The sequence below is a fragment of the Streptomyces lasiicapitis genome, assembly GCF_014646335.1.
GTDB classification, from domain to species: Bacteria; Actinomycetota; Actinomycetes; order Streptomycetales; family Streptomycetaceae; genus Streptomyces; species Streptomyces lasiicapitis.
In genome coordinates this window covers 1-110446 of record NZ_BMNG01000008.1, presented here as the reverse complement: position 1 = coordinate 110446, position 110446 = coordinate 1, and the positions used below count along the sequence as shown (strand labels likewise).

The window sequence follows — 110446 nt, the reverse complement described above, 5'->3', positions numbered from 1 at the left end:
TGTGGCCGGTGGCGCGCGGCTCGTAGGTGGGCGGCAGGCAGCCGAGGACGTCGTAACCGCTGTTGAAGGCGCGCTCGTTCTCGTACCCGATGGACCACCAGGGGCGGCCCTGCTCCGCCGACTTCTTGATGATCTTGTCGTCGATGTCCGTGACGTTGCGGATGAACGTCACGTCGTAGCCGCGGTGCGCGAACCAGCGGCGCATGATGTCGAAGTTGAGGCCCGAGCGGATGTGTCCGATGTGCGGGGCCGCCTGCACCGTGGCGCCGCACAGGTAGATCGAGACACAGCCTTCGACGAGGGGGCTGAAGTCTCGGATCTGCCGGGCGCTGGTGTCGTACAGGCGAATCGTCACCACTCCAGGGTAGTGGCCGTGGGACAGTGCCCCGCGCCCCCAAGGGCGACAGGGCACACAACTGTGATGAACGGCTGTCCCGCGCGGGCCCCTCAGATCCTGCCGACGACCTTGCGGGGCGTGACCCGGACGACGACGCGCGGGCTGTCCTGGGCGGAGCTGGGGTTGAACTCCGCGTACCGCAGGCCGGTGTACTTCAGCGCCAGCTCGTCGATGAGTTCCTGACCGCCCTCGGTGGCGATCTGGGCGGTGCCGCGGATCTCCGCGTACGTGTACGGGGCGTCGAAGGGCTGGAGGAGCACCGTCACGCGGGGGTCGCGGCGCAGGTTCTTCTCCTTCCGGCGGTCCAGGGTGGTGGAGAAGATGACGTCGTCGCCGTCGCGCTTCACCCAGACCGGTGAGAGCTGGGGGCTGCCGTCGGGCTGGATGGTGGCGACGGTGACGAAGACCGGGGTGTCCAGGCGGGCCTTGAGGTCGTCGGAGAGTGCTGCGGCCACGGTGTCTCCTTGGGAGAGGTGTCGGGGTTGGGCGCCTTTGTGCACGCGTACCCGATCTTCCTGCACCGCCGGTGAACCGCCGGGGATCTCCACGCGCCTCCGGGGGCCGGGCCGCCGGGCGCCTAGGGGCACGGAAGCGCGTGGGGCGCGAACGGCCCAGGAGGCTCAGGGGGCGCGAACGTCCCAGGAGGCTTAGGGAGCGCGCACCACCAGCGCCGTCGCCACGGCCGCGAGCCCGTCGCCGCGGCCGGGGAAGCCGAGCCCGTCGGTGGTCGCCCCGGACACGGTGACCGGTGCGCCGGCGGCCTCGGAGAGCACCTTCTGGGCCTCCTCGCGCCGCTTGCCGATCTTGGGCCGGGGGCCGACGACCTGCACGGCCACGTTGCCGATCGTGAACCCCGCGTCCCGCACGATCCGCGCGGCCTCGGTGAGCAGCGCGAGCCCGGAGGCACCGGCCCACTCGGGGCGCCCGGTCCCGAAGTGGGCGCCGAGGTCGCCGAGGCCCGCGGCGGAGAACAGGGCGTTGCACGCGGCGTGCGCGACGACGTCCGCGTCGGAGTGCCCGGCGAGGCCGGGGCCCTCCCCTTCCCACTTCAGGCCGGCGCACCACAGCTCGCGGCCCTCTTCGAAGGCGTGGATGTCGGTGCCGATGCCGACCTGCGGCAGCGGATACGGGAACTGGGGCTGCTGCGGCGCCTGCGGTTCAGAAGCCATCGTTGGCCCTCCTGCGCGCGAGCACGGCCTCGGCCAGGACGAGGTCCAGCGGCCGGGTCACCTTGAACGCCTCCTCGTGGCCCGGCACGAGCACGACCGGCTCACCGAGCCGCTCCACGAGCCCCGCGCAGTCCGTGGCGCCCTCGCCCACGACGACGGCCTCGTGCGCGCGAAGGAGCGTCGCGCGGTCGAAGCCCTGCGGGGTCTGTACGGCGCGCAGCCGGGCGCGCTCGGGCGTGGCGACGACGGGCTCGGGCTCGCCGGGGGCGGCGGGCTCGACCTCCTTGACGGTGTCGGCGACCGGCAGCGCGGGGACCACGGCGGGCGCCCCGTCGCGGACGGCCTCGATGACGCCGTCGACGGTGTCGACGGGGACCAGGGGGCGGGCCGCGTCGTGCACGAGCACGATGTCGATCCCGGCCGGCAGGGCGTCAAGGCCGAGCTTCACGGATTCCTGGCGGGTCGCGCCGCCGGGCACGACGAGGAAGTCGGTGCGCTCGGGCAGGGCATGGTCGGCGAGCAGGGTCTTGACCTCGGCGGCGCCGTCCGGCGGTGCCACGACCACGACGAGGGAGACGGCGCGGGAGGCGGCCATGGCGCGCACGGCATGAATCAGCATCGGCGTGCCGTTCAGCGCGCGCAGCGCCTTGGGGGCGCCCGGGCCGAGCCGTACACCACGTCCGGCGGCGGGGATCACGGCTGCCGTGCGGGGGCGGGGGGCCTGGGGCCCGTCCGCCGCGGTAGATGCGTCAGACATCGGTTCCGTTCAGGTTTGTGTGCTCGGCCGACATGGGTATGGCCACAGCGTGCCGGGCGCGACGCCTTGACCGGAACCCTTCCGTGACATCCGGTCGAGCCTGCTGCCCGAGCCCGGCACGCCAACGTACCGGGGGATCTTTCCGTACACACGAACCGGCGATGAAGACCGGGGTACGGCCACGCCTCCGCGGCAGGACCGAGCGGGACTCCGGGGCGGGAACACGCCCCGGCGCGGGAGCCATGCCTCCAGGAGCAGGTCTGGGGGTATGAACATGCCGCAGTGCCCGGCAACACCATTCAGGAGTCGGCGGGCACCGCGGCAGTATTCATCGTCCCGGGACGCACGCCACAGGTGGCGCTGCGCTGCGTCGATCAGGAATTCAGGACGCGAGGACCTCGTCAAGCAGGGCCTCGGCCTTGTCCTCGTTCGTGTTCTCCGCGAGGGCCAGCTCGCTCACCAGGATCTGGCGGGCCTTGGCGAGCATGCGCTTCTCACCGGCGGACAGTCCGCGCTCGCGCTCCCGACGCCACAGGTCACGGACAACTTCCGCGACCTTGATGACATCACCGGAGGCGAGCTTCTCGAGATTTGCCTTGTAACGGCGCGACCAGTTCGTGGGCTCTTCCGCATACGGCGCGCGCAGCACTTCGAAGACCCGGTCAAGGCCGTCCTGACCGACCACATCACGCACACCGACGAACTCCGCATTGTCCGCTGGCACACGCACCGTCAAGTCGCCCTGGGCGACCTTCAGCACCAAGTAGGTCTTGTCCACGCCTTTGATCTGGCGAGTTTCGATGGCCTCGATCAGCGCGGCCCCGTGATGGGGATAGACCACGGTGTCGCCAACCTTGAACGTCATGTGACAGGTACCCCTTCCGTGGCTATCCAGGGTAACACGGATACGGCGTCTTCTGAATGGCGTTTTCGCAGGTCAGGGCATATCTCGGGGCTTGACAACAGCAACAGGAACGTGCTGCGCGAGGGCTGCGGAAGGGGGTATTCGCAGGTGGGAGCCACTGTTCGACGGGGGCGAAACGCCCACGTTACAGACCCCGCGAGGGCACCCCAAGGGGACGAACGTCCCGGTTTGCCGGGTTCCCGTAGGTGAACTTCCGCTACTCCGTTCGGTGACTGGTGCCGCGTACGAGACGACTCCTGACGCCGCTCGCGAGACGACTCGGCGAATCCCGGAATTGATCAAGAAGCGCGGGCGCCGGGCACATCGGAAGCGCTGCCCTGATCAATTTCCGGTGCCGCCCCGCATTACCCGCGAAAAATCACCCACCCGCCATCGGCGGCGGTTATGGGAAATGAGGGAACCAACGGCGAACTTCAGGCCAATGGAGCGGCCGGAACGCGTGGGGCCGGGGAAGCGCGCGGGCTGCGAGGGCGGGTCGGGTGTCCACAGGGGCGGGTCGGGTGCGGCGGCACGGGAACGGCTCGGTAACCTAAGCCCGCTGACACACCCTTAGGGCGGTCGACCGGCCGCCCGACCTTCCGTTTCCGCCCACGTTCTAGGAGTTGCCGCCGCCGTGAGCCGCAGCCTTCGACGCGGCGCCATCGCCGCCACCGCCCTCGCGTTCTCGCTCGGCACGCTCACCGCCTGCGGTGCCGGAAACAACGCCCAGACGAACGAGATCAAGCCGGACAACGCGGCGACCGCCGTCGGCGACATCAAGATCCAGAACGCCATGATCATCACGCAGCCCGACCGCGAGTCGACCGGCCCCGCCGTGATCGCCGCGACGATCTTCAACAACGGCGACACCGCCCAGACCCTCGACTCGGTCAAGGTCGACGGCACGGGCAAGACGGCCGCGCTGAGCCCCGCCAAGGGCGAGAAGAAGGGCAAGGCCGGCGGTCTGACGATCCCGGCCGGCGGCTCCGTCGTCATCGGCGGCAAGGACAACGCCTCTGCTGTCCTGCCGAGCAGCCGCGAGTCCGTCAAGGACGGCAACGCGCAGCCGGTCACGTTCGCGTTCAGCAAGACCGGTGACGTGAAGCTGAAGAGCTTCGTCGTGCCGGCCGAGGCCTACTTCAAGTCGTGGGGCCCGAGCGAGGTTCCGAAGGCGCCGGACGCCAAGCCGTCGGGCAAGCCGTCGGAAGGCGCCTCGGGCAAGCCGTCCGGGAAGCCCTCGGGCTCGCCCTCCACCGATCCGTCGGGCACGCCCGCGGGCGGCGCTGAGGGTGCGGAAGGCGCCGAGGGCGGCGAGGGTGCTCAGGACGGCGCTCAGGGCGCGGGTGCCACGCCGCCCGCCGACGGGTCCACGACCGGTGGCGGCACGCAGCACTGACGTGCACAGCACGCGTCGTACGTAGACAGCGCGCGTCCTACGTAGACAGCGCGAAGGGCGGGAACCTCCTGAGGTTCCCGCCCTTTGCGTTGCGTACTGCGCGAACGCGCGCGTGGCCGCCCTCGGGGCGCACGCGCGCGGGCTCGGCTACGGCTCGAACTTGTAGCCCAGGCCGCGGACCGTCACCAGGTAGCGCGGGGCCCCCGGGTCGGGCTCGATCTTGGCGCGCAGGCGCTTGACGTGGACGTCCAGGGTCTTGGTGTCGCCCACGTAGTCGGCGCCCCAGACGCGGTCGATGAGCTGCATGCGGGTCAGTACGCGGCCCGCGTTGCGCAGCAGCATCTCCAGGAGGTCGAACTCCTTCAGGGGCAGGTCGACCTTGGAGCCGGAGACCGTGACCACGTGCCGGTCGACGTCCATCCGGACCGGCCCTGCCTCCAGGGCCTGCGGGGCGACCTCCTCGGGCTCGCCGCGGCGGCGCAGCACCGCGCGGATGCGGGCCACCAGCTCGCGGGACGAGAAGGGCTTGGTCACATAGTCGTCGGCTCCTATTTCCAGGCCGACGACCTTGTCGATCTCGCTGTCCTTGGCGGTGACCATGATCACCGGCACGTTCGAGCGGCTGCGGAGCTGGCGGCAGACCTCCGTGCCGGGCAGGCCCGGCAGCATCAGGTCGAGCAGGACGAGGTCGGCGCCATTGCGCTCGAATTCGTCGAGTCCGTCCGGGCCGGTGGCCGCGATGGCGACCTCGAAGCCCTCCTTGCGGAGCATGTACGACAGGGCGTCGCTGAAGGATTCCTCGTCCTCGACGACGAGCACTCGGGTCACGGAAGGACCTCCGGGGCGGCAGGAATGGGTTCGTATGCGGTTGTGTCGTCGGGCCTTGCGCCCTGGTGCGCGTCGTGCGCGGCCGGGCCGGTGCCGACCCTGCGCTCGCGGGTCGCGGCCGCCTCGGGCAGCCGCAGGGTGAAGGTGGAGCCCTGTCCCTCCGAGCTCCACACGGTGACCTCCCCGCCGTGCGAGGCGGCCACGTGCTTGACGATGGCAAGGCCGAGGCCGGTGCCGCCGGTGGCCCGGGAGCGGGCCGGGTCGACGCGGTAGAAGCGCTCGAAGATGCGTTCCTTGTCCTTGTCGGAGATGCCGATGCCCTGGTCGGTGACCGCGACCTCGATGAGGTCCCCGCCGGGCGCGCTGACCCGGCGAGCGGCTATCCCGACCCGGGTGCGGGCCGGTGAGTAGTTGACGGCGTTCTCGACGAGATTGCCGAGCGCCGCGGCGAGCTGGCCACGGTTGCCCCAGACCCGCAGGTCGGCGGTGCCTCCGGCGGCCATGGTGATCTGCTTGGTGCCGGCCTGGTGACGGCAGCGGTCGATGGCCTCGCCCACCAGCTCGTCCACGCGGACCGGCTCGGCGTCCTCCAGCGGGTCGTCGTTCTGCACCCGGGAGAGGTCGATGAGCTCCTGCACGAGGTTGGTCAGGCGGGTCGCCTCGTTCTGCATCCGGCCCGCGAAGCGTTCCACGGCCTCGGGGTCGTCGGCGGCGTCCATGACGGCTTCGGAGAGCAGCGAGAGCGCTCCGACCGGCGTCTTGAGCTCGTGGCTGACGTTCGCCACGAAGTCGCGGCGGACGGCCTCGATGCGGCGGGCCTCCGTGAGGTCCTCCACGAGCAGCAGGACGAGCCGGGAGCCGAGCGGCGCCACCCGCGCGGAGACCGCGAGCGCGTCGCCGCGGCCCGTGCCCCGGCGCGGCAGGTCCAGCTCGACCTGGCGTATCTCGCCGTCGCGCCGGGTGTCCCTCGCCATCTGCAGCATCGGCTCGACGGCGAGCTTGCCACCGCGCACCAGTCCGAGGGCGTACGCCGCGGAGCTCGCCTTGACCACGCTGTCCGCCTCGTCCAGGACGACGGCGGAGGAGCGCAGCACGGAGAGCACCGTGTCGACGCCGGGGGGCAGGACCGGGTCCGTGTGCAGGGATGTCCTGGTGGGCCTCTTCTGGTCGCGCTCGCTCCAGCGAAACGCCAGCATGGCGATGACGCCGGTGCACACCCCGGCGATCGCTGCCGCTGCGGCGACCGCCGCGTTCACGTCCATGCCTCCAGGTTATGCGCGGTCGGAGCACCGGCCACAGCCATCCGGGTGGCCACTCGAACACTCGTCGCCCAGAGTTCACTGTGGGGACGGCAGTGGTTCATTTCGGCGGGACGGCCCGGTGGACCCCGATATTCCGGTGTCGGGCACGCCTTCCGGGTGCGGGTCGGGGGTCACCTGATGGGACCCGGTGTGCAGTCTGGCGCATCGGGCGCGGGAACGGACTCTGTCGCCCATAGTTCACCTTGACGACAGGGGCGATTCATTTGAGATGACTTAAACGGACGCGTCGGCCCCACACCGTGGGAGCGTAGGGGTGACCCCCTGTGACGTACGAGAGAGGGACAGCCACATGCGTGACGCGTACCACGAGGAACTTGACTCGATCGGCGAGGGCCTGGTCGAGATGGCCCGCCTTGTCGGGTCGGCGATCGGGCGCGCCACCACGGCCATGCTCGACGCCGACCTCAAGCTGGCCGAGAGCGTGATCGCCGCCGACCAGAAGGTCGACGATCTCCAGCACGAGCTGGAGGCACGAGCGATAGCCCTGCTGGCGCGGCAGCAGCCGGTCGCGACGGATCTGCGGATCGTCGTGACCTCGCTGCGGATGAGTGCCGACCTGGAGCGCTCCGGCGACCTGGCCCAGCACGTGGCCAAGCTGGCCCGGCTGCGCTTCCCGGACACGGCGGTGCCGCGCGACCTGCACGCGACGATCCTGGAGATGGGCCAGCTCGCGCAGCGCCTGATGGCGAAGGCGGCGGAGGTCATCATCACCAAGGACGTCGACCTGGCGCTCCAGCTGGAGCAGGACGACGACGAGATGGACCTGCTGCACCGCACACTCTTCCAGCACCTGATGGACGACCGCTGGAAGCACGGCATCGAGACGGCCGTGGACGTGACCCTCCTCGGCCGCTACTACGAGCGCTTCGCGGACCACGCGGTGTCCGTGGCCAAGCGCGTCGTGTACCTGGTGACGGGCGAGCACGCGGACGAGATCCAGCCGGGGGCGGCACCGGTCGAGGGCGCGTAGCGCCTGCCGGCGGGGCGCGGGGTTCACGGTCCGGCGTGCGCCGCCGGTGCGCCGCGGGCGTGTGCCCGGACTTGCACGCGGGGTGGGCGCCGAGGCGTGCGCGCCCACCCCTTCGTACTCCGCTGAAAACTTCTCCTGATCGCGCCGGAACTTCTCCTGCGCTGAGCGTCGGCTGCGCTGGGCGTCAGCCGCAACCGCCGCCGCACTGGCACGGGCCGCCGGACTGGCAGCCACAGCTACAGCCAGGACCGCACTGACAACCGTCGGCACAGGTGTCGGTCTTGGGGGACTCGGCCATGTGTCTCCTCCTCGAAGGCGTACTACGAAGACGTACTGCCTGCCCCTCCATTGCACGCCCGGGGCAGCGGGGCGCGTCAACGGCGCACGCGCGCGCGTTCGTTCACCCCGCGCCGCCGCCCGCCGTCCGCCCCCTCCCACGCGCCCCCGCGCGTCCGGAATCGCACACAGAAGAAGGGGCTCCACGCGCGCGTGGAGCCCCTTCTTCTGTACGGGTGGGCTGTTACTTCTTCTTGCCCTGGGTCTTGTCGGGGATCTTGGCGAGCTGGGATCCTCCTGGCCAGGGCCTTACGCCAACGCGGCAGGGTGGTCGTTGTCGGCTGGTGTTGAGCATTGCCGAGCGGCCTCGGACGGCCCAGGGACGGCCCAGCAAGCTAGCTGACATCCCGTAGAGGTTCGCTGGCCGAGTAGCAGGCGTCCATCCACTTCGCCTCGTCCCTGCCGAGGATGACGTCCCCGCACATGGGCGTGTTCAACAACCCGCCGCCAACGCTCACGGTCTCCAGAGTCTTCCTCTGAGCGGGAGTCGCGGTGTCAGCCATCGTGGTCGTGAAGCCCTTGACCGGCTTCGGCTCCCAATCAAGGTCCGAGTGAAGCAGCGTGGCTGCTCCTTCGCCCCACTTCTGAACGAAGATCAATCGCTCCCCGCTGTCGTTGACGAAGTAGGAGACGTAGTCCTTGTCACCAATGGGGAAGCCGCTCAGCTGGGCGAGCAGCTTCCTTAAGTCAGTACCGAAATCGGATGCCATGCCCGGGACGCTACCAACGATCACGCAACGTTATGCACAAGTTCTTCACACTGGCGCAACGCAGTGGGTGCACAACCAAGGTCGGTGGAGCGGCTTTGGGCTGGAGCTGCTTTGGTGCGAGTGATCATGGCCCCGTAAGCTTCCGGCGCGTCGGGCAGTCCGTGGACCTGCCCGCTAAAGCACGACGTTGGGGCCATGATCTTCGAGGCTCGCGCCAAAGTGGCTGCCTAAAGCCGTGGAGCCGACCGCCCCAGCCACGACGTACCCCTTCTCTGACTTCAGGCGGCTGATCGCTTAGCGCGCGGCACGGTCCGCGGCCGGGCTGGAGCGGGGCGGAGACAGGAGCGCAGGCCCGGCCGCGGGCCGGGCCGCGCGCGGGGAGCGGAGCGAGCCGCCTTGAATCAGTAGAGAAAGTTGTAACTCAGTCGGTCGCGTCGGGCTTCAAGTCGTGTGTGCACGGCTGGAGTTCCATGTGCTCCTGGTGGTCCGCGAGGGGCAGGAAGAGCACCGGGTGCACCGTCCACGTGATGCGCGTGCTGGCGTAGGTCACCGACACCATGCACGGCTCCGAGCGCAGGAGAGCTCTGCGGGTGTCGATACGGCTCTCGTAGAGCCAGTCCCAAGTCTCCTTGGGGGCCACGGGGTTCAGTTCCGCCGTGATGGCTCGGAGCGCCGTGGGGAGCCAGCCGTCCGCCTGGGTCGCGGAGTACGCGCCGAAGGATGTCGTCACCGTCGGTCGGCCCGGAGCCATGAGGTCCTCCGCCCAGCACTCGCACCAGAATCCGCGGGCCAGGCCGTCGCTCAGCATGGGTGGCCCCCTGGCCCCGGCCGTGGCGAAGTGAACAGCTCCGCCGTCACCGTGTGGGCGCCGTCGCTGTTCCGCACCACCACCCGGTGGGCCAGCGCGCTGACCATGCCCAGGCCTCTGCCGTGCACCGCCTCCTCGTCCGGGTGCTCGACCTTCGGAGCGGCCCCGCCCGAGCCCCCTCCGTCCGTGACCGACAGGGCGATGACCTGGGACGACACCGCCAGAGCCAGGTGAAAGCTGCCCGTGGGCCGGCCGCTGGCCGTGTGCAGGATCGCGTTGGCGCTCAGCTCGCTCGCGATGAGTTCGGCGTCCTCCGCGAGAGGCGAGGAACCCAGGATGTCGCGGGTCCAGCGGCGGGCTCGGCTGACCTCTTCGGGGAGACCTGGGCAAGTGAGTCCCCAGACCCGGGCGGTGCTCGTATACTCGTGCATACAAGTTCCTTTGTGCTGCTAGGCCGCCATGTGCAGCGGGTTCGGGCTATACGAGTTTCACGCCGTCGTGGGCGCGGATGGCCGGTGGAGCCGTCGCGTCGAGCGCGTCCAGGACGCGGATCGCGTACGCCTCGTCGGCGAGTTGGGTGACCTCTTCGCGGGTGGCCCAGCGCAGGGCGCGGGTCTCCTCGCCGGTGGTGGGCGTGCCGTCCGCGGCTTCGCAACGGAAGACCAGGGAGACGATCAAGCCCGTCATGTTCTTGTAGACGCCGGTCAGGGTCGCGGGAAGTGCGATCTTGACGCCGGTTTCTTCGAGGACCTCGCGCTGGAGGGCTTCGGGGATGGTTTCCTCGCGTTCGAGGACGCCGCCCGGAGGCTCCCACTGGCCGTTGTCGCGGCGCTGTATCAGCAGGGCCCGCCCCTCGTCGTCGACGATGACTCCGGCGACGCTCACGGAATGGGGGCGGTCAGTGCTCACGTTCCTCGGCCCTCTCGGCTGGCTAGGCTCTCCACCGTAGCAACAGCACTCGCCCACTCGTCTAGATACCTAAAGGAGTACACGTGACCTCACTCCCTACCGGCTCGCTCGGCGAGGTCGACCCCACGAGCGATCGTGCGGTCTTCCGGCAGATCGCCGATCAGCTGCGCGAGGCCATCGACCGTGGGCGGTTCAGGGAGGGCGAGAAGCTGCCCTCCGAAGCCGAGCTTGTCGACCACTACGGGGTCTCCCGGATGACGGTCCGCAACTCCTTCTCCATCCTCCAGGGGGAGGGACTCGTGCACGCCGAGCACGGCAAGGGCGTCTTCGTCCGCCCTCGGCCCCCGGTGCGACGCCTCGCCTCGGACCGGTTCGCCCGGCGCCACCGCGATCAAGGCAAGTCCGCGTTCATCGTCGAAGCCGACGCGGCCGGTAGCCACCCCCAGGTGGACGGCCTGGAGGTGAAGGAGGAGAAGGCCAGTCAGGACATCTCCACCCGGCTCGGCTCGGCGCGCAAGGTGCTCGCCCGTCGGCGGCGGTACCTCCTGGACGGACGACCCGTCGAGTTCGCGACCTCGTATCTCCCGCTCGACATCGCACGCGGTACGCAGATCGCCGAACCCAACCCCGGTCCCGGCGGTATCTACGCCCGCCTCGAAGAACTCGGCCACCGCCTCGACCACTTCGAGGAAGAGATCCGCGCCCGCATGCCCTCGCCCGCCGAGGTCAAGACGCTGCGGCTCGCATCCGGCGTGCCGGTGATCCACCTGATCCGTACCGCGTATGACGCAGAGGGGCGAGCCGTGGAGGTCTGCGACACCGTGATGGCTGCGGACGCGTACGTCCTGTCCTACCAACTCCCCGCGAACTGACGGGCGATGGGGCGCGAGGCCGTTCCTCGGACTCGTACATCCCAACAGGCATACTCGTATAGACGAGTGGGCAAGTTGTGTGCCAAGGTGGTTCGCGTTCCCGAGAGTTCGGGTTCGTCGGACGCATCTTGTATAGACGAGTAGATAGGGGAACTGCCTTGCGCACCATCCGTGTTCAGACCTCGGGCGCCACGATCCTGCTCACTGAGGCCCCGGAGCCCAAGGTCCGCGACCGCCAGACCGGCGAGCGGGCCGTGGACGCCGTCAGTGGTGAGCCGCTGATGACCATCGGCGTCGTCTACATCGAGGAGGGAGAGTCGTCGCTGTTCAAGGTGACCGTCCCGGAGAGTGGGGTGGCGGAGGGGCTGGTCCTCGGCTCGCCCGTCTCGCTGCCGGGGCTCATCGCCCGGCCGTGGGAGAACGTCTTCAACGGCCAGCAGCGTCACGGCATCGCCTACCGCTGCGCCGCCGTGACGCCCGCCGCCTTCCCGGTCGCTGCCGGAGCCGCAGCCTGATGGCCGACCTGACGACGCTCCTGGAGGTGGGTGGTCCCGTCGCCGCGATCGGCGGTGGGGCCGCCTACACCCGGGCACGACACCCCGGGGTGTACTGGTCCACGGTCGGCATGCCGTTATCCGCCGCCCGGTTGATCGGCACGTACGGCTCGGTCATGGAGGCATGCGGGCTGACCGTGACGCCGTCCCGGCTGCGGGTGCTGGCCGCGCGGGCCACGCGGGGAGAGGTCCGTGCGGTGCCGCCACGCCGAGGGCTCATACGGCCTACGACGACCGGCCTCCGCCTCCGTATCCGGCTCGCTCCCGGCCAGGAACCCGCCGACGTCGCCGCCTCCGCCGAACGGCTGCGGCACGCATGGGGAGTTCACGCCGTGTACGTCACCACGGTCAAGCCCGGCGTGGTCGAGCTGCGGCTCGTCGGCTTCGACGTACTGCGGCGGGTGCGGATGCCTCGCCGGATAGCTGGCGGGCTCCTCAAGGTGCCGGTGGCGCTGCGGGAGGACGCCACTCCCTTCGTACGCGACTACCGGGCCGTTCCACATCAACTCACCCTCGGCGCCACGCTGTCCGGCAAGTCCATGTACCTGCGGCACCTGGTCACCGGGCTCGCCCGGCAACCTGTCGCCCTGGTGGGCATCGACTGCAAGCGGGGCGTGGAGCTGGCGCCTTTCGCTCCGCGGTTGTCGGCGCTCGCGACCGATCCGGAGCAAGCCGCCGAGCTGCTGCCTGTGCTGATACGAGAGATGGAGGACCGGTACGACCTGATCAAGGCTCGGCAGGGCATCGCCCCGAACACCCTCGCCGAGACCATCACCTCCGACATCTGGGGCCTGCCTGACGGGGACCGCCCTGCGCCCATCGTGCTGTTCGTCGACGAGGTCGCGGAACTCTTCCTCGTCGCCTCGAAGAAGGACGAAGAACGCCGGGACGAGATGGTCACCCAGCTCATCCGGCTCGCCCAGCTCGGTCGCGCGGCCGGCATCTACCTGGAGGTCTGCGGCCAGCGCTTCGGCGCCGAGTTGGGCAAGGGGGCGACCATGCTCCGCGCCCAGTTGACCGGCCGGGTCTGCCACCGCGTGAACGATGAGGGCTCCGCGAAGATGGCCCTCGGAGACATCGCCCCGGAAGCTGTCCTCGCCGCCTGCGCCATCGCGCCCGAGCTGCCCGGCCTGGCCGTCGCCGGGGACACGTCCGGCGGCTGGTCCCGCATTCGTACGCCGTACTTGTCGCTCGGCGAGGCTGCCGAGACCTGCCGGGAGTCGGCGCACCTGGTGCCTGATCTGCCCGCGCTCAAGCCGTTCCGGCCTGTGGCTGCCTGATCCCGCCTGTTCCTTGCCCGGTTGGGGCGACTGCTCTACGTCGCCGCCAGACCTTTACCCCTCCATGCCCTCCGGACCCCGGAAGGAGCCACCGCATGCGCGCCCAACTGGCCCGTGTGGACGCGGTGCTCGTGCAAGCCGTCATCGCCGCCGCGCTGTCCTTCGCCCACCTGCACGACGTCGCTTCGGCGGCCGGACAGGACGGGTGGAAGGCGTGGGCCTACCCCGTGTCGGTCGACCTGCTGCTCGTCGCCGCCTGGCGTCGGCTGCGGTCCGGTCATGCGCGGGCGGCCGGGTGGTGCTGGTTCGTCATCGCGCTCGCCGCGTCCCTCGGGGCGAACGTGGCCACGGCGGGGCTCCTCGACATGAGCCATGTGCCCGCCTGGCTCCGCATCCTCGTGGCGGGCTGGCCTGCGGTGGCGTTCCTGGGCGGGACGCTGCTGGCTCACTCGGCGCCGAAGCCAACGCGCCAGGAGGACGAGCCGGTTGTAGACGCCCCGGCCTCGCCACCCGAAGCACCCGAGCGAACCGAGCCTCCCGCCGTATCCGTCCCGGCCGCCCTGCTCGACCACGCCCGCAAGCTCGCCGCCGACCACCACACCCGCACCGGAACCGCCATCGACACCCCCACCCTCCGCGCCCGTCTCGGCGTCCCCACGCCCATGGCCGACGCCATCGCCGCCCAGCTCTGAGAGGAGACCCGCATGCCCGCCAACCGCCGTTTCCGCAACGTCGCCCGCATCGGACCCGTCCAGATCGGCACCGCCTACGACCACCGCGGCCGGGAGAAGCACACCGCCGCCTGCACCGCCCCTCGCTGCGGCTTCTCCGCCGACTACGACAGCCGCGCCGCCGCCGAACTGGCCGCCCGCACCCACCGCTGCCCCGGCCTCTGAGAGGAGCACTCCATGACCGTCAGCCTGTCGTGGGTCCTCGTCCTCGGCCTGCTGGCCTGGGGCGCGGTCAAGGTCATCGGCGCCCGCCCCTGGATCGCCGTCCTGATCACGCTCCTCGGCCTCTGGATCTCGCACACCTTCGTGGCCCCGGCCGCCGCCGCCGTGGCGAACGTCGGCTTCGCAAACGCCTCACATGCCTAGACGAGTAGATGAGGAAAGGACCGCCGTGTTCCTGCCCAAGTACCCGGACAACCCCACACCGCCGCCCGCCCACCACCACGCCCCGAACGCTCCGACCGACCCGGCACCCGCCCGCCGACGCGCCACCGTCCCGGCCGTCTCGATCAGCACCGGCACGGTCGTGGCCGCACTCACGGGCGGCGTGGTCCTCACCGCGCTCCTGACCGCCGTGGCCATCGCGGCCGTCTCCGTCGCGATAGCGGCCGTGGTCCTGCGCTCCCTGCTAAACGACCACCGCAAGCGCTGAGCCTGCCGGTCTCCCGGGGCGGCCTCGATACCGCCAAGCATCCGCCGCCCCGGGAGCCCTTCCCCCCTGACCGTTCCAGCCAGCCAGAAGGAGAAGCCATCTTCACCCGCGCCACCACCCCGCCCCCAGTCCCGGAACTCGCCAAGCTGGCCGCCCACGGCACCCTGCCCGGCATCCTCAACCAGCTCTCCGGCCTCGGCGGCTGCGCCCACCCGATCCGCCTCGACGGCCACCGCACGGAGTACGACGTCGACACCCGCACCGGCGAGATAGGCAAGGTCCTCCACCACCTCGACTCCGTCGACCTCCCGGCGGGCCAGCTCCTCGTCCGCTGCAACAACCGCCGTACGACCCGCTGCCCGGCCTGCGCCGAGGTCTACCGGCGCGACACCTTCCACCTGATCACCTCCGGCCTGCGCGGCGGCACGGGCATCCCGGACCGGGTCGCCGCGCACCCCCGCGTCTTCGCCACCTTCACCGCGCCGAGCTTCGGCCCGGTCCACAACCGCCCCTCCTCCGGCCGCCCCTGCCGCTGCGGCACCCACCACGGCCAGGAGGACGCCGCCCTTGGCACCCCACTCGACCCGACCACGTACGACTACGAAGCGGCCGTCCTATGGAACGCCCACGCCGGACAGCTCTGGCGCCGCTTCTCCATCCACCTCCGCCGGGAGGTCGCCAAGCGAGCGGGCCTGAGCCAACGCCGTCTCCGTGAACACGCCCGGGTGTCCTTCGCCAAGGTCGCCGAGTACCAGAAGCGCGGGGCGGTCCACTTCCACGCCGTGATCCGCCTCGACGGCCCCGGCGGCGGAGACACCGCACCCCCGCCCTGGGCGACAGCCGACCTCCTGACCGACGCCATCCGCACCGCCACCACCAAGACCCAAGTCGACGGCCCGACCCTCGACGGCTGCGCCCACACCCTCACCTTCGGCCGCCAACTCGACGTCCGCACCATCCGCTCCGCCGACTTCGACGGCGGCCAGGAGCTGACGGAGCGGGCCGTGGCCTCGTACATCGCCAAGTACGCCACCAAGGGCGCCGAGACCGCCACGGGCGCCCTCGACCGGCCCCTGAAGTTCGCCGCCGAACTCGCCCAGCTCGACCTCAGCGACCACGCCCGTCGCCTGATCCGCACCGCCTGGACCCTCGGCGCCCGCAAAGACCTCGAACACCTCCGCCTCCGCGCCTGGGCCCACATGCTCGGCTTCCGCGGCCACTTCTCCACCAAGTCCCGCCGCTACTCGACCACCCTCGGCGCCCTCCGCACGGCCCGCGCCGACTGGCGCCGAGCCCAAGCCACACCCACCGAGACCGGCACCACCACGTACGTCCTCGCCCACTGGGTCTTCGCCGGAACGGGCCTGTCCGACACCGAGGCCTGGCTTGCCGAGTCCCTCGGAACCACCGCCGGAACGGAAGGAGAGCCGACCCGTGGCTAGCCGTCACGTCGTGGCCGAGGCGGTTGCCACGCCTCGTGCTCTGCCTTCGCGATACCTGACCCCTGACGACTTGGTGATGATGTTCGAGCTGCCCAGCGTCGAGACGGTCTACCAGTGGCGGCGGAAGCGCACGGGTCCCCGTGGCTTCAGGGTCGGTCGGCATCTCCGCTTCGACCCGGACGACGTTCAGGCGTGGGTGGAGTCCCAGCTCAAAGGGGCTGCTGCCTGATGGCCGGACACATACAGGATCGCTGGTACAAGACCGGGACTGGCGCAGACGGCAAGCCACAGAAGGTCAAGACCGAGCGCTACGGGAAGGGCCAGCGATACCGCGCCCGCTACGTCGGGCCGGACGGTACGGAGAAGGCGAAGAGCTTCCCCGACCGGCAGAAGCGCCTCGCTGAGCAATGGCTGGCGCACATCGAGGCGGACATGGCGCGCGGGCAGTACATCGACCCTCGTGCGGCTCGGGTCACCTTCCAGCAGTACGCCGAGCGCTGGGTGGCCACGCAGGGAGCCGATCCGAACACCCAGGCCTCGATGGAGTCGCAGCTCCGGCTGCACGCCTTCCCGTACCTGGGCTCGCGCCCGCTGGGTTCCTTCCAACCCGCCCACGTCCGCGACTGGGTGCGGGAACTCCAAGAGAACGGCGTTCGAGGGGCGTACGCGCGGACGATCTACTCCAACGTGCGCGCGGCCCTGAGTGCGGCCGTGGACGACGGGCATCTGCCCCGCAATCCGTGCGCGGCCCGATCGGTCCGGCCTCCCGTGGTGGACGTGAAGCGGGTCGTCCCGTGGACTCCGGAGCGGGTCTTCGCCGTGCGGAAGGCCATGACCGAGCGCTACCGAGCCATGGTCGACCTGGGCGGGGGATGTGGGCTCCGCCAGGGGGAGATCCTTGGCGTCGCCGTCGACGCGATCGACTTCGAGTCGGACACGCTCCACGTGGTCCAGCAGCTCAAGCTGAGCCGGAGCAAGGCCGTCTTCGCCCCGCCCAAGGGTGGCAAGCTCCGGGACGTACCTCTGCCTGGGCCGGTCGCCGATGCCCTGCGGGCGCACATGAAGCTGTTCCCGCCGGTCGAGATCACCCTGCCGTGGAAGGTGGCGGACGGGCCTGCGGTGACCAAGCGGCTGATCTTCACGGGGCCGCGTGGCGGGCACGTGTGGCGGACGACGCTCAACGACAACGTCTGGAAGCCCGCGCTCGCTGCCGCCGGGGTGATTCCGGTGCCTGAGCGGGGACAGCCGTACGCCGAGTCCCGGACGAACGGCATGCACGCCCTCCGCCACTCCTACGCTTCGGTGCTCCTGGACGCAGGGGAGAACGTCAAAGCCCTCGCCGAGTACCTCGGCCACTCGGACCCGGGTCTGACTCTCCGTGTGTATGCACACCTGATGCCCTCCAGTCGAGAACGCACACGAAAGGCAATCGATCGCACATACGAGAAGCTCGGCTTGTGAGGAGAGCGTCCTGACTTCAAGCCGAAGGAGTAGGCATGCAATGCAAGCGATTCGGTAAGCAAGAGTGGGTGTCGGGATAAGCAATACAAGCGATTCGGTAAGCAAGAGTGAGTGTCGGGATAAGCAATGCAATCGCTAAGTCCACTAGCTTCAAGTGCTAACCCAAGCGCTAGGCCTAACAAGTTGGCATGCGATGCAAGCGTCCTGAGCGGCAGCAGAGTCTCCCTTGCTAGCAAGGGTGCAGTCAGTAGAGGCTGGATGTCCGATGGCCAGCTGGCTGGTGCAGCTCCGCACCCACCTCCTGTCGTTCATTGGCCTGAGTGATTTGTTCAGGAGGTGCGCTATCGATCTTCGAGGCACGCAGGCTTCTACTTTTGCAACGTAGAAGTCGAAGAGCTGTGGGCCTTCTAGCTGCGCGTTTGTCTGAGAAGTCGAGCTGTGCGAAAGTCTCACCGCATGCGAATGCCGCCCCACGCCCGGGGCGGCATTCGTTTCCATTTCCGCACCCGGAAACCGCTTGATCAATAACCTGATACGGAAGGAGGCCATATGGTCCCACGCACAGGCGTCACCGTCGACATCTGCCCGCGCGACCTGCCGATCGCGCTCATCGGCGCCGGAGGAGGTGCGCTCGCCCTCTGGGCGCAGGCTCCGGTCGAGATCGCCATCCCCGTGGCGCTGCTGATCGTGCTCGACGTCCGGGTCCGGCGCATGCGCCGCAGCACCTGACGGCCCAGCGACGGCCCCAGGGCAGCAACAAGGCCCCCACCGGCGGAGGAACCGCAGGTGGGGGCCTTGAACGCGTGGGCTTACTTCTTCTTGCCCTGGTTCTTGACCGCCTCGATTGCCGCCTTCGCGGCGTCCGGGTCGAGGTAGGTGCCGCCGGGGTTGAGGGGCTTGAACGTGGCGTCCAGCTCGTAGGAGAGGGGGATGCCGGTGGGGATGTTCAGGCCCGCGATGTCGGCGTCGGAGACGCCGTCGAGGTGCTTGACGAGGGCACGGAGGCTGTTGCCGTGGGCGGCCACGAGGACCGTGCGGCCGGTGAGGAGGTCCGGGACGATGCCGTCGTACCAGTAGGGGAGCATCCGGACGACGACGTCCTTCAGGCACTCCGTGCGGGGGCGCAGCTCCGGCGGGATGGAGGCGTAGCGCGGGTCCGCGGACTGGGAGAACTCGGTGCCGTCCTCGAGGGCGGGCGGCGGGGTGTCGTACGAGCGGCGCCAGAGCATGAACTGCTCCTCGCCGAACTCGGCGAGCGTCTGCGCCTTGTCCTTGCCCTGGAGGGCGCCGTAGTGGCGCTCGTTCAGGCGCCAGCTGCGGTGCACCGGGATCCAGTGGCGGTCGGCGGACTCGAGGGCCAGCTGCGCGGTGCGGATGGCGCGCTTCTGGAGGGACGTGTGGACCACGTCGGGGAGCAGGCCGGCGTCCTTGAGCAGCTCACCGCCGCGGACCGCCTCCTTCTCGCCCTTCTCGTTCAGGTTGACGTCCACCCAGCCGGTGAACAGGTTCTTCGCGTTCCATTCGCTCTCGCCGTGGCGGAGGAGGATCAGCTTGTACGGTGCGTCGGCCATGCCTCTGAGCGTAATGGAACGCCCGTAGGGGTCGCGCCCGGGAGCGGTCGGGGCCGTCGGGGGCGGTCCGGGGGGGGCGGTCCGGAGGGCGCCAAGCCCGCAGTTGACGGTTGTCGTCAAACGAGTGGCGTGGGCGGTCTCGTGGGTCGTAAGTTGTGCTCGCCGCTTTCGCCTCTTACTCGCCAGCTGTAGCTCAGCACCTGCACCGCCCCGGGGGAACCATGCCATTCACCGCAGTCAGACGCGCCGTCAAGGAGTCGGTGTCGGGGCTCCCGCCGGCGTTCTGGTGGCTGTGGACCAGCACGCTCGTGAACCGGCTCGGGGCGTTCGTCGCCACGTTCATGGCGCTCTACCTGACCCTGGATCGCGGGTACTCGGCCACGTACGCAGGACTCGTCGCCGCCCTCCACGGCCTCGGCGGCGTCGTCTCCTCGCTCAGCGCGGGCGTGATGACCGACCGGCTCGGGCGGCGGCCGACGCTGCTGATCGCGCAGTCGTCGACGGCCGTCTCCGTGGCGCTGCTCGGCTTCATGGAGCACCCCGTGGCGATCGCCGCGGTCGCCTTCCTCGTCGGCATGGCGAGCAACGCGTCCCGGCCCGCCGTGCAGGCGATGATGGCGGACATCGTGCGCCCCGAGGACCGGGTGCGCGCCTTCTCGCTCAACTACTGGGCCATCAACCTCGGCTTCGCCGTCTCCGCGGCGGGCGCGGGCTTCATCGCCTCGTACAGCTATCTCGCGGGCTTCCTCATCGAGGCCGTCATGACGCTGGTGTGCGCGATCGTCGTGTACGTGAAGCTGCCGGAGTCGCGGCCGCAGACGACCGCAGCCGCCGGGGAGGCGGACGACGTCGGGATGCGCACCGTGCTGCGGGACGGCCGGTTCATGGGCGTGGTCGGCCTGTCCTTCCTGGTCGCGCTGATCTTCCAGCAGGGCTCGGTGGGGCTGCCGGTCGCGATGGGCGAGGCGGGCTTCTCGCCGAGCGACTACGGCGTGGCCATCGCCGTGAACGGCGTCATGATCGTCGTGCTCCAGATACCGGTGACACGGTTCATCGAGCACCGGGACCCGCAGCGCCTCCTCGTGCTGTCCTCGCTCGTCGCCGGCATCGGCTTCGGACTCACCGCGTTCGCGGGCTCGGTCGGCGTCTTCATGCTGACGGTGATGGTCTGGACGCTCGCCGAGATCGTCAACGCGCCCACCCAGACGGGCCTGGTCGTGCGGCTCTCGCCGACGCACGGACGCGGCCGCTACCAGGGCATGTACACGATGTCGTGGGCCGTGGCGGCCCTGGTGGCGCCCCTGATGTCCGGTTTCCTGATCGACCGTCTGGGGGCGGAGTGGCTGTGGGGCTTCTGCGCGCTCGTGGGTACGGTGGCGGCGCTCGGGTATTGGGGTCTGATGCGGGGGCTTCCCGAGGCGCCGGAGCAGGGCCCGAAGGTGTCGGGTGCGGCTCCGGGAGGATCGGACCGCCGCCGCTACCGTGAGATCAGCGCAGGGCCCACCCAGGGACCTCAGGGAGAGTGACCCGACCATGGCGGAACCACTGAAGACCTTCATCGGCGGCGAGGAGGTCGACGTCCCCAACACCATCCCGGACATCCGCGCCGCCCTGCCCGAGGACCGGCGCGCGGAGTTCGACCGGGCCATCAACGAGGCCGGGGTCGACGAGATCCACAGCGTGATGCGGCACTGGATGCTGGAGGCCGTGCCCGACCCCGAGGCCGAGGCCCTGCTCGACCGCCTCGCCGCCGACGAGGCCGAGAGGCGGAGCATCGCGTGAGCCGTCACCGGAGCCGGAGCTATCGCATCACCTACGCGCCGCCCGCCGACGACACCCTCGCCAAGATGGACGACGCGGACGCCTTCCGGGCCGCGATGGTGCGCACGCTCGGCCGCGACCCCTACGGGCACGGATCGACGCCCGTCTCCCCGGACTCCGCCGAACGCGACCGCCGCGAGGCGACGGTCGGCGGCGCGATCGTCCTCTACTACGTGTCGGGTTCGGTCCTCACGGTGACCGTGGTCCGTCTTGTCCCCTTCGGCTGACGCCTAGTCACCCAGAGCGCGCTGCGCCTCGTACAGATTCCGGGGGCGTACGGAACCCGGCGAACCGTACGCCTCGATGCGCGAGTTGAGCTCTCCGGAGAAGTCCGGTACGTCGATCTGGTCGAACTCGCGGACCCGGGAGATGCCTACCGTGGCGCTGTACGGAGCGATGCCGTCAATTTTGACCAGTCCGGCGCGCTGGTTGGTGACAGTGACGTTCCAGTGCGTGAAACGCGCTCCGTAGAGGGGCCCCGCGCTCGCGTCGCCGCCGTGCCGCCCGTCGTTCTCGACGGTGATCTGGGTCCGTACGTCGGCGAACGGCATCCCCCGGTGCGTGTCGAAGGTGCCCATCTCCATGACACCCCGCGACCAGACGTTGTACGAGGACAGGCCCTCCACGTTGATGCCGTGCAGCTGGGTCCCGGCGGGCGCGGGCACGGTGCGCCGCTCGACGCGGAACTCCTCGATCAGGTTGTCGTGCGAGCCCTCCCGGCAGAAGTACGGGTGGTGCGAGCCGCGGCCGCCGACGGCGGTGCGGCGCAGGGTGCAGGCGGAGGCGGCGACGAGTCCGAAGCCGTTGTCCACGTGGCGTACGTGGACGTCGTCCGCCCAGCAGTCGTACGCGCACTGGAAGGTGACGCCGTTGTGGCCTTTGTCGAGCAGGTGCGGGGACTGCGGGGTCTCGACGGCTTCCAGGGTGAGGCCTTCGACGCCGGAGCCGGTGAGGGCCTTCACGTGGGTGGTGAGGCGGGGATCCCACTCGGGCCGCACGTCGAGCGGCAGCGGCCGCTCGAAGGTCACCTCGCGCCCCTTGACGGAGGCGATCCGTACGGGCCACTCGTAGGGGACGTACGAGGTGAGCTTCGTCTTGTCGTCCCAGGTGTACGACGTGGCGCCCGGCCCTTCGCCCGCCATGTGCTCCAGGAGGGTGTGGTCGGCGTCGTCCGCGAGGCGGAGGAGGACGAGGTCGCCGCGGCGCAGGCGAGTGGGGTCTCCCCTGTTCGAGCGAAGCCGAGAACTTGGGGAAGGGTCGGTGACGTGCACGGACCACGAGCCGCGGGTGGCGGGGGCGACGGTGGTCAGGGTCCGCCACTCGTCCCTCTTGTTGCCGGTCCAGCCCTCGAAGGGCCAGTCCTTGGCCTTGATGGCCCCGACGAGCGAGTCCCAACGCGCTTGTGGGCAGAGCCAGATGAGCCCTCCCGCCCAGGACCAGCTCGACTTGTCGCCTCCGTAGCGGCTGCCGTAGGGGCCGATGAGGTCGGTGAGGTTCTTGGTGGCGACGAGGGTGGTGCGGGCGCTGCCCGCGCCGCGCAGGACGACGTTGTCGTGGGCGATGCGGATGATGTCGTCCACGCGGTACGTGCCGGGTTCGAGCTGGACCGTGCCCCCGCCGGCCCTTCCGGCGGCGGCGAGGGCACGGTTGATCGCGGGCGCCGCGTTCGACTGGGCGTCGGGCCTGGCGCCGTAGTGGCGGGCGTGGAACACCCGGCCGGGGTGCGGGAGGTGCCGGGTGCCCCGGCGGGCTCCTGCTCTTCCTACGTAGGGGATCTGGGGGTGGGTGTAGGGGGCTTGGGTGAACTCCTGCCAGAGGGTGGGGGGTTCGGCTGCGGCGGTGCGTGCGGCTGCTGTGGCCGGGGTGGTGCCGCCGGTCGCCGCGGTGGCCGCGACGGCGATGGCTCCGCCCAGGACGCCGCGTCTGCTGAGGGTTCCCATGCCCGCCTCCCCTGTTGTGCATGTACGTGAACGTGGTTCACGTCTGCGTTGGGCGGGAGCATGCCACGTGGCTGGCCGTCGGGGAAGGTGTCGTACCGCCAGAGATACGGGCACCGTCGGCCTGGGCTGCGCCGAGGAGCTACCGGGGCTGGGTCAAGTGGGTGAACGCGTCCAGGTTGCGGGTGGATTCGCCGCGGGACACGCGCCAGTCGTACTCCTTGCGGATCGCCGTCGCGAAGCCCAGCTCCAGCAAGGTGTTGAAGGAACCGTCGGCCGCTTCGAGGACGGAGCCGAGGAGGCGGTCGAGTTCGTCGGGGGTGACGGCGGCGAGGGGCAGCTTGCCGGCGACGTACACGTCCCCCAGGGAGTCGATGGCGTAACTCACGCCGTACAGACGCAGGTTCCGCTCCAGGAGCCACCGGTGGACGCCCTCGTGGTTCTCGTCGGGGTGCCGGATCACGAAGGCGTTCAGGGACAGCGAGTGCTTGCCGACACGCAGCGACAGCGTCGTGGAGAGCTTGCGCGTGCCGGGCAGCTTCACCACGTACGCCCCGGGCCCGGGGGATTCCCACTCGAGCTCGGCCTCGTCCAGAGCCCGCTCGATCACCGCGGAAGGCGCCCCGCCAGCAACGTCACCCATGGTGCGAGCGTACGTGACGCCGGTGATCGTGCACGGCGGCGGTGTACACGTCGGCCGTGGCGGACGCCGCGGTCCCCCACCCGAAGGACTCGGCGTGCCGCGCGGCCGCCGAGCCCATGCGGTCCACAAGGTGGGGATGGTCGGCGAATTCGCTCAGCACGCGCGCGTAGCGGGCGGGTTCGTGGCCGGAGATGAGGAATCCGGTCTGCCCGTCGCGCACGGCGACGGGCAGACCGCCGACGGCCGCGGCGAGCACCGGCGTCCCCGCGGCCTGCGCCTCGATGGCCACGAGCCCGAAGGATTCGCTGTACGAGGGCATCACGAGGACGGACGCGGCCCGGAACCAGTCCGCGAGCTGCTCCTGCCCGACGGGCGGCTGGAAACGTACGACATCGGCGATCCCCAGGCGGGCGGCCAGCTTCTGCAGGCCCTCCGGCTTGGCGAGGCCGCTGCCGCTCGGCCCGCCGACGACGGGCACGACGATCCGCGAGCGCAGCTCGGGCCGCTCCTCCAGGAGGGCGCCGACGGCGCGCAGCAGCACGTCGGGGGCCTTCAGGGGCTGGATGCGGCCGGCGAAGAGCGGGACGAGGGCGTCCTGCGGGAGGCCGAGGCGCTGCCGGGCGGCGGCGCGGCCGTCGGCGGGGCGGAAGCGGTCCAGGTTCACGCCGGGGTGGACGACGGCGACCTTGCCGGGGTCGGCTTCGTAGTGGCGTACGAGTTCGTCGGCCTCTTCGGAGGTGTTGGCGATGAGGCGGTCGGCGGCGCGCACGATCTGGGTCTCGCCGATGACGCGGGCGGCGGGCTCCGGGGTGTCGCCCGCGGCGAGCGCGGCGTTCTTGACCTTGGCCATGGTGTGCATCGCGTGCACCAGGGGGGTGCCCCAGCGTTCGGCGGCCAGCCAGCCGACGTGGCCGCTGAGCCAGTAGTGCGAGTGGACCAGGTCGTAGTAGCCGGGGCGGTGGCCCGCCCAGGCCTGCATCACGCCGTGCGTGAAGGCGCAGAGCTGGGCCGGCAGCTCCTCCTTGGCGAGGCCTTCGTAGGGGCCGGCGTCGACGTGACGTACCAGCACTCCTGGAGACAGCTCCACGACGGGCGGCAGGGTCCCCGTCGTGGCGCGCGTGAAGATCTCGACCTCGATGTTGATCGCGGCGAGCCGCTTGGCCAGCTCCACGATGTAGACGTTCATGCCGCCCGCGTCGCCCGTGCCGGGCTGGTGCAGCGGTGAGGTGTGCACGCTGAGCATCGCCACCCGGCGGGGCCGGCGGGAGGCGCCGGGCAGCCGGATCCGGGCGGACGCCGATGGGGAGCGACGCCCGAGCCTGGTCACGTAGTGGCTCACGTGGCGGTCCTCCTTGGCCTTGACGGCGGGCACGGCGAGGGGGAGACCGGGTGTGCTGGCCTCCTGGAGGGGCAACACCGGAAGCCCCACCTCCATTTCCTCTTTGCCAAAGCATTACCTTGGCTGTCTCAACCGTGGGCCTTGCATACGCTTGCCCCTATGGCCCCCCGCGTCCCCCGATCGTCCGCTCGCCCCGTGGGCAACGTGACGCGCGGGACCACGAACCCCAACCGGCTGCGCCGCATGGACCGCTGGATCGCCGCCGCCCACGGGGCCGCGCTGCGCCGCGCGGACGCGCCGGTCGCCGTCGACCTCGGGTACGGCGCGGCGCCCTGGACCGCCGTCGAACTGCTGCTGCGGCTGCGTACGGCCGCCCCGCACGCGCGCGTGGTCGGCATCGAGATCGACCCGGAGCGGGTGGCGGCGGCCCGGCCCTACGAACGCGAGGGCCTCACCTTCCGGCACGGCGGCTTCGAAGTGCCCCTGACGACCCCGACCGAGCGCCCGGTGCTGATCCGCGCGGCGAACGTGCTGCGCCAGTACGACGAGGACGCGGTCGCCGACGTGTGGGCGCGGCTGTGCGCGCGGCTCGCGCCGGACGGGCTGCTGATCGAGGGCACCTGTGACGAGATCGGGCGGCGGCACGTGTGGGTGGCGCTCGGTCCTGAGGGTCCGCGCACGGTGACGTTCGCGGCCCGGCTCGCCTCCCTGGAGCGCCCGTCGGACCTCGCCGAGCGGCTGCCGAAGGCGCTGATCCACCGGAACGTGCCGGGCGAGCCGGTGCACGCGTTCCTGCGCGACTTCGACCGGGCGTGGGCGGCGGCCGCGCCGTACGCCTCGTACGGGGCGCGGCAGCGGTGGATCCGGGCGGTGCGGGACCTGACGGCGGACTGGCCGGTGGTGGACCGGAGTTCGCGGTGGCGGCAGGGGGAAGTGACGGTGCGGTGGGGGGCGTTGGCGCCGGGCGGGGGCTGAACTCGGGGGCCGAGAGCGGCTGGCGCGGCTGAACGCGAGGGCCGGCGGCGGCTGCGGCGCGGCTGAACGCGGGGACAACGGTGGCCCAACCTCTGCCGAAGTCGCCGGTGGCGAGGCGGGAGTTCGGGCCCGGGTGGGGCAGGCTCGGCCTCTGTGACCTGCGGGCCACGACCCTCGTGAGCTGCGGGGAACGATCTCCGCGTGCCGTTCGTCACATGGGACGGGTGGGGGATCGGAGTTGTCGCGTGGCTCTGTCGTAATCGGCGCGGGCGTGGCACCATCCCGGGAATGTCGGGAAGTTACTGACGGTAAATCAGCTTTGGGGGTGGCGAGCGTGACCGGCAAGAGGCATTCGACGACGACGGCCGTGGCCTTGATCTGCGCGTGCGCGGCCACGGTGCTCGCGGCACCGGGCACGGCGTTCGCGAGCCCGGCCGAGCCGACGCCGCCGGGTCCGACGACAAGACCGGACGCGCCCACTCCCCCGACGAACCGCTCCCTCGAAGAGGTCCGCAAGAAGATCGAGCGGCTCTACCGCGAGGCGGGCACAGCCACCGACGCGTACAACGCCGCGGAGGAGAAGGCCGAGAAGCAGTCCGAGGAGATCGTCCGCCTGGCCCGGTCCATCGACAAGGGCCAGGCGAAGCTGGACAAGCTGAAGGCCCGCGCGGGCGCCGCGGCCCGCGCGCAGTATCGCGGCGGCGGCGTGCCCGACGAGGCCCGGCTGCTGCTCAGCGAGAACCCGAGCCGGTTCCTCGACGGCGCGGGCCGCCTGCGCCAGGGCCAGCACGCCACCAAGGCGATGCTCACCGAAATGGGCCGCACGCAAGAGGACTTGAAGACGTACGCCAAGGACGCCGCCGCCCAGTGGAAGAGGCTGGAGGCGGGCCGCAAGGCCAAGGCGGAGGCGAAGAAGGAGATCAAGAAGAAGATCGCCGCCGCCGAGAAGCTGGAGTCGCGCCTGGAGAAGAAGGAGCGCGAGCGGCTGCGGAAGCTGGAGGAGGAGGCCGCGCTCAGGCAGCAGTCGGCCTGGGTGGACACCGGCATACTCAAGGACGCCAAGGGCGAGGCGACCACGCCCGGCAAGAAGGCCATCGCGTTCGCCACGGCGCAGCTCGGCAAGCCGTATGTATGGGGAGCGGAGGGCCCGAAGTCCTTCGACTGCTCGGGGCTCACGTCCCAGGCCTGGGCCGCCGCGGGCAAGGGCATCCCGCGCACCTCGCAGGAGCAGTGGAAGCGGCTCCCCCGCGTCGACGTCAAGAACATGCGCCCCGGCGACTTGATCATCTACCACAAGGACGCCAGCCACGTCGGGCTCTACGTGGGCGACGGCGCCATCGTGCACGCCCCCCGTCCCGGGCGGAATGTGACGGTCGCGGGCGCGGGCTCGATGGAGATACTCGGGGTCGTACGGCCCGACAAGTGAGGTGGGCCACTCGCGGGGCGGGGCTGTGAGGTGCTGCGGGGCGGGGCGGTGACACACCCCTGCCCGGACCTGTGACCCACTGCACGGCCATCCCCTCGGCTCAACCCTCCCGGCGTGATGTTCGTCATCACAGGCGGACCGAGTTCGTGCCCAAATGCGGTCCAGGATGCGGCATATGCCGTCGGCCACGTGCCGGACGGCATTCCACACAGGCCCCGGCTAACGCTATGGTCCCCGTCTGGTGGGGCGTGCGACCGTCGCTCCACCATGCCCTCGGGGGGAGGGAAGGAACGAAACGATGCCCGTACCCATACCGCGGCAGAGAGCGATCCCGGCCGCGGAAGGCGGTCAGGCTCAAGCGGCGCCCGCAGCCGGCGCCGGCCCCATCGGCAACAGCTCCGCCGAAGAAAACGACAAGACCGGCGGTCACACGGACGCCGACCACAGCCCTCTCGGCGATGACCCGATCACCAGCGGCACGAACCTCACCCTGCTGGTGATCGAGGCCGACCCGGCGGGCTCGCTGAGCGTGCCCGAGCTCCTGGACGCCGCGGGCAAGCCCATCCGCATCCGCACCGCCCGCAACCTCACCGAGGCCGAGCGGCTGCTCACGGACGACGTGCACTGCATCCTGCTCGACCTGGCCCTGACGGCCCGAGGCAACGGAGGCACAGGTTCCGGAAGCGGCAACGGAGGCACCGGCCCGGGCAACAGCGGCAGCGGCAGCGGCAGCGGCACCAGCCCCGGCCAGGGCTACAGCCCCAGCTCCGGCTCCAGCTCCGGCCCCGACGCCGCGGACGACCCCGACGAGCTCACCGCGCTCAAGCACGTGCTCCGTCTCGCGCCCCGGCACGCCGTCCTCGCGCTCACCGCGTCCGGCGACGCCGAGACCGGCGCCCGGGCGGTGCGCGTCGGCGCCCAGGACTATCTGCTGCGCGAGGAGCTGGACAGCCGCCTGCTGAGCCGCGCCATCCGGTACGCGGTGGAGCGCAAGCGCGCCGACGCCGCGCAGCGCCAGCTCACCGAGTCCCGGCTGCGCGCGCAGGAGAACGCCCGCCTGGAGCGCGGCCTGCTCCCGACCCCGCTGCTCGACGGCTCCCCGCTGCGCTTCGCCGCCCGCTACCGCCCCGGCCGCTCCCGCGCGCTGCTCGGCGGCGACTTCTACGACACGGTGCGCACGCCCGACGGCTCGGTGCACGTGATGATCGGCGACGTCTGCGGCCACGGCCCGGACGAGGCCGCGCTCGGCGTCGAGCTGCGCATCGCCTGGCGCGCGCTGACCTTCGCGGGCCTGTGCGGCGACGAGCTGCTCTCCACGCTCCAGCGGGTCCTTGAACACGAGCGGGCGGACGAGGAGATCTTCGCGACGCTGTGCACGGTGGACATCGCGCCGGACGGGCGCCGGGCCGGCCTGTGCCTGGCCGGCCACCCGTCACCGCTGATAGCGCGCCCTGGCCGACCCGCCGAGCTGCTTCCGTACGACGACGGGGGCCCCGCGCTCGGCCTGCTGCCGCGTGCGCGCTGGCCGCGCCGGCAGGTGGAGCTCGGCGGCAGCTGGAGCCTGATGCTGTACACGGACGGCCTGATCGAGGGCCGCATCGGCGAGGGCAACCAGCGGCTCGGCCAGGACGGCATGGTGGAGATGATCCGCCGCCAGATCGCGTCCGGCCTGGGCGGCGAGGAGCTCCTTGAGGCCGCGGTGAACGAGGCCAGGGACCTCAACGGCGGCGATCTGACGGACGACGTGGCGGTACTGCTCCTGGACAGGGCTCGCTAGCTGCTCCTGGACCGGGCCCGCCGCCGCGCGAAACTCGTCACCGACCGCCGTTGTACGGCCCGTACGGACCGTCGCTGCTGGAGCCGCGGCGGCCGCCGCCCCCGCCGGTGATCTGCCGCAGCGCGGGCCGCACGTCGACCATGTACACGATGGTCGCGATGAGGCCGATGATGGGCAGGAACGACAGGATGTTGAAGATCAGGTTCACCACGAAGGCGAGCCCGAGGATGATCAGCCAGAACGGCTTGGTCTTCTTGTCCGCCGCGCGATAGGCGTCCTCACGCCGGATCGCGGCGTCGAGCAGCGCGAAGCCGCTGAACGCGATCAGGGCCAGCGACAGCAGCCACATGAGGTTCGAGAACCCCTGCATCAGCACAACGTCCACCACCAGTCTCGGCGTATCCCTACGCGACGTACCCAGTCACCGTCACCGTACCCGCTTACCCGGACAACGGGCCGAGCACTCCGAGAGTGCCCGGCCCGCCGTGCCGACTCCCGCTACTTGGCGGGCGGCGTGGTCTTCTTGGCGGTCGTCTTCTTGGCGGCGGGCTTCTTGGCGGCAGTCGACGAAGCGGTCTTGGAGGACGCGCCCTTGTCCTGCTCCCCCTGCTCCCCCTGCTGCTCGTCCTGGGCGTCCGGCTCGACGGCGTCGGCCAGCTCGACGAGCTCCTCGGCGGCCTCGCCGCGCCAGGTCCGCACGGCCTGCTCGCCGTGCTCGGCGACCTGGTCGTACTTCTCGCGCGCCTGGACCGCGTACTCGACGGCCACGCCGGCGCCGCGCAGGGCCAGGTCCTGGGCGCCCTCGCCGAGCTTCTTCAGGTCGGTGTCGACGATGCCGATGAGCTCGCCGACCTTGGCCTGGAGGGCCTCACGCGCTTCCTTGGCGCGCGTGGTGGCCTTCACCTGGACGTCCTTGGGGTCGGTCCTGACCACCGCGTCGATCCGGGCCGGGGCCTCGGCGGCGAACTGCTCGATGGCGCCGGGCACCTTCTTGGCCTGCTGGTACGCGAGGTCGGCGCTGCCGGCGATGAAGAAGAAGGGCTTGGGGTTGGTGAACGTCTTGCGCACGTCGTCGGTGATGGCCATGGTGATGGTCCTCCCGGAGTCGGATTCGCTTCAGCTTGAGGGTTCGGCGTCGTTGCCGTCGGCCGTGCGGGAGCCGTCAGCGGGGGTGTCGTCCGCGTACGAAGCGGGGGTGTCGTCCGCGTCGTACGAAGAGGCGCTGTCATCCGCATACGAAGAGGTGACGAAGCCGTTCTCCTTGCGGAACGACTCGTAGATCTGCAGGAGCACTTGCTTCTGCCGCTCGTTGAGGGACGGGTCGGCGAGGATGACGGCGCGCGTCTCCAGCTCGTCCCGCTCCTTCTCGTCGAGGATCCCGGCGCGGACGTACAACGTCTCGGCGGAGATCCTGAGCGCCTTGGCGACCTGCTGCAGCACCTCGGCGCTCGGCTTGCGCAGCCCGCGCTCGATCTGGCTCAGATACGGATTGGACACCCCGGCGGCATCGGCGAGCTGCCTGAGCGAGAGCTGGGCGTTGCGCCGCTGCTCGCGCAGATACTCACCGAGATTGCCGACGTTGAGCGATGCCATGCGTCGATACTGCACCCGCCCCGCTAACTATTGCAAGCACCTGCTTGCAATAGTGCGCTACGCCACGCCGTGCCCCGACGGCGCCGCTCCGTCCGAGTCGGCCCGCCTGTCGGCGGGATGTCGGTGTCCCGGCCGTGGCAACCGGTGATCCATAGGTGAGGTGTCGGGGCCCGCTGGGACTGTGGGTGGCGAGCCGGTGGAAGCCTGCACGCCAGATCTAGGGAGCCCCTTCATGTCGTCGACGTCCTCCGCCCCGCCCTGGGATGTTCATCGGCTGCCGCGTGCCGAGGGCAGTGTCTTCCTGGTCACCGGGGGCGCGGGTATCGGGTACTTCATCGCGGAGCAGCTCGCCGCCACCGGGGCCACCGTCGTGCTGGGCAGCCGGGACCCGGCGCGAGCCGAGGCCGCGCTCGCCTCGATCCGCTCGCGCGTGCCCGACGCGCGGGTACGCGCCGTACGTCTTGACCTCGCCGACCTGTCATCACTGAGCACCGTCGCGCAATCCCTGGAGGTGAGCGCCCTTGACGCCGTGGTCCACAACGCCGGTGTCGCACTCGACGACCCGCCACGTCGCGAGACCGGGGACGGCCATGAGCTGATGTTCGGCACGAATCACCTCGGGCACTTCGCGCTGACCGGCCGGCTGATGCCGCTCCTCGCGGCCGCGCCGGCGGCACGCGTCGTGACCGTCGGCAGCTTCGCCGCGAAATCGGAACGGCTGGACCTGGACGACCTCCAGTCCCGGCGGAACTACCTGCCCAAGCGCGCCTACGGACGGTCCAAGCTGGCCCAGATGCACTTCGGGCTCGAACTCGACCGCCGTCTGCGCGCCCTCGGCAGCCCAGTGGCGAGCTTGGTGGTCCACCCCGGCGGCGCCCTGGACCGCCTCGGCAAGAGGCGGTGTGGAGTCATCTCGCCGACATCGGTGTGGCGGCGCGGTTGTGGGACGCCAGCCGCGCCCTGACCGACGTCGACCCCGGTGACCTGTGACCTGTGACCTGCGCGGGTAGGCCCCCTCACCGACCCGGCTCCCCCGCTCCCGCCCGCCTACCGCCCCAGCTCCGCCGGCGCATCCAACCGCGTCAACTTCCCCGGATTGCGCACCACATAGATCCGAGTGACCCGACCGTCCTCCACCGCGAGGCTCACCGTCGTCGGCTCGCCCGCGATGTCGAGGCGGCCCGCGGGCTCCCCGTTGAGCCAGACCGGTGTCGCCGCGAACGCGGACGCCTTCCGGTGCGCGCCCGCGAGGATCCGCGCCACCTGATCGGCGCCGTGGAGCGGGGCGAGGGCGGCAGGGACGACTCCGCCACCGTCGGTGATCAGGACGACGTCCGGCGCCATCACCGCGAGCAGCTCCTGCAACTCCCCCGTGTGCAGCGCGAGCAGGAAGCGCTCCACCACGGCCTGCTGCTCCGACCGGCTCACCCGTACCCGCGGCTGCCGGGCCGCCACATGGTCGCGGGCCCGCCGCCCGATCTGCCGCACCGCGGCCGCGGACTTCCCGACGACCTCGGCGATCTCCCCGTACGGCATCTCGAAGACCTCGCGCAGCACGAACACCGCCCGCTCCATGGGCCCGAGCGTTTCCAGGACGGTCAGCATCGCCATCGAGACGCTCTCCGCGAGTTCCACGTCATCGGCGACATCCGGGCTTGTCAGCAGGGGTTCCGGCAGCCACTCCCCGACGTAGTCCTCGCGGCTGCGGGACAGTGTGCGCAGGCGGTTGAGTGCCTGCCGCGTGACGAGCCGGACGAGGTACGCCCGCGGGTCGCGCACCTGCGCACGGTCCACGCCCGACCACCGCAGCCAGGACTCCTGCAGCACGTCCTCCGCGTCGGCCGCCGAGCCGAGCATCTCGTACGCGACCGTGAAGAGGAGGGTGCGATGGGTGACGTACGGATCGACGGGCAGGTGCTCGGTCATACGGCTTCCGTCGCTGCCGGGCGTGCCGCCAGGGGAATCTCGCACGTCTCGGAGAAGCCCTGCGAGGAGATCCCGTGCGCCGAGTTGTTCCTGGTCGACATGTTGGCGAAGCCGATCGCCGCGGTCAGTTCGACCATCGCCCCCGGGCCGAGCCGCTCCAGCAGGCTCGCGTACAGCTCGTCCGTGACGGTCGGCGGCGTGTTCGTCATGGCCTCGGCGTACGCGAGGACGTCCCGCTCCAGCGGCGTGAACACCTCGGACTCCCGCCAGCGCGGCACCTGGCTCGCCTTGGCCAGATCCAGGTCCTGGTGCAGCGCCTGGAAGTAGTTGATGTCCAGGCACCAGCTGCAGCCGACCTGCGCGGCGACCACCATGTGCGCGAACGTCTTGAGCCCCTCGTCGGCCATGTCCCACCCATTCACCCTGCCCCCGATCTCCACAGAGTCCGCGGTCAGCTTGGGATTGTGCCCCGCCACCTCGAAGGGCTCGGGCACGACGCCGAACTGCTTGATCATGGACTCGCTGAACTCGGTGGGCAGTTCGGCCTTCTGGATGCGCAGCTTCGTCATGATGTCCTGTCCTCCATATACGTGTGCTTCGTACGTGCTCGACATGAAGACACCGACGGGTGCGCGGATGTGACAACCGCCGTGGGAGGGCACGGGTCACCTGTGCCAGACGAATGCCTCTGTTCCCGGCTGGCGTTCGGAGAAGCGGTCCGACGGGGAGGCGTCCCGCAGGAGTCGGGCGAGGTCCTGCTCGAAGGCGTCGCGGTGGGCGCCGAAGAGGTGCGGGGCCGAGAAGGAGCGCGAGAAGACGCCCGCGACCACGTCGTCCCGCGTGCGTACGAGCGCCTGCCCGCCGGGGACGACGAGGCGCCGCGGGCCGGAGAACCCCGCCCGCGCGTACACCTCGTTCTCACCGCCGGGCGTCCCCTGCGGCAGCAGCCCGCGGCCCGCCCGCCGGACCGGGCCCAGGTACCGCTTGACCAGCTCGTCGACGGCTTCGTAGGGAACGGTCGGGTACGGAAGATCCTCGACGGACCGTTCCTCCGCCCGCACATCCGAGGTCTTCACGTCCGACACGTGCACAAGGACCCCGCCCGGCCGCAGCAGCCCCCTGACCTCCGCCGCCACCAGGTCGCGGTCCATCCAGTGGAAGGACTGGCCGAAGGTCGCGACGGTGAACGTGCCCAGGCCGTCGGGGAGTTCCTCGGCGCGGGCCTCGACCCACCGCGCCTTCGCCGCCACCCCCGCCTCGGCCGCGGCACGCCCCGCCTCGGCGATCATCCCGCGGTCGGGGTCCACGCCGACCACCTCGGCGAACAGGTGCGCAAGGCCGACGGCGAGGGTGCCGGGGCCGCATCCCATGTCGATGAGCCGTCCCCGGCCGTCGAGTTCGAGTGCCTCGGCGAGCGTGTCGGCGAGGCCCGGTGCGTACGGGATCCGCCCGCGCCGGTAGTAGGGGGCCGCCCCCAGGAACAGCGCGTCGTCCCACTCCCGGCCCGCGGTCACGTCCGCTGCTGCCTGCGCCGCTGCCGCCCGCTGGGGTGGCGGACGTAAAGGCCGCCGGAGCCGCCCGTTCCGGTGAGGCGGATCAGGGGGCTGCCGGGGAGGTGTCCGGCGGTGGTCCGGTTGGTCACGCCGCCGAAGCCGGGGTCCACCTCGTCGGAGTCCACGGCCCACGAGTCGGGGACGACGAGGGTGACGCCGCCCTTGTCCCCGTGCGCCTCGACGCCGACCTCGGAGAGCACGCACTCGGTCTCGGTGAAGTCGACGGTGGCGCCGCCGCTGCCGCCGTGCACGGTGATGTGCGGGGGCACCTGCCAGCGGCCGGATCGCGACAGGCCGTGGCTGCCGCCGTCGAGGACCAGGGGCTTGGCGGTGCTCGGCAGGACCGCGGGCGTCAGGTCGGCGGTGAGCGGGACGAGCTCTCCGTGCGTCGTCGCGCTCAGCGCGAGACCGAGGCGTTCGTCCAGCTCCTCGAAGCCGAGCCGCCCGTCGGCGGCCGCTTCCTGAAGCCGCTCCACGACGGCCTCGCGATCGGCCTCGGTGGCCCGCAGGTTCGGGTTCTCTCGGGGCTCGGTGGGCATGCGGTCGATGATACGTAGGGCACACGCGAGTGGGCGGCTTCCCCGGTTCGGGAAGCCGCCCGCTTGAGAGGTACGTTCAGCGCTTGGCGTCCTTGTTGAAGGAGGCCTTGGCCCACAGGTAGCCGAGGACGGACAGGCCGGCCAGCCAGGCCAGGGCGATCCAGGCGTCGTTGCCGATCTCGGTGCCCAGCATCAGGCCGCGCAGGGTCTCGTTCATCGGGGTGAAGGGCTGGTACTCGGCGAACCAGCGGATACCCGCGGGCATCGAGTCCGGCGTGACGACCGCCGAGCCCAGGAAGGGCAGGAACGTCAGCGGCATCGGCGCGTTGGAGGCCGTCTCCACGCTGTCGGAGCCCAGGCCGATCGCAGCCGAGATCCAGGCGAGCGCGAAGGCAAGGAAGACCAGCAGACCGATCGCGGCCAGCCACTCGATCACGTTGGCGTTGGGGCGGAAGCCCACCGCGAGCGCCACACCCACGACCAGCACCAGGCTGATGATGGTCTGCACGACGTTGCCGATCACGTGGCCGACCAGGACCGAGGCCCGCGAGATCGCCATCGTGCGGAAGCGGTTGATGATGCCCTCGGTCATGTCCGAGCACACCGACACCGCCGTGGACACCGCACCCGAGGTGATCGCCATCAGCAGGATGCCGGGGGTCACGTAGTTGGTGTAGTCGCCGCGGTCACCGCCACCGCCCACCCCGGGAATGTCGATACCGCCGCCCAGGGCGCCGCCGAAGACGTACACGAACAGCAGCAGCATCAGGATCGGCATCGCGACGACCGAGATCGTCATCGACGGATAACGCTGCGCGTGCTTCAGATTGCGCCGCAGCATCGTCATCGAGTCGCGCACGGCGTACGAGTTGGTGCTCATCGCTGAGTCTCCTTCACAGCGGTCGCGCTGTCCGTAGTAGCGGTCTTGCGGCCCTGACCCGTCAGCGCCAGGAACACGTCGTCCAGATCCGGGGTGTGCACGGTGAGCGCCTCGGCGTGGATGCCGGAGCCTTCGAGTACGTCGAGGACCGCGCGCAGGGCGGGGATGCTGCCGTCGCTGGGGATCTGCAGGCTCAGCGACTCGTCGTCACGGGTGACCGTGGAGAGCGCGAGGCGGTGGGCGGCGGCGTTCATGTGCTGCATGTCGTTGAAGCGGAGGCGGATGTGGCCGCCGGGCATGCGGCGCTTGAGCTCGTCCGCGGTGCCCTCGGCCACGATCTTGCCGCCGTCCAGGACCGCGATGCGGTCGGCCAGTTGGTCGGCCTCTTCCAGATACTGCGTGGTCAGGAAGATGGTGGTGCCGGCGGCGACGAGGTCGCGGATGCTGTCCCACATGACGCGGCGGCTGCGCGGGTCGAGGCCCGTCGTCGGCTCGTCGAGGAAGATGATGCTGGGCCTGCCGACCAGGGTCATCGCCAGGTCGAGCTTGCGGCGCATGCCGCCGGAGAAGTTGGACGCGTTCTTCTGGGCGACGTCGGTGAGGTCGAAGCGCTCCAGGAGTTCGGCCACGCGGCGCTTGCCCTCGGCCCTGTCGAGGTGCAGCAGGTCCGCGATGAGGAGCATGTTCTCCTCGGCGGTGAGCAGGCCGTCGACGGCGGCGAACTGCCCGGTGACGCCGATGGACTGGCGGACGGCGTCCGGCTCCTGGTCCAGGTCGTGCCCGGCGATGCGGGCCTGCCCGTCGTCGTGGGAGATCAGCGTGGAAAGGATCTGGACGGTGGTGGTCTTGCCGGCGCCGTTCGGGCCGAGCAGGGCGAAGACCGTGCCTTCAGAGACCTGCAGGTCGATTCCGTCGAGTACGACCTTCTCGCCGTACGACTTGCGCAACCCCTGGGCGGTGATCCCCTTCGGCGGGGCGGTCAAACCGGTGGTGGCAGTCATTGTGCCGCCTCCTTCTGCTTTCCGTAGTTGATTCAAGGCCGGTCTCTGTGGTTCACGAGTCGCTGTGGTGCACGAGGCCCTGCGAGGCGCCGTCAGGCGCGGCGGATCACGATGTCGCCGAGGCCGGTGCGGGCGCGCACCTGGACGGTCTCCGCGTCCGGGCCGGGGCCGTCGGTGGAGCCGATCGAGTTGTGGACCGTGCCCGCCTGGGAGTTGACTTCGAGCCAGGCCGCGCTGGACTCGCGGATGCCGACCTCGAGGTCGCCGTCGGCGGTCTGCAGGGTGACCTGGCCGCGGGCGACCTCACCGAGCTTGATGTTGCCGTTGTCCGACTTGGCGTCGACGCCGGCGTGTGCGACGCCCACGGAGATGCGGCCGTTGGAGGAGCTGATGCGCAACTCGCCGGTGACCTCGCCGAGAGTGGTGTCGCCCTTGCGGTTGCGTACGTTGGCGGCGCCCGCCACGTTGCCGAGGTCCACGCGGCCCGCGGCGTCGACCTCTACGTCGCCGGTGGCGCGGTCCAGGCGGACGTCGCCGTGGTCGGTCTTGATGAAGGCGGCGCCGACCTCCGCGACGTGGACGTCACCGGCGGCGGACTCGAACCGGCAGTCACCGAGGCGGCCTTCGGCGCTGAAGGCACCGGCGGGCGACAGGCCCTGGATGTCCGATCCGGCCGGCAGCTCGATGGTGACCTCCAGCGAGCCGCTCTTGCCGAAGAGCGAGCGCTTCTTGGGGCCCTTGACCACCAGGCGGCCGTTGTTGCACGTGACCTGGACCTGCTCGGCGGCCTTCACGTCGGCCTCCTCGCGGCCGTCGCTCGGGAGCACCGAGACGACGGTGTCGAGGCGCTTGCCGGCGGAGATGCGGGCGGTTCCGGTCTCGAACTCGACGATGGCGGAGAGGGGCTCGGGAGTGTCGAAAGTAGGCATGGCCGTCCTGTCTGGCTGAGGTGTGCGGACCCGCTGGTCACGGCGGGCGGATGAGTTGTTGTGCGTCACTCCGGCGGGCCGGCGTTCTCAGCCCCTGGAGCCGTGCTGTCCATGACGCCAGCATGGCATCACTATGGCGCCAATGCAAGCGGGGTTGGCACACAGGTGGTGCCACAGTGGGTGAGGCGTGGCGCACAGTGGACTCGGGCACCCACCCTCCACCCCTATGAGCTGGGCTTATTCGGGTGAGGCGGGTTTGGGGAAGGTGTGCGCCGACGCGCCGAGAAGTCTTCGAGACGGGGTGCGGACGGCGCTTCGGAGGGCCTGCGAGGGGGGTGTGGCACCGGGGCGGCGCCATGGCGCGCCATCGTGCGCCACGCTGGTGGCGGCCGTCTCGCCGGCCCGGACGGTGGACCTGCGAGCGGGGTGGGACGCAGGGTTGCCCCATGACTGACACCGGCACCAACGCTGTGGTGGGTACGCCGCCTTGGTACGCGCGGCCCGGCGCGCGGAAGTGGGAGTGTGCGCCCGCGCCCGCCGACGTACGGACCTTCCACTCCGGCCTCCCGGAGTACGCGCCCACCCCCCTCACCGAACTACCCTCCCTGGCCGCCGAGTTGGGAGTCGGCCGGGTCTTCGTCAAGGACGAGTCGAAGCGGCTGGGGCTGCCCGCGTTCAAGGCGCTGGGCGCGTCCTGGGCCGTGCACCGGCTCCTCACCGGGCGGGCACCCGGCGCCCGCGTGGAGCTGGTCACCGCGACCGACGGCAACCACGGGCGGGCGGTGGCCCGGATCGCGCGGGGGCTCGGGCAGCGGGCCCATGTGTTCGTGTCGCAGGGGGTGCATCCTGGGGCGGTGGCGGCGATCGAGGGCGAGGGGGCGCGGGTGACGCGGGTCGCCGGGGACTACGACGAGGCGGTGCGGGCAGCCGCGGGGGCGGCGCGGGCGGAGGCCGCGGCGGGGGCGGTCCTGGTCCAGGACATGGGGTGGGAGGGCTACGAGGAAGTACCGCAGTGGATCGTGGAGGGCTACTCCACCCTCTTCTCAGAGATCGACGCACAACTGGCCGACGCCGGAGCCGGGTTGCCGGACCTGGTGGCCGTGCCGGTGGGCGTGGGGTCGCTGGCGCAGGCCGCCGTCACGCACTACCGGAGCAGGGGTGTGCCGGGGCCCGCGCTGCTCGCCGTGGAGCCGACGGTGGCGGCGCCCCTGCTGGCCAGCCTGACGCGGGGCGAGTCGGTGTCCGTGACCGCCGGGGAGACGGTGATGGCGGGCCTGAACTGCGGGACGGTGTCCGGGCTCGCGTGGCCGCTGCTGCGGGCGGGTGTCGACGCGGCGGTGTCGGTGCGGGACGCTGCCGCGTTGGCGGCGGGGCGGGAGTTGGGGGTGCTCGGGGTGTCGTCCGGGCCTTGCGGGGCGGCGTCCCTGGCCGGGGTGCGGGTGGGGCTGACGGGGGCAGGTTCCCCGGCGCGCCGGGAGGCACTGGGCGTGGGCCCCCGTTCCACGGTGGTGCTCCTGAGCACGGAGGGCAGGGAGGCGAACCCGCACGGGGGCGCCCTGGCGTAGGGGACGCCCCTGGCGTACGCCCACGAGGCAGGCCGGGCTCGGCGGCACCCCGCACCGGGGCTGCCCACGAGGTGGGCCAAGCCGAAGTACGCCCGACGGCACCCGGCACCAGGGCTACCGTTCCAGCAGCCGCCCCGCCAGCAACTCCACCCGCGCATGCCACGCCGCCAACGCCACCCCGGCGTCCGGCGCCCCCGCATGCGTAAGGACGAGCCGCGCCCCGTACCCCGTACCGGAACGGAGTTCCCACCGCACGGACCCGCCGCCCGGGGCGGGGCTCTCGTAAGCGACGACGCAGGGCGCGGCCGCGGCAGACGGCGCACCGGAGGGAACCACCACCTCCGTCACCACCCCCGCCCCCACCCCTTCCGCGGTGAAGCCGACGGGCACGACACCCCCCGCCCGCACCTCCGCGCCCCCGGCGAGCTCCTCCCACACCGCGGCAGCGGACCGCACCAACTGCCGCTCGAAGCGCACGCCTCCGTCGGCCGTCAGCTCCCCGCCCCCCAGGTCGAACTGCTCCAAATACGCCTCGTGCAAGTCCCCCTGGTCCGGCGTCACATCGGACTTCTCGCCGTCCAGATGCTCCCCGAGCGCCGTGACGCACAGATGCCAGCCCGCCCCGAAGCTGGGCGCGCCGAACCGGTCGCCGAAGGTGTGGACGAGGGTCAGCAGCGACCCGCCGGTCTCCGCGTCGGGCGCGATCTCCCAGCGGAGATGGTCCTCGCCCCAGGTGAAGGCGAACAGCCGCGGCTCCTCCACGTCGGTCACCTCGCCCGTCATCTCGAAGCCGGGCGCCGACTCCTGCGGGAAGACGAAGGCCATCGCACCGCCGGGCCGCAGCTCGACCCGGACTTCGGAGGGGAACCAGTGCACCAGATGGTCGGGTCGGGTGATCGCAGCCCAGACCTTCTCGGGCGGCTGGGCGAGCCGCCGCTCCATGCGCAGCACATTGCGGCCGCCGTCGGCCGTGGTGAGGGTGTCGGAGTGAGGGTTACGAGGGTTGCGCGGGGTCATGACGGATCGTCCTCCATCACGTCGAGGTGGCGTTCGAGCGCGTCGAGCCGACCGCTCCAGAGGTGCCGGTAGTGCGCGAGCCAGGCGTCGAGCTCCGCGAGGGGCTCGGGCCGCAGTTCGTACCAGCGGCGCTGCGCGTCCCGCCGGACGGACACGAGCCCGGCATCCCGCAGCACCCGCAGGTGCTTGGACGTGCCGGGCTGGCTCAGCCCGAGCCGCTCGGTCAGCTCACCGACCAGATGCGGCCGCTCAAGCAGCAGATCGAGAATCCGGCGCCGGCTGGGCTCCGCGAGCACGTCGAACGGTATGGGCATACACCGAACATAACCCCGAGGCTATATAACCGCAACAGCATCTACCCCGCCCACCTGCCTGCGAGGCGAAAACGGCAACCCCCGGCTGTGCACCACGTCGAGCCGCGAGACCGCCCGCGTCAGCACCACATACAGCCGCTGCAACCCCCGCTCCTCCGCCTCCGCGATCGCCGCCGGCTCGACGGCCACCACATGGTCGTACTCAAGACCCTTGGCCATCGACGCGGGCAGCACAGTCACGCGCGCCCCGAGCTCGTCAGGACCGGCCGCCACGACGCCCGCGCCCGCGAGGGCGGCCCGCACCCCGTCGACGGCGCCGTCGGCCGCGATGACCCCGACGGACCCCTCGCGGGTGAGCGCGGCACGCACCGCGTCCACGACCGCGGCGGCCACATCCGCCGCATCCGCTGCCTCACACACCGTCAACTCGCCGTCGCGGCGCAGCGACCGCGCGGGCGGCACGTCGACGTCGAGCCCGGCGAGCAGTTCGTTGGCGAGGGTGACGACGGCCTGCGGGACGCGGAAGCCGGTGGTGAGCGGCGTGACGGTCGCGTCCGGTTTGCCGAGGTGGGCCATCAGCGCGGGCCAGCCGCGGGCGGCCCACGGCGTGGTGCCCTGGGCGAGGTCGCCGAGCACGGTGAGCGAGCCGAAGTCCGCGCGCCGCGCGATGGCGCGGCACTCCATCGGCGACAGGTCCTGCGCCTCGTCGACGACGATGTGCCCGTAGCCCTCGGGCCGTTCGATCAGGCCCGCGAGCTCGTCGAGCAGGACGAGGTCGGCGGCCGTCCACTTCGCGGACTTGTACGAGCGCGGGACCCTGCCCCACAGCAGCGCCCGCTGCTCCTCCCCCGTGAGCAGCCCGTCGGCCGCGGCCGCCAACACCCCCGCGTCCCCGAGGAGTTCGTACAGAACCTCCTCCGGCCGGGCCTTCGGCCAGGCCGCGTCCACGAACGCCGACACCGGCCGCGCCCGGGAGATCTTCTGCACCCACGCGCCGCTCATCGCGCCCGCGCGCCGCTCCGCCTGCGCCTGGATGTGGCGCACGGCGCGGGTGCGGACCCGCTCACGCCCGGTGTCGTACGGGGGCTCCTCGGCCCGCACGTCCTGGATGACGCGGTCGAGTTCGTCGGCGGAGATCCGCCAGCGGTACGAGCCGTCCGGCACCGCGAGCGACGCGGCGCCCGGCGTCACGCGCGCGTACAGATGACGGCGAAGCACCTCCGCCATGCGGGCGTCGTGCTTGACGACGGCGGCCGCCGGAGCGTCGTCGGCCAGCACGGGCTGCCGGGCGATCTCGTCCAGGACGGTGGACTGGCGTACGCCGGTCTCGCCGAGGGAGGGCAGGACCTCGGCGATGTAGCGCAGGAAGGTGCGGTTGGGGCCGAGGATCAGGAGGCCGGAGCGCTGTACGCGTTGGGGGTGGGTGTAGAGGAGGTACGCGGCGCGGTGCAGGCCGACCGCCGTCTTGCCGGTGCCGGGGGCGCCCTGGACGCAGACGGACTCGGTGAGCGCGGCGCGCACGAGGTCGTCCTGCTCGGGCTGGATGGTGGCGGCGATGTCGCGCATGGGGCCGACGCGGGGGCGCTCGATCTCGCCGGTGAGGATGCGACTGGTCGCGCCCGCGGCACCGTCACCCGTGGTCAGGTGCTCGTCCTCCAAGCTGGTGAGGTCTCCCGAATCCCCCTTGCTGCCCGGCGCCCAGCCGAACCGGCGGCGTACGGCGACGCCTTGGGGATCGCGGGCCCCCGCCTGGTAGAAGGCTCGCGAGACGGGTGCGCGCCAGTCGACGACGAGGGGCGGGGCGGCCGGGTGCTCGGTGATGCGCAGGCGGCCGATGTGGTAGCGCTGCCCGCGGTGGTCGCCCGCCTCCGGGGCGTCGGCGGCGAAGTCGAGGCGCCCGAAGTACAGCGGCGCTTCGGGGAGTTCGCGCATCTCCTTGGCCTTGCTGCGCAGCCGGTACCCGAGCACTTCGGCGTCGGCGCCGGACGCGGACACGTCCTCGCCGCTGACCACGTGCTCCTGGGCGCCGTCGACCATCACGGCGAGGGCGGTGCGGCAGGTGTCGTGGTACGCGCGCTCGCTGGCGAGGGCGCCTTCCAGGGGCCCGACCGCGTCGGGGGCGCCGCCGACATCGGCATCGTCACGTCGAGTCATGCCACCGAGCGTAGCAAAAAACGTTACCGAGTAACATTTGATACTGAGAATCATAAGCGTGGTACGTTATGCGCATGACCGGCGAGACGAACGCCGCCGCGGGCCCCGTCGGCCTGCGGCAGCTCAAGAAGCAGCGGACGTACGAGGCGATCTCCGACGCGGCGATCGCTCTCTTCCTGGAGCGCGGCTTCGAGAAGGTGTCGGTGGCCGAGGTGGCCGCGGCGGCGGAGATCTCCAAGCCGACGCTGTTCCGGTACTTCCCCGCCAAGGAGGACCTGGTCCTGCACCGGTTCGCCGACCACGAGGACGAGGCGGCGCGCGTCGTCGCCGACCGCCCCGGCGGCCACTCCCCGCTGGCCGCCCTGCGCGCCCGCTTCCTGGAAGGACTGACCCGCCACGACCCCGTGACCGGCCTCAACGACGCCCCCGAGGTCCTCGCCTTCCACCAACTCCTGTACGGGACACCGTCGTTGGTGGCCCGTCTGTACGCGTACCAGGACCGCTCCGAGCGGGCCCTCGCGGACGCGCTCGACGGCGGCCCCCTGGAGGCCCGCCTCGCCGCCGCGCAGATCCTCGCGGTGCAGCGGGTCCTCGCCCTGGAGAACTGGCGCCGCGTCGACGCGGGCGAGCGGGCGCGCGACATCCACCCGGACGCCGCACGCGAGGCGAACCGGGCCTTCGATCAGCTCGGTTCGGGGCTCCCCCGGTACGCCTGATCAGTTCGGGGCGTCCCCGCTACGCCTGATCGGTTCGGGGGACGTCCACCAAGACGTCCACCAGCGCCGCCACCCCGTCCAGCACACACCCCAGCCCGAACTCGAAGTCCGCGTCCGGCGATTCCTCCGGCTCGCCGAGGGCGCCGGAGCCGAGGAGGTGACGCAGGGCGGGGTAGCGGGCGGGGTCGGTCGCGGTGAGGACGTCGACGGTGCGTTCGTAGCGGCGCATGACCTCGGCGGGGGCGAGGCCGCGGGCGGTCATGGCGGCGTCCAGGTCGGCCATGAGGGTCGCCTCGTTGCGTACATAGCCGCCGATCAGCATGATCACGGAAATCTTCCGGCCCTCGTCGAGGCCGGTGTCCGCGAGGGCGGCGAGCCCGCGCTCCATCCACTCCAGGGCGTGCGGCGAGGCGGGCGGCGAGGAGATCGGGATCCGCAGGAGCCACAGGTTCCGGTGGAACACCTCGCGCTGGGCGCGCGCCCACCACTCGAGGCGGGCGCGCCAGCCGGTGACGTGGGCGGGCGTCGGGGGCGGGGGGCCGGCGGCCGCGTCCTCCATGAGGACGTACAGCTCGTCCTTCGCGGACACGTACCGGTACAGGGACATCGTCGAGACGCCGAGCTCCTTGGCGACGCGCCCCATGGAGACCGCGCCGATGCCCTCGGTGGCCGCGATGCCGATGCCTGCCCGGACGATGCGGTCGAGGGTGAGGCCGGGGCGCGGGCCCTTCGAGGGGCGTTCGCGCAGGCCCCAGGCGGTTTCCAGGCTCGCGGGCAGGCCGGTTTCGCCGCCGTCGTGCGCCGTCATTTCCTGGCCTCCTCAGCCTTCGCTTGACGGCCATCGTAGTTCTGCGTAACCCTTACACAGTAATGCGTAGGGGTTACGCAGTACGGGTTCCGCACCTTTGGAGGGGCGATGTCCACGAAGGCGCACGCGAGCGCGAAGGTGACGGCGTACGCGATCGAGGCCACCGGCCTCACCAAGTCCTACCGAGCCGGGGGCACGTCCGGGGCCCTCGTCCCCGTACTGCGCGGCATCGACCTCCGCATCCCGCCCGGCACCGTCTTCGCCCTGCTCGGCCCGAACGGCGCGGGCAAGACGACCGCCGTCCGCATCCTCGCCACGCTCACCGAGCCGGACGCGGGCACGGCGACGGTCGCGGGGTACGACATCCGGGCCGAGCGCGGCCGGGTGCGCCGCGCGATCAGCCTGACCGGGCAGTTCGCGGCGGTCGACGAGGGGCAGACCGGCGCGGAGAACCTGCGCATGATGGCGCGCCTCGCGGGCCTCGGCCGGGCCGCGGCGCGGGCCCGCGCGGACGAACTCCTGGACCGCTTCGGCCTGTCGGAGGCCGCGGGGCGTCTCGTACGGACGTACTCGGGCGGCATGCGGCGCCGCGTCGACCTCGCCGCGGGTCTGGTCGGCGAGCCCGAGGTGATCTTCCTGGACGAGCCGACGACGGGGCTCGACCCGCGCAGCCGGATGGAGCTGTGGGACGTGGTGGGCGACCTCGCCGCGCGCGGCACCACCGTCTTCCTCACCACCCAGTACCTGGAGGAGGCCGACCGGCTCGCCGACCGCATCGCGGTGCTGCACGACGGCGTGATCGCGGCGCGGGGCACGGCCGCGGAGCTCAAGTCCCGTGTCGCGGGCCACCGCCTGGACCTCACCCTGACCACGTCCGACGCCTACCTCCGCGTCACCGCCAGGACCCCGCACGCCACCCACCACGACCCGCCCGCACGCACCCTCGGCCTCCCGACCGACGGCACCGCACGGCACGTACGCGCGCTACTGGACGAACTCGACCCGAGCGGCACCGAGATCGCCCACTTCTCCGTCCACACGGCGACGCTGGACGAGGTGTTCCTGACGCTGACGGCGACGAACCCCGCGGCCGCACCGAAGGAGCCCACTCATGCGTGACCTCATGCGTGACCTCATGCCTGACCCCACGCCTGACCCCACGCCCGGCGCCATACCTGGCCCCATGCCTGGCCCCATGGCCGCCGCCGTCCCGAACGCCCTGATCATGACGGGCCGTTCCCTCCGCCTGAGCCGCCGCAACGTGGACGCCCTGATCACGGCCCTGGCCCTCCCCGTCCTCCTGCTCCTGATCTTCGTGTACTTCTTCGGCGGCGCGATCAACACGGGTACGGATACGCGGTACGTCACCTACGTCGTCCCCGGCGTCCTGCTCCTCTGCGCCGGATTCGGCTCGGCCGGAACGGCGGTGGCCGTGACGGAGGACCTGAAGGCCGGCATCATCGACCGCTTCCGCTCGCTGGACGTGGGCGGCACGGCGATCCTGGCGGGCCACGTCCTGGCATCCGTGGCCCGCAACCTCCTGGCCACCGCGCTGGTCCTCGCCCTGGCCTTCGCGATCGGCTTCCGCCCGGCGGCGACACCCGCGGCCTGGCTCGCCGCGATCGCGCTCCTGGTGGCCTTCATCCTGGCCCTGTCCTGGCTCTCCGCGGCGGTCGGCCTCCTGGCCAAGTCCCCCGAGGCCGCGAACGGCTACACCTTCTTCGTCACCTTCCTCCCCTACCCCAGCAGCGCCTTCGTCCCCACCGACACCATGCCCACCTGGCTCGCCACCTTCTCCGACCACCAGCCGGTGACCCCGGTCATCGAATCCCTCCGCACCCTCCTCCTCGGCCAACCGGCCGGCTCCACACCGTGGGTGGCGCTGGCGTGGTGCGGGGGGATTCTGGTGGGGGCCGTGGTGATGGCGGGGGCTTTGTTCAGGAGGAGGGTGGGGTGAGAGGGCGGGCTACTCGCCAGAGGGTGTCGAACAGTTGCTGGCGACGCACGATCTTCTCGCGGGCCGCCGCGCCGGCATCGATGTGCCAGTGCGTGAGCAGCGAGTCGTACCCCATGAGGTCGAGGACCTGCCGCTCCGGGAGGCCCCTCGACGGCTCCTCCTTGACCTCGTCGTAGATGCCGTCGAAGAGATGCTCGCTGTCGACCAGGCAGAACTTCACGAACGGCGAGATGTGCAGGACGCGGAACTCCACCGCGAGCAGCCCCCTGCGGTCGTGGCTCAGCCGCCTGGCCAGGACTTCCATGCCTCGCTCGTACCCCTTCACCTGCCGCAGCAGATCACCACGGAAGTCGGGGTCGTCCACGGCCTTCCCGTCGGCGTCGAGCATCCCTGGTATCTCCATCTCCCGGGTGAAGTCCGGCACCAGGATGCGCACCGTCACCTCCGGGCGGGCCGCGCCCTGCAGTCCGTCGAGCGACCGGGCGAGCTCGGTGACCACCGTCTCCCCCGTGAACCCGATCGCGTCGATCCGCGGCGCTGCCCGGCCGAGCGCCGCACCGAAGTACTGCCGCAGCTCACTCGCCGCGACTTCCTGCCGGGCCGTGGGGCGCAGGGCATCGTTGAGCCCCCGCAGCTCGCTGTAGAGCACGTAACCGACCAGGCTGAGGATGGCGCCGCCGAGATACGCCTTGCCTTCGAGGGCGTCGCCGACGGGGGTGACGAACTGGGCCACCAGGCCGAGCACGAACACGGCGAGGAGGAGTGTCTTGGTGACCACGGACTCCGCGCGTGCCCAGCTCTCCGAGTCGGAGCCCCAAGCCAAACGACCACCAGCCATCAAGTCCCCCTGCCCACCACCGAGTTGACACGAGCATGCAGGAGCTCATGGTGCCCGCGGCCGGGGCGGTCAGGAAGACCGGATGACCGTCACATGGCCGGACGCGGCTCGGCCGCCTCCCGCCCGTGCACCTCGGCGTGCCAACTCCGCACGGCCTCCACGGCGTGGGCCTGGTCCGGGACCGACTCCAGGCGCAGCGGGTCGGCCGCCCGCCGCAAGGCCCGGCAGATGTGCTCGGCGGCACCAGCGAAGTCGTCGTCGTCCGGCTTCCCCCCGGGCAGGGACAGAGCGGCGCGCATGACGTCGGGAAAGACCGACTGGGCGTACTCGAAATCCAGGTAGACGGGCAGGTCGGCCTCGATGCCCGCTGTCAGTTCGGCCCGGCCCGCCGTCACCATGGCCTCGGTCCACAGCCGGCGCATCCGCAGGTGCTGCTCCTTGTCGTAATCCATGCGTACGAGGTGTGTCGCGAGGTCGTGCAGGGGGTCGCCGTACAGCGCCAACTCCCAGTCGATGACGGCGATTTCCCGGCGGTCGACCACGATGTTGGCGCGATGGACGTCCGTGTGCAGCAGACAGAACGGGCGATCGCGCAGCGGCGGGGCCTTCTCCTGAAACTCGACCATGGCGTTCGGCCGGATACCGATCGACTCGAATAGCGCGTCGAATCGCCGCCGGTTGGCCTGGTGCACCCGCTTCTCGGTGAAGTTGACGAGCCAGGCGAGAAAGCCGTTGGAATCCCCGTCCTCGGGCCACCCCTCAGGCCTGGGCGGCAGCTCGGACTCCGGCACGGACACGGTTCTGGCGAAGAAGTCGGCGAGCTTGACCATCAGCTCGTCGGTGTTGAGTTCGTCCTCGTCGACCTCGGTCAGCGCGCGTCCGGCACGGTACGCGTGCATCGACCAGTCGTCGAAGTCGAGCAGGCAGCGTGGGACTTCCTTGAGATGGCGGGTGACCACCTCGAGCAGGTCACCCTCGCTCGGCCAGATACGCGGCGCGACCTCCGCGGCCTCCAGCGGAGTACGGCATTTCACCCGCGCGCGAAACGGCATCGTCCGCAGCAACACCGCCAGCGTCCACCCGAGCGGCACGATGTAGTTGCTGTTGTGATAGCCGGTCACCACCTTCCCACCAGGGCGTTCGCGATGGGCGGCAGCCAATTTGCGGACCAGCCGGTCGAAAGGGCCGACCGAGACCGATGGGGCCAAATCGGCTCTGCCGGGCAGAGGTTGCGACATGAGCGCAGAGGGTATCTCGCCCCGGGAAAAGGCATCCGTGCATGCCACTATGTGGACGCTCGCACTTACTTACCTTGCGCGCCTGTTTCATTACTGCGCGTTCCTGCCGCCTTGAATATGTCGGGCGGTCTTACCATTTCGCACTCCACGGCATTCCCGACGACAGCGGCCGGATAGTCGGCAATGGGGCGCGGCCGAATTCGCTCCGGCGGTTCCACGAGGGCGGCCCCCGCTACCTCGCGCCGCCCGCGAGCATGTGGAGCAGCGGCGCCAGTGACGACACCGTCCACTCGGCACCGGCCTCCTGGAGGACGCGCAGCTTGCGTTCGTTGCGCGCGTAGCCGAGGAAACGCACGCCGGCGGCCCGCGCCGCGAGGTAGTCCGAAGCGGCGTCACCGATCATCACGGTGCGGGCGGGGTCGGCACCCATCGCGAGGAGGGCGCGGTTGACGCAGTACGGATCCGGCTTGAGCAGGTGCAGGTTCTGCGTGCGGCCGTATATGTGGGGCGTAAAACAGTCGATCAGCCCCCGGTCGGACAGGTAACTGGCCACCGGCCCCGGCGAGTTGTTCGTGGTGATGGCGAGACGGGCGCCGGTGGCCCACCATGTGCGGATGAGCGCGTCGGCATAGGCCGTGGGCCAGGCGGACAGGACCGCCTTCTGCTCCTCGTGCGTGAGCCGCGCCTCGAGATCGGCGACCAGGTCGCTTTCGGGATGACGCTCGTCGACGGCGGCCAGCACGACGTACGGATCGGCCTCACCTCGCACACCCGCCGCAAGCAGCCCGTGCAGCCCCCGTTCCTCGAGCCAGCGCACCTGCTCCTCCGCGACCTTCCTTGCCGAATGCCCGGCGAAGAGGCGGCAGATGGGGCCGTCGAAGTCAAAGAAGACGTACTGGACGTCGTCGACCAGCGCCCGGAGGTACTCGGTCTCGTCCGTCACCGGCTCGGGCGCTGTCGCATCGGGTTGCGTGGAGTCAGGAGTCACCTAAGAGAGTGTCAGGTCCGTCGTGATCGTTTCCCAGAGGGCGTCGAACCACTTCTGAGATTCTTCCACGAAGCCGGAGTCACGCGGGCTCGCGCCGTCGGCGAAGGAGAAGAGGGCGGCGGTCAGCCCGCCGGCGTCGTAGGCGGGGACACTCGCGCCGCCCTGCCCGTCGACCTCCACGTCCATGGACTCCAGCGTGTAGAAGGCGAGCAACGCCTCCTGCCCATTGAGGAGATAGAGCTTCACAGGCGTCGTGAACGGCAGGGCCCGGAACGTCACACGCACCTCCATGCCGTGCGACTGCCGCAGGTTGAGGAGGTTGTGGCGCAGCACCTGCCCCTGCGCGTTGCGCTGTGCCAGCCAGCGCCGCTGCAGCCGGCCGCGGTCCTCGGCGTCGCCGTTCGCGACCGGCACCGGGAAGGCCAGGTCGATGTCGCTGCTCGGCAGCAGGATGCGTACGTCGATCGACTCCGGGCGCATCCGCCCCTCGTGGATCTGCCGGATCGGCTCGGAGAGGGCGTTCATGAGGGTCTCGGCGGTGTACGAGACGACGTCGACCCGCACGTGCGGCTCCCGGAACGCCTCCGCGAGGCGCGGTGCCAGCGCCACCATCGACGGCTGCGGCTGAGGCTGCGCGGCGGCGGTGGCCGCGGAACCGGTGGGCTCCCCCGCGACCCGCGGGGGACTGCCCCTGCTGATGTGGTTCAGCAACCCGTCCCGCTGCAACGAAAGGAGTGCCTGCCGCACCGTCCCCCGCTCCACGCCGAACTCCTTGGCGAGCTGGGCCTGGGTGGGGAGGCGGTCGCCCGCCCTGAGAGTGCCGGTGCGGATGCGCTCGCGCAGGGCGTCCGCGATGTCCTGGGGTGAGGGCTTTCTGCTGCCGTTCACTGCAACGCTCTCCTTGGTCACGACCAGACGATACAACTTCCGTACCATCTCAGGGAGTTGACGCGAAGTGGTTAGGATGACCAACCAAGTGGGGACAACTCAAGTGAGTTGGTTGCCAACTCGCCCAAGATGGCAAAAGGAGGAACCACCATGCCCGCCATAGCCCTCCTCGCAGCCGTGTTCGCCGTCACCATCGAGCAAGTCGTGCAGTGGAAGTACGGAACCCTCGGCATCATCGGTCTGCTCCTGCTGACCGTGGGCGTCAAGGCGAAGAACCCCACCTGCAGCTCGATCGGGGCTGTCGTGCTCGCCCTGATGGTGACGGGACCCGCCCTGTGACCAGGCGCTGAACTGCCGGTCCGAGCCCGCGCGCCGCACGCGCGCCTTACGGGCCGGGGTTCAGCCACAGGTCCTGACTGATCGTCTCCCAGAGCGCGTTGAACCACAGATGGGACTGCTCCACGAACGTCGTGTCCCGCAACCCGTCCCCTTGGTGGAACGGGAAGAGCATCGACTGCGTTCCCTGCGCGTCCCACATCTCCAGATACTCCTGGCCGATCTCCTCGCCGCGCTTGGCGAGCGTGTAGTACGCGAACAGCGCCTCGGAGCCGTTGAGCAGGTAGAGCTTGACGGGCGGGGTGAACGGCAGGGCGCGGAACTCCACCTGGACGTCGATGTGGTGCGTCGTACGCAGCGTCAGCAGGTTGTGCCGCAGCACCTGCCCCTGCGCGTTGCGCTGGTCGAGCCAGCGGCGGTGCACATGGCCGCCGTCGTCGTCGCCCTCGACCGGCGCCGGGAAGGCGAGGTCGATGTCGCGGCTCGGCAGCAGCACCCGGACGTCGACCTTGGCCGGTTTCAGCCCCCCGGCGTGAATCTGCCGCAGCGGTTCGCCGATCGCCATCGTCAGGGAGACCGAGGTGAGACACAGCGCGTCGATCTCCACGTGCGGCGCCTGGAAGGCGGCGGCGACGCGCGGCGCGAGTCCGACCATGGTCGGCTCCGGACGGACCGTGTCCGGGCTCGGCCCCGAAGGCCCCGCGACCGTGGCGGGGCTGCCCTTGGACACATTGGCCAGCAGATGCTCGCTCTGCAGAATCCGCAGCGCCTGCCGCACGGCACCCCGCTCCACCCCGAACTCGACGGCCAACTCGGCCTGCGTGGGCATGCGTTGGCCCGGCCGCAGCTCCCCGGACCTGATCCGGTCGCGCAGCTCGTCCGCCACGTCGCGATGGGAGCGGTGGGGAGGCTTGCTCGCCCTCTTCCGCTCGTTGACTGAGGCCTGGTCCGGGCTCACAACCAAACAGTACAACTTCTCGCCATCTTTGGGGAGTTGCTGAGAAGGTGGTTATGAGACGCACCATCGCGGAGATAACTCAGTTGGAGTTGGTAGCCAACTTGGGCGACATGGTCAGACTCTCTGGGGGGGGTTGGCCACCAGCCCAGGCCGCCGGGCCGAACCCGGCGACCGGGTCGACCAGTTGGCAGCCGGCCAGGGGGCTCCTCGCCCCCGTGCGGAAGGGGGACCGTCATGCCGCTCATCGCCGTCGTCATCGCCGCCCTCGCCATCGGATTCGAGCAGCTCGTCCAGTGGAAGTACGGGCCGATGGGGATCATCGCGTTCGTCATGCTGACCGTCGGGATCAAGGCCAAGAACGCCACCTTCGGTGGCATCGGGGCGCTGATCCTCGTGCTGCTCCTCGCCCAGTCGGGCTGAGGGGCGGCCCACAGTCGGGCTGACCGAGCTCTCATCCGGAGGGGAGCCGGGAGTTCGGTCAGCCGTCAAACCCGGGGGTCCGGGCCATCTACAAGGCCCCGCCAACGCCAGGCCCAGGCCCCAATGAAGCGACGGGGTGGCCCACGCCCGTGGGCCACCCCGTCGACACGTCAGCCCCTACAGGTCGCCACGTCAGCCCGCGCGGGCCGCCGCGTCAGCCCCTACAGGTCGCCACCGCGGCCCGTACGGGTCACCGCGTCAGCCCCCGCAGGCCAGCGTCAGCCCTTGCGGGCCGCCGGCACGGCCGGCAGAGCCGCGGCCCGTATCTCCCCCACCTCACGCCCCGCCCCGAGCAGCGGCGCCCTGCCGATGCGGTCAAGGACCGGTGCGTCGACGCCGAGCGCGCGCAGCGCCTGGGCGAGGACAGGGCCAAGAGCGCGGGTCGCGCCGTCGTCGATCTTGAAGGCGAGGGCCCGGCCGTCGGGCAGCGCGACGGCCTGGACGGCCTCGGCGCCCATCTTCGACAGCGCGCCGGGCACCTCCCGCATCAGCCAGGTGTCGGGCCGCCGCGTCCCCGCGACGTACTCCGGGTGGGTCCGCATCGCGTCCGCGACCCGGCGCTCGGGGCTGCCCTCGGGGGCGAGCACGAAGTGCCGGTAGGCGCGGGCGAGACCGGTCAGGGAGATGGCCATGAGGGGCGCGCCGCAGCCGTCCGTGCCGACGGCCGTGACCCGCTCGCCCGCCGCCTCCTCGATGACCTCGTGGACCAGGCGCTGGAGGGGGTGCTCCGGGTCGAGGTAGCTCTCCTTGGCCCAGCCGTTCAGCTCGCACACCGCGAGCATCGCCGTGTGCTTGCCGGAGCAGTTCATCGTGACGCGGTCGCGTACGGCGCCCGCCGCGAGGTACGTCTCGGCCTCGACGGGGTCCAGTGGCAGGTCCTCGGGGCACTGCAGCTCGGCCGCGGTCAGCCCGTGCTCGGCCAGCATCTTCTGTACGAGATCGAGGTGAAACGTTTCCCCGGAGTGGCTGGCGGCGGCCAGGGCGAGGCGCTCACCGGCCAGGTCGAGCCCGGCCCGCAGCACCGCGGCGGCCTGCATCGGCTTGTTGGTGGAGCGCGGGAAGACCGGCGCGGTCACATCGCCGAGCGCGAGCTGCACGCCGCCGTCGGCACCGAGGAGCACCAGGCTGCCCCGGTGGCTGCCCTCGACGAAGCCGGAGCGTACGACCTCGGCGAGGACCGGGGGTATGACGGGGGAACTGACGGCGGCGGACGTGGTCGTCATCTTCGGCCTTCCGGGTGCGGCGTTGCGGCGGTGCGGTGCGGTACGACGGACCGTCCGCGGGAACGCCGGAGCCGGGCCGGGGCCACCAGGGCACCGGACCACCAGGGCACCGGGCCGTCGGGACCGTCCGGATCAGTGGCCAGGCGGGCGCCCCGGGGCACGACGGGCGGCCGGGATCACGGGATCTCGGCTGCCGTCGTACGCGGGGCGTCCGCCGGACACGTGGATCACGGCGGTCTCCGGGCCCTTCGGGGGGTCACCGGGCCCGGCGGGGCGGCGGTGCCCACCGGGCCGGCGGGGTCACGCGAGCAGGTCGTCTACTTGTGCTTCCCCTTCACGGTACCTGCGGGCGATCTCCGCACTGCAATCGTCGGTCGTGCGCTGCATCTCCTGACGGCGCCGCGAGACCTGCCGTTCGTAGCGGACGAGGCGGCCCATGGCCGTGTGCAGCTCCTCGTCCGTGCGGGCCACGAGGTCGGAGAGCGCCACCTCGGCGAGCATGTCGGCGGCCAGGCGACGGTACTCCTCGTTGTGCGGCGTGCCGAGCGTCACATGGCGGGCGGAGGAGCGGTGCCGGGCCGGGCCGTCGGTGAGGATCTCCGGCAGCCGGTCCACGACGAGCGGCGACTCCGCCGCGCCCGGGGACTTCGGGCCCGCCCCGCCCGCGTCCGCGCCCGCGCGCGGCGCCCTGCGGCGCGCGGTCTCGGCCCGCAGGATGTCGATACGGCCCTGCAGCAGCCTTCGTACGTAGCTCAGATCGGCCTCGTCCTGCTGTGCGGAGCGGCGCAGCTCGCGCAGCTCCGGCAGGCGGAGGGCGGCGAGGTCGTGCGCGGGCGCTTCGGGCAGCACGGGGCTGCCGGTGCGCTGGGTGGGCGGGCGCGGCACATTCGTCGCGCCCGTCGCGCCCGTCCCGCCTGTCGCACCCGTCGCACCCGTCGCGCCTGTCCCGCCCGTACGTCTCGTACCCGGCGACCATGGTGTGCTGGACGTACTGGGAGTACTGGGCGTACTGGGTGTGCTCATGTGGCTCTACCGTCCCCTCAGCCGGCGCGGTACACCGCGTGTGAGCATCGTGCCACCCCGAGTGGTCGCTCTGCGCACGAGTGCCCCGAATCGGCCCCGGATGGGGGGTTCTGGACCGGCGCGCGGACGGCGCGCTCGGGCAGGGCATCATGGTCGCCATGCGTGCGGTGGTGCAGAGGGTGGACGGCGCGAGTGTCGTCGTCGACGGTGAGACGGTCGGGGAGATCTCCGGTGAGGGGCTGTGCGTTCTCGTGGGGGTGACCCACGACGACACCCCTGACAAGGCCGGTCAACTGGCGCGCAAGCTCTGGTCGTTGCGGATGCTCTCCGACGAGAAGTCGTGCTCGGACGTCGGCGCCCCGCTGCTCGTCATCTCCCAGTTCACCCTGTACGGCGACGCCCGCAAGGGCCGTCGGCCCACCTGGAACGCCGCCGCGCCCGGCGATGTCGCCGAGCCGCTCGTCGACGAGGTGGTCGCGCGGTTGCGCGCCCTCGGCGCGACGGTCGCCACGGGGCGCTTCGGCGCGCAGATGCGCGTGGGGCTCACGAACGACGGTCCGTTCACCGTGCTGCTGGAGATGTGACGCCAGGGGTGGCTGGGCCCTCGCGGGGCGCCCCAGTCCCGCCCCTTTCCCGAAACCAGGGGCTGCCGCCCCTGGACCCCACTTATCGCCGCTTCGCGGCTCGTCCTCAAGCGCCGGACGGGCTGGAGGGGACCGGGGCGAGGTGGAGGCCCGGGTGGGTGGGATAAGTCCCCGCCGATCGGCCTGAACGGCCTCGTCCTCAAACGCCGGACGGGCTGAAACTCAGCCGCACTGGCAGGGGGGCAGCGACGCGCCGCGAGCTGTAAGGGCGGGTGGGTGGGGAAGAAGCCCGCCCGGCGTTTGAGGGCGAGGCGCGGAGCGCCGACAAGGGGGGAGAGGGGCGGAGCCCCAGACGGGCTACGGCTCGACCACCGTTTCCTGGGCCGCTGCCGTCGTGCCGGCGAGAAGCTCCGCGTCCAGGGGAACGTTGCGCTTGATGAGGGCGAGGGCGATCGGGCCCAGCTCGTGGTGGCGTACGGACGTGGTGATGAAGCCGAGCTTGCGGCCGTCGGGCCCGTCCGAGGCGAGGTGGAGGGGCGTGCCGTGCACCGGCAGGTGCACCTCGCTGCCGTCCAGGTGGAGGAAGACCAGGCGGCGCGGCGGCTTGCCCAGGTTCTGGACGCGGGCGACGGTCTCCTGACCGCGGTAGCACCCCTTCTGGAGGTGGACGGCGGTGCCGATCCAGCCCAGCTCGTGCGGGATGGTGCGGTGGTCGGTCTCGAAGGCGAGCCGGGGGCGGTGCTGCTCGACGCGGAGGGCCTCGTAGGCCAGGAGCCCCGCGGCGGGCCCGTGCTGATCGGCGTACGAAGAAAGGTCCGCGCGCGGGAGGAAGACGTCGCGGCCGTGCGCCGTCTCGCGCACGGCGGCCCCGTCGGGGACCCGCGCGATGGAGCCCGCAGGCAGGTGCACCACCGCGAACTCGGCCGTGCGGTCGGCGACTTCGACGCGGTAGAAGAACTTCATGCTCTCCAGATACGCGATGAGCGCGTCCTGCGTGCCGGGCTCGACGTGCGCCCACATCGTCTCGCCGTCGTCGACGAGGTACAGGGCGTGCTCGATGTGCCCGTTGGCGGAGAGGATCAGCGCTTCCGTGGCCTGGCCCGCCGGGAGGTCGCTGACGGCCTGCGTGAGCAGCAGGTGCAGCCAGCTCAGCCGGTCGGCACCGGTGACGGTGACCACGCCGCGGTGCGAGAGGTCGACGAATCCGGTGCCCTCGGCGAGGGCCCGCTGCTCGCGGAACAGCTCGCCGTAGTGGGCGGCGACGCCTTCGTCCACGCCCTCCGCGGGGACGGCGCCGGGCAGCGACAGCAAAGGACTCTTCATGTTCACAAAGACTACGACCAGGCGGTCGGGGCGGTTATTCCGCGCCCCTATTCCGCGCCCGCCCCACGGGCACACTTCTCGCACTGCCCGAAGATCGCGAAGTGCTTCATGTCGGTCTCGAAGCCGAACATCCCGCGCAGCTTCGCGGTGAACTCCGCGGCCACGTCGAGATCGGCCTCGATGACGTTCGTGCAGTCCCGGCACACCAGGTGGATGTGGTGGTGGCGGTCCGCGAGGTGGTACGTGGGGGCGCCGTGCCCGAGGTGAGCGTGGCTGACCAGACCCAGCTCCTCCAGGAGCTCCAGGGTCCGGTAGACGGTCGAGATGTTGATCCCCGACGCCGTCTTGCGGACCTCGCAGAGGATGTCGTCGGGGGTCGCGTGCTCCAGGGCGTCCACGGCTTCGAGCACGAGCTGGCGCTGCGGCGTGAGGCGATACCCGCGCTGACGCAGGTCGCTCTTCCAGTCGGAGTCGGTGCTCACCACACTCCGAAGTCTAGGCCCACGCCGCCCGCGCCGGTCCGGACCTACTTGAAGAAGGCGATGCCGTCGTCCGGCAGGTCGCCCAGGTTCCGTGCCATCTCGGCGACGTCCTCGGGCGTGACGACCTTCTTGAGCTGCGCGGACATGTACGGCCGCAGCGGCACCTCGGGCGTCTGCTTCTCGCCGACCCACATCAGGTCGCCCTTCACGTACCCGTACAGACGCTTGCCGCCGGTGTACGGGCCGGAGGCGGCCGTGCGGGCGACGGCGTCGGTGGCCAGGTCGATCTGCGGCTTCTGGTTGGCCAGCTCGCCGTACCAGACCTCGACGACGCCGTCCTGGCGGACCATGACGGTCTCGACCTTGCGGTCCTTGTCGATGCGCCAGAAGCCTGACTCCGACTCCAGCGGCTCCGCCTTGTTGCCCTCGGCGTCGAGCACCCACGTGTGCGAGCGGTACTCCAGGAAGTCCCGGCCGTCGTGCGTGAAGGAGACTTCCTGGCCGAAATTCGCCTTCTCGGAGCCGGGGAAGTCGGTGACGCCCGCGCCGGCCCAGTCGCCCAGGAGCCAGACGAGGGGGACGAGGTCGCGGTGCAGGTCGGACGGGATCTCGATCATGGGGTGCTCAGGAGTCTCTCGGTGGGGGGTGCGGTCAGCGCTGGCCCTGGTACAGCTTCTTCACGGTCAGACCCGCGAAGGCGAGGACGCCGACGCAGACCAGGACAAGGAGGGCGGAGAAGAAGGCCTCAAGCACGGAAGCTCCTTGGTGAGCGGTATGTAGGGCGGTACAGAGCCGCATCCCACTCTAGCCGTGCACGCACCGCCCCTCTCTGCGAGGTCGGCCGTACGCTGGACGTATGTACGCGCGAAGGCGCCATGTGTACTTCGCCATGATGGGCACGTGCCTGGCTCTGTTCGTCCTGGCCTGGGGTGTTGTGCGGCTGTGGTCGATTCCGGTCGCCGTCGGGATGTGCGTCGTGGCCATGGTGATCCCGCCGGTGGCCGCCATGGTGGCGAACCGGCGCGGTCCCGAGGACCGCTGGTGGGACGACCCCTCGGGGGACCCGAAGTCCGACGAGTGGTGGGACGAGCTCGACGGCAAGCGCCGCAGGTAGGCCGAAGGGCCGCACCCCGTGGCGTCCAACCCCTGGGGTGCGGCCCTGCGGCCTGTCCGCGTGACAGCGTCAGACGGCGATCGCGACCTCCGCGAGGCCGCCCGTCTGCGCGACGACCGTGCGGTCCGCCGAGCCGCCGGGGACCAGGGCCCGGACGGTCCACGTGCCCTCGGCCGCGTAGAAGCGGAACTGGCCCGTGGCGGAGGTCGGGACCTCCGCGGTGAACTCGCCGGTCGAGTCGAGCAGGCGCACGTAACCGGTGACGGGCTCGCCGTCGCGGGTCACCTGGCCCTGGATCGTGGTCTCACCGGGCTTGATCGTCGAAGCGTCCGGGCCGCCGGCCTTGGCTCCACACATGGTTACTCCTGGGGGAAGAGGGAAGGTCGGGGCTTACTTGTTGGCGCCGAGCTCGATCGGCACGCCCACCAGGGAGCCGTACTCGGTCCAGGAGCCGTCGTAGTTCTTGACGTTCGTCACGCCGAGCAGCTCGTGCAGCACGAACCAGGTCAGGGCGGAGCGCTCACCGATGCGGCAGTACGCGATGGTGTCCTTGGCGAGATCGACCTGCTCGTCGGCGTAGAGCGCCTTGAGCTCGTCGTCCGACTTGAAGGTGCCGTCGTCGTTGGCGTTCTTCGACCACGGGATGTTGCGGGCGCTCGGCACGTGGCCGGGGCGCTGCGACTGCTCCTGCGGGAGGTGGGCCGGGGCGAGCAGCTTGCCGGAGAACTCGTCGGGCGAGCGGACGTCGACCAGGTTCTGCGCGCCGATGGCGGCGACCACGTCGTCGCGGAAGGCGCGGATGGAGGTGTCCTGGGCCTTCGCCTTGTAGTCCGTGGCGGGACGGCTTGGGACCTGCGCGCCGTCGACCAGGTCGCGGGAGTCCAGCTCCCACTTCTTGCGGCCGCCGTCGAGGAGCTTCACGTCCTGGTGGCCGTACAGCTTGAAGTACCAGAAGGCGTAGGAGGCGAACCAGTTGTTGTTGCCGCCGTAGAGGACGACGGTGGAGTCGTTCGCGATGCCCTTGCCGGAGAGCAGCTTCTCGAAGCCCTCCTGGTCGATGAAGTCGCGGCGGACCGGGTCCTGGAGGTCCTTGGTCCAGTCGATCCGGATGGCGTTCTTGATGTGGTTCTTGTCGTACGCCGAGGTGTCCTCGTCCACCTCTACGATCACGACCTTCGGGTCGTCGATGTGGGCCTCGACCCAGTCGGCGTCTACCAGGACGTCGCTGCGGCTCATGCTGTTCTCCTCCGGGGCAGTTACGGCGGGGATGCGGGGATTGCGCGGTGGGTGCGCGTATGGGTACGCGGGGAGGCGCCGGCATACGGCACGGGGGCCCTGATGGTGACCTGGGATGGTCAACGGGCCGCGGGAATACGGGAGTTGAGGCTCCCGTTCAGAGAGTGCGACAGAGCATGGCGGCGACGCGGCACAGGTCCACTGCCCGCCGCTTCGTGAGGTCCGCCTGTCGGTGCATGCGTCCGATCGTAGGGACGCAGGGGTGGCCGTGTCACCGACGTGTCAGATACTGAGACGTTTTCGTCCAGGATATGGGCATGGGGACACTTTCCGGCCGGTCGGCGGGGTCCGCCGGACCGCGGACGCGGCGCGGGCGCCCGCCCACCATCTGAGGGACGGACGCCCGCGTCTCGTACTACGGACAACTACCGGGGCGGTTGCCAAGGACACCACCGGGACAGCGGCTCAGGACACCAGGTCCACGTTCTCGCCCTTCACGGCCACGTCCACGCCGTCCGGCGCCGCCTGCACGGTGTCGAGCTTGATGCCGCCGGGCAGGTCGGTGATCTTCTCCTGGAAGTCGGTGACGTCCCGGACCATGCCCTCGGGCAGCGGGATCGAGATGCCCATCACCTCGAGGTTCTTCGGGATCGTGTCGGCGTGCACCCGGATCGAGTCGCCCTCGACGGTCAGCGTGCTCAGTACGTGCACGGGCTTGGGCAGCTTCGTGCCGCCCTTGCTCACCTCGACCTCGACCTTGACCTTGCCGTTGCCGCCGTCGGAGAGGCCGACGACCTCGCCGGTGGCGCCGAGCGGCAGCTTCACGGGCTCGGCCTTGGCGGCCTTGAGCAACTCCTCGTAGGAGATCCGGGCGACGCCCGCGGCCGAGTCGGCGGTGGCGGAGCTGTAGTCGCTGGAGAAGTCGACGCCGTGCATGGTGGCGCTGAGGTCGGCGACGCGGATGGTGTCGCCGTCGGACTTGGCGTCGTAGTCCTTGATGCCGATCTCGACGTCGTCGAGCTTGCCGCCGAGCGCCTGGGTCAGGAACGGGAAGCCCTTGATGGACACGTCGGGGGTGCTGCTGAGCCCCTCCTGCGTCTTGATCTTCTCCGCCGCCTCGCCCTCCGCGAAGTTCACCGCGAACCGGTCGGCCGCGACGAAGAGGCCTCCCAGGACCACCACGACGATCAGGAGTATGCGTATCGCGCGCTTGCTCATGCCTGCTGTTCCCCGTCCCCCGCCTCGGCTGTCCGTTGCCGCGAGCCTAAAGGACGGGTCCCCGGCCCATGTGCCCGGCCGGGGACCTGTAGATCGAATGTGACGTTACGGTGCGTATCGGCACCGCCCGGACTCAGCCGAGGGCGCGCCCCATCACGTACACGGCGGGCGCGGCGGCCGCGAGCGGCAGCGCGACACCGGCCGTGAAGTGCACGAACCGCGACGGGTAGTCGTACGAGGCGACCCGGTGCCCGATCACGGCGCACACACCCGCGGCGAGCCCGAGCAGCGCGCCCTTGCTGCCGAAGTCCGTCGCCCCGCCCACCGCGATGCCCGCACCGGCCGCGGCGAGCAGCGCCACGACCACCGACGCGGGCGTCGGCAGCGGCAGCGCGCGGGCAAGCACGGTCACGGCGACGGCGACCCCGCCGACGGTGACGGCCTCGTGCGTGGCGGCGAGGTGCCCGGCCGCGATGATCGCGAGCGCGCTGGAGGCGAGGGTGGCCATCAGTCCTGCCATCCGCTCGTCCGCGCCCGCCCGGCTGCGCAACTGGAGCACGAGCACCAGCAGCACCCACACGCCGAGCGTGCCGAGGATCGCCGCGGGGGCGTTGCCCTCACCGGTGGCGAGCAGCGCGACGTCGGCGGCGACACCGCCCAGGAACGCGAGCGCGATGCCCTGCCGGGCGGGCCACATCCCGTTCAGCCGGAACCATCCGGCGGCCGTCACACCCTGCAGGATCACCAGCGGCACGAGCAGCGCGTACTGCCCGGCGGCGGCGCCCCCCGCGAGCAGCAGCCCGAGCACGGCGGTGAGCAGGGCGGGCTGCATCCCCGGCTCTATGATCGGCGACCGCCCCTCGGCCCGCGCCCGCTGCGCGTCGGTGACGCGGGGGTTGCCGGTGATGGTGGCGGGGCCGTAGGAGGGGTCGACTCCGGGGTCGGGCTCGGCGGGGGCAGCAGGGGCCGGGGCCGCGCGATGCCTCCCGGCAGGGGGTGGCGTCTGCTGCGCGGCAGGCGGTGGCGTCTGCTGCGCGGGCGGCGCCTGCCCGGCTGGGTACGCGCCGGAGTGGTCCACACCCGAGTACCCCTGCGGGGGTTCCGCATACGACTGCGGCGGCAGATACGCGGTCTCCGTCACGTCCGCCACCGGCGGAGCCGCATGCACCTGGGTGTCCCAGGTCTGCCCCTCCCACTGCTGGGTGGCGTACTGCTGCTGCGCGTACGGATCCTGGTGCCCCCAGGCCTCCTCGGCCTGCTGCGGCGGCGGGTACTGGTGCTGCTGCTGGGGGTGCGGGTACTGCTGATAAGGGTCGTACGGTTCGTTGCTCATCGCGTACGGGTCATCCTCCTGCGAACGGCGGGAGCACCTCGACCGTGCCGCCCTCGGCAAGCCGTACGGTCTCATGGGCGCGGGTTCCCACGGGGTCACCGTCGATGAGGAACGAGCAGCGCCGCAGCACGCGGTCGAGTTCTCCGGGGTGTCGCACGCGGGCGGCGCTGAGCGCCTCGGCCAGCGTGGCCTCGGCGTACGCCTCCTCGGCGACACCAGCGGCGGCCTTCGCGGCGGCCCAGTACCGAATGGTCCCGGTAGCCATGTGCCCCCTCCTTTCGCTCAGGTCACTCGGCGGTTGCCGACGTCCATGATGCCGTGAGCCAGGCGCCGATCCGGTCCAGGAGGGCGTCCTCCGCCGCGTGCTCGGCGTGCCCCATGCCGGGTTCCAGCCACAGCTCGGCCGAATCGCCCGCGGCGGCGGCCAGCATCCGGGGGTGGTCGACGGGGAAGTACGGGTCCCGGTCGCCGTGCACGATGAGGAGCGGGGTGGGGGCGATGAGCGGTACGGACTCGGCCGGCGACAGCGGTACGGGGTCCCACTCGCGCGGATGGATCCGGGTCCGCAGGCCGAGCCGCCCGACAAGCCGCCCCGCCCGCCGCGTCACCACCCAGTGCAGCCGCCGCATCGGAGCCGTACCCCGGTAGAACCACCGGGCCGGACCGCTGACCGAGACGACGGCGTCAACAGAACCGCCGGAACCGAAGGAACCGACGGAATCACCGCCGTCGGCGCGCGCTTCCGTGCGCCCCCCGTGCAGCGCCGCGTGCCGCAGCACCACGGAGCCGCCCATGGAGAATCCGACCGTCGCCACGCGCGTGTGCCCGAGCGAGCGCGCCCAGTCGACGGCGGCGGCGAGATCGAGCACCTCGCGATCGCCCACGGTGGAGTGACCGCCGGACCCTCCGTGCCCCCGGAAGGAGAACGTGATCACGGCCGCACGCTGCGCGAACACCCCCGCGGCCCGGCGCACGTGGGGCCGCCGCAGGTCCCCCGAGAAGCCGTGCGCGAGCACGATCGCGGGCCCGCCGACCGGCCCGGGACCGGGGTCGTACGCGGCTTCGATGGCCACCCCGTCCGAGGTACGGAGCGTTGTACGCAGCGTTGCGCTCCGTTGAACGCGAGTGATCGGCCGCACAGAAGATCGCGCCGTTTGACCTGCCGGACCGGAACTCATGTGGGCTATTGTGCTGCGCAGAGGATCCGGGCAGCGAAGCCCCCGGGTCCTTTCGTGCTTTCTGGGCACCTCGGGTACGAAGGCTCACCAAAGCCCCGTAAACGAAGCCTCAAGAACGGCGCGCGAGGTCACCACCCAGGGCGCGGGAGGTGTACCACGAGTACGAAGCAGTGCCGTAAACGTCCTCGCAGGGACCGAGGAGGAACCGACGTTATGGGCGAGCGAAACGTGCACGACCGTAGGACGGACCCAGGCCGGGGGCACCCCCTGCTCGAGCGAAGCCGAGAGCTTGGGGGCGGGGCGCGATGAGTTCTCTGCTGCTCCTGACCAATGCCCTTCAGCCGTCGACGGAGGTGCTTCCCGCCCTCGGCCTGCTCCTTCACCAGGTGCGGGTGGCCCCCGCCGAGGGCCCGGCTCTCGTCGACACCCCAGGTGCCGACGTCATCCTGATCGACGGGCGGCGCGACCTCCCCCAGGTCCGCAGCCTCTGCCAGCTCCTTCGCTCCACCGGCCCCGGCTGTCCGCTGGTGCTCGTGGTGACCGAGGGCGGCCTGGCCGCCGTCACCGCGGACTGGGGCATCGACGATGTCCTCCTGGACACCGCCGGGCCCGCCGAGGTCGAGGCGCGCCTTCGCCTGGCCATGGGCCGCCAGCAGATCACCGCCGACGACTCCCCCATGGAGATCCGCAACGGCGACCTCTCCGTGGACGAGGCGACGTACAGCGCGAAGCTGAAGGGCCGGGTCCTCGACCTGACCTTCAAGGAGTTCGAGCTGATCAAGTACCTGGCGCAGCACCCCGGCCGGGTCTTCACCCGCGCCCAACTGCTCCAGGAGGTCTGGGGCTACGACTACTTCGGCGGTACGCGGACGGTCGACGTCCACGTACGACGCCTTCGGGCCAAGCTCGGCGTCGAGCACGAGTCACTGATCGGCACCGTGCGCAACGTGGGCTACCGCTTCGTCGTGCCGGAGAAGGTGGACCGGGGCGCGGACGGGGAGAGCGCGAAGGCGGCGGCGCCGAAGCCCGAGGGCGAGCGCGGTTCCGGGCCCGCAGCGGGACGGGCCGCCGAGTCCGCCGCCGTACGGGCTTCCGATGCCGCCGCCGTACGGGCGAAGGAAGGCGTCGCACGCCCTGCTCAGGGCTGACTCCATCCGCGTAGACTGCGCGCGTGGCCAAGGTGACGCGGGACGATGTGGCGCGACTGGCGGGTACTTCGACCGCGGTCGTGAGCTACGTCATCAACAACGGACCGAGGCCGGTAGCCCCGGCCACGCGCGAGCGCGTACTGGCCGCGATCAAGGAACTGGGCTACCGCCCGGACCGGGTCGCGCAGGCCATGGCGTCCCGGCGCACGGACCTCATAGGCATGATCGTGCCGGACGCGCGGCAGCCGTTCTTCGCGGAGATGACGCACGCGGTCGAGCAGGCGGCGGTCGAGCGCGGAAAAATGGTCCTGGTCGGCAACGCGGACTACGTCGAGGAACGTGAGACCCACTACCTCCGCGCGTTCCTCGGCATGCGGGTCTCCGGCCTCATCCTCGTCAGCCACGGCCTGACCGACCAGGCCGCCGCCGAGATCGACGCCTGGGACGCGCGGGTGGTGCTGCTGCACGAGCGGCCCGAGGCGATCGACGACGTCGCCGTCGTGACGGACGACGTGGGCGGCGCCCAGCTCGCCACCCGCCACCTCCTCGAACACGGCCACGCGTACGTCGCCTGCGTCGGCGGCACGGCCGAGACGCCGACCGTCGGCGACCCCGTCTCCGACCACGTCGAGGGCTGGCGCCGCGCGATGCGCGAGGCCGGCATCCCGACCGAGGGCCGCCTCTTCGAGGCCCCGTACAACCGCTACGACGCCTATCAGGTCGCCCTCGGCTTCCTCGCCGGGCCCGACCGCCCCACCGCGATCTTCTGCTCCACCGACGACCAGGCGATCGGCGTCCTGCGGGCCGCGCGTGAGCTGCGCATCGACGTGCCCGGGGAGCTGGCCGTCGCCGGCTTCGACGACGTCAAGGAAGCGGGCCTGACGGACCCGCCGCTCACCACGGTCGCCTCCGACCGCCCCGCGATGGCCCGCGCGGCGGTCGACCTGGTCCTGGACGACGGCCTCCGGGTGGCGGGCTCGCGACGGGAGCGGTTGCGGGTGTTTCCCTCGCGGTTGGTGGTGCGGAGGTCTTGCGGGTGCGGGTCCGGGGTTGCGGCGGATTCCTGAGGGGTGCCTTGCCGGTTCCCCGGCTTCCTGCTCTCTCTGGTCTTTACATCGGGCTGGTCTTTACATCGGGCGAACAGGGTTCTGGTAGGACTCTCAGGGCGTCCTCAGGGCACTCTCATGTAGCGGGCACACGATCGTAGGCATGACAGAACCCTTCCGCCAGAACGGCGAGTACCCGCCTCCGCCCGCCTACCCCGCACCGGCCCCGGCCCCGGCTTCGCTGCCGGCCCCGCACCGGTCCGGGCGTCGTGCCCGTGGTCCCCTGGCCCTGCTCGCCGCCGTCGCGCTCGCCGCCGCGGCCGTCGGCGGTGGCACCGCGTACGCCTTCCAGACGCTGACCGGTGACGACAGCGGCAGCGGTGGCGCGAAGAACGTGAACGGGACCAGCGTCTCCACCGGCAGCAAGGGCACCGTCGCCGGTGTCGCCTCCGCCGTCTCGCCGAGCATCGTCGAGATCAACGCCACCACCGGCTCCGGCAAGTCCACCGGGTCCGGTGTCATCGTCACCTCCGACGGCGAGATCGTCACCAACAACCACGTCATCTCCGGCGCCACCGAGATCACCGTGCGGACCAGCGACGGCAAGACGTACAAGGCCAAGACCGTCGGCACCGACAGCAAGAAGGATCTCGCGCTGATCAAGCTGGAGGACGCGTCCGGGCTCAAGGCCGCGAGCCTCGGTGACTCCGACGACGTGCAGGTCGGGCAGGAAGTCGTCGCCATCGGGTCGCCCGAGGGGCTCACCGGGACCGTCACCAGCGGGATCATCTCCGCGCTCGATCGGGATGTGACCGTCTCCGCGGACCCCGGGCGGGGCCAGGGCGGTGAGGGGCAGCAGGGGCCCGGGGACGGGTGGCCGTTCGAGTTCGGTGGGGAGCAGTTCAACGGTGACACCGGGTCGTCGAAGACCACGTACAAGGCGTTGCAGACCGACGCGTCGCTCAATCCCGGGAACTCCGGGGGTGCGCTCATCGACATGGACGGGAACATTGTGGGGATCAACTCCGCTATGTACTCGCCGAGTTCGGCGGGGTCCGCGGGCGCGTCGGGCTCCGGGAGCGGGAGTGTGGGGCTCGGGTTCGCGATCCCGATCAACACGGTCAAGGGGGACTTGGCGAAGCTGCGGGCGGGGGCGACGGGCTGAGCCCTGGCGGGGCCTCCCCAATCCCGCCCCTTCCCGTAACCAGGGGCTGCCGCCCCTGGACCCCGCTATCGCCGCTTCGCGGCTCGTCCTCAAACGCCGGACGGGCTGAAACCCCCAGCCGCAGCGGCGCGGTTTTAGCCCGTCCGGCGTTTGAGGACGAGGCCGTCCAGGCCGATACGGGGGTCCGGGGGCAGAGCCCCCGGTTTCGGGAAGGGGCGGGATTGGGGAAAGCCCCGCAGGGCCCACCACCCGCACCCGTGCGACGCTGAACCCGCCCCCTCCGCCACACCCAGAAAGCCGAAGACACCCCATGAGCCCCGCCGAAGGCGACCGTGAGCACCAGCAAGCGCAGCAGCAGCGCATCCTGATCGTGGACGACGAACCCGCCGTACGCGAGGCCCTGCAGCGCAGCCTCGCGTTCGAGGGCTACGGCACGGAGGTCGCCGTGGACGGCGCCGACGCGCTGGAGAAGGCCGCGGCCTACCGCCCCGACCTCGTCGTACTGGACATCCAGATGCCCCGCATGGACGGCCTCACGGCCGCCCGCAGGCTCCGCGCCACCGGCTCCACGACCCCCATCCTGATGCTCACGGCCCGCGACACCGTCGGCGACCGCGTCACGGGCCTGGACGCGGGCGCCGACGACTACCTGGTCAAGCCCTTCGAGCTGGACGAACTCTTCGCCCGCATCCGCGCCCTGCTGCGCCGCAGCTCCTACGCCGCGGCGGCGGGCGAGGCCGCGGAGGACGACACCCTGTCCTTCGCCGACCTGCGCATGGACCTGGCGACGCGCGAGGTGACCCGCGGGTCGCGCACGGTCGAGCTGACGCGTACCGAGTTCACGCTCCTTGAGATGTTCCTCGCGCACCCGCGCCAGGTCCTGACCCGCGAGCAGATCCTGAAGTCCGTGTGGGGCTTCGACTTCGAGCCGTCCTCCAACTCCCTCGACGTGTACGTGATGTATCTGCGCCGCAAGACGGAGGCGGACGGCGAGCCGCGCCTGGTGCACACGGTGCGGGGGGTGGGGTACGTGTTGCGCGCCGACGCCTCGGGTTCCGGCGGGTCCGGCGGCGGCGCGTGAACCGGGTCGTCCGCCGCTTCCGCACGCTGCCGCTGCGTTCGCGGCTGGCACTGCTCGTCGCCACCGCGGTGGCCGTCGCCGTGGCGGCCGCGGCCGTGGCGTGCTGGTTCGTCGTACGGAACGTGCTGGTCAGCTCGTTGGACGACGCGTTGCGCGACCCCAATGTGTCGTACGAGTTCGTCAACAGCCAGGTCAACAGCGACGGTCAATGCCGGCGCTCGGTCATCGCCGACAACGACCGGCCCGACCTGTACAAGCAGACCGTCCAAGTGGTCGACCCGGCGGGCGGCAGTTGCGTCATCCTCGGCAAGCAGAAGATCGAGCTGAAGGAGTCGGACACGGCGGTCGCGCGGCGCGAGATCGAGGAGTCCTTCCACGACTCGACGGCGGCCAACGGCGACAAGTACCGCGTCTACACCTACCCCCTGCCGGGCTCCTCGTACGCCGTCTCCGTCGCCCGCCCCCTCAGCGAGGTCCAGGACACCCTCAGCAACCTCGTCCTGGTCCTCTCCCTGGTCGCCGGCGTAGGCGTCCTCGGCGCCGGAGCCGCCGGCCTCTGGGTGGCCCGCACCGGCCTTCGCCCCGTCGACGAACTCACCGCCGCCGTCGAACACGTCGCCCGCACCGAGGACCTGAACCTCCGGCTGCCCACCGACGAAGACAGCGACGACGAGATCGCCCGGCTCTCCCGGTCCTTCAACGCGATGACCTCCGCCCTCGCCTCCTCCCGCGACCTCCAGCAGCAGCTCATCGCCGACGCAGGGCATGAGCTGCGTACGCCGCTGACCTCGCTGCGCACCAACATCGAGCTGCTCGCCCGCAGCGACGAGACCGGGCGCGCCATCCCGCCCGACGACCGCCGGGCCCTGCTCGCCTCCGTCAAGGCCCAGATGACCGAACTCGCCTCGCTGATCGGCGACTTGCAGGAGCTGTCCCGGCCGGACGGCGCACAGTCCGGCGGCAAGGTGCAGGTCGTCGCGCTGCACGACGTCGTGGACGCGGCCCTGGAGCGGGCCCGGCTTCGCGGTCCTGAGCTGACCTTCGACGCCGACCTCCACCCGTGGTTCGTACGGGCGGAGCCCCCGGCCCTGGAGCGGGCCATCGTGAACATCCTCGACAACGCGGTGAAGTTCGGTCCGCCGGGCACGGTCGTCGAAGTCGGCCTGAGGAAGGGCGAGCTGACCGTGCGGGACCACGGGCCCGGCATCCCCGAGGACGAACTCCCGCACGTCTTCGACCGGTTCTGGCGCTCGCCCACCGCCCGCAGCCTGCCCGGCTCGGGGCTCGGCCTCTCCATCGTGGCGCGTACGGTCCGGCACGCGGGCGGCGAGGTCACGCTCGGGCCCGCGGACGGCGGGGGCACGGTGGCGACGGTGCGGCTGCCGGGGGCGGGGACGCCGCCGCCCCCGGCGCCCTGAGGGCTTGAGGGTTTCATTCGCCAACGAGACGATGCGTCTTGCGTAAGCGAGGGCATGGGGTTACGGTGAGGTCGTTCCGCTGACGAGACGAGACGTCTCGCCGATCGGCCCAACGGAATCACTCACCGTCCCCTGCGAAAGAAGCCCGACTTGTTCCGTGCCCCAGCAGCACCCGCCACCACGACCGCCGCCGCTCGCGTCACCACCTCCCAGCTCACCCTCACCGACGTCACCAAGCGCTACGCCGACCACCTCGTCCTCGACCGCGTCCGGCTCACCGTCCGGCCGGGCGAGAAGGCCGGTGTCATCGGGGACAACGGCTCGGGCAAGTCCACGCTGCTGCGGCTGCTCGCCGGGCGGGAGCGGCCCGACAACGGCGTCGTCACCGTCGTCGCCCCGGGCGGCACCGGGCATCTCGCGCAGACCCTGGACCTGCCGGACAGCGCACGCGTGGGCGACGCGATCGACCTCGCGCTCGCCGAACTGCGGTCCCTGGAGCGGCGTATCCAGGCGGCCGGAGCGGCCCTGGACGGCGCGGGCCCGGACGCGTACGACGCCTACGCGGCCCTCGTCGCGCGGTTCGAGGCCCGCGGCGGCTACGGCGCGGACCGTCGCGTCGACATCGTCCTGCGGCACCTGGGCGAGCACTCCGGGCTCGACCGTTCGCGGCGGCTCGGCACGCTGTCCGGCGGGCAGCGGTCCCGGCTCGCGCTCGCCGCGACGCTCGCCTCCGCGCCCGAACTGCTGCTCCTCGACGAGCCGACCAACGACCTCGACGACGAGGCCGTGGCCTGGCTGGAGGAGCGGCTGCGCGCCCACCGCGGCACCCTCGTCGCCGTCACCCACGACCGGACGTTCCTCGACCGCGTCACCGACACCGTCGTCGAGATCGACCAGGTCACGCGTTCCGTGCGGCGGTACGGCGACGGGTACGCGGGCTATCTGACGGCGAAGGCCGCCGAACGCGCCCGTCAGGAGCGGGAGTACGAGGAGTGGCGCGCCGAAGTGGCCCGCCAGTCGCGGCTCGCCGACTCCGGCATCGGACGCCTCGACGCGATCCCCCGCAAGGCCCCGGCGGCCTTCAGCGGCGCGGGCGCCTTCCGGGCCCGGTCGCGGGCGCACGGCGCGATGAGCCGCATCCGCAACGCCCGCGAGCGCCTCGCGCGCCTGACGGAGAACCCGGCGCCCGCGCCGCCGCGGCCGCTGCGGTTCGCTGCGAGCGTCGTGGGGGCGGCCCAGTGCGCGGTGGAGCTCGCGGACGTCCGCGTACCGGGGCGGCTCGCGCTCGACGCCCTGCACGTCCCGGCCGGGGGCCGCCTCCTCGTGACCGGACCCAACGGGGCGGGCAAGTCCACGCTGCTCCGGGTCCTCGCGGGCGAGCTGGCTCCGGAGCCGGGGGCCACGGTGCGGCGGCCCGCCCGGGTCGGGCTGCTGCGGCAGGTGGAAGCACCTATGTCCCGTGCGGAGGGGGCACGTTCGCTCCTGGCGGCCTTCGGCGAGGACCGCGCCGAGGAACTGCTCGCGCTCGGCCTCTTCCGGGAGGAGGACCTGCGCCGCCCGGTCGGCACCCTGTCCACGGGGCAGCGCCGCCGCCTCGAACTGGCCCGCCTGGTCACGCGCCCGTACGACCTGCTCCTCCTGGACGAGCCGACGAACCACGTCTCGCCCGCGCTGGTGGAGGACCTGGAGGCGGCGCTTTCGACGTACGCGGGAACGCTGGTCGTTGTCACGCACGACAGGCGGATTCGGGCGGGGTACGGGGGCCCGACCCTGACCCTGGGTCGCCCTTCCCACCCACCCGCCCTTTTAGCCCGTCCGGCGTTTGAGGACGAGGCCGTTCAGGCCGATTGCGGGGGTCCGGGGGCGGCAGCCCCCGGTTTCGGGAAGGGGTGGGATTGGGGAATGCCCCGCAGGGCCTACCCCCCGAACCCGATCCCGTACCCCTCAACCCCCACCCGGATCCCGTCCTCCTCCACCTTCACGCCCTGAAGCCGCATCGCACCCTCGCCAGGCAGCTTCGGCAACTGGAAGGCCAGGGACAGCCGGTCGACGAGAACAGGCCGGGTGAGGGCGTCGAGCCCCTTGAGCAGGGCAGGGTCGAGCCCGAGCCGCTTCAGGAGGGCGGGATGCCCCGCCGCCACCTCGATCAGATTCAGCCGCATCACGTCATCGACGAACTCCGGCGACCCGGTGACGTCGTTGAGCTTGGCGTCACTGCGCAGAGCATCCCGCACGGCCGCGTCCGGCACCCCCAGGCGCCGGGCGATCTCGGGCACCGCGAGCAGAGCCTTGGCCTGGGACGACTCGTCGGCCACGCGGCGCGCGCCGGTGCGGCTGAGGTGCAGGCCCTCGGAGTCCCGCGCGCCCGGCCGGTAGGTCGCCATGTCGCCGATGTCCAGACGCATCCGGTCGATGTCGGTGGCGACACCACGATCGCCGTCGCGCTCGATGCGGGCGTCCGCGCGGACCTTCAGGTCGTGCCCGGCGACGGGCAGGGTGCCGCGGGCGTACACCTTGTCGCGGCCGTGACCGGTGAAGGTGACCTGGGAGGCGCCCAGCTCACGGTTGAGGTCGTCGAAGGAGAGGAGCACCTCGCCGCGCATCCGGCCGATGACGGCGCCGGTCAGGGAGGTGGGCCCGTCGCCCTTCATGGTCACGTCGGTGGCGGTCGCGGAGACCTTGGCGAGCGAGACGCGGTCGGCGGCGACGTCCGGGACGGTCACCCGCACCTTCTCCAGGCGCTGGTCGAAGACCTGGGTGAGGAAGGGGAAGCCCTCGATGTCGACCTCGGGCGCCGCGCTCAGGTCGAGCTGGTCCTTGAGCTTGTCGGCGGCCTCGTGCTCGGCGTAGAGCAGGGCCCAGCGGTCGACGAGGACCAGGAACGCGGCGGCCACGGCGAGGGCGACGACGGCCTTCGCGGCCGGCGGGAGCCCGGCGAACCGGTTGCGGCGCCGACGGCTGCCGCGCCGGTGGTTGGGCGGCTCCCACGGAGTCTCGGCGGCATCCTCGGGCTCCTCCTCGAGGAAGTCCTCCAGGGGGTTGGGCGCGAGGGCGCCGAGCTCTTCGTATGGATTGTGGGGAGATGTCGCAACGTACGGATGGTGAGGGGATATCTCTTCGGACGGATCAGAAACGGCCATGCGGTGGGGGGAACGCATCAAGCGATCTCACCATACGTTCACACCCCACCCCAAGCTTGTTCGCCGGAGAGCTACTTCACAACGGCAATGCGGTCCGCCTTCGGCGGCGCGATCGGCTTGTCGGCCGAGGAGTTGGCGGCGAAGTAGTCGTTGAGCGCCTTCAGGTCGTCCGCGCCGACCAGCGGCTTCGTGCCCTTGCCCAGCTCGGCGAAGCCGTCGCCGCCGCCCGCGAGGAAGGAGTTCAGGGCGACGCGGTAGGTGGCGTTCGGGTCGAGCGCCTTGCCGTTCAGCTTCACGGAGTCGGTGACGATCCGGTCGGCGCCGGACTTCGTCATGTCGAGGGTGTAGGTGAAGCCGTCCGAGACCTGGAGGATCTTCGGCGAGGCCTCGTTCGGGCCGCTGACCTGCTGGCGCAGCGCGGTCAGGAGCTGCGCGCCGGTGAGGTCGATCAGGTTCACGGTGTTGCTGAACGGCTGCACGGTGAACGCCTCGCCGTACGTCACGACGCCGTCGCCCTCGCTGCCGCTCGCCTTGTGGACGAGGTCGGAGCGGATGCCGCCGGGGTTCATCAGGGCCAGGCTCGCCTTGGGATCAAGGGACTTGGCGTGCGCGAGCTGCGCGTCGGAGATCAGGTCGCCGAGCGGGGACTCGGGCGAGGCGGCGCCGCGGCCGGGGATGTCGCCGGAGATGAAGCCGACGGGCTTGCTCGCGATGGGCGCGGCCAGCTTGTCCCAGCGACCGATGAGGCGCGTCATGTCGGCGGCCTTGGGCTGCGTACGGCTGACGACGTGGTTCGCCGACTTCACGCTGGTTCGGACGATGTCCTTGGTCCTGCGGTCGTACGTCAGCGTGGTGTCCGTGTAGAGCTTGCCGTACGAGGACGCCGAGGTGACCATGCGCGGCTTGCCGGACGGGTCCGGGATGGTGCAGACGTACGCCTGGTGGGTGTGGCCCGTCACGAACGCGTCGACCTTGGGCGATGCGGCCTTGGCGATCGCGGTGATCGGGCCCGAGATGCCGTCGCCCGCGCCCGGGGAGTCGCAGTTGTAGTTGTACGCCTGGCTCGCCGGGGAGCCGCCCTCGTGGATGAGCGTGACGATCGACTTCACGCCCTGCTTGTCGAGGATCTTCGCGTACTTGTTGATCGTCTCGACCTCGTCGTGGAACTTCAGGCCCTTGATGCCGTCGGCCGAGACGATGTCCGGGGTGCCCTCCAGGGTCAGCCCGATGAAGCCGATCTTCACGCCCTTGTGCTTCCACACCGAGTAGGGCTTGAGGAGGGGCTTGCCGGTCTTCTCCTTGGTGACGTTCGCCGTGAGGTAGGGGAAGTCGGCGCCCTTGAACTTCTTCGCCTTGCCGTGCTTGTCCTTCTCGTAGCAGCCGTCCTTGGGGTGGCAGCCGCCGTTCTGGATGCGCGCCAGTTCCTTCGCGCCCTCGTCGAACTCGTGGTTGCCGACGCTGGAGACGTCGAGGTCCATCTTGTTCAGGGCCTCGACGGTCGGCTCGTCGTGGAAGAGCCCCGAGAGCAGCGGGCTGCCGCCGATGAGGTCGCCGGCCGCGGCGGTGACGGAGTACGGGTGGCCCTTGCGGGCCGTGCGCAGGGACGTCGCGAGGTACTCGGCGCCGCCCGCGTCGATCTTCTTCTCGGTCCCGTCCGGCTGCTTCTCGGTGACCTGGCCCGAGGACCCGGCAGGCGCCTGGAGGTTGCCGTGGAAGTCGTTGAAGGAAAGGAGCTGCACGTCGACGGTGCGCTTCTTGTCCTTGGCCGGCGCCCCGCCCGACCCGTCCTGCCCGGCGGTCGCGGGCAGCGCGGCGGCGAGCGCGCCGACGGTGGCGAGGCCCGCCGCGACGGCGAGGACGCGGGTGGCTCGGCGCCTGGGCCTGCGGTGCTTCGGTATGGCGGACACGGGTTCCCCCCGGGGGCGTTACGGACGACTCGGACCGTCGGGAAGCCTAGGGTCAACGCGCGTAGCGCAACAGGGCTCCGCTGGTTACAGGGTGGTTGCCATTTGTCTGCCGGAAGACTTCGGCTGAGGCATTCATCGCGCTGCGCGCTCGTCCTCAATCGCCGGACGGGCTCTATCTGTGGCACCCCTTCCGTCCCCCTTACCCTCGACTCATGACAGACGAGCAGCCCGCCGAGGCCCCCGCACTCCGCCGGATCGACACCTACGACGCCCTCTCGGCCGAGCAGGCCACCGCCGTGCTCAGGCTGCTCGCGGACGCGGCCCGGACCGACGGCCAGCAGGCCGTGTCCGAGCAGGGACGGCTGCAGCTCAAGGGCGACCCGCGGGCAGGCGTACGGCATCTGCTGCTCACCGTCGACGCCGAACTCGCCGGATACGCGCAGCTGGAGGACACCGACCCGATCGAGGCCCCCGCCGCCGAGCTGGTCGTGCACCCGGCCCACCGCGGTCACGGGCACGGCCGCGCGCTCGGCACGGCGCTGCTCGGCGAGTCCGGGCGGCGGCTGCGGGTGTGGGCGCACGGCGGGCACTCCGCGGCGCGCCACCTGGCCCAGGTGCTCGGCCTGACGCTGTTCCGCGAACTGCGCCAGATGCGGCGCCCGTTGGCGGATCTGGACCTGCCCGAGCCGGTGTTCCCGGAGGGTGTCCGCGTACGTGCCTTCGTGCCCGGCGAGGACGACGCGGCGTGGCTCGCGGTGAACGCCGAGGCGTTCGCGCACCACCCCGAGCAGGGCTCGCTGACCCAGCGCGACCTCGACGACCGCAAGGCGGAGGCGTGGTTCGACCCGGCCGGGTTCTTCCTGGCCGAGCGCGAGGCGGACGGCGAGCTGGTCGGCTTCCACTGGACGAAGGTGCACGCGGCGGAGCGTCTCGGTGAGGTGTACGTCCTCGGGGTGCGGCCGGGCGCGCAGGGCGGCGGCCTCGGCAAGGCGCTCACCACCGTCGGCCTGCGCCACCTCGCGGCGGCGGGCCTTCCGACGGCGATGCTGTACGTCGACGCGGACAACAAGGCGGCGGTCAGCGTGTACGAGCGGCTCGGGTTCGTGACGCACGAGACGGACCTGATGTACCGCACGGAGTCGTAAGGACAGAGCAAGAAGGCAACACCCCAGGGGGCGGCGTCACTTGACGCCGCCCCCTCTCTTGCACCACCCTTTCACTACTCAATTAGTGAAAGGGTGGTGCAAGGCAGTGGTCGAGTACCGCATCGACCGGCGCAGTGGCGTCGCCACCTACCTCCAGATCGTCCAGCAGACCCAACAGGCCCTGCGCCTCGGCCTGCTGGAGCCCGGCGACAAGCTGCCGACGGCACGCGAGGTCGTCGAGGCCACCGCGATCAACCCGAACACCGTCCTGAAGGCCTACCGCGAGCTGGAGCGCGAAGGCCTGGTGGAGGCCCGCCGCGGCCTCGGCACGTTCGTCCGCAAGTCCCTCGGCAGCACCCCGGCCGACTCACCGCTGCGCGGCGAGCTCCTGGAGTGGGCCGGGCGCGCCCGCGCGGCCGGCCTGGAGCGGGACGACGTGGCGGCGCTGTTCACGGCCGTACTGGACGAGCAGTTCACACCGGAGCGGCTCGCATCGGAGCAGGACACGACCGGCAGGGGCACAACGGTCAAGGCCACGCCCGCCAAGAACCCGACCGCCAAAGGGGACCCCGCATGACCGACACCGCCATGGAGGCGGCCGACCTCACCCTGGCCTACGGCCGCCGCCGCGCGCCCGCGCTGCGCGGCTGCTCCTTCCGGCTCGCCGCCGGCCGCGTGTGCGCGGTCGTCGGGCCGAACGGCGCCGGGAAGTCCACGCTGCTCGCGCTCGCCGCGGGCCTGCTGCGCCCGACGTCCGGGCGGCTCGCCGTGCTCGGCGGATCCCCGGCCGACGTACGCACCCGGATCGCGTACGTGGCACAGGACAAGCCGCTCTACCCGCAGCTCACGATCGCCGAGACGCTGCGCCTCGGCGCCGAACTGAACCCGGGCCGCTGGGACGCCGCCCTCGCCGCACGCGTGGTGGCCGACGGCGAGCTCGACCCGGGCGCCCGCGTCCGCTCCCTCTCCGGCGGCCAGCGCACCCGCGTCGCGCTCGCCCTCGCGCTCGGCAAGCGCGCCGAACTCCTGCTCCTGGACGAGCCGATGGCCGACCTCGACCCGCTCGCCCGCCACCAGCTGATGGGCACGCTGATGGCCGAGGCCGCCGAACACGGCACCACCGTCGTCATGTCGTCCCACATAGTCGGCGAACTCGCCGACACCTGCGACCACTTGCTCCTTGTGTCCGGCGGCCGGGTCCGGCTCGGCGGCGGCATCGACGACCTGGTCAACGCCCACGCCCTGATCACAGGCGCCCGGCCGCTCACCGATCTCGCGGCGCACACCGTCGTCGAGTCCCACGCCACCGGCCGCGGACTCACCGCCCTCGTACGCCCCGACGGACCCCTGCGCCTCGACAGCGGCTGGGACGTCGAAGAACCGTCCCTGGAGGAGCTGTTGCTCGCCCACCTGCGCTCCCCCGACGCGCCGCCACTGCTCACCCCCGGCGCGAACCCCGCCGACCGCACGGCGGTGACGGCATGACCACCGCTTCCCTGACCCCGAGCCCGACCCCGACCGCGGCCGACACCTCCCCCACCCCCGTCCCGCGCGGCACCCACCGGTCCGTCCTGCGCCTGCACCGCACCACCCTGTGGGCCGCCCTCGCGCTCACCGTCCTCGCCCTCGCCGTGACGGGCTATCTGCGCCTGGCACACGAAGGGCGCCCCGGACTCATCCGGCTCCTGGGCCTCTCCAACGCCGACGACCTGCTGCACACGTATCTCCAACGCGGCTCGGTCGCCCTGCTCTTCGTGCCGCTCGCCGTCGCCGCCTTCACCGCGGGCCCGCTCGTCGCCCGCGAACTCGAGGCCGGGCTGCACAAGTTCGCCTGGACGCAAGGAGACTCGCCTGCCCGCTGGCTCGGCGCGCGGCTCACCGTGGCCGCCGTGCTCGCCGTCGCCGCGGGCCTCGCGGTCCTCGCCGTCTTCTGGGTCGGCGGCTCCGGACTCGTGCACGCCGTGGGGGACTCCCTGTACCTGGGCTGGTCGGACGGCCCGGTGTACGCGGCCACCGGGCCCGTCGCCGTCGCGTACTGCCTGCTCGCGGCTGCCGTCGGCGCGCTCGCCGGGCTGCTCGTGCGCCGCACCCTGCTCGCCATGTCCGCCGCGGGGGCCGTCACCGGCGCCGTCCTGTGGCTGCTCAGCAGCGTCCGCTGGGACCTCTTCCCGGTCCGCACCGCCACCGGCTCCAGTGCCCGCGAACGCGCCAACTGGTTCCCCGGCGACGTCCCCGCCGACAACTACGTCATGGACCAGGGCGTGACCAACGCCGCCGGGGAGCGCTTCGCCCCGGGCCAGTGCCTCCCGGACCACCCCGCCCCCTCCTGCCCCGCCGACACCCGCGTCGTCGAGGCGTGGGCGGACTTCCACCCCCGCTCCCACTTCTGGTACGTACAGCTCATCGAGACCGGAATCGTCCTCGCCCTCGCCGCGGCGGCGGTGTACGCGGGCTTCTGGCTGCTGCGGCGGCGTACGCCCTGAATCGTGCCCGAACGGGCGGTACCGGATGGGGCTCAGGTCCCCCCGGCGTGTAGATGCCGGGGGGACGCCAGCCGCACTCCCGCACGTCATGTCGGCGTAACCATTGATTCAGACAGGCTTGCGACGCTCAGGCAATGCAGCCCGCCGTGCCCGACCGAGCCGAGGACCGAGCGCGCCCGAACGGCCAGGCCCGTCTCGCGCCCGAGGCCTCCGACGCGCCCGGAAGGGGTACCGCGCGGAAGAATAGGCCCATGAGCGAGCCCTCCGCGCAGTCCGAAGCCAGGCAGTCCGAAGTCAAGCAGTCCGACGCCGCCCGCGTGCGGCACGCCCAGCCGTCCGTCGGGTCCCTGACCGCACACCGGCCGCACACCATCGCGGCCACCGTCTCCGACCTGGACCCGGACCTGGACGCCGACCTGGACGGTTACGACGAGGACGCCCAGGCGGGATACGGCGGCGCGCAGCTGCCCCAGGGCCGCTTCCTGGACCGCGAGCGCAGCTGGCTCGCCTTCAACGAACGCGTCCTGGAGCTCGCCGAGGACCCGAACACCCCGCTCCTGGAGCGGGCGAACTTCCTGGCGATCTTCGCCTCGAACCTGGACGAGTTCTTCATGGTCCGGGTGGCGGGCCTCAAGCGCCGCATCGCGACCGGCGTCGCCACCCGTTCGGCCTCCGGCCTGCAGCCCCGCGAGGTCCTGGAGCTGATCTGGTCCCGCAGCCGCGAGCTCATGGCCCGGCACGCCGCCTGCTACCAGGAAGAGCTCGCCCCGGCGCTCGCCGACGAGGGCATCCACGTGGTGCGCTGGCACGAGCTCACCGACAAGGAGCAGTCCCGGCTCTACACCCTCTTCATGCACCGGATCTTCCCGGTCCTCACCCCGCTGGCCGTCGACCCCGCGCACCCCTTCCCGTACATCTCGGGGCTTTCGCTGAACCTGGCCGTGGTGATCGAGAACCCGGTCACCGGCCACGAGCACTTCGCGCGCGTCAAGGTGCCGCCGCTGCTCTCCCGCTTCCTGGAGGCCTCCCCGCAGCGGTACGTCCCCATCGAGGACATCATCGCCGCGCCCAAGCACCTCCAGGAACTGTTCCCGGGCATGAACATCAAGCAGCACCACATGTTCCGGCTCACCAGGAACGAGGACCTGGAGGTCGAGGAGGACGACGCCGAGAACCTCCTCAAGGCCCTGGAGAAGGAGCTCATGCGGCGCCGCTTCGGGCCGCCGGTGCGCCTGGAGGTCGAGGAGTCCATCGACGAAGAGGTCCTCGACCTGCTGATGCGGGAGCTGAAGATCGGCGAGTCCGAGGTGCACCCGCTGCCGGGTCCCCTCGACCTCACCGGCCTCTTCGCCATCGCGGGCCTGGACCGGCCCGAGCTGAAGTACCCGAAGTTCGTGGCGGGCACCCACCGCGACCTCGCGGAGGTCGAGTCGGCGTCCGCGCCCGACATCTTCGCGGCGCTTCGCGGCGACCACGACGTGCTCCTGCACCATCCGTACGACTCGTTCTCGACGTCCGTGCAGGCCTTCCTGGAGCAGGCGGCCGCCGACCCGAACGTCCTCGCCATCAAGCAGACGCTGTACCGGACTTCGGGCGACTCCCCGATAGTGGACGCGCTCATCGACGCCGCCGAGTCCGGCAAGCAGGTGCTCGTCCTGGTCGAGCTGAAGGCCCGCTTCGACGAGCAGGCCAACATCAAGTGGGCGCGCAAGCTGGAAGAGGCCGGCTGCCATGTCGTGTACGGCCTGGTCGGCCTGAAGACGCACTGCAAGCTGTCGCTCGTGGTCCGCCAGGAGGGTGACAACCTTGTCCGGTACTCCCACGTGGGCACCGGCAACTACCACCCGAAGACGGCCCGGCTCTACGAGGACCTGGGGCTGCTCACCGCCAACCAGGAAGTCGGCGCCGACCTCTCCGACCTCTTCAACCGGCTTTCGGGCTACTCGCGCCGCGAGACCTACCGGCGCCTGCTCGTCGCCCCCAAGTCCCTGCGCGACGGCCTGATCACCCGCATCAACCGGGAGATACAGCACCACCGCGCGGGCCGCCCCGCCTACGTCCGCATCAAGGTCAACTCGATCGTCGACGAGGCGATCATCGACGCGCTGTACCGCGCCTCGCAGGCCGGTGTGACGGTGGACGTGTGGGTGCGCGGGATCTGCGCGGTGCGGCCGGGCGTCGCGGGTCTGTCGGAGAACATACGCGTACGTTCCGTGCTCGGGCGCTTCCTGGAGCACTCCCGGGTCTTCGCCTTCGGCAACGGGGGCGAGCCGGAGGTGTGGATCGGCAGCGCCGACATGATGCACCGCAATCTCGACCGCCGCATAGAGGCTCTGGTCAGGGTGATGTCCCCGGCACACCGGGCGACCCTGAACCGGCTCCTGGAGACCGGCATGTCGGACACCACGGCCTCGTGGCACCTGGGGGCGGACGGCAACTGGACGCGGCATGCCACGGACCCGGACGGCCAGCCCCTGCGGAACGTACAGGAGATGCTCATAGACGCCCGGAGGCGCCGGCGTGGCACAGCAACACCATGAGATGACGGCGGGCGAGGTCCTGTCGGTCCACCTGCAGGACCAGGCGACCGACTTCCTCCGCTCGCTGCGGCTGCACCGCGAGTCCGCCACGGACGCGCAGGGCGCCGAGGAGTCCCTGGCGGCGGCCCGTGCCCTGCGCCGCGCGTCGCGCCGCATCGGCGCCTCGCTGCACACGTTCCGGCCGCTGCTCGACCCCGACTGGACGGAGTCCCTCCGCCCCGAACTGGCGTGGCTGTCGGGCACGTTGGCCCGCGAGCACGCCTACGCCGCCCGCCTGGACCGGCTCCTGGGCGCCCTGCACCGCCTGTCCTCCCCACCGCCACCCGCCCCCACGGCACCGCTTCCGGGCCCGTCGGCCCCGGCCTCGCCGCCCGGAACCGAGAGGTGGGCCGGGGGTGGGCAGGGTGCGCCCTTGTCCGGCGCCACGGCCGCACCCGATGCCGCTGCCGCTGTGGGCAGTCGTTCCGCAGGGCGAGTGGGGCCTCCCCTGGTCGAGCGACGCCGAGAGCTTGGGGAAGGGTGGGCACAGCCGCAGGGCCACGGTGCCGATACCGCGAGCGCCGGCCATGGTTCCCTCCCGGCGCAAGCCCCGGCCGCGGGGACCCCCCAGACGGCCCCGGCCTCCAAGAAACCCACCGGCCCCCTCGCCATAGGCGCAGCCAAAGCCGCTGCCCTGCTGGAGCGCCAGCTCACCCTGGCGCGCACGCGGGCCCACTCCGCCGCCCTGCAGGCCTTCGGCTCCTCCCGCTTCCACGCCGTCGCGGACAACGTCGCCGTACTCGCCAGCGAGGTCCCCCTGCGCACCACCCCGGACGCGGACCTCAAACCGCTGGCCGCGGCGGCCGAGTCGCACCTGGCGGAGGCGGTCGCCGCGCTGCCCCTGGTCCTCGCGGGCCACCCGTACAACGCGGAGGCCCTGGTCCACGGCCTGGCGGCGGACACGGCCCCGGAGGCCCAGGACGCCCCCTGGCTGAAGGTCCGCTCCCTGCTGCGCCTGCACCGCTACGCCCAGGAGGTCCTGCTCGGCGACGCGCCCCTGGACCCCCGCCTCGTCCAGGCGGGCCAGGCCCTCGACCTGCACCGCGAGGCAGCGGAGGCGGCCGCCGCGGCGGCTTCGGCGGCCCGCACCCCCCGCATCGCCCCGGCCACGGCGTACGCCCTCGGCGTGCTCCACGCCGACCAGCGCCACGAGGTGGAGGCGGCGAGGTTCGCCTTCCAGCGGGCCTGGCTGCGCGAGGCGGTCACGGCGCCATGAGCGGGCCGCCGGACCTGATCCGCGCCGCGGGCTGCGTCCTGTGGCGTCGCTCGCCGGCGACGGGCGCCCTGGAGATCTGCCTGGTCCACCGCCCGAAGTACGACGACTGGTCGCACCCCAAGGGCAAGCTGAAGCCCGGCGAGGACGCGCTGTCCGGCGCCGTGCGCGAGGTGGCCGAGGAGACGGGCCACCAGTGCGTGCCGGGCCCGCGCCTGCCCACGGCCCGCTACCGGACCGGCGGCCGCCCCAAGGAGGTCCGCTACTGGGCCGCCGAGGCCACCCACGGCCACTTCACGCCGAACCGCGAGGTGGACCGCCTCCGCTGGCTCCCCCCGGCCGAGGCCCGCGCCCGCCTCACCCAGCCCCGCGACCGCGAACTCCTCGACACCCTCCTCACGACCCTCCACCCGGCCGACGAGACCTGACGAGGCGTACGGAGTGTGCGGACCGGGCGGGCCCATGAGACTGATGGAACACGGTCGAATACACCGCGTCACCGTTCCCTCTCCCGGGGGGCGCTCCGGATGAGGGCGACTTGGGCCTTTGCGCCCCCCTCGACGTAATCCGACCGTGACCTAACCACAAAGTCCGCGTAGGTTCACCGCGCGTTCACTTACGGCCATCGGCCGCTTCACCTGTTCTGCCTAATTTCGGCCCTACGTGATGCGTGGCGCGATCGAAACGGCCGCCCCGGCATTACGAGATTGCCCCACTGGTCACCTACGGCCACTCGAACAACTTCGCACGCCGCCCCAGTCCGGCGGCTCCCGGAAGGAACTCCCGAAAGTGAAGCTTCAGCGCATGAACCGGCGGGCCCTCACCCTCGGTGCTCTCGCCGTCTCCGGCGCCCTGGCCCTCACGGCGTGCGGCTCGGATGACACGGGTGACAAGGACGGTGGCAAGAAGTCGAACGCCGCCAGCAAGATCAACTGCGACGGTGCCAAGGGCCAGCTCATGGCCTCCGGCTCGTCGGCGCAGAAGAACGCGATCGACGCCTGGGTCGCGCAGTACCGCGCCGCTTGCAGCGACGTACAGCTGAACTACAAGCCGGACGGATCCGGCGCCGGCATCACCGCCTTCCTCCAGGGCCAGACCGCCTTCGCGGGCTCCGACTCGGCCCTGAAGCCGGAGGAGATCGAGAAGTCGAAGAAGGTCTGCAAGTCGAGCCAGGCCATCGACCTGCCGATGGTCGGCGGCCCGATCGCCGTCGGCTACAACGTCCCCGGAGTCGACAGCCTCGTGCTCGACGCCAAGACGCTGGCCGACATCTTCAACGACAAGATCAAGACCTGGGACGACAAGGCGATCGAGAAGCTCAACCCCGACGCCAAGCTCCCCGGCACCAAGATCCAGGCCTCCCACCGCTCGGACGAGTCCGGCACCACGGACAACTTCACCAAGTACCTGAAGGGCGCCGCCCCGGCCGCCTGGCCGCACGAGCCCGGCAAGAGCTGGGTCGCCAAGGGCGGCCAGTCCGCCCAGGGCTCCTCCGGTGTCGCCCAGCTGGTGAAGCAGACGCCCGGCGCCATCTCCTACATGGAGCTGTCGTACGCCAAGGAAGGCATCAAGACCGTCGACCTGAAGACGGGCGCCAAGGAGCCGGTCAAGGCCACGGTCGACAACGCCTCCAAGGCGATCGCCGAGTCCAAGACCGTCGGTGAGGGCAAGGACCTCGCCCTCGAGCTGAACTACAAGCCCACCGCCGAGGGCGCGTACCCGATCACCCTGGTGACGTACGAGATCCTCTGCGAGAAGGGCAACAAGAAGGACACCCTGGCCACCACCAAGTCCTTCCTGACCTACATCGCCAGCGAGGACGGCCAGGCCGTCCTCAAGGACGAGGGCTACGCCCCCATCCCCACCGAGATCAACACCAAGGTCCGCGAAACCATCAAGGGCCTGAGCTGACCTGAGCGCGCGGCCCGCCACTCCGGCGGGCCGCGCCGTCCGGTGCACCGCCGCCAGGAGCCACCGCCCCCTCGGGCAGGCGGCTCCGCAGACCGGAGAACCTCATGGATATACCTACTGACACACCACCCAAGCCATCCCCCGTCCCGGACGGCAAGCCCACGCCCACCGAGCAGAAGCGCGCGTCCCGCGGCGCCACCCGCCCGGGTGACCGGATCTTCCTCGGTCTCTCCCGCGGCTCCGGCATCGTGCTCCTGGGCATCATGGCCGCCGTCGCGGCCTTCCTGGCCTACCGCTCGTCCGTCGCCCTCGCGGACGACAGCGGCAACTTCCTCACCACCTTCGAGTGGGACCCCGCCGGCATCACGACGGGCGGCAAGCCCTACTTCGGCATCGCCGTGCTGGTCTTCGGCACCATCGTGAGCTCGATCATCGCGCTCGTGATCGCCGTGCCCATCGCCGTCGGCATCGCGCTGTTCATCTCGCACTACGCGCCACGACAGCTCGCCGCCCCCATCGCCTACGTGATCGACCTGCTGGCCGCAGTGCCCTCGATCGTGTACGGCCTGTGGGGCGCCATCGTGGTCGCCCCCAATCTGACCGGCCTCTACAGCTGGCTCGACGACTACTTCGGCTGGACCGGCATCTTCGAGTACCAGGGCGGCGCCCCCCGCTCCCTGATGACCGTCGGCATCCTGCTCGCGATCATGATCCTGCCGATCATCACCAACGTGAGCCGCGAGGTCTTCCTCCAGGTCCCGAAGTTCAACGAAGAGGCCGCGCTCGCCCTCGGCGCCACGCGCTGGGAAGTCATCCGCATGTCGGTGCTCCCCTTCGGCCGCTCCGGCATCATCTCCGCCTCGATGCTCGGCCTCGGCCGCGCGCTCGGCGAGACGATCGCCGTCGCCACCGTGCTCTCCCCGAGCTTCATCATCCAGGCGTCCGTGCTCGACTACGGCGGCGGCACCTTCGCGCAGAACATCGCCAGCAAGTTCAGCGAGGCCGACGAGTACGGCCGGGACGCGCTCATCGCCTCCGGCCTGGTGCTCTTCGTCATCACGCTGCTGGTCAACGGCGCGGCCCGCATGATCATCGCGCGCCGCAAGGAGTACTCGGGGGCCAACGCATGAGCATCACGACCGTCAAGCCGACCGGCACCCCCGGCGGCAAGCCCTCGCCCTCCGACCTCAAGGCGGCCCGGCTGCCCCGCTGGTCGCCGTACGTCATCGCCGTCGGCTCGCTCGCCGTGGGCTGTGGCATCGGCCTCGCGGCGGACCTCGACTCCCGCATGCAGTGGGGCCTGATCGCGGCGATCCTGTTCGTCGGCGTCTCGTACTTCCTCTCGGCGACCGTCGAGGGCGGCCGCCAGGCCAAGGACCGCCTCGCCACCTCGGTGGTGTGGGTGATGTTCCTGCTCGCCGTCGTCCCGCTCGCCTCGCTGATCTACGAGACGGTCAAGCGCGGCTCGAAGGTCCTCGACGGCTACTTCCTGACCCACTCCATGGGCGTCGTCGCGGACGACGAGGCCGGCGGCGGCATCTACCACGCCCTCATCGGCACCCTGGAGCAGGTCGGCCTCGCCTGCCTGATCGCCGTGCCGATCGGCCTGCTCACCGCGATCTACCTGGTGGAGTACGGCCGGGGCAAGCTCGCCAAGACGGTCACGTTCTTCGTCGACGTGATGACGGGCATCCCGTCGATCGTCGCGGGTCTGTTCGTCCTCAGCTTCTGGATCCTGATGCTGGGCTTCGGCCCCTCCGGCTGGGCCGGTGCCATGGCCCTCTCGATCCTGATGATGCCGGTGGTCGTGCGCTCGACCGAGGAAATGCTGAAGCTCGTCCCGAACGAGCTGCGCGAGGCCTCGCTCGCGCTCGGCGTACCGAAGTGGCGCACCATCCTCAAGGTGGTCCTGCCCACCGCGATCGGCGGCATCACGACCGGCGTCATGCTGGCCGTCGCCCGTATCGCCGGTGAGACCGCGCCCGTCCTGCTCCTGGTCTGGGGCACCCCCGTCATCAACTCGGACCCGTTCAAGGACGCCCAGGCCTCCCTGCCGCTGTACATCTACCAGCAGTACCAGTCGGGCAACCAGGTCGGTTACGACCGTGCCTGGGCGGCGGCCCTGGCCCTGATCGTGTTCATCATGATCCTCAACATCGTGGCTCGCGGCATCGCCCGCTGGAAGGCCCCGAAGACAGGTCGCTGACGCGGCCATTGGCGACCGACGGCAGTACCCCCATTTTTCGAAAGAAGCAGTGATTCCCATGGCCAAGCGAATCGACGTATCGGGCCTCAACGCCTACTACGGTTCCCACAAGGCGATCGAAGACATCTCGATGACCGTGGAGCCCCGCTCCGTGACGGCCTTCATCGGCCCGTCCGGCTGCGGCAAGTCCACGTTCCTGCGCACCCTGAACCGCATGCACGAGGTCACCCCCGGCGGCCGCGTCGAGGGCAAGGTCATGCTGGACGGCGACGACCTCTACGGCTCCGGCGTGGACCCGGTGAACGTACGCCGCACCATCGGCATGGTCTTCCAGCGCCCGAACCCGTTCCCGACCATGTCGATCTTCGACAACGTCGCGGCGGGCCTGAAGCTCAACGGCTCGTACAAGAAGAGCGAGCTGAACGACGTCGTCGAGAAGTCCCTCAAGGGCGCCAACCTCTGGAACGAGGTCAAGGACCGCCTGAACAAGCCCGGTTCGGGCCTCTCCGGCGGCCAGCAGCAGCGTCTGTGCATCGCCCGCGCGATCGCGGTCGAGCCGCAGGTGCTCCTCATGGACGAGCCGTGCTCGGCGCTCGACCCGATCTCCACCCTCGCCATCGAGGACCTGATCGGCGAGCTGAAGGAACGCTTCACGATCGTCATCGTGACGCACAACATGCAGCAGGCGGCGCGCGTCTCGGACCGCACGGCCTTCTTCAACCTCTCGGCCGTCGGCCAGCCCGGCAAGCTCATCGAGATCGACGAGACGGAGCGCATCTTCTCCAACCCGTCGGTCCAGGCCACCGAGGACTACATCTCCGGCCGCTTCGGCTAGACCTTCCCGGCCGGACAGAACTCCCCGCGGTGCTGCATGGCGGTGCCACCGCAGGGATGAAAAGGGCCCGCCCCCTGGCTCCCGGGGGGCGGGCCCGTTATCTGTGTCACACCGGATCCGCGACACACCAACTATCCGGCTCCCCCGTTGGTCATCCTCGGCGTCGCAACCACGACCGGCGACACCGTCCCGGTCCGACATCCATCTGGGGGACCCCGTCTTGCGCAGCACCACCTACCTCACGGCCGCGGCCTGCGCCGCAGCCCTCCTGAGCGTCACCGCCCCGGCCCAGGCCGCCCCCGCCGAGCCCGCCGCCGCGAAGGCCGGCGCCGACTTCAACGGCGACGGCTACCCGGACCTGGCCATCGGCGCGCCCAGCGCCAAGATCGACGGCATCAAGCGGGCCGGGCTCGTCTCCATCGCCTACGGCTCCGCCGAGGGCCTGAAGCACGACAAGCAGCAGCTGGTCAGCCGGGCCACACCGGGCGTCCCTGGCGAGCCCAGGGCCAACTCCTACGGCTGGGGGATCCAGGCAAGCCACGGCGACCTCGACGGCGACGGCTACGACGACCTGCTGATCAGCGACGGCCCCGGGATGCTCGTGCTGTGGGGCGGCAAGGACGGCATCTCCGGCGGCACCGAGGTGCCCACCGGCGAGGGCACCACCCAGTCCCCGGCCTTCCGCCAGGCCTGGCAGCGGATCGGCGACGTCAACGGCGACGGCAAGGCCGACATCGTCGGCGCCGCCCAGGTCGGCCCGCAGACGCAGGCCGACTGGGGCCTCGGCACGCTCTACGGCCCCTTCGACCGCGGCACCGGCAAGCCGGCCTCGGTCCAGTTCCGCGACACCACGGCCGAGGACGGGGTGGCCGCGAGCAGCGCCCAGGTCGGCGACATGACCGGCGACGGCATCGACGACGTGGTGACCATGGGCAGCGGCAGAACCCCGTCCGACGGCTACCAGGCCGTCGTCCTGAAGGGCACCCGCGACGGCTACGTCCCCGGCGGCAAGCTCGACGCCCGCCACGGCGGCACCTTCGGCGACCTCAACGGCGACGGCTACCAGGACTTCGTCGGCACCCCGCAGGACTACGACACCAACAACAGCGGCGGGATCTCCGTCACGTACGGCGGCCCGGACGGCGTGAGCAAGACCCTGCCCGGCCGCCGCTATGACCAGGACACCCCGGGCGTGCCCGGCGTCGACGAGAAGGGCGACCGCTGGGGCACGGACCTGGCCGTCGGCGACCTGGACAAGGACGGCTACGGCGACATCGTGGTCGGCGCCTCCTGGGAGTCCGCGACGGACCCGGCCACGGCCGTGTCCGGCTCGGTCACCATGCTGCGCGGCAGCAAGACCGGTGTGACCACCGAGGGCGCCAAGGTCCTCACCCAGAACTCCAAGGGCGTCCCCAGCACCTCGGAGAAGTCGGACCACTTCGGTGAGGCCGTCACCGTCCTCGACGCCGACAAGAGCGGCAGGCCCGAGGTGTACGTGGGCGGCATGGGCGAGGACACCTTCGTCGGCCGCACCTGGCAGCTCCAGACCGACGCGGGCGGCGTGACCGGCACCGGCGCCAAGAGCTTCAACCTGGGCGGCGGCTACGGCTCCGCGCACTTCGGCGAGTACTTCGCGAAGTAGGACGTACGCGCGGAGCACCCCCGTACACACAAGTGCCCCCGGCCCGGATCACCACGATCCGGACCGGGGGCACTCCCGCATCCCGCGCCCCTACAGGAACGCCAGATTCACGATCCAGAAGCTCAGCGCCGCGACCAGCGCAGCCGCGGGCATCGTGATGAACCAGCCGAGGATGATGTTCTTGGCGACGCCCCAGCGCACCGCGTTCACCCGCTTGGTGGCACCCACACCCATGATCGCGGAAGTGATGACGTGCGTCGTCGAGATCGGCGCGTGGAACATGAACGCGGTGGTGAACATGATCCCCGCGCCCGTGGTCTCCGCCGCGAACCCCTGCGGCGGGTCCAGCTCGATGATCTTGCGGCCGAGGGTCCGCATGATCCGCCAGCCGCCCGCGTACGTACCGAGCGACAGCATCACGGCACAGGAGATCTTGACCCACACCGGGATCGGGTCGCCGGCGTCCTCGACATCGGCGATGACCAGGGCCATCACCACGATGCCCATGGTCTTCTGCGCGTCCTGGAGGCCGTGGCCGAGCGCCATGCCGGCCGCCGAGACGGTCTGCGCGATCCGGAAGCCCCGCTTGGCCTTGTGCGGGTTGGACTTGCGGAACATCCACATGATCGCGCACATCACCAGATAGCCGACAAGGAGGCCGACCAGGGGCGACAGGAACATCGGGATCACGATCTTCTCGATGACCCCGGACCAGATGACCCCGATGCCGCCCGCGAGCGCCGCGCCCACCAGGCCGCCGAACAGCGCGTGGGAGGAGGACGACGGCAGGCCGTAGTACCAGGTGACCAGGTTCCAGACGATCGCGCCGACCAGGCCGGCGAAGAGGATCCACATCCCCTTCGTGCCGTGCGGCGTCTCGATCAGTCCCTCACTGACCGTCTTGGCGATGCCGCTGCCGAGGAAGGCACCGGCGAGGTTCATGACCGCGGCCATGGCGAGCGCCGCGCGAGGCGTAAGGGCACGCGTGGAAACGGAGGTGGCGATGGCGTTCGCGGAGTCGTGAAAGCCATTCGTGTACGTGAAACCGAGCGCGACGCCAATGGTCACGATCAAAGCGAAGGTGTCCATGGAGGTGCCTCAGGACTCCTTGACCGCGATGGTCTCCACCGTGTTGGCGACGTGCTCGAAGGCGTCGGCCGCCTCTTCCAGCACATCGACGATCTGCTTGAGCTTCAGCACCTCCATGGCGTCGTACTTGCCGTTGAAGAGGTGGGCGAGCAGCTTGCGGTGGATCTGGTCGGCCTGGTTCTCCAGGCGGTTGACCTCGATCCAGTATTCGGTGAGGTTGTCCATGGTGCGCAGGTGCGGCATGGCCTCGGCGGTCAGCTCGGCCGCGCGCGCGAGCACCTCGATCTGCTGCTCGACGCCCTTGGGGAGCTCCTCGACCTGGTAGAGGACGACCAGGTCGACGGCCTCCTCCATGAAGTCCATGATGTCGTCGAGCGAGGACGCGAGGGAGTAGATGTCCTCGCGGTCGAAGGGCGTGATGAACGAGGAGTTCAGCTGGTGGAAGATCGCATGCGTCGCGTCGTCCCCCGCGTGTTCGGCGGCCCGCATACGCTCAGCGATCTCGGCTCGGGCCGAGGCGTCGGCCCCGAGCAGTTCCATCAGGAGCTTGGAGCCTGTGACGATGTTGTCCGCGGATGCGGCGAACATGTCGTAGAAGCTCGTCTCCCTGGGGGTCAGACGAAAACGCACGTGGGGTCCTCGGGGTGCTTTGGATGCGGTCAGGCTGATGCTAGGCGCATCATCTGGCCACGGCTAACCGGCCATACCCCAGTGTCGCCCATCAGGCACAGTGATCAGCACACCACCCGAGGAATCGGCTACCCTATACCCACCAGGGGTATGCACAGGAGGACGCGATGACGACCACAGAGGCGGTCGAGGCGGGCGAGCAGGCCCAGGACCCCGAGCAGGCCCAGGACCACAAGACGCACGGGTATCACAAGCAGAAGGACGAGCACCTCAAGCGACTGCGCCGCATCGAGGGCCAGATCCGTGGCCTGCAGCGGATGGTCGAGGAGGACGTCTACTGCATCGACATACTCACGCAGGTCTCCGCCGGCACGAAGGCCCTGCAGTCCTTCGCCCTGCAGCTCCTGGAGGAGCACCTGCGCCACTGCGTCGCGGACGCGGCGGTCAAGGGCGGTGACGAGATCGACGCGAAGGTCGAGGAGGCGACGAAGGCGATCGCGCGGATGCTGCGTACGTGATTGTTCGCGCGCCTCGACGCTTCGGTGGGGCGTAAAAGGGCGGGCGGGTGGGGAACCCCGCCGCGGAGCGGCGGGAAAACGGCCGGGAAGTGGTGGGACTACGGCCGGGAACCGTCCCGGGCCGGCCCGTCCTCGTAACCGTCGGAGACCTGCAGCACCTCGTCGATCCGGTCGGCACTGAGCCGCTCACCGCGCGCGGCGGACGCCGCGATGATCAGTTCGCCGCACAGCTCGATCTCGGCGAGGGCGACGTGGTCCTGAACTGCCGTCGCGCCCACCGGAGCCACGTTCATCACCTCTTCCTGACCACGGTTGTGCCGGTACCGGCTTCCTAGAGTAGGGAGCGGCCTACGCACCGCGCATGGCACGGACGGACCATATTCCACCCCTCATTCCCCCTCCCGTCGGCTGTCCTGTGCAACAGCTCAGCGCTCGGCGATCTTCCCGGCGAAGATGTCCTTGCCCTTGGGCAGCGTCACATCGACGGGTGCCCCGAATCCGGACAGCCAAGTCGTCGACGCCACCGTGCCGTTGGAGACCTTGAAGCGGTGCCGGAGCTTGCGCAGCCTGCCCTGCTCGTCGACGTACGCGTCGAAGGGCACCCCTGCCTTGCTGAACCCTTTCGCCGCCGCTGACCGCAGCGCGGGGCCGTGCTCCTTCGACGCGGACCTCGCGGCGCGGGCGAGGTCCACGACGCCGCGGTAGCGCACCACGTCGACGCCGTTCAGGCGGGTCCGCTCCACGTACGTCACCTGGCCCGCGCCGCGCAGGAGTTCGGCGGCGACCTGGGGGTCGGTGGCGCCGCCCGTGACGAGGTTCCCGTCGGACAGGGACGCCGTCTCGATGTGCACCCACTTGTCGGCGGGCACGCCCGCGCCGCGGTTCTTCATGTACAGGTCGCCGCCCGCCATCAGCTCGGTGACCGGGGGCCTGCGCCTGGCGGAGCTGCCCGCCGGGTCCTGCGGCAGGACGACGTCCAGACGGCCGAGGCGGCGTCGGAAGTCGTACGTTCCCTCGCCCGTGACCGTCACGCGGGTGCCGCCGCTGGCCATCTCCATGGACGTACGCACCTGGGAACTGCCCGCGCGCAGCAGGGAGTCGGCGGCGGCGCGCACCTTGCCGGCGGGGTCGCGCGCCGCCGGGTCGTCGCTCGCCGCCGCGCCGTCGCCGACGCAGCCCGTGGTGAGCGCCATCAGTCCCATCGCGGCGGCGGTGGCCGCCGTGGCCGCTCTGCCCGTGTGCCTGCGCTGCTGCCCCATCGCCCTGCCGACCCCAGCCTCTCCATGTGTCGTCCGGCCCGGCCCTTTGTCGTTTCGATTAACGACGGGTACGAGGGGTCGTCACGCGGGAGGGCCTTCACCCGGCGGGCGTACCGTGGGCGTGTGGCAGAGCAGCAACCCACCGAGGCCCACCGCACGTCCACCGTCGAGAACGGGCCCTTCTGTGCGGCGCGGTGCACCTGCGGGTGGCGCGGCCCGGCGCGGCGGGCCCGCAGCAAGGCCCGCGCCGACGCGACCCACCACACGACGGCTGCGACTTAGCCCCGGCGGACTGGCTCCGGCGGAACCCCCGGCGCGCCCACACCGTCTCGATGTGCGGGAAGCAACGGGAGGGCCTCAATGCAACGACGTACGTTCCTCGGAACGGCCACCGCCGCGGTCGCGGTGGGAACTGCCACCGCCTGCACGAGCGGCAGCGGCAACAGTGCCAAGGCGAGCAGCACCGGGGCCGGCGAGCCCATAGGCACCAGAAGCGGGACCACGCCGATAAAGACGGCGGCCGCCTCCGCCCCGGCGAGCCTCGCCGCGCTGGCAAGGGACCTGGACGGCACCCTCGTCCGCCCCAACGAGGCCGCCTGGGCCACCGCCCGCCAGCTCTACAACACCCGCTTCGACAACCTGAAGCCCACCGCCGTCGCCTACGTGGCGGGCGTGGACGACATCCGCACCACCCTGGCGTACGCCCGCGCCCACGACACCCCCGTGTCGATCCGCAACGGCGGCCACTCCTACGCGGGTTGGTCCTCCGGCACGGGCCGCCTCGTCATCGACGTGTCGAAGCTGAACCGCGTCCGTTCCAGCGGCACCACCGCGACCATCGGCGGCGGCGCCAAGCTCATCGACGTCTACCGCGCGCTCGCGGCGAAGGGCGTGACGATCCCCGCGGGCTCCTGCCCGACGGTCGGCATCAGCGGCCTGACGCTCGGCGGCGGCCACGGCGTGGTCTCGCGTGCGTACGGCCTGACCTGCGACAGCCTCACCTCGGCGACGCTCCTCACGGCGGACGGCAAGCAGATCACGGCCAGCAAGTCCGAGCACAAGGACCTGTTCTGGGCGCTGCGCGGCGCGGGCAACGGCCAGTTCGGCATCGTCACCGAGCTGACGTTCCGTACGCACCCGGCCCCGCAGGCCGTCTCCGCGTATCTGACCTGGCCCTGGTCGAAGGCGGCCGCCGTGCTCAAGGCGTGGCAGGAGTGGGGGCCGTCGCAGCCGGACGAGATCTGGTCGTCGGCCCACATCGCGGCGGTGCCGGGCGGCTCGCCCACCATCTCCGTCGCCGCCTTCTCGCTGGGGACGTACGGCTCCCTGCAGAACGCCGTGGACCGCCTCGCCGACAAGGTGGGTTCCCCGGCGCGCAGCGTGTCCCTGAAGCGGCGTTCGTACGAGCAGGCGATGGAGGTGTACGCGGGCTGCTCGTCGTTCGCCGCGGACGCCCAGTGCCACCTGCCGGGCTCCACGCCGGGGCGCACGCCGAGCGGCGCGCTCGGCCGGGAGACGTACGCGGCCCGCTCGGACTTCTTCGACCGCTCGCTGTCGACGGCGGGAATCCGCGCGCTGCTCACCCAGATCGAGAACGTCCGCGGCCCGCGCGGCACGGCGGGCAGCATCGCCCTGACCGCGCTCGGCGGCGCCATCAACCGCGTCGACCCGACGGCCACCGCCTTCGTGCACCGCCGTTCGCGGATGCTCGCGCAGTACATCGTGTCCTGGCGCGCGGGCACCTCAGGGACGACCTCGCAGTCCTGGCTGGACACGGCCCACGGCGCGATGCGGCGCTACGCGTCCGGGGCCGCGTACCAGAACTACGCGGATCCGACGCTCGGCAACTGGCGCGAGGCGTACTACGGGCAGGCGGCGCCGCGGCTGAAGAAGCTGAAGAAGGAGTACGACCCGACGCGCTTCTTCTCGTTCCCGCAGGCGCTGTAGCGCACGTCCGTCGGCGGTTCCGGCTTACGCCTAAGCCGCCAGGTCCCGCTCGTCCGTCCCCGGCGCCGCCTCCTGCTCGGCCAGTGCGGCGACCGGCTCGACGTCCCCGGCCCCGCTCCACACAAGGCGGGAGGCCCTGCCGGAGCGGGCCACGGCCTTGGTGAGGGGCGTGAGCAGCGCCATGGCGAGCGGGGACAGGAGCAGGGCGACCGCCGTGCCGAGCGCGAAGCCGCCGACGACGTCGGTGGGGTAGTGCACGCCCATGAAGACGCGGCAGAAGCCTTCGGCGACGGCGAGCGCGATGCCCGCGACGCCGAACTTGCGGTTGGCGACGAAGAGGCCCACGCCGAGGGCCATCGCGAGCGTCGCGTGGTCGCTCACGAAGGAGTAGTCGGTCTTGCCGTCGACCAGGACCTCGAGGCCCTGGTGGTCCTCGAAGGGGCGGGGCCGCTCGACGAAGCCTCTTATGGGCACGTTCACGAGGACGGCGATGCCGGCGGCGAGGGGTGCCCAGACGACGGCCGCGACCGAGGAGGCCGCGTCGTCGAGGGTTCCGCGCGCGCGTGCGCCCCACCAGCACCAGACGACGAGCAGCACGAGGGCGAGCAGCAGTCCGTACTCACCGACGAACTCCATCGTCCTGGCGAGCCAGCCGGGGGCGTCCTCGGCCAGGCCGTTGATGTCGTAGAGCAGGCTGACGTCGGGGTTCGACCCGGAATCATCGAGTCCAGCCATGATGCTGTGGCCCCTTGTCTTTCTCACTCGCGAGCGCGCCCTGTCGCGCGCCCTTCCATCAACCCCCGTGGTCAGTGCAGTCGTGCCGCTGGTTCAGTGCTCCCCGCGCTGGTGTTCGCGTCCATGGCGCTGTTCTTCGCGTACGTGCCGTACCAGTCAAGGGAACGCGTGGTCCCCTTCACTACGTTCCACTCTCCACCGAAAGATCACTCAGACGTTACCGAAGAGAGACTCATCGCCGCAGCTCAGGGGGCTGCTTTGACGGAGGGTTCAAGCCAGATCACACGGCGCACGCGCCCGGCGTGCGCCTCCGCTCAGCCAGTGGATCACACGCCGGGGCGGCGCCCGCACGCGGCCGGTCCCGACCGGTCAGACCTCGGCGTCGCCGCCGGAGAAGCGCCCCGAGGCCCGTCCGACCGGACCTGAGGAAGCCGTGCCGGACGCCGGTTCGGCGGGCGGATCGGAAGGCGTGCCGGACGGTTCGGCGGCAGTATCGCCGGGCGTTTCCGTGGAGGGCCCGCCCGAAGCTCCGTCGGAGGGCCGCCCCGAGGGCTCGCCGGAAGCACCTTCCCCGCCCGCCCCTCCGGGCTCCTCGCGCCCCTCCGACTCCCCGGGCTCGCGCTCCCCGTCCCCCTTGGGCTTCTCCACCGGCCTGTCGACCCGCTTCTCGACCGGCTTCTCGGGGAGCGCTTTTGCGCCATCTTCCGTGACGCGCGTCGCTCCGAAGTAGTCCGGCGTATCGATCGGGTCGAAGCGGATGACGGCTCCGGGGCGGGGTGCGTCGATCATGTAGCCGCCGCCGACATAGATGCCGACGTGCCGGATGGCGCGCGAGTTGCTGAGGTCGTCGGAGAAGAAGACCAGGTCGCCCGGGAGCAGCTCGTCGCGCTTGGGGTGCGGACCCGCGTTGTACTGGTCGTTGGCCACGCGCGGCAGCTCGATGCCGACGGTTTTGTACGCGGCCAGGGTCAGCCCGGAGCAGTCGAACTTGCCGCCCTGGTCGGCGGTGCCGTTGCCGCCCCACAGGTACTCGGTCCCGAGCTTCTTCTGCGCGTAGTAGATGGCGCCCGCCGCCTGCTGCGACGGCTGCACGCGCCCGATGGGCCTGGCGAAACTCTTCTCCAGGGTCGTGATGATCTTGACGTAGTTCTGCGTCTCGCGGTACGGGGGTACGCCGCCGTACTTGATCACGGCGTACGCGCCCGCGTTGTACGCGGCGAGCATGTTCTTCGTCGGGTCGCCCGGGGCGTCCTTCACGTACTTGGCGAGCTTGCAGTCGTACGAAGCCGCCGACGGAATGGCGTCCTTGGGGTCCCACACGTCACGGTCGCCGTCGCCGTCCCCGTCGATGCCGTGCGTCGCCCAGGTCCCCGGGATGAACTGCGCTATCCCCTGCGCCGCGGCGTGGCTCTGCGCGCGCGGGTTGAACCCGCTCTCCTGATACAGCTGGGCGGCGAGCAGCGCCGGGTTGATGGCCTTGCAGAGATTGCCCCACTTCTGCACAAGAGGCTGATACGAGGTGGGCACGGCCCCCTTGGCCAACCCGACGTTCCCCCCGCCCCCGGCCCCGGCCCCGCCGGCCATACTCCCGGCCGCGACGAACGTACCCAACACCAACAACCCGATGAACCCCGTCGACCCACTGAACGCGACGGCCGCGAGCAGCCACGTCTTACGCACCGTCAACCACCCCACCGTTCCCGGGAGTCCGCCGGGATCAGTCTAGGCGCGGCACCCCGCCCGCAGGCGGCTTCGGACGCGCCGGGGCGGGCGCGGCGGATCACTGACAGCGCGCCACCCCGAAGCGCGCCACCTCCGCGATACTTCCGCCATGGCCGACGACACCCACCCCGAACCCCTGACCTGGGTCCGCGCCGCCCCCGACGACGAGGAGGGCCCCGGCCCCTGGATCGAGATCGCCTTCGGCCCCGCCGACACGGTCCACCTCCGCACGACGGACGACCCGGACAACGTCGTCACGACGACACACGTGAAGTGGGAGGCGTTCGTACTGGGCGTACGGGCGGGCGAGTTCGACCACTTCGTGGAAGGGGTGGGAGGGGCGGGAGGGGCGGACAACCCGGGGCACCCACCTTCCTGACGGATCGCCATAGAGACGTACCGGCATCGGGCATGACCCGGACGGGGACGGTTAGGAATCCGGCGTGACCACATCCCTTCCGGCCCTTCGCCACGCCCTGCCCCGCGACCACGCCGCCGTCGTCGCCGCCGTACAGACCTGGTGGACCGACCGCAGCCCCGCCGAGATGCGGGAACTCTCGCTGTTGCTGCCGAAGTTGTTTCTGCAGTTCTTCTCGCGTACGAGTCTCGTCTGCGAGGAAGAGGGCGCGGTGCGCGCGTTTCTGGTCGGTCTGCATCCGCCGGACGCTCCGGACGAGGCGTACATCCACTTCGTCGGCGTGGATCCGGCGCTGCGGGGGCGGGGCGCGGGGCGGGAGTTGTACGAGGCGTTCTTCCGGGGGGCGGTGGCGGAGGGGCGCACGGTGGTGCGGGCGGTGACCTCGCCGTCGAATGCCCGGTCCATCGCGTTTCACCGGGCCATGGGGTTCGGGATCGAGCCGGGTGACGCGGTCGGTCCCGGCGGGGTCTCCGTGCACACCGACTACGACGGGCCAGGGCTCGACCGGGTCTGCTTCCTGCGGCGGCTCGACGGGGGCCCTGGCCTGATCCGCTGACCGGAAACAGCCCGTGACGAGCGATTGACGGAGCGCCAACTTTCGTCGACTGTAGGGGAATTGGGGGGCGTGGAGTTGGGGGTGCGCCCCTTGGTCGGTTGATCGAATGGTTGGTCCGTCGGTCGACTGATCGGATTTCTGCGTCCTGAGGCTGGGGGGAGCCGACGATGGGAGCCAACGAACCCGAGGACAGGCCGGTGCCGGAGGACAGGCCCGCGTCCGGGGACAGCCCTGCGCCCGAGGACAGGCGGCCTGCCGGGGACCGGCCCGTGCCCGAGGACGGCCCGGGCGGCTTCGGCCCGCCCCCGCCGCCACACACACCGCACGCGCCGCAGACACCGCACGCGCCTGCCCAGTCCGCCCCGCAACCCTCGGCAGCACCGCTGCCCCCAGCGGCCCCTCAACCACCCGCCACACCCACCTATCCAGCCACGCCCACCCCACCCCCACCCACGTACGCCCCCACAAGCCCCTCACCCCCCGCCACCGCCTACGGCCCGCCCCAACCACCCACCGCCCAGGCCTCCACCGCCCAGCCCACCGCACCCCCACCCCCTCCCTACGGCACCCCCGAACTCCTGGAACCCCACACACCCCCCAAGGCACCCCCGTCGGCCCCCGCCCCGCACGAGCCCCTGCGCCCCCTCGCCGCCGCCCTGCTCAACCTCGCCGGGCTCGGGCTCGGTTATGTGCTGATCCGGGCCTGGCTGCCGGCCGCTCTGTGCTGGGTGGCCACCGCCGCGCTGCTTCTGGTGGCGCTGCCCGCGGATGTGGACGGGGTTCCGGGCGGCGCGCTCCTCGGGTATCTGGCGGTGCTCGTGCTCGCCGCCGCCGACGCCGCCCGCAGGGCCCGTCGCGCGCCCATCGGGTGGCGGCTGCGCGCTCCGCTGGCCGTCGGGCTCGGCGTCGTCCTGCTCGCCGTCCCGGCCTCGTCGGCGTTCGCGTACGAAGCCGCCAAGGACGAGGCCGTGGAAGAGATGCTGCTCGACCGCCTCGACAAGGCCGACGGGATCGTCAAGGCGCAGGAGGGCCGCCCGTTCACGGCCTCCGAGAGCGACTACCGCACCGCGATGGGCCTCTACCGCGGCCTCCTTCGCGACCACGCGGACTCCCGCGCCGCCGACCGCGTCCCCGACCGCCTCGACGCGTACTACAAGTCCGTCGCCGCGCCGTACGCCGACAAGCAGTACTGCGACGCCATCGAGCCGCTGAAGTACCTGCGCACCCTGCCCGGCACCGTCGGCGAAGACCGCCTCGGCCGCCTCGCCGGCTGGCCCGACGACCGGCTCGCCGACTCCTACTACGCGTGCGGCACGTCCTCCCTCGGCAAGACCGGCGGCGGCGCCGACCTTCGGGAACTCCTCGACACCTTCCCCAAGTCCGACGCCGCGGCCAAGGTCGCGCCCGCCGTCCGCGGCGCCATCGACGCCCGTGCCGCCGACGTCAAGGGCGCCGACCCCTGCACCGCCACCCAGGAGCTGCGCGCCATCCGCACCACCGCCCAGTCCCTGCCCGACGCCACCGGCGGCCCCCTCGCCGCCAAGGCCACCGGCGCCGTCGAACCCGGCGTCTACGCCTGCGGCGTCGACGAGTTCAAGGACGGCAGGTACTCCGAGGCCGCCAAGACCCTCGACGGCTTCGCCGACACGTACAAGGGCAGCGGCAAGCGCGAGCGCGCCCGCACCATCGCCATCGCCGCCGAGGTCGCCGCCGCCCGCCCGCAGGCCGGCGGCAAGCTGCCCGCGCAGCGCGGGCCCGGCTCCGGACAGGAGTTCGTCTTCAAGAACGACGGCCCGTCCCCCGTCGAGGTCCTGTTCACAGGACCCGTCACCGGCAGCCTCAAACTCGGCGCCTGCGCGGGCTGCTCCACGTACGACAGCAGGGCCGAAGGCCGCGCCAAGGCCTGCAAGTCGAGCGGCAAGAGCTACCCGCAGAAGACCCTGCGCCTGCCCTCCGGCGAGTACCACTTCCTCTACAAGCGCGGCACCGGCACCACCGGCCTGGTCCGCGACCACAGCGACGGCGCCAAGGTCCAGGGCGGGTACCGCTACACGGACTGCGCGTACGTCGTCAGCGGCGGCATCGGCGGGTTCGACGGCCTGAGCTAGCGACCTCGGTGATGGGCTGACGCCCCGTCTGGGAGCCCTGGTTCACCCCTGCCTGAGTTGACGTCAGCGGCCACGCCGGACATTCATTGCCCGGGGTCACCCCGCGTGATACACAGAGTGACCATACGTTCCTTCGTATAACGTTCTGCGCCTGCCGCCGAACGGCTACGTGGGCTGCGTACGACGAAACGTACGAAGTCGGCCAACAAATGACGTCAAGGCGGCACGCGCCGAGCCGATTGTCGGCGAGAATGACTCCGTCCTCTGCACTGCGGTAGGCAGAGGTGGGCAATGGCGCGAGAACAACCCACTAGGGGCGGTGAGTTACACATGCTTATGGCAGCTGAGAAGGGCGACATCAACACCATCATCGGTGGGATCGCCCCCGACTGGGGCCCCTTCGGGAGCCTGGGCAATGAGGCGCGCGTGATGATCGAGGTCGTGATGGCTGTCGCCATCCTGCTGTGTCTCGGCATCGCGATCTGGGGCGCGGCCAAGCAGCGGATCGGTGCGACGGCGCTGCGCGACACCTTCAGCGCGGAGCAGGGCAAAGGCCTGATCGTCGCCGGGCTCACCGGCGTCTTCATCATCGGCTCGCTGGGCACGCTGTTCACCATCGTGTACGGCATGGCGGTCTGACCCTCTTCCCCACCCGTCCGTCGCGCCCACCGGCTGAGGTTGCAACTCCCTGATGTCGAGTCACCACACCGCGCCCGCGCGGGAACCAGCACGGCTACCGTCGTATCTGGTGTATCCGGCGGACCGCGCGGTCAAGCACGAGGTTGAGGGGACGTACGCGGCATGAGCGATGACGATGACCTCTTCGGCGGTACGGGCGAGACCCGGACGCGACTCCCCGAGGGCGACGGCGCCGACGGTTACGGGTCCGCGCGCAGATCCGGGCGCTCCGCGGGCCGTTCCCCCTCGCGCAGCGTCGTCACCGTCATCGGCGTCGTGGTCCTCCTCATCGCGGCGATCGCCTTCGCCAACCGGGACGATTCGTCGTCCGACGGGGGGGACGACGGGGGCGGGGGCGGTGGGTCGAAGGCGGCCCCTACGGCCCCGACCGGCGAGAAGCCGGTGACCGGCAAACACGGCGGGATCCCCGGGGGCTTCGCCCGCTCCCAGCAAGGTGCGCAGTCCGCCGCCTCCAACTACGCGGTGGCGCTGGTGTCCGCGGACATCCTCAAGCCCGATCTCCGGAGCGGCATCGTCAAGCGGCTCTTCGTCGCCGACAAGGTGACCGAACTGGAGAAGCGGTTCGACAAGACGTACTCCAAGGGCTTCCTGGAGAAGGTCGGCCTGGATGCGAACGGCGACCCCCAGTCCGGCCAGACGTACGTCTCCCGCACGGTGCCCGTCGGCAGCAAGACCACCGCGTACACCGACGACAAGGCCACGGTGCAGGTCTGGTGCACGGGCGCCTTCGGCACGGCGGGCGAGAACACGACGAATCCGGTCACGAACGACTGGTTCACCATGACGCTGAACCTGCGGTGGGCCGACGGCGACTGGAAAGTCGAACGCTTCAGCTCGAAGGACGGCCCCTCGCCGGTGAACGGCGACAACAAGGTCTCCACAGCCGACGACATCGCCAAAGCCATCGAGGAGTACGGAGGGTTCACGTATGCCCGCTAGCCGACGCGTACTGAAGCTCACCGCCTCCGCGGCCGCCGCACAGACCGCAGTCGTCCTGCTGGCTTCGCGTGCCTACGCGGCGCCCGACCCCGACGACGACAAGTGCGACCTCATCGTCGGCCCCGCCAAGAAGTACTGCGAACAAGGCGAAGGCGGCGGAGGAGGAGGCGGCGGGGGCGCCCCCAAATCCCCCGCCGACGACGGCGCCTTCTCCCGGCTCGACCCCCTCTCCTCCCTAGCCCGAGGCTTCGGCGACGCCGCGTCCTGGATCGTCAACAAGCTCACGGAGTACGTGAACGACACCGCAGCGGTGGACTTCACCAACGAGAGGTTCCTGCAGCAGTACGCCGTCGTGTTCGCCGCGTCGACCGTCCTGACCCTGATCGTGTGGCTGCTCGCCGTAGCCAAGCGCGCGATTCGCGGCGTACCGATGCTCACCGCGCTGTCGGAGGCCATCGGCTTCCTGTGGCTGACGGTGCTCGCGTCCGCGTTCACGCCGCTGATCCTGGCGACCATCGTGTCGGCGACCGACGGCATCTCCGAGGTGCTCGCGAAATCGGTGGGCGGCGAGACGGACAAGTTCTTCGGCACGTTCTCGCAGGCCCTGGACAAGGGCACGGACATCGGCGGCGGCCCGATCATGTTGATCGTCGTCTCCGCCGTGTCCATCGCCGCCGCGGGCATCCTCTGCCTGGAGCTGGTGATCCGCGCCGCCATGCTGTACGTCGGCGCGCTGCTCGGCACCGTCGTGTACTCGGGGCTCGTCGACAAGAACACCTGGGGCCGCATCCGCCGCTGGGCGGGCCTGATGATCGCGATCATCCTGGTGAAGCCGATCATTGTCATCGTGCTCGGGATCGCGGGCGCGCTGCAGGGCGAGGACGGGCCCGATTCGCTGTCGGCCGTCGTGTCGGGGCTCTCCGTCATCCTGCTCGCCATCTTCGCCAGCGCCTCCATCTACCGCTTCGTCCCCGGCTTCGGCGACGACATCATGACCACCCGCAACAACCGCCTCATGCGCGGCGCCGAGAACCGCGCCGCCACCGCCCTCAACTCGCCCGCCGCCTGGGTCGCCCAGGGCATCCGCACCCACAGCGCGCGCTCCAACGGCAAGGCGGGCGGCGGCAAGGCCGGCGGCGGCGACGCCCCGCCCCAGCCCGCCACGGCCAGCGCCGTCGGCAGCGGTGTGTCCACCCACGGCCACCGCTCGGGCTCGCCGAACGGCGGCGGAACCGCACCCCCACCCCGTACCAGCCCGTCGAACACCCCGCACGCGGGCAACCGACCGGGAAGTCCCAACCGCTCTGGAGGTGACGGGCGTTGACGACCCAGTCCCATGTGTCCCCACCGGTCACGCCCCGCCGCACCTATCTGATCGGCCGCGCCCGGCCGAACGCCATCATCGGCCGCAACCGCGAGACCGGCGAGATCGCCCTGATCATCGCCGGGGCGTTCCTCGGCATGATGTGCGGCATCTTCGTGCCCTACCTCTTCCCGCGCATCCTGCTGCTCATGGGCTTCCCGCTGCTGGCCATCGGCGCGGTGTACCTCCCGTACAAACAGCGCACGCTCTACAAGTGGTTCGAGATCAACCGCAGCTACAAGCGGTCCCTGCGGCACGGCACCGCCTACCGTTCGACCGCCGCCGAAGCGGGCGTACGCCTCGACGGCCGCGAGGTCGAGGTCGGCCCGCCGCCCGGCATCGGCCGCATCAACTGGCTGGCCGCGCCCTTCGGCCCCGACGAGATCGCCGTGCTCCTGCACGCCGACCGGCGCACCGTCACCGCCGCCATCGAGATCGAGGGCCCCGGCGTCGGCCTGCGCGACAGCGAGGACCAGGAGGCCCTCGTCGACCGCTTCGGCACGCTCCTCAAGCATGTCGCCAACGGCGACGGCTTCGTGACGCGCCTTCAGATGCTCGCGCGTACGCTGCCCGCCGACCCCGACGCGCACGCCAAGGACGTCTACAACCGCGGCGACGACCGCTCGCTGCCCTGGATCCAGCACTCCTACGAACAGCTCCAGTCGATGGTGTCCACCTCCAGCGAGCAGCACCGCGCCTACCTCATCGCCTGCATGCACTACTCCCGCGACCTCGCCGCCGAGGCCCAGGCCATGGCCCGCGCCTCGCGCCCGCAGGGCGGGAAAAGGCTCGACAAGGACGCCGGGCTCGCCGTCGTCATGGCCCGTGAGCTGACCGACATCTGCTCCCGCCTCCAGGAAGCCGACATCCGCGTCCGCCAGCCCCTCGGCCAGGGCCGCCTCGCCTCCCTCGTGCACTCCATGTACGACCCCGACCACCCCATCGACCACATCCAGGCCATGACCAAGCGCAACGCCTGGCCCGCCGAGCTCGACGCGATGGAGCCCACCTACCTCCAGGCGAAAACCCGCGAGTCCACAACGCGCGCCCCCTGGTGCCACGCCACGGCCTGGGTGAAGGAGTGGCCGATGACCCCGGTCGGCGTGAACTTCCTCGCGCCCCTCCTGGTCCACACCCCCGACGTCATCCGCACCGTCGCCGTCACCATGGACCTGGAGCCCACCGAGGTCGCCATCGAGCGGATGCTCACGGAGAAGACCAACGACGAGGCGGAGGCCAGCCGTCAGGCCAAGATGAACCGCACCGTCGACCCCCGCGACATCGCCTCGCACTCCCGCCTCGACCAGCGCGGCGAGGACCTGGCCAGCGGCGCCGCCGGCGTCAACCTCGTCGGCTACATCACGGTGTCGTCCCGCTCCCCCGAGGCCCTCGCCCGCGACAAGCGGACGATAAGGGCATCGGCCGGAAAGTCGTATCTGAAGCTGGAGTGGTGCGACCGCGAGCACCACCGGGCATTTGTGAACACGCTGCCGTTCGCTACCGGCATCCGGCGATGAACCACAACGGTAGGGGTGTGAAGGTGCGATGCGGGACCCGCTGACCGTCCTCACGGACACGTTCACGTCCTTCCTCTTCGGAAAGGTCGAGACGACCCGCCTGCCGGTGCGTACGTCGACGGGGCAGGCCCAGGCGGTCTATCTGCCGACGGCAGCGCCCGGCCTCGGCGACTCGGGCGTGATCATCGGCCGCGAGGTGTACTCCGGCAAGGGCTACATCTACGACCCGTTCCAGCTGTACGGCCAGCAGCTCCCGGCCCCGCACTGGCTGGTCCTCGGCGAGTCCGGCAACGGCAAGTCGGCCCTGGAGAAGACGTACGTCCTGCGGCAGTTGAGGTTCAAGGACCGCCAGGTCGTCGTCCTCGACGCACAGGGCGAGGACGGCGTCGGCGAGTGGAACCTCATCGCGCAGGAGCTCGGCATCACGCCCATCCGGCTCGACCCGACCGCCGCCCTCGACATGGGCATCCGCCTCAACCCCCTCGACCCGGCGATCACGACAACGGGCCAGCTCGCGCTGCTCCGTACGATCATCGAGGTCGCGATGGGCCACGGCCTGGACGAGCGCTCCGGCTTCGCCCTCAAGGTCGCGCACGCCTACGTCAACGAGACCATCGTCGACCGCCAGCCCGTCCTCACCGACATCGTCGAGCAACTGCGCCACCCCGAGCCTGAGTCGGCCGAGGCGATGAACGTCGCCATAGACGACGTCCGGGCCTGGGGCCTGGACGTGGCCCTGGTCCTCGACCGCCTCGTCGACGGCGACCTGCGCGGCATGTTCGACGGCCCCACGACCGTCGGCATCGACCTGGACGCCCCGCTCACCGTCTTCGACCTCTCCCACATCGACCGCAACTCCATCGCCATGCCCATCCTCATGGCGATCGTCGGCGTATGGCTGGAGCACACCTGGATCCGCCCCGATCGGAAGAAGCGCATCTTCCTCGTCGAGGAGGCCTGGCACATCATCAACTCGCCCTTCGTGGCGCAGCTGTTCCAGCGCCTGCTGAAGTTCGGCCGCCGCCTGGGTCTGTCGTTCGTCGCCGTCGTCCACCACCTCTCCGACGTCGTCGACGGCGCCGCCGCGAAGGAAGCCGCCGCCATCCTGAAGATGGCGTCCACCCGCACCATCTACGCCCAGAAGGCCGACGAGGCCCGCGCCACAGGCCGCGTCCTCGGCCTGCCCCGCTGGGCCGTCGAGATCATCCCCACGCTGACCCCCGGCATCGCCGTCTGGGACGTCAACGGCAACGTCCAAGTGGTGAAGCACCTGATCACGGACACGGAACGCCCCCTGGTCTTCACCGACCGCGCCATGACGGAGTCCACGAGCGACCTCGCCGACGACGCGCTCGCGGCGGCCGAACGGGAGGCGGAGGAAAGGGCCGCGTACATGGAACAGCAGATGGGCGACGGACCCGCCGGCTCCCGGTCGACGGTGGCCTGACATGGGGCGGGAACGGCGCGGGCAGGGTCCGGGCGGTCAGGGCTCCGGGCAGGGCTCCGGCGGCGGTCAGGGCACGGGCGGGCGCGGCGGCGTGCCGGACGGTCTGCTCGTCGGCGGCCTCGCCTTCGTGCTCGGCATGGTCGTCCTGATCTGGTCGTCCACGGGCATCGGCGCCTGGTGGGCGCACGGCGAGTGGCCCGAGGGCGTCACCTTCGGCAAGACACCGCCCGCCGTACGCCACCTCGCCCAGCAGCCGCACGACGTCGCCGGCGCCTGGCCCGACACCCCCGCCACCCAGCTCTCCGGCTACGGCCTGCTCTGGGGCTTCCTCATCGGCCAGGTCATGGTCCTCATCGTCCTCACGGTCTTCGTCATGGGGACGGTCACACGCTTCAGAGCGGTACGCAGAGCCCGCCGCGCGGAAGCCGCGAAGCCGAGGGACCGGGAGGCTCCGGCCCAGGAGGTTCCGACCCAGGAGAAGGCGGACCCGGCACCTGTCGTACGTGAGTCTCCTCCACGTGAGGAGACTGCTCCCGCTCCCGCTCCCGCTCCCGCTGCCGCCGCGGACGCCGAGGTCGACGCCCCGGTGGAAACCCTCGCCCCGGCGCCCGCCACGGTCCCCCTGGACAAGACTCCGACGGTCCCCACCCCCCGTACCCCCCTGGTCCTGGGCACCCCCGAAACCCGCCGCCCCCTGGCAGCCCAGGCCATCGCGGACGCGGAGTCCGCCGCCCTGGTCATCACCTCGGACCCCACCCTGTGGGAGGAGACGAAGGACGCGCGGGCGAAGCTCGGCCCCGTCCTGGTCTACGACCCCTCGCACCTCTGCGACACCCCGGCCCGCCTCCACTGGCCCCCCACCACCGGCTGCGAGGACAACACCACGGCCGCCCATCGGGCGAGATCCCTCCTCGCCCCGATAAGGCCGAGCGCCAAGCTGGACACCGCGGTGGCCGACACCGCCGAAACCCTGCTCCGCAGCTTCCTGCACGCCGCCGCGGTCGACGGCCGCAACATCAAACACGTACACCGCTGGGCCCAGGGCACCCAGGTCCAGGACGCCGTCCGCGTCCTGCGCACGCACCCCAAGGCGGCCTCGGGCGCGGCGGGCGAGCTGGAGTCGGCCCTCACCGCGCACACCGAACGCCGGGACATCGCACAGGAGTTGACGGCCCGCGCCCTCGCCGCCCTGTTCACGGTGAACGTACGCGAGTCCTGCACACCGAACCGAACCGACGCCCTCACCCTGGATTCCTTCATCGATGAAGGGGGCACGCTCTTCGTGGTGGGTGAGGCGATCGAGGACCCCAAGACCAACCCCGGCGCCATGCCGCTCCTGACGGCACTCGCCTCCAGCGTGGTCGAGCACGGCCGGCGCATGGCCGAACGGTCATCCTCCGGTCGGCTCGACCCACCAGTCACGCTCGTCCTCGACGACGTGGCGGCGGTCGCCCCGCTCCCGCAACTGCCGGAGCTGCTCGCCGGCGGAGCCGAGCGGGGCATGCCCACGCTGGCCCTGCTCCGCTCCCGCGAGCAGGGCCGAGCGCGCTGGCCGCACGACGAACTGACCGGCTGACCGCCGACCGCCGACTATCTGTTCTGACTAAAACGAGCGTTCTATCCAGCCCGCGAAGAGGTCAAGGACACCAGGTGGTCAGGCGCCCGACCGCTCGAGCACCATCTCCCGCTCCCGCGCCCCCGGATCCCCGGGCACGGGCGCGACCTCCCCGCTCGGTACGAACCCGAACTTCCGGTAGAACGCCTCCGCGCGCGGATTGCCCTCGTGCACATAGAGCCGCACCCGCTCGACCCCGGCCCCCTCGCCCTCCGGCGCCCGCGCCCAGTCGACCGCCGCCGAGAACAGCGCCTCGGTGACCCCCGTACCCCGGTGCTCGGCCCGCACGAAGACCCCCACGAGGTGCGCCTGCCGCACCAGGACGCCACCGCCGAGCGCACCCTGCGTACCCGGCTCCTCGATCAGCACGGTCACCGAGCCCGCCCAGCCGCCGTCCGGCCCCTCGGCGATGAACTGCCGCACGGACCCGCCCGGCGCGGCCGCCCCCTCGGCACGCTCCTGCCAGAAGGTGTCGGTCCGCGCGGCGGCGTTCTCGTACGTCTCCAAGAAGGCGACCGGGGCCGCCGGGTCCCGCAGGGCGAGGAGTCGCAGGTCACGGACCTTCTGCCATTCGTCGGCGCGCACGGGGCGTATGAGGTGTTCCATACACCGATCTTGGGTGGCGGACCGGCAGCACGCAACGCAATTCACCCGCACCCCGGCGTCGTACCACCGGCCGTGCCCCCGTCGTACCCCGGTACTACCCGCCGCCCGACGAAGAGACCCCGGTCCGACGCGCCCGCCCCCGCCCCGCCGCGACGATCGACCCATGATTCGGGCACACGGACTCACCAAACGCTACGGCGGCAAGCGCCCCAAGACCGCCGTCGACGACCTCACCTTCGAGGTCCGCCCCGGCACCGTCACCGGCTTCCTCGGCCCCAACGGCGCCGGCAAGTCCACGACCATGCGGATGCTCCTCGGCCTTGACGCGCCGACGGCCGGGCGCTGCACCGTCGGCGGCCGCGCGTACACCGCGCACAGCGCGCCCCTGACACAGGTCGGCGCGCTCCTGGAGGCCCGCTCCATCCACCCGGGCCGCTCCGCGTACCACCACCTGATGGCGCTCGCGCACACCCACGGCATCCCGGCCTCGCGCGTCCGGGACGTCCTGGACACGACCGGCCTCACGGACGTCGCGGGTCGCCGCGTGAAGGGCTTCTCGCTCGGCATGGGCCAGCGCCTCGGCATCGCGGCCGCCCTCCTCGGCGACCCCGGCACCCTCATCCTGGACGAGCCGGTCAACGGCCTCGACCCGGAGGGCGTGCTGTGGATCCGCAACCTCCTCAAGGCCCAGGCGGCCGAGGGCCGCACCGTCCTCGTCTCGTCGCACCTGATGAGCGAGATGGCGGTGACCGCCGACCACCTCATCATCATCGGCAGGGGCCGACTGCTCGCGGACACCACCGTCGAGCGCTTCGTACGCGACTCGGGCACCGGCTCCGTGAAGGTCGTCTCCCCGGCGGCGGCCCACCTGTCAGAGCTGCTCGCGGGCCCCGCGGTGACCATCACCAGCGACACCCCCGGCACCCTCGACGTCCGCGGCACAGACGCCGAACACATCGGCCGCACCGCCGCCGCCCACGCCATCCCCCTCTTCGAACTCACCCCGCAGACCGCCTCCCTGGAGCAGGCCTTCATGGACCTCACGCACGACTCGGTCGAGTACGTCACGTCCGGCCCCTCCCTGGCAGGAGCCGCCGCATGACCACCACCGACACCACCGCAGCCGCCCCCTCCCAGCCCTACCGCCTGACCCCGGCCGGGATCCTGCGCTCGGAGTGGCACAAACTCTGGACGCTGCGCACCACTTGGATCACCCTGCTCACCGCGACCGCCCTCGTGCTTGCCGTCGGCATCACCATGGGCAGCACGTACGACGGCGACGACTCCGAGGTCGACACGGTCGTCTTCGTCCTCTTCGGCACCCAGCTCTCCCAGATCTGCCTCGCCGTCCTCGGCATCCTGGTCACGGCGGGCGAGTACGCGACGGGCATGATCCGCGCCTCCCTGACCGCGGTCCCGCGCCGCCTGCCCGTCCTGTGGTCCAAGGCCGCGGTCTTCACGGCGGTCGCCTTCACGCTGTCCCTCGTCACGAACGTCGTCACGTTCCTGGTCGCCCAGATCTGGCTCGGCGGCACCGACAAGGAGCTGGCGCTCACCGACCCGGGCGTCCTCGGCGCCCTCACGGGCAGCGCCGCGGCCATCACCCTCCTGAGCCTGATCGCCCTCGGCCTCGGCGCGCTCCTCCGCTCGGTGCCCGGCGGCATCGGCGCGTTCGTCGGCGCCGTCCTGGTCCTGCCGGAGGTCCTCACGACGCTGCCCCTCGACGCGGTGGACACCGCGGTCAAGTACTTCCCGGCGCAGGCCTCCTCGTCCCTCGGCTCGATCACCCGCGTCGAGAACACGATCGCCCCGGGCGCGGGCCTGCTGTCCCTGGCCCTCTGGGCCGCGGCGATCCTCACGACGGCAGCACTGCTGCTCAGGCGCCGGGACGTATGAGGTCTTCGGTACGTGTGCGACGTGTACGAGGATGAAGGCGTGGCCAACGACCCGCACCCGCTCACCCGGCACCTGCAGCAACTCACCGAGCGGGCGCGCGCCTTCGACCGGCGCCGCCCGCTCGCCTGGGACGTGCTGCTCACGGGCTTCTTCGTGGTGGCCGCCGGCATCGACTACATGGGCGACGGCTGGCGCAACATCGCCGCCAACACCGATCTCCCCGACTGGCTGATCCTGGTCCTGACCCTCGGCATGTCGGTGCCGCTGCTGTGGCGCCGCAGCAGGCCGATGACGGTCCTCGCGGTGATGGTGGGGTTCGGCGCGGTCAACAGCGCGACGGGCGCGCTGCTCCAGGTCGCCCTGGTCCAGCTCATCGTCCTGTTCAACATCGCACTGAGGCTCCCGCTGAGGACGCTGGGGTGGGCGGGCCTGCTGACGACGGCGCCGGTGGTCGTGGGCTCCATCCGCTTCCCGAGAGGCAGTTGGGACCAGCAGGTCGTGCCGCAGGTGTGGGCGTACGCCATCGTCGCCCTCCTCGGCATCGCGGTGCGCTCACGACAGGACTACACGCGGGCCCTGGTCGAGCGCGCCCACCAGCTCGAGGTGGAACGCGACCAGCAGGCACGCCTTTCGGCCGCCGCCGAACGCACCCGCATCGCCCGCGAGATGCACGACATCATCGGCCACAACCTGTCGGTCATCACGGGCCTCGCCGACGGCGGCAAGTACGCGGCCGCCAAGTCCCCCGAGCGCGCCGCGCAGGCCCTCGACGCCATCGGCTCCACGAGCCGCCAGGCCCTCGCGGAGCTGCGCCGCCTCCTCGACGTACTGCGCGAGGAGGCACCCGAGGCCGCCGAACTCGCCCCGCAGCCCGCCCTCACCGACCTGGACCGCCTCATCGACGGCGTCCGCGCGGCGGGCCTGCCGGTCCGCGGCACCTTCCACGGCCACGCCGACTCCATGCCCCAGGGCCAGCAACTCACGGTGTACCGCGTGGTGCAGGAGGCCCTGACGAACACGATGAAGCACGCGGGGGCGGGGGTGACGGCGACGGTCGACGTCGCGTACGCCGAGGACGGGGTGACGGTGTCGGTCACGGACACGGGTCGGGCGGGCCCGCGCGGCGCTCCCTCCACCGACGCGGGTGCAGGTGCGGGTGCGGGCCGCGGCCTGACCGGCATGCGTGAACGAACCGCGTTGTACGCGGGCACACTTGAGGCCGGCCCGCGCCCGCACCCCGAACAGGGCTGGCAGGTCCGCCTCCACCTCCCCCGCACCTCCGCTCCCCTCGCTTCTAAGGAACCCGCTCAGTGACGACCGTCCTCATAGTCGACGACCAGCCTTTGCAGCGCTTCGGCTTCCGCATGCTCCTGGAGAGCCAGGACGACATGACGGTGGTGGGGGAGGGCGGCAACGGCACGGACGCGGTGCGGATGACGTCCGGCCTGCGCCCGGATGTGGTCCTGATGGACATCCGCATGCCCGACATGGACGGCATCGAGGCCACGCGGCGCATCGTCGCGTCGGGTTCCAGTACGCGGGTCCTGATCCTGACGACGTTCGACCTGGACGAGTACGCGTACGCGGGGCTGCGGGCGGGGGCGTCGGGTTTCCTCATCAAGGACGCGCTGCCGGAGGAGCTGTTGTCCGGGATACGTGCGGTGGCGACGGGCGACGCGGTGGTGGCGCCTCGTCTGACGCGGCGCCTCCTGGACACTTTCGTCGACCATTTGCCGGCCGGTCCGGACGCCGAGGCTTCCTCGGACCCCGGGAAGCACCCGCTCCTGTCGGCTCTGACGGACCGCGAGCGTCAGATCCTGACCGTCATCGGCCAGGGCTGGACGAATTCCGAGATCGCTGCCCGCCTGCACCTCGCGGAGTCGACGGTGAAAACGCATGTGGGCCGCATCCTCGCGAAGACGGGTGCGCGGGACCGGGTGCAGGCGGTCATTCTGGCGTACGACACAAAGCTGGTGCGGCCGTCCTGATCTCACCGAAAGCCCTGTGCTGCGGAAAGCCCCTGAACGCAGAAAACCCCCGTGCCGAATGGCACGGGGGTTTTCTCTACAATTAGTTCGGCGGCG

The 110446-nt window shown here is 71.1% G+C and carries 115 protein-coding genes and 2 pseudogenes (1 of these 117 cut by a window edge); 62 read left to right on the top strand and 55 right to left on the bottom strand.

The features are described from left to right. The 5 genes from cysS to IEY91_RS18920 all read right to left on the bottom strand — a co-directional run. On the bottom strand, positions 1–355 hold the beginning of the coding sequence (gene cysS / locus IEY91_RS18940) for a cysteine--tRNA ligase (protein ID WP_164323524.1). The gene continues 1049 nt to the left of window position 1, outside the view; only the first 355 of its 1404 coding nucleotides appear in the window; it begins with the start codon at positions 353–355; its stop codon lies off the left edge, out of view. A gap of 92 nt (positions 356–447) precedes the next feature. Further along, a complete protein-coding gene (locus IEY91_RS18935) occupies positions 448–852 on the bottom strand; it encodes a PPOX class F420-dependent oxidoreductase (protein ID WP_164323522.1) in 405 nt (134 codons plus the stop codon). Positions 853–1044: 192 nt separating this feature from the next. Then, positions 1045–1566 carry a 2-C-methyl-D-erythritol 2,4-cyclodiphosphate synthase gene (gene ispF, locus IEY91_RS18930; RefSeq protein ID WP_189174907.1) on the bottom strand — a complete coding sequence of 174 codons (522 nt, stop codon included), beginning with the start codon at positions 1564–1566 and terminating at the stop codon, positions 1045–1047. Continuing rightward, positions 1556–2323, bottom strand: coding sequence for a 2-C-methyl-D-erythritol 4-phosphate cytidylyltransferase (ispD, locus tag IEY91_RS18925; protein ID WP_164323518.1), 768 nt, complete (start codon positions 2321–2323; stop codon positions 1556–1558). The genes ispF and ispD overlap by 11 nt, the downstream gene beginning before the upstream one ends. Positions 2324–2705: 382 nt before the next feature. Continuing rightward, complete coding sequence (locus tag IEY91_RS18920) at positions 2706–3188, bottom strand: CarD family transcriptional regulator (RefSeq protein WP_003953493.1); 483 nt, start codon at positions 3186–3188, stop codon at positions 2706–2708. Between the two features lie 673 nt (positions 3189–3861). Here IEY91_RS18920 and IEY91_RS18915 point away from each other — a divergent pair. Then, positions 3862–4623 (top strand): copper chaperone PCu(A)C domain-containing protein, encoded by a 762-nt coding sequence (locus IEY91_RS18915; protein WP_189174906.1) that lies wholly within the window; start codon positions 3862–3864, stop codon positions 4621–4623. A 147-nt stretch (positions 4624–4770) separates the two neighbouring features. On the opposite strand, the gene phoP is transcribed toward IEY91_RS18915, so the two are convergent. Both phoP and phoR read right to left on the bottom strand, forming a co-directional pair. Next, entirely contained in the window at positions 4771–5451 is a 681-nt protein-coding gene (phoP, locus tag IEY91_RS18910) for a two-component system response regulator PhoP (RefSeq protein WP_030362171.1), read from the bottom strand. After that, positions 5448–6713 carry a two-component system sensor histidine kinase PhoR gene (gene phoR / locus IEY91_RS18905; protein WP_164323512.1) on the bottom strand — a complete coding sequence of 422 codons (1266 nt, stop codon included), beginning with the start codon at positions 6711–6713 and terminating at the stop codon, positions 5448–5450. Before phoR ends, phoP begins: the two co-directional genes overlap by 4 nt. 349 nt (positions 6714–7062) lie before the next feature. Between phoR and phoU the strand changes: the two genes are divergently transcribed. Continuing rightward, positions 7063–7743 (top strand): phosphate signaling complex protein PhoU, encoded by a 681-nt coding sequence (gene phoU / locus IEY91_RS18900; protein ID WP_164323510.1) that lies wholly within the window; start codon positions 7063–7065, stop codon positions 7741–7743. A 671-nt stretch (positions 7744–8414) separates the two neighbouring features. On the opposite strand, the gene IEY91_RS18895 is transcribed toward phoU, so the two are convergent. From IEY91_RS18895 to IEY91_RS18880, 4 genes are all read right to left on the bottom strand, one after another. After that, entirely contained in the window at positions 8415–8789 is a 375-nt protein-coding gene (locus IEY91_RS18895) for a hypothetical protein (protein ID WP_189174905.1), read from the bottom strand. A 421-nt stretch (positions 8790–9210) separates the two neighbouring features. Beyond that, positions 9211–9597 (bottom strand): hypothetical protein, encoded by a 387-nt coding sequence (locus IEY91_RS18890; protein ID WP_189174904.1) that lies wholly within the window; start codon positions 9595–9597, stop codon positions 9211–9213. After that, positions 9591–10028, bottom strand: a complete 438-nt coding sequence (locus tag IEY91_RS18885; protein ID WP_189174903.1) for an ATP-binding protein — start codon at positions 10026–10028, stop codon at positions 9591–9593. Before IEY91_RS18885 ends, IEY91_RS18890 begins: the two co-directional genes overlap by 7 nt. Positions 10029–10074: 46 nt before the next feature. After that, entirely contained in the window at positions 10075–10482 is a 408-nt protein-coding gene (locus IEY91_RS18880) for an NUDIX hydrolase (protein ID WP_189175102.1), read from the bottom strand. A 107-nt stretch (positions 10483–10589) separates the two neighbouring features. Between IEY91_RS18880 and IEY91_RS18875 the strand changes: the two genes are divergently transcribed. From IEY91_RS18875 to IEY91_RS18825, 11 genes are all read left to right on the top strand, one after another. Next, positions 10590–11378: a GntR family transcriptional regulator gene (locus tag IEY91_RS18875; RefSeq protein WP_189174902.1), complete on the top strand. Its 789-nt coding sequence runs from the start codon at positions 10590–10592 to the stop codon at positions 11376–11378. A gap of 158 nt (positions 11379–11536) precedes the next feature. Then, the gene (locus IEY91_RS18870; RefSeq protein ID WP_189174901.1) at positions 11537–11893 is read left to right on the top strand and encodes an SCO3933 family regulatory protein; all 357 of its coding nucleotides are present in this window, start codon (positions 11537–11539) and stop codon (positions 11891–11893) included. Further along, positions 11893–13212, top strand: a complete 1320-nt coding sequence (locus tag IEY91_RS18865; protein ID WP_189174900.1) for an FtsK/SpoIIIE domain-containing protein — start codon at positions 11893–11895, stop codon at positions 13210–13212. The genes IEY91_RS18870 and IEY91_RS18865 overlap by 1 nt, the downstream gene beginning before the upstream one ends. A 95-nt stretch (positions 13213–13307) precedes the next feature. Continuing rightward, the gene (locus IEY91_RS18860) at positions 13308–13904 is read left to right on the top strand and encodes a DUF2637 domain-containing protein (protein ID WP_189174899.1); all 597 of its coding nucleotides are present in this window, start codon (positions 13308–13310) and stop codon (positions 13902–13904) included. 12 nt (positions 13905–13916) lie between these two features. Next, on the top strand, positions 13917–14108 hold the full coding sequence (locus IEY91_RS18855) for a mobile element transfer protein (protein WP_125263547.1): 192 nt from the start codon (positions 13917–13919) through the stop codon (positions 14106–14108). A 12-nt stretch (positions 14109–14120) separates the two neighbouring features. Further along, complete coding sequence (locus IEY91_RS18850) at positions 14121–14309, top strand: hypothetical protein (protein ID WP_189174898.1); 189 nt, start codon at positions 14121–14123, stop codon at positions 14307–14309. Between the two features lie 25 nt (positions 14310–14334). Next, a complete protein-coding gene (locus IEY91_RS18845) occupies positions 14335–14595 on the top strand; it encodes a SpdD protein (protein WP_189174897.1) in 261 nt (86 codons plus the stop codon). 164 nt (positions 14596–14759) lie between these two features. Continuing rightward, on the top strand, positions 14760–16037 hold the full coding sequence (locus IEY91_RS18840) for a replication initiator (protein ID WP_373287984.1): 1278 nt from the start codon (positions 14760–14762) through the stop codon (positions 16035–16037). After that, a complete protein-coding gene (locus IEY91_RS18835; RefSeq protein ID WP_189174896.1) occupies positions 16030–16266 on the top strand; it encodes a helix-turn-helix transcriptional regulator in 237 nt (78 codons plus the stop codon). The genes IEY91_RS18840 and IEY91_RS18835 overlap by 8 nt, the downstream gene beginning before the upstream one ends. Next, positions 16266–17498 carry a tyrosine-type recombinase/integrase gene (locus IEY91_RS18830; RefSeq protein ID WP_189174895.1) on the top strand — a complete coding sequence of 411 codons (1233 nt, stop codon included), beginning with the start codon at positions 16266–16268 and terminating at the stop codon, positions 17496–17498. The genes IEY91_RS18835 and IEY91_RS18830 overlap by 1 nt, the downstream gene beginning before the upstream one ends. A 549-nt stretch (positions 17499–18047) precedes the next feature. Further along, positions 18048–18227, top strand: a complete 180-nt coding sequence (locus IEY91_RS18825) for a hypothetical protein (RefSeq protein WP_189174894.1) — start codon at positions 18048–18050, stop codon at positions 18225–18227. Positions 18228–18307: 80 nt separating this feature from the next. Here the strand turns inward: IEY91_RS18825 and IEY91_RS18820 are convergent, their stop codons facing one another. Then, positions 18308–19069 (bottom strand): phosphoglyceromutase, encoded by a 762-nt coding sequence (locus tag IEY91_RS18820; RefSeq protein WP_189174893.1) that lies wholly within the window; start codon positions 19067–19069, stop codon positions 18308–18310. A gap of 221 nt (positions 19070–19290) precedes the next feature. On the opposite strand from IEY91_RS18820, the gene IEY91_RS18815 reads away from it, so the two are divergent. The 3 genes from IEY91_RS18815 (at position 19291) to IEY91_RS18805 (ending at position 21117) form a co-directional block, all read left to right on the top strand. Beyond that, positions 19291–20595, top strand: a complete 1305-nt coding sequence (locus tag IEY91_RS18815) for an MDR family MFS transporter (RefSeq protein WP_189174892.1) — start codon at positions 19291–19293, stop codon at positions 20593–20595. A gap of 7 nt (positions 20596–20602) precedes the next feature. Next, complete coding sequence (locus IEY91_RS18810; protein ID WP_058846319.1) at positions 20603–20851, top strand: hypothetical protein; 249 nt, start codon at positions 20603–20605, stop codon at positions 20849–20851. A gap of 65 nt (positions 20852–20916) precedes the next feature. Next, positions 20917–21117 (top strand): hypothetical protein, encoded by a 201-nt coding sequence (locus IEY91_RS18805; protein ID WP_164328417.1) that lies wholly within the window; start codon positions 20917–20919, stop codon positions 21115–21117. A gap of 3 nt (positions 21118–21120) precedes the next feature. Here the strand turns inward: IEY91_RS18805 and IEY91_RS18800 are convergent, their stop codons facing one another. The 3 genes from IEY91_RS18800 to mshA form a co-directional block, all read right to left on the bottom strand. Beyond that, positions 21121–22830: a glycosyl hydrolase family 28-related protein gene (locus IEY91_RS18800; RefSeq protein ID WP_189174891.1), complete on the bottom strand. Its 1710-nt coding sequence runs from the start codon at positions 22828–22830 to the stop codon at positions 21121–21123. Positions 22831–22969: 139 nt separating this feature from the next. Next, positions 22970–23470: a type III secretion system chaperone family protein gene (locus IEY91_RS18795; protein ID WP_164323501.1), complete on the bottom strand. Its 501-nt coding sequence runs from the start codon at positions 23468–23470 to the stop codon at positions 22970–22972. Further along, positions 23463–24809 (bottom strand): D-inositol-3-phosphate glycosyltransferase, encoded by a 1347-nt coding sequence (gene mshA, locus IEY91_RS18790; RefSeq protein WP_189175100.1) that lies wholly within the window; start codon positions 24807–24809, stop codon positions 23463–23465. The genes IEY91_RS18795 and mshA overlap by 8 nt, the downstream gene beginning before the upstream one ends. Positions 24810–24968: 159 nt before the next feature. On the opposite strand from mshA, the gene IEY91_RS18785 reads away from it, so the two are divergent. The 3 genes from IEY91_RS18785 to IEY91_RS18775 all read left to right on the top strand — a co-directional run bounded on the left by IEY91_RS18785 (position 24969) and on the right by IEY91_RS18775 (position 28987). Continuing rightward, positions 24969–25784, top strand: coding sequence for a class I SAM-dependent methyltransferase (locus tag IEY91_RS18785; protein ID WP_189174890.1), 816 nt, complete (start codon positions 24969–24971; stop codon positions 25782–25784). A gap of 325 nt (positions 25785–26109) precedes the next feature. Continuing rightward, complete coding sequence (locus tag IEY91_RS18780) at positions 26110–27210, top strand: C40 family peptidase (protein WP_164323497.1); 1101 nt, start codon at positions 26110–26112, stop codon at positions 27208–27210. 298 nt (positions 27211–27508) lie between these two features. Continuing rightward, positions 27509–28987, top strand: a complete 1479-nt coding sequence (locus IEY91_RS18775; protein ID WP_189174889.1) for a PP2C family protein-serine/threonine phosphatase — start codon at positions 27509–27511, stop codon at positions 28985–28987. A 37-nt stretch (positions 28988–29024) separates the two neighbouring features. On the opposite strand, the gene IEY91_RS18770 is transcribed toward IEY91_RS18775, so the two are convergent. The 3 genes from IEY91_RS18770 to IEY91_RS18760 all read right to left on the bottom strand — a co-directional run bounded on the left by IEY91_RS18770 (position 29025) and on the right by IEY91_RS18760 (position 30580). Continuing rightward, entirely contained in the window at positions 29025–29375 is a 351-nt protein-coding gene (locus IEY91_RS18770; RefSeq protein ID WP_229697074.1) for a DUF2516 family protein, read from the bottom strand. Between the two features lie 110 nt (positions 29376–29485). Further along, the gene (locus IEY91_RS18765) at positions 29486–30073 is read right to left on the bottom strand and encodes a hypothetical protein (RefSeq protein ID WP_189174888.1); all 588 of its coding nucleotides are present in this window, start codon (positions 30071–30073) and stop codon (positions 29486–29488) included. Between the two features lie 30 nt (positions 30074–30103). Continuing rightward, positions 30104–30580 carry a helix-turn-helix domain-containing protein gene (locus IEY91_RS18760; RefSeq protein ID WP_189174887.1) on the bottom strand — a complete coding sequence of 159 codons (477 nt, stop codon included), beginning with the start codon at positions 30578–30580 and terminating at the stop codon, positions 30104–30106. A 232-nt stretch (positions 30581–30812) separates the two neighbouring features. On the opposite strand from IEY91_RS18760, the pseudogene IEY91_RS18755 reads away from it, so the two are divergent. After that, a pseudogene (locus IEY91_RS18755) lies at positions 30813–31535 on the top strand (SDR family NAD(P)-dependent oxidoreductase); the annotation flags it as partial. A gap of 92 nt (positions 31536–31627) precedes the next feature. Here the strand turns inward: IEY91_RS18755 and IEY91_RS18750 are convergent. The 7 genes from IEY91_RS18750 to IEY91_RS18720 form a co-directional block, all read right to left on the bottom strand. Further along, on the bottom strand, positions 31628–32506 hold the full coding sequence (locus tag IEY91_RS18750) for an RNA polymerase sigma-70 factor (RefSeq protein ID WP_189174886.1): 879 nt from the start codon (positions 32504–32506) through the stop codon (positions 31628–31630). Then, the gene (locus IEY91_RS18745) at positions 32503–33075 is read right to left on the bottom strand and encodes a carboxymuconolactone decarboxylase family protein (protein ID WP_189174885.1); all 573 of its coding nucleotides are present in this window, start codon (positions 33073–33075) and stop codon (positions 32503–32505) included. Before IEY91_RS18745 ends, IEY91_RS18750 begins: the two co-directional genes overlap by 4 nt. 96 nt (positions 33076–33171) lie before the next feature. After that, positions 33172–34020 (bottom strand): class I SAM-dependent methyltransferase, encoded by an 849-nt coding sequence (locus tag IEY91_RS18740; protein ID WP_189174884.1) that lies wholly within the window; start codon positions 34018–34020, stop codon positions 33172–33174. After that, on the bottom strand, positions 34017–34598 hold the full coding sequence (locus IEY91_RS18735) for a DUF1707 SHOCT-like domain-containing protein (RefSeq protein ID WP_189174883.1): 582 nt from the start codon (positions 34596–34598) through the stop codon (positions 34017–34019). Before IEY91_RS18735 ends, IEY91_RS18740 begins: the two co-directional genes overlap by 4 nt. A 76-nt stretch (positions 34599–34674) precedes the next feature. Continuing rightward, positions 34675–35478 carry an ABC transporter permease gene (locus IEY91_RS18730; RefSeq protein ID WP_189174882.1) on the bottom strand — a complete coding sequence of 268 codons (804 nt, stop codon included), beginning with the start codon at positions 35476–35478 and terminating at the stop codon, positions 34675–34677. Continuing rightward, a complete protein-coding gene (locus IEY91_RS18725) occupies positions 35475–36479 on the bottom strand; it encodes an ATP-binding cassette domain-containing protein (RefSeq protein ID WP_189174881.1) in 1005 nt (334 codons plus the stop codon). The genes IEY91_RS18730 and IEY91_RS18725 overlap by 4 nt, the downstream gene beginning before the upstream one ends. A gap of 92 nt (positions 36480–36571) precedes the next feature. Continuing rightward, positions 36572–37408 (bottom strand): DUF4097 family beta strand repeat-containing protein, encoded by an 837-nt coding sequence (locus IEY91_RS18720; RefSeq protein WP_189174880.1) that lies wholly within the window; start codon positions 37406–37408, stop codon positions 36572–36574. A gap of 446 nt (positions 37409–37854) precedes the next feature. Between IEY91_RS18720 and IEY91_RS18715 the strand changes: the two genes are divergently transcribed. Then, the gene (locus IEY91_RS18715; protein ID WP_189174879.1) at positions 37855–38973 is read left to right on the top strand and encodes a pyridoxal-phosphate dependent enzyme; all 1119 of its coding nucleotides are present in this window, start codon (positions 37855–37857) and stop codon (positions 38971–38973) included. Between the two features lie 114 nt (positions 38974–39087). Here the strand turns inward: IEY91_RS18715 and IEY91_RS18710 are convergent, their stop codons facing one another. From IEY91_RS18710 to IEY91_RS18700, 3 genes are read right to left on the bottom strand one after another with little or no spacing between them, the layout of a single operon-like run. After that, positions 39088–39990 (bottom strand): SRPBCC family protein, encoded by a 903-nt coding sequence (locus IEY91_RS18710; RefSeq protein ID WP_189174878.1) that lies wholly within the window; start codon positions 39988–39990, stop codon positions 39088–39090. Beyond that, positions 39987–40304: an ArsR/SmtB family transcription factor gene (locus tag IEY91_RS18705; protein ID WP_164323470.1), complete on the bottom strand. Its 318-nt coding sequence runs from the start codon at positions 40302–40304 to the stop codon at positions 39987–39989. Before IEY91_RS18705 ends, IEY91_RS18710 begins: the two co-directional genes overlap by 4 nt. 21 nt (positions 40305–40325) lie before the next feature. Further along, positions 40326–42458 carry a HelD family protein gene (locus tag IEY91_RS18700; RefSeq protein WP_229697073.1) on the bottom strand — a complete coding sequence of 711 codons (2133 nt, stop codon included), beginning with the start codon at positions 42456–42458 and terminating at the stop codon, positions 40326–40328. 68 nt (positions 42459–42526) lie between these two features. On the opposite strand from IEY91_RS18700, the gene IEY91_RS18695 reads away from it, so the two are divergent. Beyond that, positions 42527–43174, top strand: a complete 648-nt coding sequence (locus tag IEY91_RS18695) for a TetR family transcriptional regulator (protein WP_189174876.1) — start codon at positions 42527–42529, stop codon at positions 43172–43174. 19 nt (positions 43175–43193) lie between these two features. Here the strand turns inward: IEY91_RS18695 and IEY91_RS18690 are convergent, their stop codons facing one another. Then, positions 43194–43982, bottom strand: coding sequence for a TetR/AcrR family transcriptional regulator (locus IEY91_RS18690; protein ID WP_189174875.1), 789 nt, complete (start codon positions 43980–43982; stop codon positions 43194–43196). Positions 43983–44090: 108 nt separating this feature from the next. On the opposite strand from IEY91_RS18690, the gene IEY91_RS18685 reads away from it, so the two are divergent. Both IEY91_RS18685 and IEY91_RS18680 read left to right on the top strand, forming a co-directional pair. Beyond that, the gene (locus tag IEY91_RS18685) at positions 44091–45101 is read left to right on the top strand and encodes an ABC transporter ATP-binding protein (protein WP_164323463.1); all 1011 of its coding nucleotides are present in this window, start codon (positions 44091–44093) and stop codon (positions 45099–45101) included. Positions 45102–45165: 64 nt separating this feature from the next. Then, the gene (locus IEY91_RS18680; RefSeq protein WP_229697072.1) at positions 45166–45939 is read left to right on the top strand and encodes an ABC transporter permease; all 774 of its coding nucleotides are present in this window, start codon (positions 45166–45168) and stop codon (positions 45937–45939) included. Here IEY91_RS18680 and IEY91_RS18675 read toward each other — a convergent pair. The 4 genes from IEY91_RS18675 to IEY91_RS18660 form a co-directional block, all read right to left on the bottom strand. Beyond that, on the bottom strand, positions 45920–46777 hold the full coding sequence (locus tag IEY91_RS18675; RefSeq protein WP_189174874.1) for an ATP/GTP-binding protein: 858 nt from the start codon (positions 46775–46777) through the stop codon (positions 45920–45922). The two genes, IEY91_RS18680 and IEY91_RS18675, sit on opposite strands and share 20 nt — an antisense overlap. An 89-nt stretch (positions 46778–46866) precedes the next feature. Further along, a complete protein-coding gene (locus tag IEY91_RS18670; RefSeq protein WP_229697071.1) occupies positions 46867–47898 on the bottom strand; it encodes an aminoglycoside phosphotransferase family protein in 1032 nt (343 codons plus the stop codon). 349 nt (positions 47899–48247) lie between these two features. Next, on the bottom strand, positions 48248–49003 hold the full coding sequence (locus IEY91_RS18665; protein ID WP_189174873.1) for an HAD family hydrolase: 756 nt from the start codon (positions 49001–49003) through the stop codon (positions 48248–48250). Then, complete coding sequence (locus IEY91_RS18660) at positions 49004–49918, bottom strand: winged helix-turn-helix domain-containing protein (RefSeq protein WP_189175097.1); 915 nt, start codon at positions 49916–49918, stop codon at positions 49004–49006. 123 nt (positions 49919–50041) lie between these two features. Between IEY91_RS18660 and IEY91_RS18655 the strand changes: the two genes are divergently transcribed. Further along, positions 50042–50230 (top strand): hypothetical protein, encoded by a 189-nt coding sequence (locus IEY91_RS18655; protein WP_037657520.1) that lies wholly within the window; start codon positions 50042–50044, stop codon positions 50228–50230. A 46-nt stretch (positions 50231–50276) separates the two neighbouring features. Here IEY91_RS18655 and IEY91_RS18650 read toward each other — a convergent pair whose 3' ends face one another. Beyond that, the gene (locus IEY91_RS18650; protein ID WP_164323454.1) at positions 50277–51191 is read right to left on the bottom strand and encodes a winged helix-turn-helix domain-containing protein; all 915 of its coding nucleotides are present in this window, start codon (positions 51189–51191) and stop codon (positions 50277–50279) included. A gap of 228 nt (positions 51192–51419) precedes the next feature. On the opposite strand from IEY91_RS18650, the gene IEY91_RS18645 reads away from it, so the two are divergent. Further along, on the top strand, positions 51420–51605 hold the full coding sequence (locus IEY91_RS18645; protein ID WP_164323452.1) for a hypothetical protein: 186 nt from the start codon (positions 51420–51422) through the stop codon (positions 51603–51605). A 278-nt stretch (positions 51606–51883) separates the two neighbouring features. Here the strand turns inward: IEY91_RS18645 and IEY91_RS18640 are convergent, their stop codons facing one another. Next, positions 51884–52888: an asparaginase gene (locus IEY91_RS18640; protein WP_164323449.1), complete on the bottom strand. Its 1005-nt coding sequence runs from the start codon at positions 52886–52888 to the stop codon at positions 51884–51886. 300 nt (positions 52889–53188) lie between these two features. Continuing rightward, a complete protein-coding gene (locus IEY91_RS18635; protein ID WP_164328411.1) occupies positions 53189–53773 on the bottom strand; it encodes an RsiG family protein in 585 nt (194 codons plus the stop codon). A gap of 296 nt (positions 53774–54069) precedes the next feature. Here IEY91_RS18635 and dtd point away from each other — a divergent pair, with 296 nt between their 5' ends. Then, positions 54070–54495, top strand: a complete 426-nt coding sequence (gene dtd, locus IEY91_RS18630; RefSeq protein ID WP_189174872.1) for a D-aminoacyl-tRNA deacylase — start codon at positions 54070–54072, stop codon at positions 54493–54495. A 357-nt stretch (positions 54496–54852) separates the two neighbouring features. On the opposite strand, the gene ygfZ is transcribed toward dtd, so the two are convergent. Genes ygfZ through IEY91_RS18615 form a run of 3 tightly spaced genes read right to left on the bottom strand, consistent with a single transcriptional unit; the run spans position 54853 to position 56917 of the window. Then, positions 54853–55818: a CAF17-like 4Fe-4S cluster assembly/insertion protein YgfZ gene (gene ygfZ, locus IEY91_RS18625; RefSeq protein ID WP_164323445.1), complete on the bottom strand. Its 966-nt coding sequence runs from the start codon at positions 55816–55818 to the stop codon at positions 54853–54855. Positions 55819–55865: 47 nt separating this feature from the next. Then, complete coding sequence (locus tag IEY91_RS18620; protein WP_164323443.1) at positions 55866–56303, bottom strand: Fur family transcriptional regulator; 438 nt, start codon at positions 56301–56303, stop codon at positions 55866–55868. Between the two features lie 41 nt (positions 56304–56344). Further along, positions 56345–56917 carry a heme-binding beta-barrel domain-containing protein gene (locus tag IEY91_RS18615; RefSeq protein WP_164323441.1) on the bottom strand — a complete coding sequence of 191 codons (573 nt, stop codon included), beginning with the start codon at positions 56915–56917 and terminating at the stop codon, positions 56345–56347. Between the two features lie 239 nt (positions 56918–57156). Here IEY91_RS18615 and IEY91_RS18610 point away from each other — a divergent pair, with 239 nt between their 5' ends. Continuing rightward, a complete protein-coding gene (locus IEY91_RS18610; protein WP_164323439.1) occupies positions 57157–57414 on the top strand; it encodes a DUF3099 domain-containing protein in 258 nt (85 codons plus the stop codon). A gap of 69 nt (positions 57415–57483) precedes the next feature. Here the strand turns inward: IEY91_RS18610 and IEY91_RS18605 are convergent, their stop codons facing one another. The 7 genes from IEY91_RS18605 to IEY91_RS18580 all read right to left on the bottom strand — a co-directional run bounded on the left by IEY91_RS18605 (position 57484) and on the right by IEY91_RS18580 (position 62379). Continuing rightward, the gene (locus tag IEY91_RS18605; RefSeq protein WP_030362227.1) at positions 57484–57771 is read right to left on the bottom strand and encodes a DUF1416 domain-containing protein; all 288 of its coding nucleotides are present in this window, start codon (positions 57769–57771) and stop codon (positions 57484–57486) included. A gap of 33 nt (positions 57772–57804) precedes the next feature. Continuing rightward, positions 57805–58650: a sulfurtransferase gene (locus IEY91_RS18600; protein ID WP_189174871.1), complete on the bottom strand. Its 846-nt coding sequence runs from the start codon at positions 58648–58650 to the stop codon at positions 57805–57807. 157 nt (positions 58651–58807) lie between these two features. Beyond that, positions 58808–58888, bottom strand: a complete 81-nt coding sequence (locus IEY91_RS42660) for a putative leader peptide (RefSeq protein ID WP_352321565.1) — start codon at positions 58886–58888, stop codon at positions 58808–58810. A 227-nt stretch (positions 58889–59115) separates the two neighbouring features. Beyond that, positions 59116–59868: an LmeA family phospholipid-binding protein gene (locus IEY91_RS18595; protein ID WP_164323435.1), complete on the bottom strand. Its 753-nt coding sequence runs from the start codon at positions 59866–59868 to the stop codon at positions 59116–59118. A gap of 133 nt (positions 59869–60001) precedes the next feature. Further along, positions 60002–61201: a hypothetical protein gene (locus tag IEY91_RS18590; protein ID WP_189174870.1), complete on the bottom strand. Its 1200-nt coding sequence runs from the start codon at positions 61199–61201 to the stop codon at positions 60002–60004. A 10-nt stretch (positions 61202–61211) separates the two neighbouring features. After that, positions 61212–61466, bottom strand: a complete 255-nt coding sequence (locus IEY91_RS18585; protein WP_164323431.1) for a MoaD/ThiS family protein — start codon at positions 61464–61466, stop codon at positions 61212–61214. A gap of 22 nt (positions 61467–61488) precedes the next feature. After that, positions 61489–62379, bottom strand: coding sequence for an alpha/beta hydrolase family protein (locus IEY91_RS18580; RefSeq protein ID WP_164323429.1), 891 nt, complete (start codon positions 62377–62379; stop codon positions 61489–61491). Between the two features lie 305 nt (positions 62380–62684). Between IEY91_RS18580 and IEY91_RS18575 the strand changes: the two genes are divergently transcribed. The 6 genes from IEY91_RS18575 (at position 62685) to abc-f (ending at position 70226) form a co-directional block, all read left to right on the top strand. Then, positions 62685–63527, top strand: a complete 843-nt coding sequence (locus IEY91_RS18575; protein WP_189174869.1) for a response regulator transcription factor — start codon at positions 62685–62687, stop codon at positions 63525–63527. A 23-nt stretch (positions 63528–63550) separates the two neighbouring features. Beyond that, entirely contained in the window at positions 63551–64594 is a 1044-nt protein-coding gene (locus IEY91_RS18570) for a LacI family DNA-binding transcriptional regulator (RefSeq protein WP_164323426.1), read from the top strand. Positions 64595–64736: 142 nt separating this feature from the next. Further along, positions 64737–65738: a S1C family serine protease gene (locus tag IEY91_RS18565; RefSeq protein WP_189174868.1), complete on the top strand. Its 1002-nt coding sequence runs from the start codon at positions 64737–64739 to the stop codon at positions 65736–65738. A gap of 310 nt (positions 65739–66048) precedes the next feature. Next, positions 66049–66819, top strand: a complete 771-nt coding sequence (locus IEY91_RS18560; RefSeq protein WP_189174867.1) for a response regulator transcription factor — start codon at positions 66049–66051, stop codon at positions 66817–66819. Then, the gene (locus IEY91_RS18555) at positions 66816–68237 is read left to right on the top strand and encodes a HAMP domain-containing sensor histidine kinase (protein ID WP_189174866.1); all 1422 of its coding nucleotides are present in this window, start codon (positions 66816–66818) and stop codon (positions 68235–68237) included. Before IEY91_RS18560 ends, IEY91_RS18555 begins: the two co-directional genes overlap by 4 nt. A gap of 150 nt (positions 68238–68387) precedes the next feature. Continuing rightward, the gene (gene abc-f / locus IEY91_RS18550; RefSeq protein WP_373287977.1) at positions 68388–70226 is read left to right on the top strand and encodes a ribosomal protection-like ABC-F family protein; all 1839 of its coding nucleotides are present in this window, start codon (positions 68388–68390) and stop codon (positions 70224–70226) included. On the opposite strand, the gene IEY91_RS18545 is transcribed toward abc-f, so the two are convergent. Next, entirely contained in the window at positions 70154–71377 is a 1224-nt protein-coding gene (locus tag IEY91_RS18545) for an LmeA family phospholipid-binding protein (RefSeq protein WP_189174865.1), read from the bottom strand. The two genes, abc-f and IEY91_RS18545, sit on opposite strands and share 73 nt — an antisense overlap. Before the next feature lie 71 nt (positions 71378–71448). Then, entirely contained in the window at positions 71449–73284 is a 1836-nt protein-coding gene (locus IEY91_RS18540; protein WP_189174864.1) for a bifunctional metallophosphatase/5'-nucleotidase, read from the bottom strand. Between the two features lie 212 nt (positions 73285–73496). Here IEY91_RS18540 and mshD point away from each other — a divergent pair, with 212 nt between their 5' ends. The 12 genes from mshD to IEY91_RS18480 all read left to right on the top strand — a co-directional run bounded on the left by mshD (position 73497) and on the right by IEY91_RS18480 (position 87298). After that, positions 73497–74429: a mycothiol synthase gene (gene mshD / locus IEY91_RS18535; RefSeq protein ID WP_189174863.1), complete on the top strand. Its 933-nt coding sequence runs from the start codon at positions 73497–73499 to the stop codon at positions 74427–74429. A 106-nt stretch (positions 74430–74535) separates the two neighbouring features. Then, a complete protein-coding gene (locus IEY91_RS18530) occupies positions 74536–75006 on the top strand; it encodes a GntR family transcriptional regulator (protein ID WP_229697070.1) in 471 nt (156 codons plus the stop codon). Then, a complete protein-coding gene (locus IEY91_RS18525) occupies positions 75003–75914 on the top strand; it encodes an ABC transporter ATP-binding protein (RefSeq protein ID WP_189174862.1) in 912 nt (303 codons plus the stop codon). Before IEY91_RS18530 ends, IEY91_RS18525 begins: the two co-directional genes overlap by 4 nt. Then, a complete protein-coding gene (locus IEY91_RS18520; RefSeq protein WP_189174861.1) occupies positions 75911–76912 on the top strand; it encodes an ABC-2 membrane transporter-related protein in 1002 nt (333 codons plus the stop codon). Before IEY91_RS18525 ends, IEY91_RS18520 begins: the two co-directional genes overlap by 4 nt. Positions 76913–77046: 134 nt before the next feature. After that, positions 77047–79452: an RNA degradosome polyphosphate kinase gene (locus IEY91_RS18515; protein ID WP_164323412.1), complete on the top strand. Its 2406-nt coding sequence runs from the start codon at positions 77047–77049 to the stop codon at positions 79450–79452. Next, the gene (locus IEY91_RS18510) at positions 79433–80707 is read left to right on the top strand and encodes a CHAD domain-containing protein (RefSeq protein WP_373287976.1); all 1275 of its coding nucleotides are present in this window, start codon (positions 79433–79435) and stop codon (positions 80705–80707) included. Before IEY91_RS18515 ends, IEY91_RS18510 begins: the two co-directional genes overlap by 20 nt. Further along, a complete protein-coding gene (locus IEY91_RS18505) occupies positions 80704–81132 on the top strand; it encodes an NUDIX hydrolase (protein ID WP_189174860.1) in 429 nt (142 codons plus the stop codon). The genes IEY91_RS18510 and IEY91_RS18505 overlap by 4 nt, the downstream gene beginning before the upstream one ends. Before the next feature lie 361 nt (positions 81133–81493). Continuing rightward, positions 81494–82615 (top strand): phosphate ABC transporter substrate-binding protein PstS, encoded by a 1122-nt coding sequence (pstS, locus tag IEY91_RS18500; RefSeq protein ID WP_189174859.1) that lies wholly within the window; start codon positions 81494–81496, stop codon positions 82613–82615. 104 nt (positions 82616–82719) lie between these two features. Then, entirely contained in the window at positions 82720–83745 is a 1026-nt protein-coding gene (pstC, locus tag IEY91_RS18495; RefSeq protein WP_164323408.1) for a phosphate ABC transporter permease subunit PstC, read from the top strand. Next, positions 83742–84821 carry a phosphate ABC transporter permease PstA gene (pstA, locus tag IEY91_RS18490; RefSeq protein ID WP_189174858.1) on the top strand — a complete coding sequence of 360 codons (1080 nt, stop codon included), beginning with the start codon at positions 83742–83744 and terminating at the stop codon, positions 84819–84821. The genes pstC and pstA overlap by 4 nt, the downstream gene beginning before the upstream one ends. 58 nt (positions 84822–84879) lie before the next feature. Beyond that, positions 84880–85656, top strand: a complete 777-nt coding sequence (pstB, locus tag IEY91_RS18485) for a phosphate ABC transporter ATP-binding protein PstB (RefSeq protein ID WP_164323404.1) — start codon at positions 84880–84882, stop codon at positions 85654–85656. A gap of 220 nt (positions 85657–85876) precedes the next feature. Next, the gene (locus tag IEY91_RS18480; protein WP_189174857.1) at positions 85877–87298 is read left to right on the top strand and encodes an FG-GAP-like repeat-containing protein; all 1422 of its coding nucleotides are present in this window, start codon (positions 85877–85879) and stop codon (positions 87296–87298) included. Between the two features lie 90 nt (positions 87299–87388). Here IEY91_RS18480 and IEY91_RS18475 read toward each other — a convergent pair whose 3' ends face one another. Together IEY91_RS18475 and IEY91_RS18470 are read right to left on the bottom strand one after the other, a co-directional pair. Then, entirely contained in the window at positions 87389–88387 is a 999-nt protein-coding gene (locus IEY91_RS18475; protein WP_164323401.1) for an inorganic phosphate transporter, read from the bottom strand. A gap of 9 nt (positions 88388–88396) precedes the next feature. After that, positions 88397–89017: a DUF47 domain-containing protein gene (locus IEY91_RS18470; protein ID WP_164323399.1), complete on the bottom strand. Its 621-nt coding sequence runs from the start codon at positions 89015–89017 to the stop codon at positions 88397–88399. Positions 89018–89184: 167 nt separating this feature from the next. Here IEY91_RS18470 and IEY91_RS18465 point away from each other — a divergent pair, with 167 nt between their 5' ends. Then, positions 89185–89535, top strand: a complete 351-nt coding sequence (locus IEY91_RS18465) for a metal-sensitive transcriptional regulator (protein WP_164323397.1) — start codon at positions 89185–89187, stop codon at positions 89533–89535. 98 nt (positions 89536–89633) lie between these two features. Here IEY91_RS18465 and IEY91_RS18460 read toward each other — a convergent pair whose 3' ends face one another. Both IEY91_RS18460 and IEY91_RS18455 read right to left on the bottom strand, forming a co-directional pair. After that, the gene (locus IEY91_RS18460) at positions 89634–89828 is read right to left on the bottom strand and encodes a hypothetical protein (protein ID WP_189174856.1); all 195 of its coding nucleotides are present in this window, start codon (positions 89826–89828) and stop codon (positions 89634–89636) included. A 132-nt stretch (positions 89829–89960) separates the two neighbouring features. Continuing rightward, complete coding sequence (locus tag IEY91_RS18455) at positions 89961–90794, bottom strand: SCO4651 family lipoprotein (RefSeq protein ID WP_189174855.1); 834 nt, start codon at positions 90792–90794, stop codon at positions 89961–89963. Positions 90795–90917: 123 nt separating this feature from the next. Between IEY91_RS18455 and IEY91_RS18450 the strand changes: the two genes are divergently transcribed. Together IEY91_RS18450 and IEY91_RS18445 are read left to right on the top strand one after the other, a co-directional pair. Continuing rightward, positions 90918–91076 (top strand): hypothetical protein, encoded by a 159-nt coding sequence (locus tag IEY91_RS18450; RefSeq protein ID WP_189174854.1) that lies wholly within the window; start codon positions 90918–90920, stop codon positions 91074–91076. A gap of 78 nt (positions 91077–91154) precedes the next feature. Continuing rightward, positions 91155–92741, top strand: coding sequence for an FAD-binding oxidoreductase (locus IEY91_RS18445; RefSeq protein WP_189174853.1), 1587 nt, complete (start codon positions 91155–91157; stop codon positions 92739–92741). 30 nt (positions 92742–92771) lie between these two features. Here the strand turns inward: IEY91_RS18445 and IEY91_RS18440 are convergent, their stop codons facing one another. Both IEY91_RS18440 and IEY91_RS18435 read right to left on the bottom strand, forming a co-directional pair. Then, complete coding sequence (locus IEY91_RS18440) at positions 92772–93476, bottom strand: phosphatase PAP2 family protein (protein WP_164323389.1); 705 nt, start codon at positions 93474–93476, stop codon at positions 92772–92774. Positions 93477–94157: 681 nt separating this feature from the next. Next, positions 94158–95162: pseudogene (locus tag IEY91_RS18435) on the bottom strand (C40 family peptidase); the annotation flags it as partial. 145 nt (positions 95163–95307) lie between these two features. Here IEY91_RS18435 and IEY91_RS18430 point away from each other — a divergent pair. From IEY91_RS18430 to IEY91_RS18390, 9 genes are all read left to right on the top strand, one after another. Continuing rightward, positions 95308–95577, top strand: a complete 270-nt coding sequence (locus IEY91_RS18430) for a DUF397 domain-containing protein (protein WP_189174852.1) — start codon at positions 95308–95310, stop codon at positions 95575–95577. 64 nt (positions 95578–95641) lie between these two features. Further along, on the top strand, positions 95642–96172 hold the full coding sequence (locus IEY91_RS18425; protein WP_229697068.1) for a GNAT family N-acetyltransferase: 531 nt from the start codon (positions 95642–95644) through the stop codon (positions 96170–96172). 167 nt (positions 96173–96339) lie between these two features. After that, on the top strand, positions 96340–98280 hold the full coding sequence (locus tag IEY91_RS18420; RefSeq protein WP_229697111.1) for a hypothetical protein: 1941 nt from the start codon (positions 96340–96342) through the stop codon (positions 98278–98280). Between the two features lie 330 nt (positions 98281–98610). Continuing rightward, positions 98611–98919, top strand: a complete 309-nt coding sequence (locus IEY91_RS18415; RefSeq protein WP_164323377.1) for a DUF8827 family protein — start codon at positions 98611–98613, stop codon at positions 98917–98919. Between the two features lie 162 nt (positions 98920–99081). After that, positions 99082–99918 carry a DUF8175 domain-containg protein gene (locus tag IEY91_RS18410; protein ID WP_189174851.1) on the top strand — a complete coding sequence of 279 codons (837 nt, stop codon included), beginning with the start codon at positions 99082–99084 and terminating at the stop codon, positions 99916–99918. Next, a complete protein-coding gene (locus IEY91_RS18405; RefSeq protein WP_189174850.1) occupies positions 99908–101242 on the top strand; it encodes a hypothetical protein in 1335 nt (444 codons plus the stop codon). Before IEY91_RS18410 ends, IEY91_RS18405 begins: the two co-directional genes overlap by 11 nt. Next, positions 101239–102798 carry an SCO6880 family protein gene (locus IEY91_RS18400; protein ID WP_164323371.1) on the top strand — a complete coding sequence of 520 codons (1560 nt, stop codon included), beginning with the start codon at positions 101239–101241 and terminating at the stop codon, positions 102796–102798. Before IEY91_RS18405 ends, IEY91_RS18400 begins: the two co-directional genes overlap by 4 nt. A gap of 28 nt (positions 102799–102826) precedes the next feature. Further along, a complete protein-coding gene (locus tag IEY91_RS18395; protein ID WP_189174849.1) occupies positions 102827–104245 on the top strand; it encodes an ATP-binding protein in 1419 nt (472 codons plus the stop codon). Position 104246: 1 nt separating this feature from the next. Next, positions 104247–105821, top strand: a complete 1575-nt coding sequence (locus IEY91_RS18390; RefSeq protein ID WP_229697067.1) for a type IV secretory system conjugative DNA transfer family protein — start codon at positions 104247–104249, stop codon at positions 105819–105821. Between the two features lie 78 nt (positions 105822–105899). On the opposite strand, the gene IEY91_RS18385 is transcribed toward IEY91_RS18390, so the two are convergent. Then, positions 105900–106466: a GNAT family N-acetyltransferase gene (locus IEY91_RS18385; protein WP_164323366.1), complete on the bottom strand. Its 567-nt coding sequence runs from the start codon at positions 106464–106466 to the stop codon at positions 105900–105902. Positions 106467–106629: 163 nt separating this feature from the next. On the opposite strand from IEY91_RS18385, the gene IEY91_RS18380 reads away from it, so the two are divergent. From IEY91_RS18380 to IEY91_RS18365, 4 genes are read left to right on the top strand one after another with little or no spacing between them, the layout of a single operon-like run. Continuing rightward, entirely contained in the window at positions 106630–107568 is a 939-nt protein-coding gene (locus tag IEY91_RS18380) for an ATP-binding cassette domain-containing protein (protein WP_189174848.1), read from the top strand. Then, positions 107565–108362: an ABC transporter permease gene (locus IEY91_RS18375; protein ID WP_189174847.1), complete on the top strand. Its 798-nt coding sequence runs from the start codon at positions 107565–107567 to the stop codon at positions 108360–108362. The genes IEY91_RS18380 and IEY91_RS18375 overlap by 4 nt, the downstream gene beginning before the upstream one ends. A gap of 39 nt (positions 108363–108401) precedes the next feature. Continuing rightward, positions 108402–109676 carry a sensor histidine kinase gene (locus IEY91_RS18370; protein WP_229697066.1) on the top strand — a complete coding sequence of 425 codons (1275 nt, stop codon included), beginning with the start codon at positions 108402–108404 and terminating at the stop codon, positions 109674–109676. Continuing rightward, positions 109673–110350: a response regulator gene (locus IEY91_RS18365; protein WP_164323359.1), complete on the top strand. Its 678-nt coding sequence runs from the start codon at positions 109673–109675 to the stop codon at positions 110348–110350. The genes IEY91_RS18370 and IEY91_RS18365 overlap by 4 nt, the downstream gene beginning before the upstream one ends. The last annotated feature ends 96 nt before the right edge of the window (positions 110351–110446 follow it).

Coding starts and splice junctions, on each gene's coding strand:
- IEY91_RS18595 (WP_164323435.1), bottom strand. CDS start 59,868: ATGAGCAAGCGCGCGATACGCATACTCCTGATCGTCGTGGTGGTCCTG.
- IEY91_RS18375 (WP_189174847.1), top strand. CDS start 107,565: ATGACCACCACCGACACCACCGCAGCCGCCCCCTCCCAGCCCTACCGC.
- IEY91_RS18565 (WP_189174868.1), top strand. CDS start 64,737: ATGACAGAACCCTTCCGCCAGAACGGCGAGTACCCGCCTCCGCCCGCC.
- IEY91_RS18385 (WP_164323366.1), bottom strand. CDS start 106,466: ATGGAACACCTCATACGCCCCGTGCGCGCCGACGAATGGCAGAAGGTC.
- pstB (WP_164323404.1), top strand. CDS start 84,880: ATGGCCAAGCGAATCGACGTATCGGGCCTCAACGCCTACTACGGTTCC.
- IEY91_RS18850 (WP_189174898.1), top strand. CDS start 14,121: ATGACCGTCAGCCTGTCGTGGGTCCTCGTCCTCGGCCTGCTGGCCTGG.
- phoR (WP_164323512.1), bottom strand. CDS start 6,713: ATGGACGTGAACGCGGCGGTCGCCGCAGCGGCAGCGATCGCCGGGGTG.
- IEY91_RS18805 (WP_164328417.1), top strand. CDS start 20,917: ATGGACGACGCGGACGCCTTCCGGGCCGCGATGGTGCGCACGCTCGGC.
- IEY91_RS18560 (WP_189174867.1), top strand. CDS start 66,049: ATGAGCCCCGCCGAAGGCGACCGTGAGCACCAGCAAGCGCAGCAGCAG.
- IEY91_RS18860 (WP_189174899.1), top strand. CDS start 13,308: ATGCGCGCCCAACTGGCCCGTGTGGACGCGGTGCTCGTGCAAGCCGTC.
- IEY91_RS18525 (WP_189174862.1), top strand. CDS start 75,003: ATGACCGACACCGCCATGGAGGCGGCCGACCTCACCCTGGCCTACGGC.
- IEY91_RS42660 (WP_352321565.1), bottom strand. CDS start 58,888: ATGCACCGACAGGCGGACCTCACGAAGCGGCGGGCAGTGGACCTGTGC.
- IEY91_RS18445 (WP_189174853.1), top strand. CDS start 91,155: ATGCAACGACGTACGTTCCTCGGAACGGCCACCGCCGCGGTCGCGGTG.
- IEY91_RS18395 (WP_189174849.1), top strand. CDS start 102,827: ATGCGGGACCCGCTGACCGTCCTCACGGACACGTTCACGTCCTTCCTC.
- IEY91_RS18715 (WP_189174879.1), top strand. CDS start 37,855: ATGACTGACACCGGCACCAACGCTGTGGTGGGTACGCCGCCTTGGTAC.
- IEY91_RS18820 (WP_189174893.1), bottom strand. CDS start 19,069: ATGGCCGACGCACCGTACAAGCTGATCCTCCTCCGCCACGGCGAGAGC.
- IEY91_RS18645 (WP_164323452.1), top strand. CDS start 51,420: ATGCCGCTCATCGCCGTCGTCATCGCCGCCCTCGCCATCGGATTCGAG.
- pstA (WP_189174858.1), top strand. CDS start 83,742: ATGAGCATCACGACCGTCAAGCCGACCGGCACCCCCGGCGGCAAGCCC.
- IEY91_RS18380 (WP_189174848.1), top strand. CDS start 106,630: ATGATTCGGGCACACGGACTCACCAAACGCTACGGCGGCAAGCGCCCC.
- IEY91_RS18390 (WP_229697067.1), top strand. CDS start 104,247: ATGGGGCGGGAACGGCGCGGGCAGGGTCCGGGCGGTCAGGGCTCCGGG.
- IEY91_RS18710 (WP_189174878.1), bottom strand. CDS start 39,990: ATGACCCCGCGCAACCCTCGTAACCCTCACTCCGACACCCTCACCACG.
- IEY91_RS18865 (WP_189174900.1), top strand. CDS start 11,893: ATGGCCGACCTGACGACGCTCCTGGAGGTGGGTGGTCCCGTCGCCGCG.
- IEY91_RS18585 (WP_164323431.1), bottom strand. CDS start 61,466: ATGGCTACCGGGACCATTCGGTACTGGGCCGCCGCGAAGGCCGCCGCT.
- IEY91_RS18830 (WP_189174895.1), top strand. CDS start 16,266: ATGGCCGGACACATACAGGATCGCTGGTACAAGACCGGGACTGGCGCA.
- IEY91_RS18575 (WP_189174869.1), top strand. CDS start 62,685: ATGAGTTCTCTGCTGCTCCTGACCAATGCCCTTCAGCCGTCGACGGAG.
- IEY91_RS18615 (WP_164323441.1), bottom strand. CDS start 56,917: ATGATCGAGATCCCGTCCGACCTGCACCGCGACCTCGTCCCCCTCGTC.
- IEY91_RS18765 (WP_189174888.1), bottom strand. CDS start 30,073: ATGGCCATCACCGACGACGTGCGCAAGACGTTCACCAACCCCAAGCCC.
- IEY91_RS18745 (WP_189174885.1), bottom strand. CDS start 33,075: ATGACGAAGCTGCGCATCCAGAAGGCCGAACTGCCCACCGAGTTCAGC.
- IEY91_RS18735 (WP_189174883.1), bottom strand. CDS start 34,598: ATGCCCACCGAGCCCCGAGAGAACCCGAACCTGCGGGCCACCGAGGCC.
- IEY91_RS18695 (WP_189174876.1), top strand. CDS start 42,527: ATGCGCATGACCGGCGAGACGAACGCCGCCGCGGGCCCCGTCGGCCTG.
- IEY91_RS18750 (WP_189174886.1), bottom strand. CDS start 32,506: ATGACCGAGCACCTGCCCGTCGATCCGTACGTCACCCATCGCACCCTC.
- IEY91_RS18690 (WP_189174875.1), bottom strand. CDS start 43,982: ATGACGGCGCACGACGGCGGCGAAACCGGCCTGCCCGCGAGCCTGGAA.
- IEY91_RS18420 (WP_229697111.1), top strand. CDS start 96,340: ATGGGAGCCAACGAACCCGAGGACAGGCCGGTGCCGGAGGACAGGCCC.
- IEY91_RS18580 (WP_164323429.1), bottom strand. CDS start 62,379: ATGAGTTCCGGTCCGGCAGGTCAAACGGCGCGATCTTCTGTGCGGCCG.
- IEY91_RS18800 (WP_189174891.1), bottom strand. CDS start 22,830: ATGGGAACCCTCAGCAGACGCGGCGTCCTGGGCGGAGCCATCGCCGTC.
- IEY91_RS18605 (WP_030362227.1), bottom strand. CDS start 57,771: ATGTGTGGAGCCAAGGCCGGCGGCCCGGACGCTTCGACGATCAAGCCC.
- IEY91_RS18430 (WP_189174852.1), top strand. CDS start 95,308: ATGGCCGACGACACCCACCCCGAACCCCTGACCTGGGTCCGCGCCGCC.
- mshD (WP_189174863.1), top strand. CDS start 73,497: ATGACAGACGAGCAGCCCGCCGAGGCCCCCGCACTCCGCCGGATCGAC.
- IEY91_RS18460 (WP_189174856.1), bottom strand. CDS start 89,828: ATGAACGTGGCTCCGGTGGGCGCGACGGCAGTTCAGGACCACGTCGCC.
- IEY91_RS18415 (WP_164323377.1), top strand. CDS start 98,611: ATGCTTATGGCAGCTGAGAAGGGCGACATCAACACCATCATCGGTGGG.
- IEY91_RS18815 (WP_189174892.1), top strand. CDS start 19,291: ATGCCATTCACCGCAGTCAGACGCGCCGTCAAGGAGTCGGTGTCGGGG.
- IEY91_RS18675 (WP_189174874.1), bottom strand. CDS start 46,777: ATGGCTGGTGGTCGTTTGGCTTGGGGCTCCGACTCGGAGAGCTGGGCA.
- IEY91_RS18685 (WP_164323463.1), top strand. CDS start 44,091: ATGTCCACGAAGGCGCACGCGAGCGCGAAGGTGACGGCGTACGCGATC.
- IEY91_RS18505 (WP_189174860.1), top strand. CDS start 80,704: ATGAGCGGGCCGCCGGACCTGATCCGCGCCGCGGGCTGCGTCCTGTGG.
- IEY91_RS18440 (WP_164323389.1), bottom strand. CDS start 93,476: ATGGCTGGACTCGATGATTCCGGGTCGAACCCCGACGTCAGCCTGCTC.
- IEY91_RS18680 (WP_229697072.1), top strand. CDS start 45,166: ATGCCTGGCCCCATGGCCGCCGCCGTCCCGAACGCCCTGATCATGACG.
- IEY91_RS18455 (WP_189174855.1), bottom strand. CDS start 90,794: ATGGGGCAGCAGCGCAGGCACACGGGCAGAGCGGCCACGGCGGCCACC.
- IEY91_RS18760 (WP_189174887.1), bottom strand. CDS start 30,580: ATGGCATCGCTCAACGTCGGCAATCTCGGTGAGTATCTGCGCGAGCAG.
- IEY91_RS18465 (WP_164323397.1), top strand. CDS start 89,185: ATGACGACCACAGAGGCGGTCGAGGCGGGCGAGCAGGCCCAGGACCCC.
- phoU (WP_164323510.1), top strand. CDS start 7,063: ATGCGTGACGCGTACCACGAGGAACTTGACTCGATCGGCGAGGGCCTG.
- IEY91_RS18640 (WP_164323449.1), bottom strand. CDS start 52,888: ATGACGACCACGTCCGCCGCCGTCAGTTCCCCCGTCATACCCCCGGTC.
- IEY91_RS18590 (WP_189174870.1), bottom strand. CDS start 61,201: ATGAGCAACGAACCGTACGACCCTTATCAGCAGTACCCGCACCCCCAG.
- IEY91_RS18720 (WP_189174880.1), bottom strand. CDS start 37,408: ATGCCTACTTTCGACACTCCCGAGCCCCTCTCCGCCATCGTCGAGTTC.
- ygfZ (WP_164323445.1), bottom strand. CDS start 55,818: ATGAAGAGTCCTTTGCTGTCGCTGCCCGGCGCCGTCCCCGCGGAGGGC.
- ispF (WP_189174907.1), bottom strand. CDS start 1,566: ATGGCTTCTGAACCGCAGGCGCCGCAGCAGCCCCAGTTCCCGTATCCG.
- IEY91_RS18520 (WP_189174861.1), top strand. CDS start 75,911: ATGACCACCGCTTCCCTGACCCCGAGCCCGACCCCGACCGCGGCCGAC.
- dtd (WP_189174872.1), top strand. CDS start 54,070: ATGCGTGCGGTGGTGCAGAGGGTGGACGGCGCGAGTGTCGTCGTCGAC.
- IEY91_RS18705 (WP_164323470.1), bottom strand. CDS start 40,304: ATGCCCATACCGTTCGACGTGCTCGCGGAGCCCAGCCGGCGCCGGATT.
- IEY91_RS18775 (WP_189174889.1), top strand. CDS start 27,509: ATGCCCGTACCCATACCGCGGCAGAGAGCGATCCCGGCCGCGGAAGGC.
- IEY91_RS18410 (WP_189174851.1), top strand. CDS start 99,082: ATGAGCGATGACGATGACCTCTTCGGCGGTACGGGCGAGACCCGGACG.
- IEY91_RS18785 (WP_189174890.1), top strand. CDS start 24,969: ATGGCCCCCCGCGTCCCCCGATCGTCCGCTCGCCCCGTGGGCAACGTG.
- IEY91_RS18610 (WP_164323439.1), top strand. CDS start 57,157: ATGTACGCGCGAAGGCGCCATGTGTACTTCGCCATGATGGGCACGTGC.
- IEY91_RS18885 (WP_189174903.1), bottom strand. CDS start 10,028: ATGCACGAGTATACGAGCACCGCCCGGGTCTGGGGACTCACTTGCCCA.
- IEY91_RS18825 (WP_189174894.1), top strand. CDS start 18,048: ATGGTCCCACGCACAGGCGTCACCGTCGACATCTGCCCGCGCGACCTG.
- IEY91_RS18700 (WP_229697073.1), bottom strand. CDS start 42,458: ATGACTCGACGTGACGATGCCGATGTCGGCGGCGCCCCCGACGCGGTC.
- IEY91_RS18730 (WP_189174882.1), bottom strand. CDS start 35,478: ATGAGCACCAACTCGTACGCCGTGCGCGACTCGATGACGATGCTGCGG.
- IEY91_RS18795 (WP_164323501.1), bottom strand. CDS start 23,470: ATGGGTGACGTTGCTGGCGGGGCGCCTTCCGCGGTGATCGAGCGGGCT.
- IEY91_RS18655 (WP_037657520.1), top strand. CDS start 50,042: ATGCCCGCCATAGCCCTCCTCGCAGCCGTGTTCGCCGTCACCATCGAG.
- IEY91_RS18515 (WP_164323412.1), top strand. CDS start 77,047: ATGCAGCCCGCCGTGCCCGACCGAGCCGAGGACCGAGCGCGCCCGAAC.
- IEY91_RS18895 (WP_189174905.1), bottom strand. CDS start 8,789: ATGGCATCCGATTTCGGTACTGACTTAAGGAAGCTGCTCGCCCAGCTG.
- IEY91_RS18545 (WP_189174865.1), bottom strand. CDS start 71,377: ATGGCCGTTTCTGATCCGTCCGAAGAGATATCCCCTCACCATCCGTAC.
- IEY91_RS18810 (WP_058846319.1), top strand. CDS start 20,603: ATGGCGGAACCACTGAAGACCTTCATCGGCGGCGAGGAGGTCGACGTC.
- IEY91_RS18855 (WP_125263547.1), top strand. CDS start 13,917: ATGCCCGCCAACCGCCGTTTCCGCAACGTCGCCCGCATCGGACCCGTC.
- IEY91_RS18890 (WP_189174904.1), bottom strand. CDS start 9,597: ATGCTGAGCGACGGCCTGGCCCGCGGATTCTGGTGCGAGTGCTGGGCG.
- IEY91_RS18475 (WP_164323401.1), bottom strand. CDS start 88,387: ATGGACACCTTCGCTTTGATCGTGACCATTGGCGTCGCGCTCGGTTTC.
- IEY91_RS18405 (WP_189174850.1), top strand. CDS start 99,908: ATGCCCGCTAGCCGACGCGTACTGAAGCTCACCGCCTCCGCGGCCGCC.
- pstC (WP_164323408.1), top strand. CDS start 82,720: ATGGATATACCTACTGACACACCACCCAAGCCATCCCCCGTCCCGGAC.
- IEY91_RS18725 (WP_189174881.1), bottom strand. CDS start 36,479: ATGACTGCCACCACCGGTTTGACCGCCCCGCCGAAGGGGATCACCGCC.
- IEY91_RS18920 (WP_003953493.1), bottom strand. CDS start 3,188: ATGACGTTCAAGGTTGGCGACACCGTGGTCTATCCCCATCACGGGGCC.
- ispD (WP_164323518.1), bottom strand. CDS start 2,323: ATGTCTGACGCATCTACCGCGGCGGACGGGCCCCAGGCCCCCCGCCCC.
- IEY91_RS18600 (WP_189174871.1), bottom strand. CDS start 58,650: ATGAGCCGCAGCGACGTCCTGGTAGACGCCGACTGGGTCGAGGCCCAC.